The sequence below is a fragment of the Cupriavidus sp. IK-TO18 genome (assembly GCF_015549295.1).
Taxonomy (GTDB): Bacteria; Pseudomonadota; Gammaproteobacteria; order Burkholderiales; family Burkholderiaceae; genus Cupriavidus; species Cupriavidus oxalaticus_A.
The window spans coordinates 57,672-153,699 of sequence record NZ_JADGMP010000027.1 but is presented as its reverse complement, the minus strand read 5'-3'; the positions used below and the strand labels follow the sequence as shown (position 1 = coordinate 153,699).

Below are 96,028 nucleotides of genomic sequence, written 5' to 3'. Positions count from 1 at the left end.
CGCGTGGCCTCGTACAACCCGTGGGTGTCGCTGTACTGGCTGACCACCGGCAAGACCGTCGGCGGCATGTCGATGTATCCACAGGCCAACCTGCTCGACCGCGAAACGGCGCTGCGCCTGTGGACCGAGGCCAACACGTGGTTCTCATCCGAAGTGGGCAAGAAGGGCCAGATCAAGGTGGGCCAGCTGGCTGACCTGGCCGTGTTGTCGGCCGACTACTTCGCCGTGCCAGGCGACGACATCCAGGACATCACGTCCGTGATGACGGTGCTGGGCGGCAAGGTGGTCTATGGCGACAACGAATTCGGCAAGCACTCGCCGGAGATTCCGCCGGCGATGCCGGACTGGTCTCCGGCCCGTCATGGCAGCCAGTACCAGCCCCGCCCGACGGCCAAGGCAAAGCAGCTCGCGATGAACACCGCCTGCGGCTGCGCCAGCTCGTGCGGCGTGCATGGTCATGCTCACGCCAAGGCCTGGACATCGAGCGTGCCGACGTCGGACGAAAGCAGCTTCTGGGGGGCGCTGGGCTGCTCGTGCTGGGCGTTCTGACGTTCCCGGCCGCAAACGCATCTTGCCACCCCGCACCGTATTGAAACCGGGGACCCGCCATGCGTCCCTCGTCTTCTCCGCTGGCGGCAGCCGGCAATCCGTCCTACCTGCTGCCGCGCTGGGTGCGATGGATTGGCCTGCTGCTGCTTTGCGCGGCGTACCTGCAAGGCGGGCTGGTCAAGCTGTTGGACTTCTCCAGCGCAGTGACAGAGATGCAGCACTTCGGCCTGCCGCCCGCCGTGCCGCTGGCTGCGGCGACGATTGCGCTAGAGCTTGGTGCGTCGGCAATGATCCTGACCGGCTTCTGGCACTGGCTAGGCGCACTGGCGCTGGCGGCTTTCACGCTGATGGCCACGTTCCTGGCCAACCGGTTTTGGAGCGCCCCCCCGAGGCGCAGTTCATGATGGCTAACGCGTTCTTCGAACATCCGGGCCTGGTAGGCGGGTTCCCGCTCGTGGCGTGGGATGACCTTCGCACGCGGAGACAACCATGACGCAATCTGCCATCTCGGCGGCCAAGCCTGCGTCGGGCGGCACGTTTGCCCCGCTGGCCCAACCCACGTTTGCGGTACTGTGGGTGGCCACGATCCTCGGTAACATCGGCAGCTTCATGCGCGATGTGGCCAGCGCATGGCTGGCAACCGATCTTTCCACTTCACCGGCAGCGGTCCCCACGATCCAGGCGGCTGCCAAGTTGCCCGTCTTCCTGCTTGCGATTCCGGCCGGTGCGCCCTCCGACATCCTCGACCGGCGCCGCTTCCTGATCGTGATCCAGATTGGCCTGGCCATGGTCAGCGGCACGCTGATGCTGCTGGCGCGGCGCCAGGCGCTGAGCCGCCCCACGTGCGACACCTGCTCGGCCTGGGCTTGCCGCCGGCGTAACGTCGCAACGATTTTCTCCTCTCCAACCTTGTCTCATATGAAACTCTATCTCGTCTCCCTTGGCGCCGGCATCCTGGTCGGCATCATCTATGCATTGATGCAGGTCCGCTCACCTGCGCCACCCGCGATTGCTTTGATCGGGCTGCTGGGCATGCTGATTGGCGAGCAGGTGGTGCCGCCGGTCAAGCGCATGCTGGCGGGCGAGCCAGTCACCATTGCATGGTTCCGCGGCGAATGCGTCCCGAAGATTACGGGTACACCGCCGCCCAATGCGGACACGAACGTTGAAACGTCGGCATCCCTCCCCGCGCGTAGCCAGGAAGGGAACCAGTAACGGCATGAGTAGTTTCCGAAACCAACCCGATGCACTTACTGGCCGTACTAACGCAATCTCGCCCCGGCGCATTCACTTCGCCCTGGCTGCGTCTTTGTCCGCGGCCGCGGCACCTGCCGTGGCGGACAACAACGTCGCGATCTATGGCCGCCTGAACACGGCAATCGAGTATGCGACCGTGACCACCGCAACCGACGGTACCATGTTGGGCAATACGGCGCGCCTCACGAATAACCGCTCCGTGTTCGGCATGCGGGGCGAGGAACAGTTGGCGAATGGCATCAAGGCGATCTGGCAAATCGAAAGCGCCCTGGCGATTGATAACGGCACGGGGCAAATCGCCGCGCGAGATACCCGGCTCGGCCTTCAGAGCCCGTATGGCACCCTCTTCGTGGGCAACTGGGACACACCATACACAAGTGCAACCAAGAGCTACGACCCGTATTACCCCACCACTGCAGGTTACATGGCGCTGATAGGCAATGGCGCTGCGTCTACCAGCGACAATGTCCAGAACACCAGTTCGTTTGATCGGCGGCAGAAAAACTCGTTGCACTACCAGTCGCCGTCGTGGCACGGCTTGCGCGGCGCCATCGCCTGGGGACTGCCGGAAGAAAAGACAACGGTGCCGCGCAATCCCGCGCTGTATTCCTTTGCCACCGCCTATGACCGGGGCAACCTGAACCTGACGCTTGCCTATGAAATCCACCAGCACTATCAGACCAGCGGACGCAACGACGACGCAATGAAAGCTGGAATTTCCTACCAGTTCCCGTCGACGCGCATCAGTGCCCTGTATGAACGCCTGCACTATCGTACCGCCACTGGAGACCTTACGCGCAATGGCTACTATGTCTCGCTGATACAGCAGCTTGGCACCGGTAGCATACGCGCCGGCTTCGCCTTTGTCGGCAATGGCACCGGCACGGCTACGGAAACGATTGGATCCGTCCGCAGTGGTTCGGAGACCGGCGCATTTCAGGTAACCGTCGGCTATGACTATCCCCTTTCCAAACGAACCGCGCTATACGCTTACTACAGCCGCATCAACAACCGCAGTAACGCGAGCTATGACTTCGCCATCAACAACATCGGCATCAAGGCTGGCGCCGACCCGCAGACGTTCGCCATTGCGATGCGGCACAGCTTCTGACCGTCAGCGACCAATCTTCGTGGAGACCGCATTGACACCCGCACAGCTTCCCGACACGGGCCGCCGCGCTGATCTTTCGGGACCAGCGTTCGGCTGCATCCTGGCCTTCGTCACAGGCGATGTAGACGTGGTCGGGTTCATTTCGCTATTCGGCCTGTTTGCGGCACACGTGACAGGAAACTTCGTGCTGATCGGCGTCGACATCGCCGGTAATTCGACGGGCCTGCTCGCCAAACTGCTTGCGCTGCCGACCTTCGCCCCTGGCGGTAGCGGCCGCCAGGCTGACCGAATCGCGCATCGTGCGGGACAAACAATCGGCACCCTCGCTGTTGCTATTCGCCGAAGCCGCAGCGCTGGTTCTTTTCATCATTGCCGGACTCCACGCCTCTCCCATTTCCGATCCGGGTACGCCGGCGGCGGTCGGCGCCGGCATGCTCGCCGTAGTGGCCATGGGTATTCAGAACTCACGGTCCAGGACGTCTTTGTCAGACCTTGGCTCTTTCAGCAGAGCATTGCCGGCGCTCAACGCCTATACGAGGAAGCGGTGTGATAGCTCGCCCCACGATTGCAATAGTTGACGACGATGTCGCCGTCCGAAATGCCATGGGGCGGCTGCTGCGTTCCCTAGATTTTGGCGTGCAATTGTTCGGTGGCGGCCAAGAGCTACTGCGGTGCACTTCGCTGCGTTGCCTGTCCTGCGTGATCACCGACGCGAAAATGCCCGGCATGGACGGCTTCGCTCTGATAGAGGAACTGCGGGCACGCAATCTCGATATGCCCGTCATCTTCATGACTGCGTTTGCGCATGAGGGATTCGCTCAGCGTGCCACTGCAATGGGTGCGACGTGTGTTCTTTACAAGCCATTTCAAGACACGGACATGATCCAATGCCTTGAAAAGGCATTACGTCCCCGCAAAACGGGTTCTCCTTCTCCATGAGTATGTCGTGGGGGGTCGATGAGACCGCCTTACATCACCTTCGCCCTCTGCATAAGGTCTCCCCTACGCCATGGTCGCGCTTCTAAGGTCTTGAGACCGCAGCCGGACGGCGGGCTGCCCGTCAGTCTCAGAGGGAAGGAACACGAGCCCGAGAGTTTGCGCAAGTAGCACCAGATCGGCGAAACTCCGAGCCCTCATCTTTCGCATTGCCTGGCATCGATGAACTTTGACCGTCACCACGCTGATGCACATGGCGACGGCAATCTCCTTGTTTGTCAAGCCTGATGCGGCATGCGCCATCACCTCACACTCACGTGGCGTCAGGGAACGGTAGCGGTCGCGCACTGCAGCCAATCGACGCACGCGCTCGAGTCGCAAGCTTTCCTTTTGAATTGCCGCCGTGACGGCATCGAGGAGTTCCTGTTCACGGAGCGGCTTGGAAAGAAAGTGCTCTGCTCCCGCCTTCATCGCGGCAACCGTCATCGGAATGTCCCCGTGGCCGGTCATGAAGATGATAGGAACATGAATACCAAGCTCTGCCATCCGGGCTTGCACATCCAGGCCACTTTGCCCCTTCAGCCGCACATCGAGAACCAGGCAGCAAGGAGCATCCGGGAATCCGAATGCAAAGAGCTCGGCGGCGGAGCCGAGCAGCACGACTTCAATCCCGACTGAACGGAATAGACTACCGAGCGCGTTCCGCACCTGCGAGTCATCATCAACGACAAGGACCACCGCCTCGTCCTGCGGCGCTGATTCAGCGCGCGTCGGTTGTACAGCAATCACGGTAGGGCCTCCACTTGGCATCAACATCAGAAGCGCGAATCGCCCGCAGGCTCCATGCGGGGAGATACGACGCAGCCGACAGCAATGTAGTGCTACACCAGCCCTTTGGCTTGAACGCGTGTGCTCTCTATTGTCTTATTGTGCTCAGCCCAGGCGAGATAGCGGCTGGCAAGCGCTGGCAACTGGACGGACCTAGTCCTGCCGACCACTCCGCCAGTCACCCGGCGACAGACCAAGTTTCCTGGAGAAGCTACGTGTTAGATGGCTCTGGTCCGCAAATCCGCACGATGCAGCAATCCCGGCTATCGACAGGTCCGTGGCGCGCAGCAGTGCCGCAGCCCGCTCGAGGCGACGCTCCAGCAACCATTCGTGTGGTGTTTTTCCAGTACTTTGCCGAAATGCCCGGGAAAAATGACTTCGGGACAATTGACACGCATCAGCGACCTCCGCAATGGACACATTTCCGTCGTCCAGTCGCGCTGCGAGGAACTCTTGCGCCCGCGCGAGTATGCGCGGCGAAAGTCGGCCAGTGGAGCGAAGGCGGCCAGGGTTGACACCTCCATAGTGCTCGACCAGGTAGGTGCCAATCGCGTGCCCGAGTTGATCGATAAACAACCTGCTGGCACCGTGCGGCCGCGCGAGCGCAGGTAAGAGCGCCTGGGCGAGATGGGCCAGCACGTCGTCCTCCCGCGCCGCGGCATGTCGAAGTTCAATGCCTGCAGGACAGCCGAGTTCAAGCGCCGTACGCTCCATGAAGGGGCGCGGCAGTTCGATGAGAATGAAATCGAACGTCCCGTACATATCCGCCTTGTAGTCATCCTGGAAGTTCCGCAGATAGATGGAACCTGCCTCGAATGCATGCATGTTCGCCTGATTCGGATGAAAAATGCGTCGACGATGGCCTTCCATCAGTGAGACACCAACCAGGAACCCTCGTGCTGACGCTGGGGTCACTACCTGACTCACCCGTTCAATCACGGAACTTTTGCGGTAGAAATGAAGATCGCCGGCGGCAAGCGCTTGATCGTATCGCAATGCCTCCGACAAGCACCCTAATGAGTCGCGCTGAATGGCCGGCCCGGAAGATTCGTGAGTAGATGTGGAGAGTCGCATGGCCTGGTAGTTATGATCGTCGCGCCAAGCCAAACACGACTGGGCGACCTTGAATTACTAAAAATACCATTAACGCTGGCAGCTCGAAAAGCGCCCGCCTTCGTGCAATCAAACGACTGCTTAGTGAACATCCTATCACCGCCAAACCATATAGCAGGACGCTGCTGCTTCAATGGCTCTCGACGTAGCGCACCGCCCCATGGCCTGTCGCGCTATATCGGTCGCTCGGTCATCTTCAACCAAGATCCGGGACACGCCCTGGGTGAAGCGAAGCGAAAGTGTCACAGGGCCTCGGGACCTGCCAGTGCGCCGAGGCGCTGGAGTAGTCATGCAAGCAGCAGTCACCGGCGAATACTGAAGGACGTCAATCCGCCTGGTGGCGAGGTGATCCGCGGGGCTTCGGCGGCGCGGTTAGATCATCTTGCAGCAGCGCGTTAGCTTGCCGAGGCTCGCTACTGCAGGCTGGTCTGACGAACATTGAGAGATTCTTGCAGGATTGGATGTACGAACCCCATGGGCAGCCCGCCGCAGCATGCCCGAGGCGCCCGCATAACGTGCAATAGTGGTCCATGGCAAATACCTATCCTTGATAGCTGGATGTTGGTACGTCCAGTATCGAAGGAGCACCCGACTGCCGCCTATCAGAAGACGCTGATTGTAGTGTCAGCGCGGTGGCGCGCCATTTGTCCGGCGCACCCTTGCTCGCGTAGGTACACAACGACAGGCAATGTCAGGGCTGGCTGACAGTACTCGGCATGTCGGTGTCGCGAACAGCGCGCCGTTGTGCCGTCGCAACCGTCGCAGGCGAACCATTGTTGCGCAATGGCAAGGCCTTGGAGTGACGTTCGCAACAGAAACTGACTGCGGGTGCGACAGCCTTCGCCCACCAGCGCCGATACCCAAAAAGCGGAGCCAGCAAGGTGCCGGCGTGATTAGCTTCCGTGTACGGCCTGTCCCAGTGCCGCCCGCGCGGCTGCGTGACAGAGCACGCCAAAGCGCTGCGCGTTGTCGCCCCACTCGCAGCCGCTCGAGTCCTGATAAGGCGTCCCCGTCCGGTCATAGAGCGCCGGGCAGTCGATCAGCCATACCGGCAAGCCGGAATCCGGCATCGAACCTGCGATCAGGCGGACTGTGGCCCCAGGCAGCAATTCCCCAAGATCGGCTGCCTGCCGCGGTGCGTCGAGACAAGCCAAGGCTTCAGGATAAGCGGGCATTATCAGGCGCACGTCGATCCCAAGCCGGGCTACTGCCGCCGGGAGCGCGCCGCAGACGTCTGCCAGGCCGCCTGTCTTGGCGAGAGGAACAATCTCCGACGCCACCAGTAACAAGTGCAGGGTGCTTTCGCCGCCGCATGGCGCGCGCACAGCATCGACCATTTCGTCCATACCGGCTCCCCCCTACTTTGCTTGTTCTCTATTCTTTGCGCCGTGACTGCCGAGGAATTGATCGGCGTCAAACCGGAAGGTATTGTTTCCGGTCCGCAGGATGCGCGACTGGTCGAGCGTTCGACGTATGCGCTGCCCTCCTCCTCGACCGGGCAGCGCCGGCCCCTAACCATAAATATAGTTAGCCCTGATCGGCGCATACCTGATTGGCGCTTGCCTGCGCCATCCATGCGGCAAAGCGAGTCTGGCATATCGTCAGGCAGGCACTCCGCACCGTTTCGAGTCGCCTTGTCGACGCCGCCAACCGACCGGAAGTTCAATTGAGCGACATTGTGCGGTGCACATGGGCCGTGCGATGTTGGCATCGGCACGCACCTCGCGCCACGAGCGCGAAAAGAGGCCCTTGCGATTCGTCACGGAATAGCTCGGAATATTGTTTGATGTGGAACAAGAGGGCAGGGTCCATGCGGGCTTCAATAGATTCAAGCTCGCTCGGAGAGAGGCTCGAAGAGCTGGGGCCCGCGAGCCGTGACCTGATCCAGCGCTCCGTGCACGAGGCCGCCAAGCTCATCAAGGAAGGCAAGGGTGCTACCCACTATGGGATCGCCAGCGCGATCGGGCGAATTTGCCAGGCTGTTGTGCATGACACCTGTCTCATCCTCACGGTCGGTGTCGTGCACGCAGAAGTTGAAGGCGTGCCAGAGGTATGTCTGTCGCTGCCGATGGTGGTCAATGGCAGCGGCGCGCGGTTACTGGCCTATCCGGAACTCAACCCCACCGAGCGCGAGGGCCTGCGGCGGAGCGCGCGCATTGTCAAGGAAGCAACGGACAGCGTACTCCTCGACCAGTAGGGACATGGCGCACGCTCCGGACAACCAGTACAACGCCGCGGCACAGGAGGCTCATCATGGCTATCTCACGCCCAAAGGGTTCGCCGCAAGCAAGCTCACCTGCGGCGAATCCGGCTACACCGACAGGGCATCTCAGACATCTCTGGAAATTTCTCGTTCCGGTGGCCATCGGCATCGTCTTCTGGTTCTTGCCGGCGCCGGCAGGCCTCGAGACCAAGGCATGGCACATGTTCGCGGTGTTTGTCGCCACCATCGCCGGCATCATGACTGCACCTCTACCGATGTCGGCGGTAGCCATTATCGGCGCCACGGCGGGCGTGCTGGTTGGCGTCGTGTCCTTCGCCGACGTCACCAAATCCACGGGCACGGACCTCGTCTGGCTGGTGATGCTCGCCTTCTTCATCTCCCGAGGCGTGATCAAGACCGGCCTGGGGCGCCGCATCGCACTCCTGTTCATGCGGCTGTTGGGTAAGCGAACGATCGGACTGGGATATGGACTGGCTCTGACCGAACTCCTTATCTCGCCCGCTATGCCGAGCATCACGGCCCGCGCCGGCGGAGTAATGCTGCCGATTACCCGAGCGATGGCGGAAGTCCTCGGCAGCCATGCCGATGACCCCCAATCGCAAGGCAAGGTGGGAAGTTATCTTATCCTCTGCGCCTTCCACGCGAACATTATCACCGCAGGCATGTTCATCACGGCGATGGCCGGTAATCCGCTTGCAGTCAAGCTGGCCGCGGACCAGGGCGTCTCGATCAGTTGGCTCGACTGGGCGGTGTCAGCATCTGTCCCCGGTTTGCTGTGCCTTGCCATCATTCCAGTCGCCCTTCTGTGGATTGTCCAACCGCAGATTCGCCGAACACCGGATGCGACGGCCTTGGCACAGAGAGAACTCATAGCCATGGGCCCGGTTTCCGCCAAAGAAATCATCATGGCGGCAATCTTCCTTGGATTGTTGGTGCTCTGGATTTTCGGCGCGGACTTTGGCATCGGCGCGACGCTGGCTGCCGCCCTTGGGGTCTGTCTGCTGCTCGCCACCGGCGTACTGACCTGGCAGGACGCTCTTAACGAAAAATCCGCCTGGGACACCATGATCTGGATCGGCCTGCTGATCATGCTGGCCTCCAAACTCAATGAATTCGGCATGGTTTCCTGGTTCGGCAAGGAGTTCGGAGCACATCTGGAGGGCTTCCCGAGGCTGGCGGTCTATATGATGGTGGCAGCGATCTACTGCTACGTGCACTATTTCTTCGCTAGCGCCACGGCACATATCAGCGCCCTCTTTCCCCTCTCCATGGCGCTCATGGTCGCTGCCGGCATCCCGCCATTCACTGCAGCCGTCTCCCTCGGTGTCCTGAGCAACGTCAATGGTTGCCTGACCCAATACGGCATCGGCTCCGGTCCGGTCATGTTCGGCGCTGGCTATGTCACCCAGGGGCAATGGTGGAGGGCTGGCTTCTTGATGAGCCTGATCTATATGGTTGTATGGCTGGTCGTCGGCCCGCTTTGGTGGAAGGTGCTTGGCCAGGTTTAAGAAGTGCAAGAAGTGCTCCGGCAAGGGAAAGCACGCCGGGGCTCATGATGGTCCAGCTCATTGCTGGCAGCAGCATTGCGGACGCCCGGCTGATATGCAACCCCTGTTGCGTGCTGATTTATTTTGGAGAAATGTCATGGCCATGACCACGATATCGATTGCGTCCACGATCGTTTCAAGAACGTACTCTGTCGGTCGCGCCCTTCTTGGCTCTCTCTTCCTGTTTTCCGGACTCCTCAAGATCGACAGCTTTGCGGCCTATTCTGCGTGGATTGCCAGTGCCGCACTACCGAACCCCGATTTGCTGCTCGTGCTAACCATCGTGATTGAAATTGGTGGTGGACTGACCTTGATTTCAGGCTGGAACGCTCGGTGGGGAGCGCTTCTTCTTGCACTCTTCCTGATACCCACCACGATCATCTTCCACGGCTTCTGGCGCGCCGACCCCGCAGACTTCCTGAATCAGCTTAATCATATCCTGAAGAATGTCTCAATCCTGGGCGGGATGCTGGTGGTATTCGCCATTGAATCATCACGTAGCCAGGCAAGAGTCCCGTAGCAGATGCATGGCGATAGAAGCTTGCGACAGTCCGGACACAGCAGGACGAACGGCGGCAGGCAATGAAACCCGGGGTACGAGGGCTGGGGGGCAGAGCATCGTGCCTGGCTTCGCCGGCTGGAAGGAGAGCGCCATGAGCAACGATGCAGAGCAGGGCCGGCTTGACGCTGCGCAGGCGGGCCGCGCGGCGTGGAAAAAATGGGGGCCCTATCTTAGCGAGCGGCAATGGGGAACGGTGCGCGAGGACTACAGCGAGAACGGCGACGCCTGGAACTACTTTACCCATGACCAGGCCCGATCGCGCGCGTACCGGTGGGGCGAGGACGGCCTCGGTGGCATCAGCGACGACCACCAGGTGTTGTGCTTCGCGCTAGCGCTGTGGAATGGGCGCGATCCAATCCTGAAGGAGCGCGCCTTCGGCTTGGCCAACAGCGAGGGCAATCATGGCGAGGACGTGAAAGAAGCCTATTTCTATCTCGATTCCACGCCGACGCACTCGTACATGAAGTATCTGTACAAGTATCCGCAGAACGCCTATCCATATACCGATCTCGTCGAGACCAACCGCCGCCGCGGCAAGCAAGAGGCCGAGTACGAGTTGCTGGACACCGGCGTGTTCGACGAAAACCGGTACTTTGACGTCTTTGTCGAATACGCGAAGGCGGCGCCCGAGGACGTGCTGGTGCGCATCAGCGTTTTCAACCGCGGTCCGGACGCGGCGCCGCTGCACGTGTTGCCGACACTGTGGTTCCGCAACACATGGTCACACCCCGGGGGCGGATCGAAGCCGATCATCGAGCGCGTCAGTCCCTCTGGGCCAGCGGCGGTCCGCGCCCGTCACAGCGATACGTTGTTTCAGGAATCGCTGGGCGAGTATTACCTCTACTGCGACGCTGACGTGCCGCTGCTCTTCACCGAGAATGAGAGCAACAACACCCGGCTGTTCGGCACGGCCAACACGTCGCCCTACGTGAAGGACGGTATCCATAACTTCATCGTGCACGGCGATGCCGCGGCGGTGAATCCCGCGCAGCAGGGAACCAAGGCAACCCCTCACTATCAGCTGAACATTAGCGGTGGTGCTTCGCATATCGTGCGCTTGCGGCTGACGACCCGGGCGCCAGGCGCGGCATCCGCGCCCTTCAGCGATTTCGACACGGTGTTCGCCGCCCGGCTGGAGGAAGCCGATGCCTTCTACGCGTCGATCACGCCGCCCACCATTCACGGCGACACGGACCGGGTAAGCGTCATGCGCCAGGCGCTCGCCGGCATGCTCTGGACCAAGCAGTACTTCTACTATGACGTTGGCGCCTGGCTCGACGAGCACGGCGCCGGTTCACGGTTGCCAAGAGTGGAGCGCAGACAGGTACGAAATAGCGAGTGGGCACATATGTTCAACGACGACATCATCTCAATGCCGGACAAATGGGAGTATCCCTGGTACGCCGCGTGGGACCTGGCATTCCACATAGTTCCGCTGAGCATGGTCGATCCCGACTTCGCCAAGCAACAGCTCGACCTGATGCTCCGAAACGACTATCTGCATCCGAATGGCCAGCTTCCCGCTTACGAATGGAACTTCGGCGACGTCAATCCGCCCGTGCATGCCTGGGCGACGATGCAGCTCTATACCCTCGACAAGGAGCGACGCGGTGGCCGGGGCGACGTCAACTTCCTCAAGTACGCCTTTGCCAAACTGCTGGTCAACTTCACCTGGTGGGTCAACCGCAAGGACCGCACGGGGGCCAATGTCTTCGAGGGCGGCTTTCTTGGGCTCGACAATATCGGCGTGTTTGACCGCTCGTCGCCACTGCCCACAGGCGGGTACCTGGATCAGGCGGACGGTACGGCGTGGATGGTGTTTTTTAGCCAGCAGATGCTGAGCATTGCGGTCGAGCTTGCGTTGCATGAACCGCTCTACGAGGAGTATGTTGAGAAGTTCTTCCAGCACACGGTATTCATTGCCGGCGCGCTGGATAGCGTTGGCGAGCAGAAGGACGAAATGTGGGACGAAGAGGATGGCTACTTCTACGACGTGCTGCGTTTCCCCGACGGCAGCGCAACGCGCCTTAAGGTGCGCTCTATCGTCGGGCTGCTGCCGCTGGCCGCGGTGGCCGTGTTCGAAGAAGACATTCTCGCCAGGCTTCCGAAATTCCGAGAGCGTGCCAGGCTGTTCCTGGGGCGTCACCCCGAGCTAGTCGCCAACATGCACCTGCCCCAACGGCCCGGCGTCGCCAACCGTCGCATGCTGGCAATCGTCGGCGAGCAGAAGCTGCGCCGGATTCTGGCGCGCATGCTGGACGAAAATGAATTCTTCAGCCCCCATGGCATTCGCGCGCTGTCACGTTTCCATTTCGAGCATCCTTATGTCTTCCGCCATGCAGGCCAGGAGTATCGCGTGGCCTATGTGCCCGGCGATTCGAACACCGGCATGTTCGGAGGCAACTCCAACTGGCGCGGGCCGGTGTGGATGCCGATCAACTACCTGCTCTACACGTCGCTGATACGCCTGTATGCCTACTTCGGCGAGGACTTCAAGATTGAGTGCCCGACCGGGTCTGGCCGGATGATGACGCTGCTCGACGTGGCGAAGGAACTGGGCGAACGCCTGAGCCGGCTCTTCCTGCGCGATGGCGACCAAGGCAGGCCCATCCATGGCGCAGCGCGCAAGTTCCGCGACGACCCGCACTGGCGCGACCTGGTGCTGTTCTATGAATATTTCCACGGCGACACCGGCGCCGGGATCGGCGCCAGCCACCAGACCGGCTGGACCGGCTGCGTCGCGCGCATCATCCAGGCAAATTGCGTATTGTCGAAAGACATGCTGCTCACGCCGGGCGCGCAGGTAGCGCTCTTGCGAGCGCTGGGGGCCGCCCACAAGGAATCGGAGCCCCCAACGCCCGGTAGCACTATAGATCCCCAGATGGGAACCTAAGGGAGGACTGCTGTGCTGACGCCTCGCTATCCAGCGCTTTACCAACTCAACACTCGGGTTCGGCTTACCGAAATGTCGCAGTCGCTTGGCCGTGCCGCCACGCTGGACGACATCACCGACACCGAACTGGACCGCCTGGCGGACATGGGCTGCGACTGGCTCTGGTTGTTGAGTGTTTGGCAGACCGGGCTTGCCGCACAGCGCGTCTCGCGCGGCAACGTGGCGTGGCGGCACGAGTTCGAGCAAACGCTGCCCGACCTGTGCGAGGAGGATATCGCCGGTTCCGGCTTTGCGATCAAGAGCTACACCGTGCACAACGGTCTCGGCGGTAACGAAGCGCTGGCCCGCCTGCGCGTGCGCGCGCGACAGCGCGGGCTGCGCCTGATGCTCGATTTCGTGCCGAACCACATGGCCCCCGATCACGCGTGGATCGACGAGCAGCCGGACTATTTCGTCCATGGCAGCGAAGAGGACCTGGCGCGTTCACCCCGCAACTATTGCCGCATGAACACGAAGAACGGACCGCTGCTCCTCGCCTACGGCAGAGACCCCTACTTCGATGGCTGGCCCGACACGCTGCAGCTTGACTACGGCAACCCGCAACTGCAGCAAGCGATGATCGCCGAACTGACACGCATCGCCGGCCAGTGCGACGGCGTGCGCTGCGACATGGCCATGCTCGTCTTGCCCGAGGTGTTCGAGCGCACCTGGGGCATCCGAGCCGACTTGTTCTGGCCGAAGGCGATTGGGGCGGTGCGGCGCCAGCATCCCGGCTTCCTGTTCATGGCCGAGGTGTACTGGGATATGGAATGGACGCTTCAGCAGCAGGGCTTCGACTATACCTATGACAAGCGCTTGTACGACCGCCTGCGCGAACAGCGTGCCCGCCCGGTGCGCGAGCACTTCGGTGCGGACATGGCCTACCAGGACAAGCTGGCGCGCTTTCTGGAGAATCACGACGAGCCGCGCGCCGCATCAATCTTTGCACCCGAAGTCTATCCCGCGGCCGCCGTGCTGACATTCCTCTCGCCGGGCCTGCGCTTTTTCCATCAAGGGCAGTTCGCGGGCCGGCGCACACGCATTTCGCCGCATCTGGTCCGCGCCCCGGAGGAGCCGGTCGACGGAGCGCTCGCGCAGTTCTATGCCCGGCTGCTTGCCGTGCTGCGCCAACCGGTGCTTCGGGAGGGCAATTGGTCCTTACTGGAATGCATTCCCACCTGGGCCGAAAACAAGTCCGCCGACAATTTCATTGCATTCCGCTGGGTCGGGACTTCTCACGAGTGGATGTTCGTCGCCGTAAACTACTCGCCGCAGCAAAGCCAGTGCTTCATGCAAACGCCCTTCCCGGAACTGGGGGACCGGACCATACGACTTGAGGACCGGCTCAGCTCGGCTGTCTATGACCGACAGGGCGCTGACCTGCGCGCCCGTGGTCTCTTTCTGGACCTGCCTCCCTGGGGCTATCATGTTTTTGCTATAAAAGGAATTGATTAACAGGTTCAGGTTCACCAGGCGCTCCGAGAAGGCTAAGCCGGGTAGGCAGCGGCTAGTTCAGCACCTAGCTGGCGCGTTCATTGAAGGAACGCCTCAGCCGCAGTCTGCCGTCAAGTCCATAGACAACCAGTTCGGCTCGCTCGAGCTCAGCGATACCTATCCCCGCTTCTATAGCTTCATTCAGCGAAACGCAGAACTCGTACACGTCGGGCCTATCCTCGGCGCGGACGCACCAGCCAAGATGGGCTGGCATCACACAAATATTCATCGATGACATGGTTACCCCCTCAAAGACCGCTTATCGCGCGAGAAGGGAAAGACTTCATGGCGATCGCGGCTTTTGGTCCAATTCATCGTTGGTGAACCGAGACCGTTTCACACTCGGAAGCGCAACGGGTCCAGAAGGCAAGCTAATTTTCCATGCACGAAGTAAATTCTCAAAATTTATCTGAGCACGCGCTTGATGTAATGGAAGCGGCAACTTCACGGATAATTCGAGCGCTTTCTCTGTCAACTTGTAGCGAGTATGATTCCGGCGAACGATTTTCATGGTGGAACTGCGGCAAATCAGGCCCTCCTTAAGCAGATGATTCTTGGCCCTGGTGAACTCATCACCCGTCAACGCATTCATGGCTACTACCTGCGATCGGCTCAGTGCTTCTTCACCCCGCAAGGTAGCGAGCAGGATATTGCAGCATTCAATTGTCGCTCGCTTCGGTTTCATAGGTCTGAGAAGTTCAATCTGCGTCCTACACTTCCATAGCGTAGTCATCGGACATGAAGTCGAGTTGCTGTAGGTCAAAGAACGCCGTACTGGCCGTGCTGTATCCGCGCCCGCGCGGCGGCGATGTCGGCCAGTTACCCGTGGCAGGTTGCGGCGGACCATAACGCTGTGCCTTCGCGAAATCGGCAAGGAAAGGGAGCCAAACCCCGATTGAGAACTAGCTAGCCGGGGGCAAGGCGTGAAGAAAGCCGCATCTCTGCGCCGCTAGCGGAATCGTTGATGAAACACCTCATCAGCCGCTTGCCCAGAGGGCAACAGATGCGATGGTCGATTCAGCGGTGCGCACTCCCTGCTGCAAACACGAATGGATCTGCCTGGCGGTTAGGCTCGACCCCAACTTTACCTGGCGCCACTACATAGAATGGTTGCAGGGTGACTGAAAGGGGTTCGAGATGCCTACTATGGAGAACATTTCGATTTCCATCTCGAGTCGGCCGTCGTGGCGAGGCGAGCCGACGGAAATGTGCGAGCACAAGGGCATCGGCCATCCCGATAGCCTATGCGATGGGGCTGTCGAAGCTGCGGCCCGCGCCTTGTGCCGCGCCTACCTCGAAGCCTATGGAGCAGTCCAGCACTTCAATCTGGACAAGGCCCTACTCATTGGTGGCATAAGCGCGCCAAGGTTCGGCGGTGGCAAAGTGCTGCGCCTAACGCGGTTGATAGTTTCCGGCCCTGTTACCGAACTCCCGTCGGCCAAGGCCGAGCTAATTGTCGAGCAGGCCATTCGCGAGTACCTGGCAATGTCCTTGGGCGGTATTGGCAATGACATCGGCATCGAGCCCATCCTCCGCCCCTCAGCCCCGAACCTTCGGCGTGTGGCCAATGCAGCGTCTCTTCCGCTGTCCAATGACACATCCTTTGGCGTCGGCTATGCGCCACACTCATCACTTGAGAGAGCGGTGCTCCTGGTTGCCGACCTTCTGCGCTCACGTTCCGACAGGGGAATGTTTGAGGCGGCTGGCCTCGATTACAAGGTGATGGGGAGTCGGCTGGGTGAGCATCACCGTCTCACGCTTGCCCTGGCGTTTGTCGACCGATACGTCCAGGACGTCGACGACTACTTCATCCTCAAGGGGCGAATTGGGTCGTATCTGGCCGAGCACATCGGCGCTGAATGTGAGATTGCAATCAATACCCTCGATCGCAGGGATGCCTGCGACGAAAGCGGGATTTACCTGACGGTCACGGGCTTAAGCGCTGAGCATGGTGATGACGGCCAGGTTGGCCGCGGTAACCGGGTCAATGGCCTGATTACTCCCTATCGGCCAATGTCGCTGGAGGCCGCAGCTGGCAAGAACCCGGCGTCACATGTGGGCAAACTATACAACGTGCTCGCCCATCGACTAGCCACTCGTATTCAGGCAAGCGTGGATGGCGCGGATGAAGTCACCGTCCGGCTCCTCTCCGGTATTGGACGCCCCATCAACCAGCCACAACTGGTTGCCATTGATATCGTGGCCGAGCGCGGCCTGTCGAGCGCTCAGGCGCAACAAGTTCGTGAACTGGTGTCGCAACAGCTGGCGGAGCTTCCTGCCTTGGTCAATGAGCTGGTCAATGGCTCGGTAGCGGTTTTCTAGGCCCGGAATATTGGGAAGCCGAGCAACCTCGGCGCCGGCATCAGCGGGCCGAGCGGCTTCCGCAGCCTTCAGTGCCTGCATATGTGGCGTTCGACATCCATTAGCAGAACTGCTACCCCCGCTCGCCCCACCACCAATGAATGCTTGATCCAAATCAAGAAGCAAGTCGACTGGTCGCCCAGAATGAAAATGTAATTTATGCGCGTTAGGTTCTCCTAGTCGCCCCGAGGAGAGGATGGAATGCTGGGGGCATTACGGCGTCACCGGCGCCGAGGCAGCTCCAACTGCCACCGCGGGTCCAGCCGCCCGCCAGCAGATCGTGCGCGAACCAGTCTGTGGCATGGAGATTTCGCCTCACAAGGCCGCTGCCAGCACGGAAGTCGACCAGAAGCGATATTGGTTCTGCTCCCCACGCTGTGAGCAGGCTTTCCTTGCCAACCCGGCGAAATATATTCTTCACGCCGTTGGTAGGCCTAGCTCGGCTGATTCCTCTAGCAGTCCTGGCCGCCCACCGGGCGTCGCTCCTATCCCCGCGGCGACGCCTCTTCATGCACGGTGGTCATAGACACGGACACGGACCGGATGGCTCCACAAAGGACACGAAACCCGAAGGAGAGCAATGATGCAACCCGAAACACAATCCAGCTACGGCCTCTGGTCTCTGGTCATTATCAACTCCGCTGTCTTCATCATCTTCGCCTTCAGCTTTACCAGGCCGAAGACCCAGCGCGACTGGCGCTCGTTTGGCGCGTTCTCAGCATTCGTTGTGGCGCTCTTTACGGAGATGTATGGAATTCCGCTGACCATCTATCTCCTGCTGCCGTGGCTTGCGGCGAGGTTCCCGGGAATCGACTTTCTCTCTCATGATGCCGGTCATCTTCCCGAGATGATTTTCGGCTGGAGCGGCAACCCGCACCTGGGGCCATTTCACATCGCTAGCGACATCTTGATTTTTGGCGGATTCATCATGCTGTCTTCCGCTTGGCGCATTCTGTACCTGGCCCAGCAGCAGCACCGCCTGGCGACCACAGGCCTCTATGCGCGCATGAGGCATCCCCAGTATGTCGCTTTCGTCCTGATTATGTTCGGCTTTCTCCTGCAATGGCCGACGATAGTCACCCTGGTGATGTTCCCCATCCTGGTCTGGATGTATGTTCGACTGGCTAAGTCAGAGGAGCAGGACGCATTGGCCGAGTTCGGGCAGGCTTATGAGGAATATCGTCAAAAAACACCAGCGTTCATTCCACACATGTCAGGCCGAGATGTTCCTCAGGCGCGTCGTCCTCATTGAATTCAACCGTAATTTTCCTTGCACCCGGAGGCTGTCATGAAGCCCTTCACGACTGGTGTGACGCTATCCGCCACGGTCGTGCTGTTCTACGTTCTATGCACGCTCGTTTGGATGGTTCTTCCTGAGCCCTTCATGAATTTCATGAATGCGCTCTTTCACGGCCTCGATTTCCGGCGCCTTCGGACCGGCGAACCGGTTTCCTGGTGGTCCATCATCTATCCAGCCTTTGTGTTTGCAGTGTGGTTCTTTGCTGCCGGCGCTTTCTTTGCATGGTTACACAACAGCCTTCAAGGAGAGACCTGACAGCTCTTTCCGAGCTCGTTTCACGTCCGGGCCGGCGGCCAGCTGCGAAGTAGGGGGTGCCGTCGAGTTTTCTTGGTCCGGAAAATTCAAAGCACCATTGGAGGGCGCAACTCTCATCCGCCACGAATCGGTCAGGTCGGTCACTAAGCTGGCTCAGAGGACGTTAAGCGGGATTTTCAGATAGCGAACGCCATTCGCATCGGGCGGCGGCAACTTCCCGGCTCGGATATTGACTTGCACCGACGGCAGAAGCAGCGTCGGCATCGCCAGCGTCGCATCGCGCGCCTGGCGCATGGCCACGAACTGTTCCTCGTTCACGCCGTCATGCACCTGGATGTTGCCTTCACGCTGAGCGTGCACCGTCGTCTCCCATGCGGGCCCCCGCCCCTCGGGCGGATAGTCGTGGCACATGAACAGCCGTGTGTTGCCCGGCAGGTCCAGCAGCTTGCGGATGGAGCGATACAAGTCGTGCGCGTCGCCGCCCGGGAAATCGCAGCGAGCCGTGCCGACGTCCGGCATGAACAGCGTATCGCCGACAAAGACCGCGTCCCCAATCTGGTAAGCCATGTCGGCGGGTGTATGCCCTGGCACGTGAATCGCCCTGCCGGTGAGGCCGCCGATGGCAAACGTCGCACCGTCGTGAAACAGGTGGTCGAACTGCGATCCGTCGAGCTGGAACTCAGGCTCCAGGTTGAAGAGCTTCTTGAAGACCCCCTGTACGTTGCGGATGTTTTGGCCTATTGCTATCTGGCCACCTAGGTGTTTCTTCAAATAGGGCGCGGCAGACAAATGGTCGGCATGCGCGTGCGTCTCGAGAATCCACTCGACTCGCAGCTCATTCGCGCGCACAAACGCAACGACCTTATCGGCACTTGCCGTCGACGTCCGCCCCGCCTTCGGGTCGTAGTCCAGCACCGAGTCGATGATGGCGCACTCGGGGTGCCCCTCCTGAAAGACCACGTACGTCACAGTCCAGGTCGCCGGGTCGAAGAACGGCTGGATAGTCGGGTGCATGCTCGCCTCCTTAAATGCAGTACACTCTATTCACATACATTATATTCTTCAATATACTATACATAGGCAAAGTGTGGACAACCTATGGATCAGCTTCACTCCGTCATAGACCTCGCCACCATGCAAGCTGCTGCGGCGAACGCCTGTTCCCTGCTCAAGGTACTAGCCAATCCCGACCGCCTGATGCTGATGTGCCGCCTGTCCCAAGGCGAGCTATCTGTCGGTGAACTGGAGGAGCAGCTCGGCATCAGGCAGCCGACGCTGTCTCAACAGCTCGGCGTGTTGCGCGAGAACAACCTGGTGGCGACGCGCCGTGACGGCAAGAACATCTTCTATTCGGTGGCGAGCACCCAGGCGCTTGCCGTCATGGCGGTCCTTTATGAACAGTTCTGTGCCAACCCCAATCAGGAGGCGACATGCTGATTGACCTCGCTAATTTCACGCCCGGCCCGTCACTGGTCGGCGGGCTCATCATCGGTGTGGCAGCCGCCGTGCTGCTGCTGTTCAACGGTCGCATTGCCGGCATCAGCGGCATCTTTGGCGGCCTGCTCAGCCTGCCTCGAAAGGACATGGCCTGGCGCCTGGCCTTCCTTGCCGGCCTGGCTGGCGCTCCTGTCATTGCGAGCCTGCTCGGCAAGCCGGCCGTTGCGGATATCCAGGCAAGCTGGGGCGAAATCCTGGTCGCCGGCTTCATGGTAGGCCTTGGCACTCGCTACGCCAGCGGCTGCACCAGCGGTCATGGCGTGTGCGGCATCTCGCGCGGTTCCATCCGCTCGCTGGTCGCCACCCTGACCTTCATGATGGCGGGATTTCTGACCGTCTTCGTGCAACGGCACTTGATTGGAGGCTGATATGACCGCCATTACTGCACTCCTGGCAGGCCTGCTATTCGGCATTGGCCTGATGATCTCCGGCATGGCCAACCCGGCCAAGGTGCTGGATTTTCTTGACCTTGCAGGAACGTGGGACCCCTCCCTCGCTTTTGTGATGATCGGTGCCATCGCCATTGGCTCGCTCGCCGTCCTCATCGCCAAGCACCGCAATCGCTCCTTCCTTGGGCTGCCTGTGCAACTGCCGGCCAGCACGACCCTGACGCTTCGGCTGGTACTGGGAAGCGCCGCCTTCGGTGTCGGCTGGGGTCTGGCCGGCTTCTGTCCTGGCCCCGCGCTAGTGGCCCTAGGCGCGGGCTATCCGAAGGCCGTCGGCTTTGTGGCGGCCATGGCGGCTGGCATGGCCGTCTTCGAACTCGTCGAGCGGACGAAATCGAGCATGCAGCGCGTCTAAGCACAGCACGCGTGGTGAATTCATTGGCAGCAGCATGGCTGCTGGCACATCCGGGCACCGCTGCAGATGGCATCAGAAAAAGGTCTGCGCCGATTGCTCCGGCGCGCAGACCGGCACATCGAAGGGACTGAACATCCCGTGCACCAAACGCTTCGTTGATTCCAATCAAATCAAATCCATGACTGCCGCATAGCTTAGAGAAGGAATTGTCATGTTTTCATAGGAGGATTTTCATCATGTCCAATATTCATCGCCTCTCTACCCTGATCACTGCGGCCATTGCGCTCGCTTGGGCGACAACAGCTTTCCCGGCGTCGCCGGCTACCGGCACGGAGCATGAGCATCCCGAAAATCGGCAAGATAAGCCTCCGGTCGTAGCCCCAGGAGTGTCCAGTGACGCAAGGCTGGATGCCCAGGTTGCCCACCTGCGTGCCATCAGGGAGCGGCTTTCGCGGGCCAAAACGCCGGAAGAGCGCCAGGCCCTCTTGGTTGAACGCCATCAGGTCATGCAGGATGCAATGGCCATCATGCAACAGGACATGATGAAAATGGGCGGCCCTGGTCGTATGGCTGCCGGCAAAGGAGCCGCCAAGGGAAACGCCCCATCAAATCAAATGCAGATGTGCCGGGATATGGCAGGTAGTCACATGGCGCTCATGCAGGAAATGATGCAGACGATGGCCAGCGACCAGGGCATGGGTCCGGGCATGGGTCCGGGCATGGGTCCGGGCATGGGTCCGGGCATGGGTCCGGGCATGGGTCCGGGCATGGGTCCGGGGAGGGGTCCGGGGAGGGGAATGGGTGGAATGATGTCGCCAGGCGGCTAATGAGTCTAGCCGTAAGGGGGGGGCAACCTGGCCGCCGTCACTGACTTGTTCAGCCGCCAGGTTGCAGGCTTTCCTTGGGCTCGCCGCGCTTGCCGAATTTGTCCCACTTCTCGCGGGTCCACATTACATGCGCCCAGCACGCAAAGTGGCTCGCGCTGCGGCTTGGCGCGTAGGTCGGGTGCAAGTACATGCCACGCTGAGCTTCATAGCTCAGTGGTCCTGAACCGATAGCGGCTTGCCCGTTGAAATCGAGCTCCCTCGTGTCCTGAAGGCAAAATCACCGCCGAAGTCAGCACCGGTCGGCAAAAGCCCAGCGCAGGGTGGCTGCTCCTCCTCTGCACAACGGCTGGGGATCTTGGGCTATTCCGCCGCGCGCATGTCAGATTCCGCTGACAGCGCGGTGCGCACGACGTACAAGCGCCCTCCTGATACACGCACAAGGCGCATGGCACCAAGCCGACACGTTTTTCGGATCCGGCTGATTTCGGCATCGCCGGGCGGCAACGATACTGCAGGCATACACGAAGGCAGACGGTTGCCGGAAATCGGCAGCAAGACAGGTCAGCGCGTCAGTGTTGCTTGCCGGCAGGAGCGAGAATCCGGGCCCAACGCGGCAGGAGCGACCAGCGCAACAAGGGCGACAAGGAGAAAGGCGATGAGCGACGATCTCCCCATCGGACATGCACCGCGCATTACGGCAATCGCGGCGGACATTCCACTTGGCGCACACCTGAAGACGGACCGCCGTGGCTATGTCCATCACGGCATCTATGTCGGCAACGGCGAGGTGGTGCACTATGTCGGATTCAAAAGCTTCCTGCGTTGCGGCCCGGTGGAAAAGACGTCCCTCGCCGGCTTTGCCGACGGCCGCGGCTTTCGCGTCGAGCCGGCCACGCAAGCCAGGTACATCGAGGCGGAGATCGTACGGCGGCGCGCGACTGCGCGGCTCGGGGAGGACGATTACCGCATTCTCACCAACAACTGCGAGCACTTCTGCAGGTGGTGCCTGTCTGGCGAGAGCCGCAGCGAGCAGGTGGAGGCGCTGCTGAGTCACCCGTGGCGCGCGCTGCAGGCTATCGTGGGCGTACTTTGTAGCGCGGCAGGTATCCTGGGTCAGGATCTGGCCGCACGCGTGACAGCCTAGGGCGCAGCGGGGCGAACGGGTAGTCACGGTTTGCATTGCCGCGGCTGCAATGAGAAGCAAGGCACAACAGCGCAAGGGAGCAGGCGGCAAGGGACATGGAGAGTCAATGGGACGACGCGGCATTGACGGCCGCCTTGCAGAAGCCGGACGCCTATCCCCATCTGGCGCCGGCAGTGCAGGTCATCGAGACGCATATCTCGCGTGTCTTTCTGGCCGGGGACTTTGCCTACAAGATACGCAAGCCGGTGCGGTTCGACTTTGTCGACTTCTCCACCGCGCAGGCACGCCGCGACGACTGTGAAACCGAGTTGCGCCTGAATCGCCGGTTCGCACCCGACCTTTACCTGGATGTGGTGCCAATCGTGCCGGCCCCCGCGCCCGGCTCGGTGCGCATCGGCGGCAGCGGCATTCCGATCGAACATGCGCTCCGGATGCGGCGCTTCGACCAACAGGACCTGCTGAGCGCAAGAATCGCTGCAAACCGGCTGGAGCCGACCCATATCGATGCGCTGGCGCGCAGCATTGCTGCCTTTCACCGGGCGCAGCCCCCGGCAGCCTATTCCGATGGCTTTGGCACGCCGGCCCGCATCGACGCGACACTCGCGGAGTGCCTGCGCGGCATCGGACGAATCGTGCAGGCTACGCATCTGGCCAGCCGCGTGGCCCAGCGGGCGCGCAGCGAGGCCATCCGGCTAGCCGGCGCGTTCCGGGCACGCCTGTGCCACGGCCATGTGCGCGAGTGCCATGGCGACCTGCATCTGGGCAACATCGTCCTGATGAACGGCGTGCCGACGCCATTCGACTGCCTGGAGTTCGACGCCGCGCTGCGCTGGACCGACACCATCAGCGATCTGGCCTTCCCTGTCATGGACCTGCTGCACCACGGCCGACCGGCGCTGGCTTACCGGCTGCTCAACGGCTACCTGGAACAATCGGAAGACTACGGCGCGCTGGCCGTGTTGCCCTTCTATCTCGCCATGCGGGCCCTGGTGCGCGCCCGCGTGCTGCTGGAGCACGCCCGCCAGCAGCACGCGGCAGGCGCGTCCATGGCACCGGCTCAGTCCGAGGCAGGCAGGCTGCTGGCGCTGGCATGGCAGTGCCTCAACCGCCGTCGCGGGTCGATGGTGCTGATGCATGGCCTGTCCGGCAGCGGCAAGTCCACGGTGGCAGGGCAGATGAGCGAGGCCGCAGCGATGGTACGCGTGCGCTCCGACGCCATACGCAAGGGCTTGCACCGCGGCGTTGCGCCGGCGAGTGGTTGGTATGCCTCCAGCGAAACGGCGCGGACCTACCGACGCCTGCTCGCCGTCTGCCGGCTCGGCTGCCGTGCCGGTTTCCCGATGATTGCCGACGCCACCTTTCTGGTCCGCGCCGAGCGCGAGCGCTTTGCGGCCCAGGCCCTCCGCCTTGGTGTCCCCTTCGCCATCGTCACCTGCGAAGCCACCCCTGAGACGCTGCGCGCCCGCATCGCCGCCCGTGCCCGGGCAGGCGGGGACCCGTCGGATGCCGACGACCGCGTGCTGGCGTGGCAGATGCGTGTCCAGGAGCCGTTGACCGAAGGCGAGCTTGCCTGCGTCGCCTCGCCGGGCAGCCTTGTAAGCCTCGCCGCAACCGGGCTGAGGCGGTGATCGACGCCAACGTCGCGTTGTGCGCCGGCCTCGCCTTTACCGCCGCGACTCAATCCGCTATGGCCTGGCGCTGAAACGCGCGGGCCGCGGGGCGCTCAGTTGCACCCGGCGGCCTGCCGCCGGCATCTGTCAACGGTCTGCATAAAGCTGCTCGTGCCGGCGCTGACATGCCGTACAGCGCTTCGCGGTCGGATATGCTTGCAGGCGCGAGAACGGGATCGGCTGCTGGCAATCGATGCAGGTGCCATATTGGCCGTGCTGCATCCGCGTCCGCGCGGCGGAGATGTCGGCCAACTGCATGCGGTAATGGTCCAGCATCGCATCGTCCTGCCGCTGGTTGATTTCGTCGTCGGCAAGGTCCCCCTCGTCCCGCGCCTCTCGCTGTGCCATTGGCGTCATCGGCGTGTCGGCGGAGCCGACAGCCGCTCGGATGCTCGCTTCTTCCGCATCAAGCTGCGCCACCAGTGAAGCGGATTGCTGTGCTGTAAGATTGGTCATGAGGGACTTCCTTTCCCCGCTGGCGCTTGGAGTACTTCCGGATGCCGGCTGCCAGGCATTCTGCAGCGGGAATGCGATTGGATGGGGTGTAACGGTGTCGCGCGTGACGATGTCCGCTGCTGCCGCTTGCAGGTCAGCGCAGGCGGTGTCCGAGAACAATGCGTGGACGCCGACGCAGGTCGCAGCAGTCTGATGTAGGACTCGCCTTCAGGAAGATGCCGGATCTCGGCCTCGCCCCGCTGGCCGGGCAGGCAGGCTGCGATCGCCGCAGGCTGTTTGCCCGGCATGGCGAATACGGTGGTGTCCATGCAGGCATCCTTGCGCGCCCGCCGCTATTGGCGCGTGACGGCCAGCGCGACCAGTGCACCGGCCACGGCTGCGACCGCGGCGACGGAGCCGATGCTCTCCCAAGGATGCGCGTGAACATAGCAATCCGTGGTGTCGGCCCATCGCGAGACACGCGTCCGTGCCGCCTCGCGTTGCTCGGCCAGACGCCCCTGGAGCGCGTGCAGGCGTGCGCCCAGCTGCGCACGTGCCGCGGCGGTCTCCTCGCTGGCTTCGTCGGCAACATCCCTCAACAATGCCTGTACATCGGCCAGCAGCGTATTGGCATCACGGGCCAGTACCTCCTTGTGCAGCAAGAGCGCGGCGCGAGTATCGTTCATGTCATTCTCCTTTTCACTGAGTCATCGCCGTGCATCACACGGCACCATGCTTAGCCGGCGTGGCCGTGCGGCGCGGGCTGCGTTGCCGCTGCAAAATGCTGGCAGAACCATTTGCCCGCTAGCTTGCCGACCTGTTCCAGCGCGCCTGGCCCCTCGAACAGATGAGTGGCGCCGGGAATCACCTCCAGCCGCTTCTCGCAGGGCATCCAGGCGGTGGCGCGCGCGTTGAGTTTGAGTACCTCAGGATCCGCTTCCCCCACGATCATCAGCGTCGGCGCACGCAACTGGCATAGTGCCTCATGGCCGGCCAGGTCGACGCGGCCGCCGCGCGATACCACCGCGTCGATCCGCATATGCGGCGGTGAGTCCACGGCGGCACGGATGGCCGCGGCAGCTCCCGTGCTGGCGCCGAAATACCCGAGGCGCAGGTGGCGCTCGCGCGTCAGGTGCGCCACAGACACCGTGGCAGCCTTGAGCCGCTCGCCAAGCAGGGCGATGTCGAACCGCTTCGACATCCCGACGTCCTCGTCGGCCGTCAGCAGGTCAAACAGTAGCGTGCCCAGGCCCATCCCGTTCAGCATCGATGCGACTTCGCGATTGCGCGCACTGTGGCGCGAATTGCCGCTTCCATGTGCAAACAGGACCAGACCGGATGCAACTTCGGGCACGGCAAGGTCGCCCGGCAACGCGATATCGCCGATATGGATCCGCACCTGTTCGTTGGTAATGTGCCCCATGAACTCCCCTTCCCGATCTTGCCTGTGACCTCGCCGCCGTCACGCCCTGTGCCAGTGCACGTTCAGCTCGGTCTCGGCGTTGCCGTAATCGATCGTGAGTGTTCCGCGGTAGGCATGGTGGATGGCGTTGCCGATGTCCCGCGCCAGGTGCAGCCCGGTCGTGGTAACCACCGTGCCCTGTTCTCCCGAATCGATTGCCATCACGCGCTCCATCGGATGCTGTGCGCGCAGTTGGGCTTCGCGGTGTCGTATCAGTGCCAGAATCCCGGCCTGACCTTGATTGACTGCGCTCGGACTTTCATCTTGATGCCTCGTCGGTTATGGACAACGCACGCCGGTCACGCACGCCGGTCGCCGGCGCGCTGCGGCGCGTCTGCGGCGCCCCTCACCATTCCGGTAAAGCCCGACGCGCCCCCACAGTTAAAGCTATTCGCCTGTGCGGCTATCAACTTGGGCTGGATCAAACAATGGTCAGACATCTGCGAGGTTGCTGGCTACATGGTCCGCCGCAGCAAGCTGCATAGTTCCGGCAGCGGACGGGCATTGAGCACGTCGTCGGCCTGCGGCCAGCCCCGCCGCGCCTGGGCCAGCCCTAGGGACAAATTCTGGAAGTCGCGCACGCGATGCGCATCCGAGTTGATGCTCACCAGCACTCCGCTAGCCTTTGCCATCCGACAGCCGCTGTCCCTCCTGCAGGGGCTGCTTTCTTTCCTCCGGAGTCTGGACGACCGTGCGAGCAGTGGGTTGCGGCACATCAAGGATGCCGCCCGCCGCCTGCAGCGAGCTTCCGAAAAGACCGCCATCGTTGGTGACGGTGGCCGTTGATACGGATCAAAGGCCAACCCCGACCCGCCGCTATCTTGGAATGACGCACAACCCTCACAACGATCCGAACGATGGCATCGGACACCGGTATCCAGGAAGCTGATGTGAAGCATTACTTGCGCAAGTCGGCCGCGTATCTTTTCCACTCGCGACGCATCGCCGCCGTCGCACACCGCAGTACTCGCCGGCCGGCCAGCCAATCCGCCACCTGCGCCACCTCGGCGCAGCGAATCCCCGGCCGCCGACAGCCCACCGCCACCTGACTTCGGCCATGGAACGCAGCAAACGGAATTTCTCGCTCTGGTACCTGCTCGCGGCTGTCCTGACGACGCTGGCGCTCCAGTTCTACGTCGCCACGGAAACCGTTACCTCCCTGGCCTACAGTGACTTTAAGGCCTTGCTCAAGGCCGGCAAGGTGCGCAGCGCTACTGTTGGCGAGACGGCGATCAGCGGCAAGCTGGCGACAGCCGGGGTCGAGACCATCCTGCCAGCCGACCAGGTGGCCGCGGTACAGCGCGGCGGCAGCCCCGACCGGACCTTCACCACGGCCCGCATCAGCGATCCCGGGCTGCTGGCCGACCTGGACGCGGCCCATGTGCGCTATGCCGGGCAGCCCGATGCTCGATGGCTGGGCACGCTGCTGTCCTGGATCGTGCCTGCCCTCGCCTTCTTCGCGATCTGGAGCCTGCTGTTCCGGCGCATCGGGAATGCCGCTGGGGGGCTGATGGAGATCGGCAAGAGCAAGGCCCGGGTCTATCTTCAGCAGGAGACCGGAGTGAGCTTCGCCGACGTGGCCGGCATCGACGAAGCCAAGGTCGAGTTGATGGAAGTGGTGGACTTTCTCAAGAACCCCGGGCGGTACCGGCGCCTGGGCGGCAAGATTCCCAAGGGGGTACTGCTGCTGGGCGCCCCGGGCACCGGCAAGACCCTGCTGGCACGGGCGGTTGCCGGCGAGGCCGGGGTGCCGTTCTTCAGCATGAGCGGCGCCGAGTTCGTGGAAATGTTCGTCGGCGTCGGCGCGGCACGCGTGCGCGACCTGTTCGCGCAGGCCGAGCAGAAGGCGCCGTGCATCATCTTCATCGACGAACTGGACGCGTTGGGCAAGACCCGCACCCTCAATGTGGCCGGCGGCCAGGATGAGCGCGAACAGACGCTCAACCAGTTGCTGGTGCAGATGGACGGCTTCGACACCAACAAGGGCGTGATCATCATGGCCGCCACCAACCGGCCGGAAATCCTCGACGCCGCGCTGCTGCGGCCCGGGCGCTTTGATCGCCATATCGTGCTGGACCGCCCTGACCTGAAAGGGCGCGAGCAGATCCTTGGTGTGCATGTGCGTCATGTCAAGCTGGCTCCGGAAGTCAATCTCCGGGAACTGGCCGCGCGCACGCCTGGCTTTGCCGGCGCCGACCTCGCCAACCTGGTCAACGAGGCGGCACTGCTGGCCGCCCGCAACGACAAGCCGGCGGTCGACAACGCAGACTTCAACCTGGCGCTCGACCGCATTGTCGGCGGGCTGGAAAAACGCAACCGGGTCATGATCCCGCTGGAAAAACAGACCATTGCCTACCACGAGGCCGGGCATGCACTGGTGGCCGAATGCCGCCGGCATGCGGACCGGGTTTCGCGCATCTCCATCATTCCGCGCGGCGTTGCGGCGCTCGGCTACACGCAGCAGACCCCGACCGAAGACCGCTACCTGCTACGCCGCAGCGAATTGCTGGACCGGCTGGATGTGCTGCTTGGCGGGCGCGCGGCGGAACAGATGGTCTTCGACGACGTTTCCACCGGCGCGCAGAACGACCTGGAACGGGCCACCGACATGGCGCGGCAGATGATCACGCAGTTCGGCATGAGCGAATCGCTCGGCCTGCCGTGTTACGAGCGCGCCGGCAGCCCGTTGCTGCCCTCCGCGGCCGCGCTGTCGCGGCCGGAACGCGAGTACAGCGAGCGCACCGCGCAGGCCATCGACGAAGAGATCCGGCTCACGCTGGACCAGTCCGCCGAGCGGGCACGCCAGACCTTGCTCGGGCAGCGTGCGCGCCTCGACCGGCTGGCGCAGCTGCTGCTTGAAAATGAAGTGGTCGAGCGGCATGCGCTCGATGCCCTGATGCGGGCTGAAGGTGCGACGGCGCCACACGATGAACCCGTCATGCAGTAGCCACCCGAGGAGTCCCCATGGCATCTCCGCTTACCCCGTTCCTTGCTGTCCGGGAGGCCGCACAACGCCTGCAGGGCAATGCCTCCGACTACGATCCGCTGCTTGTCATGGCCCGCGGGAAGGATTTCGTATTGCTTGGCGAAGCCACGCACGGCACGGCCGAGTTCTACCGGATGCGGGCGCAGATCACGCAGGCGCTGGTCCGTGGCCAGGGCTTCGATGCCGTCGCCATCGAAGGCGACTGGCCAGACGCCTGGCGTGTCAACCGCTACGTGCAGGGCGAGGGCGATGACAGCGCGGGGGAGGCCCTAAGCGATTTCGAGCGTTTCCCGTCCTGGATGTGGCGCAACCGGGAGTTCCTGGCGTTCATCGAATGGCTGCGCGGCCACAATGCCAGCCTGCCGCCGGAGCGGCGGGTCGGTGTCTATGGGCTCGACCTCTACAGCCTATATCGCTCAGCCGAGGCCGTGATCCGCTATCTGGAGCGCGCCGACCCGCTGCAGGCCGAGGCTGCCCGGCAGCACTATGCCGCGCTCGACCATGTGCGTGATCCAGCTGCCTACGGCTACCAGGCCGCCGCCGGGCTGCGTGAGCCCGCGCGCGACGGCGCCATCCGCCAGCTGCTGCAGCTGCGTACCGACGAGGCCGCCTATATCTCCCGCAATGGCCTGGCGGCCATGGATTCGCACTACTTCGCGGAGCGCAACGCGACGGTGGTGGTGAATGCGGAAGCCTACTACCGCGAGATGTTCGGCCGCCGTGTCAGCACCTGGAACCTGCGCGACGCGCACATGGCGCAAACGCTGTTTTCGCTGGCCGCCTACCGGCTGCGCCGCGGCGGCAACGGGCGCATTGTGGTCTGGGCCCACAACTCCCACCTCGGCGATGCGCGGGCCACGGAATCGCAGCTGCGCGGCGAGTGGAACCTCGGCCAACTGGTACGCCAGCAGGCCGGCACGCAGGCGCTGCTGGTCGGCTTTACCACCTACGCCGGCCACGTCTGCGCCGCCTCTCGATGGGACGGCGACCCCGAACACAAAACCGTCGTGCCGGCACTGCACGACAGCTGGGAAGCACTTTTCCACAGCACCGGCTTGGATCGCTTCTTCCTCCCGCTTGGGCCACAGGCCAGCCACGCGCTCTTCGAGGTCATGCTGGAACGCGCCATCGGCGTGCTCTATCTGCCGCGCACGGAGCGTGCCAGCCACTACTTCGACGCTTCAATCGCCGGCCAGTTTGACGCCCTCTTCCACCTGGACGAGACCACCGCGCTGGAACCGTTGCAGCCAGGGCATCCCGTGCCCGTGCTGGACAGCGACCAGCCAGACTGAAGCACGCGCCTATTTCAGGCAGCGGCCGCGAGCCTGGCGCTTGCGTTGCATCAACGTCCGGACTGGCACGCCAACTACCGTAAAGCGAGCCAGACCACTCATGTCAATGCGGAGATCGTCATGTCTGCCAGAACACTCATCTTCCACCAGGACGCGCGCCGCATGATGCTGAGCGGCGTGGAACAACTGGCCCACGCTGTGAAGGTGACGCTGGGTCCAGGTGGCCGCAACGTGATCGTGGAGCGGCCCGACATGGTGCCGCTGGTCGCCAATTCCGGCGTGGTCGTGGCGAAGTCGGTGACGCTGGCCAATCCTTTCGCCGACATGGGCGCCCGCCTGCTCTGCGAGGCCGCAGTGCGCACCAGCGAGATCGCTGGCGACGGCACCACGACCGCCACCACGCTGGCCCACGCGATCGTGGCCGAAGGCGTGAAGTACGTCGAAGCCGGTCACGATCCCATGCAGCTCAAGCGCGGCATCGAGGCCGCCGGCAAGCTGGTCGCCAGCGCCTTGCTGGAGAGTGCCCGGCCGTGTGGCAGTACCGACGAGATGCGCCAGATCGCCACGATCTCGGCCAGCGGCGACCAGACTGTCGGCACGCTGGTGGCCCAGGCTGTCGAGCGGGTCGGCAAGGACGGTGCGATCAGCGTGGAGGATGGCTCGAAGCTGGACGACGCACTCGACATCGCCGACGGCGCGCTGATCGATCGTGGCTACCTCTCGCCCTTGTTCGCGACCAACGAGAGCCGTGCCGTCGTGCTGGAGTCACCATTGGTGCTGCTGTGTGACGCGAACATTGCCGCGATCGCGCAACTGCTGCCGGTCCTGGAAGCCGTGAGCCGCGCCGGCCGGCCCTTGCTGCTCATCGCCAACGACGTGGAGGGTGAGGCGCTGGCCACGCTCGTGGTCAACAACCTGCGCGGCGCGCTGAAGAGTTGCGCGGTCAAGTCTCCGGGTTTCGGCGACTCGCGTACCGAGCAGCTGGGCGACCTGGCCGCGCTGACCGGCGCTACCGTGGTCTCGCCGCAGGCCGGCATCTCGCTCGAGCACGTCACCCTGGAACAGCTTGGCGAGGCCCGCCGCGTGGAGGTCAACAAGGACACCACCATCCTGATCGCCTCCGGTGACGAACGGCCGCGCGTGGCCGAGCGCGTTGCCGCCCTGCGCCTGCGCCTGGACGAGGTGCGCTCGGACTATGAGCGCGAGGCCCTGCAGCGGCGCCTGGCCCGGCTTGCCGGCGGCGTAGCCGTGATCAAGGTGGGCGCGGCGACGGAGAGCGCGCTGCACGAGCGCAAGAACCGCTTCCAGGATGCGTTGCACGCCACCCGAGCCGCGGTGGACGAGGGCATCGTCGCAGGCGGTGGCGTGGCGCTACTGCGCGCCCGCGCCGCCCTTGAGGCCTGGCAGGCGCCGAATCCCGAGCAGGCCGCCGGCGGCCACATCGTCCACGCGGCACTGGCCGCGCCGATGCGGCAGATCGCCGCCAACGCCGGTGCGGATGCCGACGCCGTGGTGCACCAGGTGTGCGCCGGCTCGGGAACGCTCGGCTACGACGCCGGCACCGAGCGCTATGGCGACATGCTCGAACTGGGCGTGATCGACCCCGTCAAGGTGGTGCGCACGGCCCTGCAGAATGCCGTCTCGATCGCCTCCCTGCTGCTGACGACGGACTGCATGATCGCGATCCAGCGCAGCCCTGCCGGCCACGGCGATGCCGGCACGCGCCCGGGGTCATCCATGTTCGGCGAAGATTATTGAGCAATGCCGCCTGCGCGAGCCGCCATGACTACCCCCGATTGCGAAAGCCCGCTGCTGACCGACCTGTACGAGTTCACCATGATGCAGGCGTATTTCGACAGCGGCATGCACGATATCGCCAGCTTCGAGTTCTTCGTCCGCAAGCTGCCGCCGGGCAGGAACTTCCTTCTGGCCGCGGGACTGGAACAGGTGGTCGCCTACCTGGAACGGCTGCGCTTCAGCGCGGACGATCTCGACCAGCTCGCGTCGACCGGGCATTTCAGCCCGGCGTTCCTGCAATCGCTCGCACACTTCCGCTTCAGCGGGGATGTCCAGGCCATGCCGGAGGGCACGGTGTTCTTCCCGGACGAGCCCATCCTGCGCATTACCGCGCCGATCCAGCAGGCCCAGCTGGTCGAAAGCCGGGTCATGAACCTGCTGCACTACGAGACCATCGTGGCCAGCAAGGCGGCGCGCGTGGTGCTGGCGGGATCGGGGCGCATGCTGGTGGATTTCGGCCTGCGCCGCGCGCATGGTGCCGAAGCCGGCCTGCTGTCGGCCCGGGCCAGCTATCTGGCGGGGTTCACCGGCACCGCGACGCTGCTGGCCGGTGTGCGCTTCGCCATCCCGTCGTACGGCACCATGGCGCATTCCTATGTGCAAGCGCACCTGGACGAGGGCGAGGCCTTCGCGTCGTTCGCGCGCTCGCAGCCCGACAACGCCACGCTGCTGATCGACACCTACGACACCGAGGCCGCCGCGCACAAGGTGGCGGCACTGGCCGCGACGCTGCGCGCCAGCGGGATCTCCGTCAAGGCGGTACGCATCGACAGCGGCGACCTCGGCGAGCATGCGCGCCGGGTGCGCGCCATCCTCGACGGCGCGGGGCTTCAGTCGATCAGCATCTTTGCCAGCGGCAACCTGGACGAGTATCGCATTCGCGATCTGGTGGCAGCGGGCGCTCCCATCGACGGTTTCGGGGTCGGCACGCGCATGAACACCTCGGCCGACGCCCCATATCTGGATTGCGCGTACAAGCTGACCGAGTACGCGGGCCTGCCGCGCCGCAAGCGCTCGGAAGGCAAGGCAACCTGGCCTGGCCGTAAGCAGTCCTACCGTCGTTACGGCGCCGACGGCACCATGCTTGGCGATACGCTGACGATCGAGGGGGATGCCTGTGACGGTCTGCCGCTGATGCAGTCGTGCATGACGGGTGGCCGGCGTGTGGCGCCAGAAGTGCCGCTGCTCACCAGCCGGGCCTATGCCGCACAGCAACTGGCCGCGCTGCCTGTCGCCCTGCGCGCGCTGGAGCAGTCGGCGCCCTATCCTGTCACCGTCAGCAATGCCCTGCAAGACCTGGCGCGCGCTGCCGATGCGCTGACCGCGCAGGCCAGTCCGGCAGCGACACCCCGGTCGTGCGGCAAGGACGAATGCCTGAGCTAGCCGGGCCTGACTTCGATCTGGTTGACGACCGCGCTGACGCCCGGTGCAGACCAGGCCGCTTCGAATGCCGCGTCGCGCTCGGCCAGCGTAGGCAGAGTGCCGGTCAGCGTCACCGCGCCATCCCTCACCGCCACGGTCACCTGGTCGACGTCGCCGACGGCCTGGCGTGCGATGGCCGCCTGGATCCGTGCCGCCACGTCCTGCGCGTCGGCACGAGGCCGGAGGGCAAGCGCATTGGTGACCCCGACCACGCCGAACAGTCCGGCCACGGCGTGCTCGGCGGCGGTGCGCTGGTAGTACCAGTCGACATCGCCGCTCAGGGTCACGACGCCGTGTTCGACCAGGATCCGGATACGGTCGGCCGGCACCATCGCGTCCCAGGACAGCACGTTGGCCGCGGCGCGGGCAATGTCGGCATCGGTGCGGCGCGCATCGTCGGGCAGGTGAACGTCCAGTTCCACGGCCAGCGCCCGCACGCCGGCGATGCGCCTGACGGCCGCTTCCGCCGAGTACTTCTCGGCAAAGGTCCCAAGGTGCCCCGTCAGCGTGACGACGCCGTCCTGGACCTGGACCCCGATCTCGTTGCCATGGACCGCCGGATCCCAGATCAGCGCCTCGGTCACGTCTTGCTGCAGCTGCCTGTCGCCCTTCATGGATGCCTCCTCGCGTATACGCGTCTTTACCGCCCTTTCAGACATGCCACTACCTCCGCGTCCTCGACCTGCGAGAAGTCGCGGTAGAACTGGCCCACTGCCCGAAAGCCGGCTGGCGTCTCCAGGCACACCACCTCGTCTGCATAGGGCCGCAACAGCTCCAGCGTCCGCGGTGGCGCCACCGGCACTGCGCAAATGAGCCGCGCAGGCTGCTCCTCGCGGATGGCATGCAGCGCGGCAATCATCGAGGCACCGGTGGCCAAGCCGTCGTCCACGACGATAACCTGGCGTCCGGTGGCGCGGATCGGCTCCCGCCCCGGTGTGTAGGCGGCACGGCGCTGCCGCAGCACTTCAAGCTGGGCTGCGCGCTCGCGGTCGATGTATTCGCTGTCGGCGCCGACCGCGGCGGCATAGGGTGTGAGATAAGTCCAGCCACTCTCGCCCACGGCGCCGATGGCGTACTCGGGGTTGCCTGGCGCGCCAAGCTTGCGCACCAGCACGACGTCAAAGTCTCCACCTAGCGTATCGGCAATGATGGCGCCCATCGGCACCGCGCCCCGGGGTACGGCCAGCACCAGTGGCCGTTCTCCAGCGTGGCCAGCGAGCGCACGGGCCAGCTGTTTGGCGGCATCGGCCCTGTCAATGAATGGCATGGTCCTCCTCCTGTGCCTGCCTGGACGGCCGCTTACGCCGGATAGCCCACGCTCTGGGCCAGGATCACGCGCTGGTCGGGCTCCAGCCGCATGGCGGTGGCCAGCGCGCGGCGGTCCAGCAAGCCACGTGCCACCGTGGCCAGGCCCGACGCAGCGCAGAAGAGATAGACGTTCTGGCTGATATACCCCGTATCCAGCGCAGTATAGAACTGGCGCAGAGGCTTGTCGGTCTCGTCGAGCCTGGAGAGCCGGCTGACGTAGACGAGGTTCAATGGTGCCTCGGCAACATAGTCCTGCAGGCCGGTAGCCGCGCGCAGGTCTTCGCCGATGACCAGCCGAAGGCGCCAGTCCGGCGGTTCGAGCACGTACAGGCCGTCGCGCAGCGCCACGTACAAGTCGATTTCCTGCCAGTTGCGGGTCGAAGGTGCGGTGCGCAGGCCGGTGCCCGGGCGGTTGACGCCGAAAGCGGCCCACAGCAGGGACGACAGCAGCGCGTCATCCAGGCGCCGCGAGGCGAAGTGCCGGGTCGAGCGGCGCTGCTGCAGCGCGGTCAGCAGCGGCATGCCGCCTTCGGTCTGCGGGGCCGGCAGCTTCAGGTATTCCACGCCGGCTTCGGATAAAACGATGGGATGTGTCACGTCGTGCTCCAGAAGGACGGGGGTCGGCACGGCCCCTCTGGGATTACCGTAGGCGGCGAGCGGGCGCTGCCATTTGGGATGGATCAAAGGAACGCCTGTTTGCGCGTGGGAGGTAGAAGGACATCTTCAGTTTCGGGTTCCTGATCGGCTTTGTCGCGCTGGTGGTTGCTGGCGCGATGCGTTCATGCGCAACGAGGCCTTCTGGGAGTCGCTGACGCAGGATATCGACGGCCTGTCGCGCCATCACCAGCACATCGTCGCCTTCTGTGCCCGGCAATGGCTTGACCTGTTCGCACCGGGCAATGTCTGGTGGATGAACCCCGCTGTCGCCAGCGCCGCCTCGAGCACTTTCGGCGCCAACTTCCTGCAAGGGGCCCATCACTGGCTGCAGTACGCCAGTGAGTTGCTGTCGGAGTTGCCCGGCCTGCCCGCCGGGCGGCCCGCGCTGGAGTATTTGCCCGGGCGCGACGTGGCGCTGACACCCGGCAAGGTGGTGTTCCGCAACGCGAACCGCGACACCACACGCCTGCCTTATCGGCTGCATTCCGAATGCTTGCACAAGCTGTTCCTAGGCAACGAACTGGCCACTGGCAAGCTGTGCGTCGGCGGGCGGCCGATCGCCCTATCTGACCTCGACCTGCCGCTCTTCGTGGCCGGCACCGAGCACGACCACGTCTCGCCCTGGCGCTCCGTCTACAAGCTGCACTTGCTGACCCAGGCCGAACTGACCTTCTTGCTGACTTCGGGCGGCCACAACGCGGGCATCGTGTCGGAACCAGGCCACCCGCGCCGGCGCTACCATGTGTACACGAGATTGGCAGCCGCGCCTTACCTGAGCCCGGAGCAATTCCTCGACATGGCTGAGTACCGCGAGGGTTCCTGGTGGCCGGCGTGGCATGACTGGCTAGTGGCCCACTCGACAGAGCGCTGCACGCGACAAGCGCGGGCCCGGGATTTAGCGGACGCCCCTGGTGCCTACGTACTGGAACCCTAGATGCTCGAAGGACTGGAACAGATAAGCCCTCTAAAGTAAAGGCTTCGCGAACCCCTTACGAGAGGAGCATGCAAGAGAAGAAGGATGGAACATGACCGTGCCCCAATCGCATGGCCGGGCTCGCGCGCTTCATGCGCCCTCTGCCCTGGGCCCCGACGTACGACCGCGCGAAGTATGGGCATGGGCCATGTATGACTTTGCCAATTCCGGCTACACCACGGTGGTCATCACCGCGCTGTTCAATGCCTACTTCGTCGCCGTGGTGGCCGGCAATGCCCCCTGGGCCACGCTGGCCTGGACCGCGGCACTTTCTCTTTCCTATGCACTAGTGGTGCTCAGCGCGCCGCTAGTCGGCGCCTATGCCGACCTGCGCGCAGCCAAGAAGACACTGCTTGCCGTGACGACGGCGGGTTGCGTGGTGTTCACCGCCCTGCTCTATTTCGCACAGCCCGGCACCCTTGGTCTGGCCATCCTGTGCGTAGTGCTGTCCAACTTCTTCTTCAGCAGCGGCGAAAACCTGATCGCCGCTTTCCTACCGTCGCTTTCTACTCCGCGCGCCTTGGGTCGGGTATCGGGCTGGGGGTGGAGTCTTGGCTATATCGGTGGCCTGGTCACGTTGGGCCTATGTCTGCTCTATGTCAACTGGGCGACCGCCCGGGGCCACGTCGCCAGCCAGTTCGTGCCCGTCACCATGCTGATCACGGCGGCCATCTTTGCCCTGGCGAGCCTGCCGACCTTCCTGCTGCTGGGCGACCGCGGCGCGCCGCAGATCGCTGTGGCCGCACCGGCTGGCGAGCAGGCGATCGGCGTAGCCTGGGCCCGAGTATGGCAACGCCTGAGCCAGCTGCGGCAGTTCCGGGACCTGCGCCGCTTCCTGCTGTGCACCCTGTTCTACCAGGCCGGTATCCAGGCGGTGATCACGCTGACCGCCATCTACGCCAACCAGGCCATGGGTTTCAGCACGCAGCAGACGCTGACCCTGGTGCTGGTGGTCAACCTGACGGCAGCGGCTGGCTCCTTGCTGTTCGGCCATGTGCAGGACCGGATCGGGCACGTGCGCGCCATTGCCCTGACGCTGCTGGGCTGGATCCTGACCATCCTGCTGGCGCGCGCCGCGCGCGACGCGCCGCTGTTCTGGCTTGCCGCCAATGTGGCCGGCCTGTGCCTGGGCGCCGCCCAGTCCGCCGGACGGGCCATGGTGGGGCTGCTGGCCCCGCCCTCGCGCGCGGCCGAGTTCTTCGGGCTGTGGGGCCTGGCGGTCAAGCTGGCCTCGATCGCCGGGCCGCTGACCTATGGCATGGCAACCTGGCTGACTGGCGGCGATCACCGACAGGCGCTGCTGATCACCGGCAGCTACTTCGTCGTCGGGCTGGGCCTGCTGTGCAGGGTCAACACCGGGCGAGGGCGGCAGGCTGCCTTGCGCGCTGAGCGCAAGGTGGGAATGGAGACCGGCAACGGCGCTGCTACTGCCATTCCCCCTTGCCAGTAATGCCATTCACCAGGCCCTCTACTCGAATTCACGCATGTGAACAAACGCCGTCGCCGAGCGAGAGCTTCCATCTTCTCGCCCATTTGAGGGCCATATACCGTTGGCCAGCAACCTGCCGTACCTGTCTTTGACGGGCTGTATCTGACGCGTCGGGGAGGTGTCAACGCCCTCCAAGCGGACACGGTCATCAAGGGCTGTACGGCCGATACATCGCCGCACTTACGCGAATGCACGCGCGGAAAAGTTACCTGGTAGAAAGGCCGGCCATTTAGCGCCCGAGCTCGCCTCACACGGCAAAGCGAAAATGGCCGCTGTGCAACACGATGTGCCGCGCACCTGTCATCTCGAACAGCGCTCCCGCGGCGCGTTCAATGTCCTGCCGGTTGCTCATGAATGCCGGTAGCAAATCTTCACTGCGGTACGAACGCGCGCCGAAATGATCTTCAAGCGCCTCGGCTGTGATCTCATAGGTTGCCGGCGAGCCGTCTACTTTCGCGGCGCACTGCAGGCTTGGGCCGGTCGGACAATAATCCGGCATCTCGCCGGCAAAGTCGATCTTATGCATAGCTCTCTGGCGTACTGCCCTCCAAAGTCTGTGCCTGCCTACGCCTCCTCGGCGCGGACTGGCGGGACGGGCGCGACGGCTACTAGGGTGATCAAGCCGCGCGACGCTGCCCATGGCGACAACGATGCGCTGGTACATAGCGGTTTCCCACGATGCGACCCTGTGGTGATTCATGTCTGGACTGGTTGGATTCAGCGTAGGGCGGCTCAGCATTTCCCGGTTGGTGCGCATCAACCGAACGGTCAGGACATATCGCCGACTGGCCGCTGGCGGACAAGCATTATGGGGCGAACCGACTTGCTGACGACGTGCTCCGAGACCGAGCCCAGCACCATGCGCCGCACGCCACGATGGCCGTGAGTGCCCATTACGATCAGGTCCGCGCCCCAGTGATCCGCTTCCTTGACGATCGCCTCGGCAATCTTCGCAGGGGTGCCTGGCGTCTCGGCCAACCTGCTGCTCCAGCGCACGCCGGCGGCACTCAGCCGCTCGCCGGCGCGAGCCAACACCTGCTTGCCGTAGGCAATAATGTCGGCCATCAGCCACGGCCGGTCGCCCGAACTGACCTCGAGAAGCAGGTCGCTGTCGTCAACGACAAACATGGCGCTGACTTCGGCATGAGTGACCAGCGCCATGGACACTGCCTGCTCCAGGGCATCTAAGGATGAGCGGCTACCATCGATGGCTAGAAGAATGCGGCGGTACACGGCGACCTCGGCTGCGGCTATGGTTCTTTCAAAGTAGCGGTCGCAACGATATGAAGGTTGATGCCAGTCAACAAATCCCTAAAGTCCCTCCCGCCGGTGGGCTGGGAATTCGGACCGGGGCAACGACATGCGCAGGCCCACCCGTCTTCATGCGGCCAGTCGCGGTGGGCAAGTGGTAGACGGCGCTTCGCCGCGATTCAATGCGACAACAGCAGCGGCATCGCGTCCGCCTGCCGTTAAGCTGCCTTGTGGGGGCTTGCGTTGGATCAACTCACGGCGCCGTTTGACCACTAGTGTGAATGCGTCAGTCGCTCGCGAGCGCTGTTCAGCACCCTTGGAAGCTTCCCGGACGTTATCCGTTCCAAGCGGAACCTTGGCCTTGCTTAGGCGTCGGCATAAATCCGCCGAGAAGGAGTAGCACATGTCCAACGAACATGCGCAGGTTGTCTGGTTCGAAGAACTAAGGCGGGCCGATGTTCCTCGCGTCGGTGGCAAGAACGCGTCGCTGGGCGAGATGGTGGCGAACCTCGCGCCCGGAGGTGTCAAGGTTCCACCCGGGTTCGCAGTCACGGCGGATGCATACTGGCGCTTTATCCATGCGAATAGCCTGCGCGAGCCGGTGTCCAGGACGCTCGGCGAACTTGCTGAAGGCAAGGTTTCCCTCGCCGAGGCCGGGGCCGCCATTCGTCAGCTCATTCTCCGAGGCGAATGGCCCAGAGAGACGGCAGAGGCGATCCGTCTGGCTTATGAAGAGCTGAACCAAAGGACCGGACGGGTCAACATGGACGTCGCAGTCCGCTCGAGTGCGACCGCCGAGGACTTGCCGGATGCGAGTTTCGCCGGACAACAGGAAACCTTCCTCAATATCCGGGGTGATCGCGCGCTCCTTGACGCTTGCCGGCGCTGCTACGCCTCACTTTTCACCGACCGCGCGATCAGCTACAGGCAGGCGAAGGGCTTCGACCATCTGAAGGTTGCTTTATCGGTCGGCGTCCAACGCATGGTGCGATCCGACCTGAGCGGCGCCGGAGTGATGTTTTCGATAGACACCGAAACCGGCTTCGACAAGGTCGTCCTGATCAACGCCGCCTGGGGTCTGGGCGAGAGTGTCGTGCAGGGCACCGTCGAACCAGACGAATACGAGGTGTTCAAGCCACTTCTGTCCGACCCGTCGCTCACGCCGATCATCGGGAAGAAGCTCGGCGACAAGAGCCGCAAGATGGTCTACACGAGCGATAGCCGCGCTCCGACCAAATGTGTCCCGACCTCGAAGGCAGAGCGCACGTCGTTCGTGTTGGGAGACGAGGAGATTCTCACCTTGTCGCGCTGGGCTCGCGCAATCGAAGACCACTATGGCCAACCCATGGACATCGAATGGGCGAAGGACGGCGAGACCGGAGAGTTGTTCATCGTCCAGGCCAGGCCGGAAACCGTCCAGTCGCGACGCGAGGCTAGCGCTGTGAAGCGCTATCGCATCAAGAAGGCCGGCCGCAAGCTGGCATCGGGCGTGAGCATCGGGGAAGCCGTCGCGGCAGGCGCGGTCTGCGTCATCGATAGCCCAAGGGAAATGGGACGCTTCGTCGACGGCGCCATCCTCGTGACCCAATCTACGGACCCCGACTGGGTGCCCGTCATGCGGCGTGCGGCTGCCATCGTCACCGACCTTGGCGGGCGGACCTCGCACGCGGCCATCGTCAGCCGCGAACTGGGGCTTCCGGCAATCGTCGGTACGGGCAATGCGACCCATCTGCTACACGACGAGCAAGAGGTCACCGTCTCCTGCGCGGAAGGCCGCGAGGGTTTCGTCTACGAAGGCACTGCCGACTATGAAGTCGACGAAATCGACTTTGGCAGTATCCCGGCAACGCATACCAGGGTCATGCTGAACCTGGCCAACCCCGCAGCAGCGCTCCGCTGGTGGCGGATCCCGGCCGATGGCGTCGGGCTGGCGCGAATGGAGTTCGTGATCGGTAATCACATCAAGATCCATCCAATGGCGCTGGTCCGCTACGACACGCTAAAGGACGATGCGGCCAGGCAGACGATTGCCGGCTTGACAGCCGGATACGAAAGCAAGACGGAGTACTTCGTGGACCGGCTCGCGCGCGGACTGGGGCGAATTGCCGCTCTGCAGTATCCCCGTCCTGTAGTGGTCCGCATGAGCGACTTCAAGACAAACGAGTACGCGCATCTGATCGGCGGTGCGGAATTCGAGCCGCGGGAGGAGAACCCGATGCTTGGATTCCGTGGCGCGTCACGATACTACTCGCCTCGCTATCGAGAGGGCTTCGCGCTGGAATGCCAGGCTATTTGCCGCCTGCGCAGGGAGATGGGGTTCATTAATGTGATCGTCATGATCCCGTTCTGCCGCTCGGCGAAAGAGGCGGACCGCGTACTGGAGGTCATGGCGGAGAACGGCCTCGTGCGCGGCGAAGCCGGCCTGAACGTATATGTCATGTGCGAGATCCCGTCGAACGTGATCCTGGCGGGCGAGTTCGCCAAGCGCTTCGATGGCTTTTCGATCGGCAGCAACGACCTGACTCAGCTCACGCTCGGCGTGGATCGCGACTCATCAGAACTCGCGGCGTTGTTCGACGAGCAGGACGACGCCGTCAAATGGATGATCCGCAGCGTCATCGCAGAGGCGCACAAGGCCGGGGCCGAAGTCGGCTTGTGCGGCCAGGCGCCTAGCGACCACCCGGAGTTCGCTGGATTCCTTGTCGAAAGCGGCATCGATTCGATGTCGGTGAGTCCCGATAGCTTTATCGCGGTCAAGCGTCACGTTGCTGCCGCCGAGCATGCGAGGACAAGGATCTCGTATGTATGAGCGTCAGAAAGGTGAAGGATGGAAGTGATATGGCGGGAGAACCGAAGAACATTCCCTGCTGCCAGGCCATGAGTCCGATGTCTTCGCTAAGCGGGCAGGACTTGCCCTTGCCCGCTCAGGTAACGGACGGCCGGGCAGCGCTGGCCGCCCCGTTTCTCGTTGCCTGCCCCCGCCCCTATAGTGGTCCCAAGGAGACCAAGCGCCAGAATGGATCTATCCACAATCATCCACAAGACCGCAGCGGATCTGCGTGTTGCGCCAAATTTTGCCGACTATGAGGCGGAGCGTCATGGATTTTCCTGGGACGCCATCCGCAGGACCCTCGGCGCCCAACCCGATGGCGGGTTGAATATCGCGTGGCAGGCGGTGGATCGCCATGTGGAAAGTGGTGCGGGTGACAAGGTCGCATTCCGCTTTCTTTCACGGGGCGGACCGGCAGCGCGCGCCGTCACCTACGCACAGCTGGCCAGTCTCACCAATCGCTTCTGCAACGTACTGCGCGCGCTCGGCGTGGGCAAGGGAGACCGGATCTTCATTCTCGCTGGACGCATTCCGGAGCTTTATACGGCCCTGCTCGGCGGCCTGAAGAACGGCTGCGTGGTGTCGCCGCTGTTCTCGGCATTCGGGCCCGAGCCGATCGCCACGCGACTGAACCTCGGCAAGGGCTCGGTGCTGGTCACCACCGACCAACTCTTCATGCGCAAGGTCGCCGCATGGCGCGACCGCATGCCGAGCCTCAAACACATCCTGCTGGTCGCGGAAGACGGCGGCTCCACCGCGATACCGGGGACGCTTGACCTGGCTGCAATGATGCGCAGCGCGACCGACGCGTGCCAGATCACGCCTACCACGTCCGAAGACATGGCGCTGTTGCATTTCACCAGCGGCACGACCGGCACGCCAAAGGGGGCCGTGCACGTCCATGGCGCCGCGCTCACCCACTGGGCAACCGGCAGGTATGCGCTCGATCTTCATGCGGACGACATCTATTGGTGCACCGCCGATCCGGGTTGGGTGACCGGCACATCCTACGGTGCCATCGCGCCATTGCTGCATGGCATAACGTCTATTGTGGACCTCGACGAATTCGACGCGCAGCGCTGGTATGGAATCCTTCACGACGAAGGCGTCACGGTCTGGTATACGGCGCCGACCGCGATCCGCATGCTGATGAAGGCGGGAACCGAAGCAGCCAGAGTGCGTGCTTTCCCGCGACTGCGGTTTATCGCCAGTGTCGGCGAGCCCCTGAACCCAGAGGCCGTCTGGTGGGGCAAGAACGTGCTGGGCCTGCCGATTCACGACAACTGGTGGCAAACGGAAACGGGGGGCATCATGATCGCCAATACGCCAGCCTTTGATATCAAGCCTGGCTCGATGGGCCGGCCGCTTCCCGGCGTGGATGCTGCCATCGTGCGGCGTAACGAAGACGGGCGCGCCGAACTGATCGATAGCCCCGGAACCGAGGGCGAGCTTGCACTCAGAAGCGGTTGGCCGTCAATGTTCCGGGCTTATCTCAACGAGGAAGCGCGCTACCGCAAGTGCTTCGCACACGAATGGTACCTGACCGGCGACCTGGCTCGCCGCGATACCGACGGCTACTACTGGTTCGTCGGCCGCACTGACGACGTCATCAAGTCGTCCGGACACCTGATCGGCCCCTTCGAGGTCGAAAGTGCGCTGATGGAGCATCCGGCCGTCGCCGAAGCCGGCGTCATCGGCAAGCCGGATCCGGTTGCGGGAGAAGTGGTGAAGGCATTCGTATCGCTCAACAAAGGCTTTGAACCTTCTGAAGCGCTGCGCCTGGAGCTTCTTGGTCATGGCAGGAGCCGCCTCGGCGCGTCGGTGGCCCCCAAGGACATCGCCTTCCTTGCGGAATTGCCACGAACACGCAGTGGCAAGATCATGCGCCGATTGCTGAAGGCACGGGAACTTGGCCTGCCGGAGGGGGACACCTCCACGCTTGAGACCGGATCATGATGGACATCGAGCATCCCGCCCCGCCGCCACCTTCCGGACCGGTGCCCTATGACAAGGCCTTCGCGCTTACGCTGCTGCGCGACATGGTACGTATTCGCCGTCTTGAGGAGACATGCGCGCAGCGCTACGGCGAGGGCAAGATACGCGGCTTCCTGCATCTGTACATTGGCGAGGAAGCCGTATGCGTTGGTGTTCTCCATGCGCTCGCCCCCGACGACAATGTGGTCGCCACCTATCGGGAGCACGGGCATGCGCTGGTTCGCGGCATGGACATGCGCGTGCTGATGGCCGAAATGTACGGCAAGCAGGAGGGCTGTGCGCGAGGCCGCGGCGGCTCGATGCACCTGTTTAGCCGCGCTGCCCGGCTCTTCGGGGGCAATGCCATCGTGGGCGCAGGTCTCCCGCTGGCGGTCGGCCTTGCGCTCGCCGGACAAATGCAGGGCAGCCAGCGTGTCACCGCCTGCTTCTTCGGCGACGGAGCGGTCGCCGAAGGCGCGTTCCATGAATCGATGAACCTGGCCGCATTGTGGAAGCTCCCGCTTTTGTTCTGCTGCGAAAACAATCTCTATGCGATGGGGACGGCTCTTGAGCGTCATGAGTCCCAGACAGACCTCTGCGCCAAGGCAGCGTCCTACAACATGCGGGCTTTCGCGGCCGACGGAATGGACGTGGTCGCCGTCTGCGAAGCTGCCCGGAATGCCGTGGCCAGCGTCCGGGGCGGCAAGGGGCCGGTGTTCCTTGAACTGCGCACCTATCGCTTCCGCGCTCACTCCATGTACGACCCGGATCTGTACCGCCAGGCGGCCGAGGTCGAGGCGTGGAAGACACGCGGTCCCATTCATACGTTCACCGCGCGGCTGAAGGCGGAAGGCAAGCTGACGGAAGACGAGTTTCTCTTGCTGGACACCGACGCTGGTGCGGAGGTTGCGAGGGCCGAGGCCTTTGCCGAGGCGGGCACCCTGGAGCCTGTCGAGGATCTGCTGAAGGACGTTTACTCACCGGCAGGAGGTACCCCATGAGCTTGCGCCTCAGCTACCGGGAGGCCGTGCGCGAAGCCCTGCGCGAGGCGCTTGCCAAGGACCCCCGCGTCTTCCTGATGGGCGAGGACGTCGGCCGCTACGGCGGCAGTTATGCGGTCTCCAAGGGGCTGCTGGCCGAGTTCGGCCCGGAACGCATCCGCGATACACCTCTTTCGGAACTCGGCTTCACCGGCGCCGGCATCGGCGCGGCCCTGGGCGACATGCGCCCCATCGTCGAGGTGATGACCGTCAATTTCAGCCTGCTCGCACTCGACCAGATCGTTAATACCGCAGCCCTGTACCGCCATATGTCTGGTGGGCAGTTCTCCGTACCGCTGGTGATCCGGATGGCCACCGGGGCTGGCCGCCAGGTCGCGGCCCAGCACTCTCACAGCTTCGAGGGCTGGTATGCCAGCATACCCGGCCTCAGGATCCTGGCGCCCGCCACTGTCGAGGACGCACGCCGCATGCTGGCGCCGGCATTGGCCGATCCCGACCCGGTGCTGATCTTCGAGCATGCAGGCCTGTACAACGTGGAAAGCGAGATTCCGGAAGCGTCCGTCGTGGATATCCACTCGGCACGGGTCAGGCGGCCCGGCAAGGACGTGACCCTGATCGCGTATGGTGGTGGCCTGCCCAAGGCGATGCAAGCCGCCGATTCGCTTTCGGCCCAGGGAATCGATGCCGAGGTGGTCGATTTGCGCGTCCTGCGTCCGCTGGACGATGCGACCATCATGGCCTCCGTCGCAAAATGCCGTCGTGCGGTGATCGTCGACGAGGGCTGGCGCAGCGTCAGCCTCGCCGCGGAGCTGATGGCGCGCATCGTCGAGCAGGTTTTCTATGAACTCGACGCACCTGTCGCGCGGGTCTGTTCTGCGGAGGTACCGATTCCTTATGCCAGGCATATGGAAGAGGCCGCCCTGCCCCAGGCGGACAAGATTGCAACCGCCGCCAGCCAGCTGATCGCATGAGCAAGCCGGCAGCCCTCACTTCCAGCGCCCGCAACCGGCGCATCGCTCCGGCGAGGACAACATGATCGAATTCCGCCTCCCCTCGCTGGGCGCAGACATGGACGAGGGTACGCTGCTCGAATGGGCCGTGCAGCCCGGCGACACCGTGAAGAAGGGGCAGATCATCGCCGTGGTCGACACCAGCAAGGCTGCGATCGAGGTGGAGACGTGGCACGACGGTGTCGTCGCCGAGCTTCTGGTTTCGCGGGGAGACAAGGTTCCCGTCGGCACGTTGATGGCGACCTTCCTTGAACCTGGCGAAACACCAGGCGCCCTGCAGCGCGCATCTGGGCCAGAGCAGGCGAGCGGCACTCCGGGTCGACGCATGGTGTCCCCGGCAGCGCGCAAGCTCGCACTGGAACAGGGGATCGACGTCGCAGCCCTCACCGGCACCGGGCCGGGAGGCGCGGTAACGCTGGCCGATGTCGAGCAAGCGGCGCGCAAGCCCTCCGCCACGCCAGGCGACCGATCGGCCGAGATCCGCAAGACAATTGGCGCCGCGATGGCGCGAGCCAAGCGCGAGATTCCTCATTACTACGTCGCAGAGACGATTCCGTTGCGGACTGCGCTCGCCTGGCTCACCCGGGAAAATGCTGGCCGATCCATGAGCGAGCGCGTCCTCCCAGCCGTCTTGCTGATCAAAGCCGTCGCAGTCGCGCTCAAGCGCTTCCCCGAGTTGAATGGATTCTTCCGCAACGGTGCCTTCAGCGCCGCAACGGCGGTGCACGTCGGGATCGCGATATCCCTCCGCCAGGGCGGCCTGGTGGCGCCGGCGCTGCTGCATGCCGACAGCAAGCCAGTTGCACAACTGATGCAGGAACTGGCCGACCTGGTCAGGCGCTGTCGCGCTGGTTCCCTCAGGCGTGCCGAATTGTCCGAGCCTACCATTACCGTTACCAATCTCGGGGATCAGGGCGCGGAACAGGTGTTCGGGGTCATCTATCCTCCCCAGGTGGCGCTGGTGGGTTTTGGTCGCATCATTGAGCAGCCATGGGTGGAAGACGGTGCGGTGACAGTGATGCCAGCCCTGACAGCCACCCTCTCGGCCGACCATCGTGTCTCGGACGGTCATCGCGGCGCACTCTTTCTCACCGAACTACGAGAACTGCTACGACATCCTGAGGAGTTTGACCGATGAACAACGCCAGTATCCGCGCCATCGTCGTATCCACGTTGCGCGAGATCGCCCCTGAAATCGAGCCGCAGGCCCTGCGCCCGGATCGTCCGCTGCGCAGGGAGGTCGATCTTGATTCCATGGACTGGCTCCGCTTCCTGCTCGCCCTGCACGAGACATTGAAAGTGGAAATCCCGGAGTCCGACTACAGCCGGCTCGTCACGCTTGACGATGTCGTTTCCTACCTGGAAGCCGCAGCAGCACGTTGAGCCTGCTTCGGGCCGAAGCCGAGAGAACGCCGTGTCCTGCACGCCCGGCACACATGGCACGGGAGGGAAGCCCTTCGCGGAACAGTGGTGGTACGTGTGCCGGCAGGCAAGCCAAAAGCATCGGGGGCAATCATGCCAGACTACTATGTGAACAGGCCGTCTCCCGGACCGAGACCCATCTGGGTGGAACGTTATCCCCCAGGCGCGCCTGCGGAGGTCGACGTCCATCGCTCTGCTTCGCTTGCCGACATGCTCGTGGGGATGAATACCCTGTTCAGGCTATTGCTCGACGCACCGGGTTTTGCGGAAGCCTGCCGGGCAAACGCCCGCAACCTCAAGGTGGCAGTTGCCGGCGGAAGACGCAATGAATGACAGGCGCGATCCTACTATCCCTTGTGCCCCCCAACCGGGGCTTGCCGATGCGCAACGCCTGCTTGGCATCGTACGCGCGCTGGCGGCTGAGCTGCGGCCCGGTGCGCAGGACGTCAGCACGTTGGGGATAGATCATTCGCTCGAGCGCGATTTCGGCCTGGACAGCTTGGCGCGGGCGGAGCTGCTGACACGTATCGAGCACGAATATGGCAGCAGGATCAATGAAGAAGCACTCATGGCCGCCGATACACCTCGTGACCTGCTCAGTCTCGCAGCGCATGGGGCAGCAGCGGCCATTCCCGCCACGATGCCCGCGGTTCCCGTGGTGCAAGGTGCGGCCAGGACGGCAGCAGCCAACCGGCCGCCAGGCAGTGCCGCCACGCTAATGGATCTGATTGACTGGCATGCGGCGTCGCATGGCGATGAGCTATACGCCACCCTCCAGGGGAGCGGCGACATTAGCTATGGGTCAATGCGGGCGGGCGCGCTTGCCGTAGCCACTGGCCTGGCGCGGCAGGGCCTGGCTGCAGGTGACCGGGTGGCCCTTATGCTGCCGACCGGACGCGACTTCTTCGACGTATTCTTCGGCGCGCTTTATGCGGGTTGCATCCCCGTCCCGCTTTATCCGCCCGCGCGCCTTTCCCAGATCGAGGACCACATGCGGCGCAGCGCCGGGATCCTTGCCAATGCCGAGGCTGCCATCCTCGTGACTGCGCCACCGGCCAAGCCCCTGCTACGCCTGCTGCGCCCACAGTGCGCGGCGCTGCGCCAGATCCTGGCGCCTGCCGATCTCAGCGCCGCTGGTGACGCACCGAGCGACGCATGGCGCCGGCAAGCGGATGACATTGCCTTTCTGCAATACACTTCCGGCAGCACGGGCAACCCAAAAGGGGTCGTGCTGACGCATGCCAATCTACTGGCCAACTTGCGGGCGATGGAGCGTGCCGCGCATGTTACTGCGGCCGATGTCTTTGTGTCGTGGCTGCCGCTGTACCACGACATGGGCCTGATCGGCGCCTGCATGGGGAGCCTGCAGGTCGGATTCCGCCTGGTGCTGCTGTCGCCCACTGATTTCCTGACGCGCCCTGCCTCTTGGCTGTGGGCCATTCACCAGCATCGCGGCTCGTTGTCCGCGGCGCCGAACTTCGCCTACGAGCTCTGCGCGAGCAAGATTGATGAAAAGGATCTTGCCGGCCTGGACCTAAGTTCGTGGCGCCTGGCATACAACGGTGCTGAGCCGGTCAGCTCCGAAACCATTGACAGCTTTACCGCACGCTTTGCCAGGTATGGCTTCGATCGCGCCGCCATGACCCCTGTATACGGCCTCGCCGAGTGCTCGGTCGGACTCGCGTTCCCGCCGGCAGGACGTGGGCCGTGCGTCGACCAGGTCGATCGGGAGACGCTCGCGCGCCAGGGTATCGCCCGTGCGCCGGACCGGTCGGAGCGCAAGGCGCTCAGGCTGGTCTCCAGCGGCCTGCCGTTGCCGGGACATCAGATCCGCATCGCCGATCTAGCCGGCCACGAGTTGCCCGAACGCTCCCTGGGGCATGTCCAGTTCCAGGGCCCGTCCGCGACCACGGGCTACTTCCGCAACCCCGACGCCACGGCGGGCCTGTTCGATGGCCCATGGCTGAAGACCGGCGACATGGGCTATATCGCAGCCGGCGAGCTTTATCTGGCAGGGCGCCTCAAGGACATCATCATTCGCGCCGGCCAGCACCTGTTTCCGCAGGAACTCGAGGAGGCGATCAGCCGGGTAAGCGGTGTGCGCAAGGGCGGTGTCGCGGTCTTCCCCGCCACCGATGCGCGCTCCGGTACCGAGCGCCTGGTCGTTCTGGCCGAGACCCTTGAAGAGAACGACGATGCCCGCAGCCAGATACGCACGGAAATCAGCCATCTGGCGGTCGATTTGATGGGCATGCCTGTCGACGAAGTGCTGCTGGCGCCGCCGCGCACGGTACTGAAGACGTCCAGCGGAAAGCTGCGCCGTGCCGCCTGCCGCGAGTTGTATGAACGGGGCGAGATCCATGGCACGCCGCGCGCGCCCTGGCGTCAATTGCTACGGATTGCCATCTCTGGCGCAAGCATCCAGTTCGCGCGCTTCCTGCATCAAGCTTCAGCGTGGCTCTGGGCTGCCTGGGTATGGACGGTTTGCGTTTTGTTTGCCCTGCCGGCTTGTCTGATGGTGGTGCTTTTGCCGGGGCGCCCACTGCGTCGGCGGAGCGCGCGAGCCAGCGCCCGGCTCGGCCTCGCGCTGACGGGGTTGTCTCCGAAGATCGAAGGCCTGCCCGAGCTCGGCCGGTCGGCACCGGTCGTCATCGTGGCCAACCACGCCAGCTACACCGATGTGATTTTGCTCACGGCAGTGCTGCCTCCCCACTTCACCTTTGTGGCGAAGCAGGAGCTGCAGCGGAGCCAGCCGCTGGCGCTGCTGCTGGGCAGGCTTGGCTGCGCCTTCGTTGAGCGCTTCGACCTCGCACGTGGGGTCGAAGATACCAGTGCGCTGGAGAAGCGAATCATCGGGGGCGAATCCCTCGTCTTCTTTCCGGAGGGCACGTTCCGGCGAGAGCCCGGACTGATGCCTTTTAGACTGGGGGCGTTCCGGTGCGCCGCCCGCGCGCGGGCACCGGTTATTCCCATCGCCCTGCTCGGCACTCGCTCATTGCTGCGGGACGGGCGCTGGTGGCCGAGTCGTGCATCGTTGGCGTTCATTGCGAGCGAAGCGGTCTTCGCATCAGGCGATGACTGGCAAGCAGTATTGCGGCTGCGCGACGCGGCTCGCGACAAGATCCGCGCGAGGCTTCAGGAGCCAGACGCGGCAGCTTGATCCGCCATCTTGGGCGACTACCGCGCCCGCTTGAGTTGCTGGCCATCTTCGTGGCGGGCGTCGTGTAAGCAGATGACCATCGGCCCCCGGTACGGCGGAATCCTTGGGCGCTGAGTACCGGGAAGCGTTGCCTGCCCGTCCCGCGACACAAGTGACGCGCTCGGCTTTCCGGATCGCGCGGTCGGGTTGGGGAGGCAATGCATGGCTCTTTGATGCAGAGCAAATCGAAACCGCCATCGCTTGCCAAAGTAGAAAGCACCCGGCGTGCACCGCGCCGTCATTCCAGGAGATCATGATGAGCAACCTAAGACGCTATGACCCCTTCTCGATCGAACCGCTTGGCGATGTGCTGCAGAGCATGTTGCGCAACTGGCGAATTGCGCCGGACACATCCTTGCCCTTCAAGGTCGACGTCGCCGAGTCCGACGCCAGCTACACCATCGCCGCTGATCTGCCGGGGGTGAAGAAGGAAGACATCAACGTCACCGTAGACCGCGGCACTGTGATGATCTCGGCCAAGCTCGAGAGGGCGTCTGAAGAACGGGAAGGTGACCGCGTGATCCGGCAGGAGCGCTACAGCGGATCCATGCAACGCGCCTTCACGCTGGGCGGCAACATCGATTCTGACAAGATCGACGCCAGCTTCCAGAACGGTGTGCTTCGGCTTGTACTTCCAAAGAAGGACGCTTCACCGCAACAGCGCGTCACCATCCGCTGAAGCCGGCGTGGCAACGAGATTGTGATGCGAGTTCAGGATATCTGTCCGACGAAGGCCGTGCGCATTACCATGTCCAACGCAGCGCTGCTACCGGTACGGGTGCGGACCGGTGCCGCGCCGACGTCGCAGAAGGGATGACGGGTGGGCTCGTGGCGATCTGCCATTGCCGACGGATCCAGCGCTCCGGCGTGCCGACTCCGTTCCACGCACACTTCGATGGCCGCCCCAATCAATCTGTGGCAGTACTATTGTAACGGCGCCATATCTCATCAAGGTTGCAAGAAATGAAATCGGATTACCAGGTTCAGAAGGACGTCAAGGAGGAACTCGACTGGGATCCCGCAATTGACGCGGCGTCCATCGGCGTTGAGGTCCATGATGGGATCGTCACGCTAAATGGACACCTGTCCAGTTTCGCGGAGAAGCTTGCAGCCGAGCGGGCTACGGAACGCGTCTCGGGCGTGCGCGGCGTCGTCGTCAAGCTTGACGTGAGTCCGCCCAGCGCTTTCCCCGACGAAGCCATTGCCCACGCGGCACGCGACGCATTGGAGTGGCACGTCCACGTGCCGTCGGACGCTATCAAGGTGCGCGTGGAGCGCGGCTGGGTCACGCTGTCCGGGAACGTCAACTGGGGCTACCAGAAGAATTTGGCTGAACGCACAGTGGGCCAGCTCCGCGGGGTGGTCGGGATCATCAACAACATCCGGATGAACGAAAGGACTGCGCCGCCAGATGTCGAGAATCGCATCGAGGAGGCACTACGCCGCCATGCCCTTCGCGAGGCACACCATATCAGCGTCAAGGTCAAAGACGGCACTGCCACGTTGACCGGCCGCGTGGATTCGCTGGCGGAGCGTCGCGCTGCCGTCGGAGCCGCGTGGTCTGCGCCGGGCATCTCGGCGGTGATCGATCAGCTGGAAGCCAGGCCGTGACGCCTGAATGGCGATCAAGTACGGAGGGCAATCACCGGGCACCCGGATAGCCACGCGGCCTAGTATGCAGCTGAAGCGGCGGTTAGACGTGTGGCCGGGCTGAGTTCGGCATCGCCGTTCATTAGAACGGCAAGGGACACGGACTGGGAAGACGACTGGTCGAGAAGATGAGGGCGCGCCCGCGTTCTTGCTTAGGGTTGCGTCATCGCAATCGGCGCGCACGGCCGTCAGCGTACGCTGGTAGCAGGCAAGCTGCTCGCCCCGTGCAAGCGACAGACGGCGGCGGCATGGCGGCGTCCCATACCGACGTGCTGAGCGCGAGATATAGCCGGGCTCAAGCTAACGTCCGACCATCGAAGTTGCTGCGGGCGCGGCGCAAGCCGATCGAATAGGGCTTCGGGGTCAAGAATCCGGTCCGTCAACGGCCTCTGCTGATCGCATCGAGGAGTTGGCGGCCTTTCCCAGTCACGCGGATCTGCCTGCGCTCTGGTGTCGCAGCTTCAAGACGAACCAGCTGGCGCTCGACAAGGGTACCAATGTCGGCGGGGTCCAGCTCACGGTTTCCTTCCGCGTCACCGAGAACAATCAGGGCTGCTATCTCGTGCGGGCTCAGCATCTCTGTCTCCGGCAGTGTTTGACGGGTCATGCCTGGTACGCCGCAGCAGCCTCGCCTAGCCGCCGGGCCGGTCGCCGGCACGTGTCTGACACTATAGAAGTCGAGGTCCCATGGGAGTCACCAGATTCCGGTGTGTTTGCGCTCGATCAAATTGAATTGCCGCATTGAGCAGCACCTGCCTGGCTCGAATCACAGTCGCTTAAGCGGCCTAACTGTGAAGGCAAAATGGGTCCAGCTCATGGCAGGGTTGTTGCGGCGCCAGGTAAGCGCGAGACGGTAGCCGATTCTCGCGGGTCCTGGCGCCGGCCTGAGAACTCGGTTTAAACGTGGCTTACACCAGCACCTCTTCCGCAGGCACATACGCACAGCCGTGCGCACGCGCGACTGCCGCATAGGTGACGTTGCCGCGACAGACATTCAAGCCGGCGCGCAGGCAAGGATCTTCTCCGAGCGCGCGCGACCAGCCCTTGTCGGCAATCGACATTGCATAGCCGATGGTGGCATTGTTCAAGGCAAAGGTGGACGTCCTGGCAACGGCCGCCGGCATGTTGGTCACGCAATAGTGCAGCACATCATCGACGACATAGATTGGTGCCGTATGGCTGGTGGGTCGGGATGTCTCAAAGCAACCCCCTTGATCGATCGCCACGTCCACCACCACCGAATTGCCCTTCATGCGGGCAACCATAGCCCGCGTCACTAGCTTGGGTGCTTCGGAGCCGGGCACCAAGACCGCACCAATGACCGCATCAGCCGTGAGGAGCGCGCGCTCGATGGAGTCCGCGCTGGAAAAGAGCGTGACAAGTCGATTGCCGTAGACAAGCCCCAGATGCCGCAGGCGATCGATGTTCCGGTCCAGTACTGTGACACGCGCGCCCATGCCCACGGCAATATGAATCGCATTGGTGCCCACCACGCCAGCGCCAATCACCACCACATGGGCCGGTGCAACCCCCGGCACGCCGCCTAGTAGCAGGCCCATGCCACCCTGCGGCTTCTCGAGATAGGCGGCAGCCACCTGCACGGACATGCGGCCGGCCACCTCGCTCATGGGCGCCAGCAAGGGAAGGCTGCCGTCCGGCGCCGCCACGGTCTCGTACGCAATGCAGATGGCGCCGGAGTTCAGCAAGTCCATGGTCTGCTCGCGATCCGCCGCCAGATGCAAGTACGCATACAGGATCTGCCCGGGCCTAAGCAGCGCCCGCTCGCCCGGTTGCGGCTCCTTCACTTTCACGATCATCTCCGCCGAGCCGTATACCTCCGCTGCATCTCCGGCCAGCTTGGCACCGGCCAGCACGTAGGAATGATCGGTAAGGCCGATTGCGGTGCCGGCGCCGGCCTGCACTACCACCTTGTGACCGCGGCTGACCAGTTCGCGTACGCTGGCCGGGGTGAGACCGACCCGGTACTCCTGATCCTTGATTTCCTTTGGTACGCCGATTCGCATAGCACTGGCTCACACTGGTGGCAATTACGGTTCCGCATAAGGTGCTTGAACCCGTCCACGGCGACCGTGGTTCTCGCCATTTCAAAAACACGCACGAGCACCTACATGCGCATGGCCGATGTGGTTCCCTTCGCGTTCAATAGCGCAAAATGCTTGCTGATATGTGAACGGCCGTTTCTCTACAAGGAGCAGGCTCATTCAAATGCCTTCCTTTCATAGGGAATCTTCACTTCCAGACAAAAGCCCTCTCCGGGCGCACTATCGACGGAGACTGTGCCACCGAGTAAGCGTGCACGCTCCCGGATACCGAGCAGTCCGAGAGATTTCCGGGGCTCATCGTTGGCCGGCTTTTTGTCCCAACCAATACCATTGTCTTGCACCTGCAACTCCAATTGCCCTTGAGCACGCGTAACGTGAATATGCACGGCCGTCGCGTTGGCATGCCGGACGACATTGCTCAACGCCTCCTGGGCGATACGGAACATTGCAATTGCCACTTGCTCGGACACGTCGGCATCCGCGCCGTCGACAGTCACGGATAGCCCATAGCGTTTGGCGCAGTCATTGGCAAGCCACTCAATAGCCGGCAGCATCCCCAGCTCATCAAGCAAAGCGGGCCGCAGGTCGCTTGCTATTCGCCGCACCGAGGCCACGGTTTCGTCGATGACGACGTTCATGGCCGCAACCTCCTCCAGCAGGCATTCAATACTCCTTCCCTCTTTCAGGTCGGCGCCAAGCATGGCGAGATCCATTTTCATGGCACTCAGGCGCTGACCAAGATCGTCGTGTAATTCGCGTGCGATCCGACGCTTTTCCTCCTCGCGAGTGACGAGGATACTATCCGACAGGTGTTGCAATTCCTCGCGCGAATGCCGCATTGCCTCCTCGGCTCGTACGCGTTCGGTGATATCGCGCAGCATCACTGTGTACAGCTTGGTACCTCGATCGGCAACCTGTGAGATTGATGCTTCTATGGGAAACTCGCTGCCGTCACGCCGTAAGGCGTATAGCGCACGCTGGCGTCCCATTTCGCGGTCCGAAACACCGGTAACACCGAAGCGGCGAACATGCTCTTCGTGAGCGGGCCTGAAGCGTTCTGGAATAAAGTCGGCCAACGAACGACCGATCGCCTGGCCGGCAGGCCATGCAAACAGTTTCTCTGCCATGGGATTGAACTGGATGACCCTCTGGTCGCTATCGACGCTAATGATCGCTTCCATGGACGACCGAATGATGCCCGCCAAGCGCGCTTCGCTTTCCTTCACGCGTTGCAAATTCGTGTGAAGCGCCTCGTCGGCACGCGCACGTTCGGTAATGTCTCGCAGCATGACGGTGAACAGCCTGGTCCCGCCCTCAACCGTCTGCGAAATGGACGCCTCGATCGGGAACTCGCTGCCATCCCGGCGCAAAGCAAAGAGCGCGCGTTGACGCCCCATTTGCCGCTCCGACACTCCCGTGATACCAAATCGGCGCACATGCTCTTCATGAGCAGCCCGAAAGCGCTCGGGGATGAAGTCCCCAAGCGGCCGGCCGATAGCCAGTTCGGCTGGCCACGCGAACAGGGTTTCCGCCATGGGGTTGAAGAGCACCACGCGCTGTTCGCTGTCCACGGTGATAATCGCCTCCACGGATGAACGGATGATCGCCGACAAGCGTGCTTCATTTTCCACCACGTTGCGGCTTTCCCCACCCGACAGATAGCGGGATCGCCGCCGGTGAATCAGGAACAGGCCAACGGCAAATCCGATTCCGGCGCCCAGCGATGCGAACAGCGCAGACGAGACCTCCCAATACTGCTGGACTCTGGCTTGTAGCAGATACGACAGCACCGCAAATAGCACGACTGTGCCACTGCCGATCGCGATGTCGATAGCATTAGGAGGCAATCCTTTTAGCGACAGAGGCTTGCCCTCGGGGGCGAAAGGGCTAGTCATGCGGGGCAGAATCCGATCGATACGGTGCCTTTTAGGGCTATTCTGCACACCAATATAGCTTGCCTATTACCAATCGCAACCACAGAATGTGTCCTGCGCGACATATTTCTTGGCGGCGGTTGTTAGCAAGGAACGTCTAAGCCTGGAAATGTTGTTGGTATAGGCGATGAACATCTGGCTGCCGGCAAAGCCCGGTTCCTGTGCTGACCAACGTTGCTGATGCCGCCGCCAATCCATAATGGAAAGCCTCGGAGACTGAAGTGTTACGGTTGAGGGCCCAAACCATTGCCCCGACGAAACTGTCCCCTGCCCCGATCGCGCTGCTTACAAGCGCAGGAAGCGCTTGTGCACGTAACGTAACATCCCGAGTGACCAACAGCGCGCCGAGCGGGCCGAGAGTGAGAACAACCATTTCGGCCTGGCCGCGCTCGACAATCCCGCAGGCGGCATCGTGCCATTCGCATTCGTGCAGCAACGGCAAGCCGGTCAATTCCCTGAGTTCCGCCAGGCTCGGTTTCACGAGAGTGACGCCCTCCTCCAGTACGGAAACGAGTGCGGGCCCAGAGGTATCGACGATGATCCGAATGCCGCGCGCGCGAGCTTCGCGTGCGAGTATCGCGTAGAAGTCCGCAGGAACGCCGGAAGGCAGGCTGCCGCTCATGACGAGGTAACGCGGCGGCGTCGGAAGGGCCTGGATGTACGCGATGCATCTCTCCCATTCGTTCTTTGCAACAAATGGTCCTGGCAAAATGAAGCGGAACTGGCGACCGGTCGAGGACTCGCTGACGGAGAAGTTTTCGCGAGTATCACCGGCAATCCCGAGGCAGACCGCTGGCACGTGCTCAGCCTCCAGCAACTGCTGCAACAACTGGCCGGTAGCTCCCCCGGCAAGAAACACCGCAAGGCAGTCTCCGCCAAGACGGTGGATTACCCGGGCAACATTGATGCCTCCGCCACCAGGATCTCTTCTCGCGTCACTACACCTTAGCTTGCAGGTGTCGTTCATGCGGTCGACAGCAGTCGCGACATCCACCGCCGGATTTGGTGAAATCGTCAAGATGTCAGTCATTGGCTATAGCAAGCTGGTTCATGGTGCCCCCGCGCAACGTCGTAAAGCGTTTTGCAAGCGCCGTTTCTAACGAGCGTCCCGAGCGACCACACGCTGCCCTTCCGCTAGGTCGTTGGACGGATACCGAATCAGTGGAAGCTCATTGGGAAGACTGCGCTGTCCGGCTGCGTGTCGGCAAAGACGAGCGCCACGTCGTCGTGCTGGACTCTCCCGAACTGCAATGCGAGTATCTCGCCCACCCCGTCCAAACCGAACCTGCCAACGATCATGAGGCCCACGGCCAGAGCAATCCCAGTCATGGAGAGCAGGGCACGTCTCGACGCCTCACCTGGTAGCGCCCGGATCTGGTCGGCGACCAGCAGTGGCGCCCGCTTGACGCTCGCGAACACATCGGCAAACCGGTGTGCGGTGTAGTAGCGTTCCTGCGCCCGCATCAGCGAATGCCAGGCGCCCTGCATGCCAATCAATACAGCAACGCCGCAGCTCACCACCAGCGCGGTGGCAGCCATGAGTTGCGCTCTTTAAGCGAAACAGCAGTCTGCAACCTTTCGTGCCAGATCGGTCAGCAGCCGCGCACATGCCGGCGTCCATGTTGCCTATGCTGGGCGGGCTTCAGGCTTGACCAGTACCACAGGGCATGGCGTGTGTGCGATGACGCGGCTCGCAACCGAGCCCACGATCGCATCAAGGAATGCGCCGCGCCCGTGCGTCCCCATGACGATGGCCAAGGCATTGATAGACCTCGCGTACGCGACAATACGCTCGGGAGCAAAGCCAACCAGGCCCTGCCATACCGTCGGCACGCCCGCATTTTGCAGGATGTCGATCACGGATTTCATAACGCGCGCGCTTTCCTCGGTATGCCAGGCCTCAAGGTCGCCCTTGCCAATGTAGGACTTTACCTCACCGGAAACGTCTGGCATACAGTGCACCACGTGCACGTGGAGGTCTTCCCTGAATAGTCTCCCCTTCGCGAGCCATTCCGCAGCGGCATCACTGTAGACTGAGCCGTCTGTTGCAAGGACAACATTTGCCATTTCACCCTCCGCTTCAGCATGGGCATGTCGAGCTTTGTCCAGCTCCGGTTGCCCTGAGTCGATTTCAATAACCGCCGCCTATGCATTGCCGACTGCACTCCTTCTTAACGTATATCCGCAGGAGGACTGGTACTTGACATACATCAACAGCGGCGCACCAACCGGACGGCACCAATCCACACACTAGATTCCGCGTCGGTTGGCACCTCCCAGGAGATGACCGACCGGGCGCATAATGATCACTCTCCGCCGCTCGCCATTGCTGCGCCATGATTGGCGACCCAGAGTGATGGGTCATCAGGCGAATGGCAACGCCACAAGCCCGCAGCAGGCGCTCGGGCGCTCCACCAGGGCCCTCAATGCCGTATGCGTACTGGATATCGCGACATTGACCTCGGTCTGCTGCCAGTCGCAGTTGGCACACTGAGTGGCGGCATGCTGCTGCTCGCCTTCGGCCATGATGGCGCCGCGGGCATGTCCTGGGCAGTGGGCGCATTGGCCACCACGGCAGCCTTGCTGGTTGCCATGGTGCGATCACTGCGGCGCAAGCAAGCTGGTGTCGATATCCTCGCGCTCCTGGCGATCGGGCTGGCGCTTACGCTTGGCGAGTTTCTCGCCGCCGCCGTGCTCGCCTTGATGATTGAAAGCGGCAAGGCACTGGAGGCTTATGCGCAGGCGCGTTCCCAGCGTGAGATGAGCGCTCTGCTCAGTCGTGCCCCGCAGTTTGCCAACCGGTTCGAGGATGGTGAATGGCGTACCGTCTCGCTGGAGGCCGTCCGACCGGGCGATCGCCTCCTGGTCCGACAGGGAGAATTGGTGCCGGTCGATGGCGCGCTGGTGGGACAGGCGCTGCTGGACGAATCTGCACTGACCGGAGAATCGCTGCCGGTAAGACGTGAACCTGGTGAGACCGCGCGCAGCAGTGTGCTGAATGCCGGCGCTCCATTTGAGATGGTGGCGGCCACGACCGCATCGGACAGCACCTTCGCCGGGATTGCCAGGCTGGTGCAAACCGCCCGCGCTGAACGCCCGCCCGCGGCTCGGCTGGCTGACCGTTACGCTCTGTGGTTCGTGCCAGTCACCCTGCTGGTTGCCGGGATCGCCTGGTACGCCAGCGGAGATCTCCGCCGGGCGCTGGCAGTGCTGGTGGTCGCTACACCGTGTCCGCTGATATTGGCGGTGCCAGTGGCAATTGTTGCCGGCATGTCGCGTTGTGCCCGGCACGGCGTGCTGGTAAAGGGTGGTGGTGCGCTGGAGCGACTGGCACAGGCCAGCATGCTGTTCTTCGACAAGACCGGGACGCTTACGCGGGGCAAGACGCGGCTGGCTGGCGTCGATTGCGCACCCGGCTGGGTGGCAGCGGACTTGCTGCGCCTTGCCGGCTCGCTGGCGCAGGCTTCTGGCCATGCCGCCGCGGAAGCGATTGCGACTGCGGCACGCGATCGGGGACTGCCTCTGGATCTGCCGTCGGAGGTGGCTGAGACCGCCGGTGCTGGCGTTTCGGGGCGCGTCGGCCGGCATGCCGTTGCAGTAGGCGTGCCTGCATTCGCCGGCGGATCAGAAAGCTGGCCGCCTTGGTGCAAGGCCGCGCTGCAGCGCGCGGCCTATGAAGGCGCATCAGTCTCGCTCGCGACGGTCGACGGCGTACTGGTCGGAGCGCTGCAGTTCGAAGACCAGATACGGATGGAGACACCCCGCGCGCTGCGCTTGCTGCGCAAGGCCGGCATTCGCCGCCTGGCCATGCTGACGGGAGACAGGCGCGACGTCGCGGAGACGGTTGGCGCGATTCTCGGTGTCACGGAAGTCCATGCAGGCGTCAGCCCCGCCGAGAAACTGGCGAAGATCGAAGCGGCGCGCCATGATGGCATCGTCGTGATGGTGGGAGACGGCGTCAATGATGCGCCGGCGCTGGCGGCAGCGGATGTCGGCGTCGCCATGGGGGCGCGGGGCACTGCGGCGTCTTCGGAAGCCGCGGACGTCGTACTGCTCGTCGACCGCCTGGACCGGCTGGCAGATGCGATACGCATTGCCCGGCACTCGCGCACACTTGCCGCTCAAAGCGCCTTGGCCGGCATGGCCCTGTCTTTTGTCGCGATGGCGGCGGCTGCGCTCGGCTATCTTCCGCCGCTGGCGGGCGCAGTGTTGCAGGAGATCATCGATGTGTTGGTCATCGCCAACGCGCTGCGAGCGCTCCGCGCCGGCGAGCCGGTAGAGCAACAAGGGTTGCCCGCTGCCAAGGCCGCAAGCCTGGACCGAGAGCATATGGCGCTCGGTCCTCTGATGGAGGATATTCGCGGACTTGCGGACAGGTTGCCCCATCTGCCCGGACCGTCGGCCGCCACCGAATTGCGCCGTCTGTGCACTGCCCTCTGCACGACGCTCCTGCCCCACGAACAGCGCGATGACGCCGAACTTTACCCGCAACTGGCGAGACTCATAGGAGGGGATGACCCTCTGGCAGCGATGAGCGGCATGCATCGCGAACTCTTCCGACTGATTCATGTCCTCCAACGGATGGCGGACGATCTGCCGCCGGAGGGACCTGACGACAGCCGGACCAGGGAGTGCCAGCGGTTGCTCTACGGGCTCGAGGCGGTATTGCGTCTGCACTGCGCGCAGGAAGACGAACTGTTCCACACACTACGCGAAGATGCGCGCGGATGACGTGGGTGTGTTCCCCGGGGGCGACTGGCCATCGTTGCGCCGTGCACAAGCTCAAAGGACCGCCGCAGCTGCGTGGTTTCCGTTTGCCAAGCGGCAGAACAGCCAGTTTTCTGCCGGCGTGTCTGCTGGCAAGCGAAACGTTAGATCGAGCGGCTGTCCGTCCACCACGATATCCGTCAGCTGAAGCCAATCTTGATAGCCGATGGCAAGCCGATAATCTCCCGCTGGAAGCTGCAGATAGAACATCGGTCCCGCTTCCGTAACATGCAATGCCGAACCTCCGCTCCTGCCCACCAGAAAGACGGCAGTACCGTGTAGCGGCTCGCCGCGCGCGGCGTCCACAATGGTCAGCCGTACATTGAACCGGTCGGCAATGGCCAGCATGGCCTTCACATCGGCCTCGTCGTTCCCCCCGGACGCGTATACGACCTCGTGCCGCGCCATCGTGGGCATGCCGGCGTCCCATCGATTATCATGGAAAGCACACCCCGTGAGCGCTGCGGCCAACAGAGAAATTGTCACGACGCGCAGCTTGCCAGCGCCATTTATCATTACCGCCACCCATTCAGCCATCGCACCATTGCGCAGATTGCCGCCTTGCGGGAGCAAGCTACCGCAAGTCAGGCCCCTCTGCCTCTGGCACCAGTAGCACCGGACGAAGTGTAGTATGCGCCGGTACATTGGCTACTCGAGTTCTGTTCTGTCATACAGATCAAGGTAGTGGCCAGACTGGTAATGGCGTTGATCCGCATCAACCTGCCAGAGGGATTCAAAAGTCGTCTCAGCAGTACGAGGCCCAGTAACTGCGACACTGTGCCCGAATTGATGTAGCGCAACCCCGGCCCGGCCGCAACATCTAGATTGATCCATAGAGGCGTCGGGCACTGGGCACTGCCCCCTACATCGGAATGAATGTGAGCCATCCATGGAAGAACTGAAACCCTATGCGAGTCTTTCGCTGCTGCCACGGCGGGCGCCATGGCGCAAATATTTACCTCGATTGTGCTTCAGCGGCGCTAGCCGCCGTATTGCGTGGCTGGCTTAACCGGCGCCAATTGGCAGAGCATATGTCGCGAACGAAGACGAGGAACCGATTCTGTCCCAGACGATCGGCCGTCCGGCCTCCCATGCCAGTGCAGTCGCGTGAGCACGGCGTTCCCACATCAAATCAAGGGCATCCGAAATCAAGGAGACTCTGCCATGATCAAACACCTCGGCAGCGCGGAGCAGATCCGCGATGAAATTTCACGACGCGTGCAGGAAAACACTGACCTTGGTGAGGCTTTCCGCGATTGCAGCATCCCGTTGCCACGGCATGTCGACGCGGCGACCAATGGTGGCTGTAACTGGATCATCGATGCCTTTCCCGCAGTGCCGGCGAGTTGCCTTACGACTGTGAAAGCGGTGACAGCTGAAATGATGCGCGAGTACGACTTACGTTAGAAGCCCTTGCCCGCTTAACCGAACGACGTCGGCAAAGACAGGCCTGTTCATGGCACTTTGGCTTCCGGTTCTCCTGCCTCTTCGCGTTGCCGCTCATGGTGGCGCGGGAGGCTTCGCTTTGCGAACGGGTATGCCTGATGCGCCTTGCCGCCCTGACATCCTCGTCCGCCGAAAAAAGAAGCATAGGAGCTAAGTATGATCGATGAAACGAGCGAACTCGGACCTCTGGATCCCGGGCGCGTCAACATGATGGATCCGCTTGAAGTGCAATACTGGTGCCGCGAACTGCGTTGCAATGAGCGGCAGTTGGAGGAAGCCGTTAGGGCCGCGGGAGACCATATCGCAGCGGTGAGGGAAACACTGGAGGCCGGTCACGGAAGAATCCAAGGCGGCCGCGCCTGATCTTGATAGCGCATTCAGGAACCGCGACGCCGCTCGCGGCACGCTCGGACGCTCGTTGCGTGCGTGAAGCTGGGACCATCCAGGATTGGCGAAGCGTAGCCCATCGCGGCAAGACGATCCAGATTAATACATCGCCGCTCGCACACGAATGCAGGCATCGAAGAAGTCCGAGGCACTGAAGCCGGCCGCTACGGCACGTGCTCGCCAGGCAGTGTACGTACGGCCTTGCACTTCGATATACCGCGAGCGAAGAAGCGGGTCGAAAGGAAACATGCCGTCGGCCGCCGGAAATAGCGGACGGCGGCACAGGAAATCACTCCAGAACGCTTGAGACATCGTGCGTAACGAGACTGCCGCTTTCGCCGTCGATTGCGACAGGCTTTCCGTAGCGTTCGCTTCTTCTATAGGCATGTTGTCAATGCGACATTAGAACCGGCACTGTCATCGACTGAAGCAGCGTTCTGGTGACGCCGCCCAGCGCCAGTTCACGGACCCGGCTATGGCCGTACGCGCCCATGACAATTAGGTCGGCATTCCGGTCGGCGGCGTGCGAAAGCAGTCGTTGCCCGATGTCATTCCCATCCTCGTCCGGATAGCTGCGCAGTTGCGCGTTCACGCCATGACGGGCCAGCCACTCCACCGCATACTGCGGCGGTGACAGCCACGGTCCCTTTAGCGCGCTCGACGGCGTCCATGACACCACGTCGACGGTTTCGGCGCGCTTGAGAAGTGGCAACGCGTCGTGGAGAGCGCGGGCGGCCTCTCGGCTGCCGTTCCACGCCACCAGGATAGTCTTGCCGGTGCTGGAGAACCACCCCGCGTAAGGTACGACCAGAACCGGGCGCCCGCATTCCAGGACGATGGATTCGACAAAGGCTGGTTCGGCGTACGCTTCTTCGTCGCTCGGGTCATGCTGTCCGAGGATAACGAGGTCGGCCAGATGCGCCTCTGCCTGGACGGTCGCCGCCGTGGCCCAGTCGGGTGCGAGCCATTGCGTTGTGATGACCGCCTCGTCGGTGGCATCCATTAGAGCATGACGTGCCCTTTCGCCTACCTGGTGCTGCCATTCATTGTACGAAGCGAGATAGCGGTCGCCATCGACGAGATAGCGAACGGAGGTGGGATCAGGCTTGCCAACCGCGAGCAAGCCCACCAGCCTCGACTGGAACTGCACTGCCAGTTGCGTAGCAAGGTGCAGACGCTGATACACGCGTTGGCTGGCGTCCAGGTGAACCAGGATCGTAGCGTAGTCCATAATTGTCTCCATCTGACAAGGCCGTGACAGAAGGCGCCAGACGCCGCTCGCAATCAGCGGAGGGCAACCAGCACGCTGGCGTCTTGCTCCGATCCCACGATTATGATTGTCTCCTAAGGGTCTACAGGACCCAGCCCCTGCTGGCGTCCGCTTCTCCTGGAGGATCCATGTGACTGAAACAAGGCGATCGTACAAAGGATTTCACATTGTTCTATGCGTGCCAGACCGCATCGAACCTGGCAAGCCTTGCGGTCGCGTGGATCTCACCGCGCCCGACGGTGGTCTCGGCATTCGTTTCACGCCAGACTGGCCCAGCCCACCCGCCAGCCCGCAACAGGCCCGGGAATGGCTCTTTGCCTATGCGGCCGGCATCGTAGACTGCGAGCTCGCCGGCGGCTTTGGCATCGACCTGCACCATGACTAGGGTGGTGCCGTGGCAGAAAAGCTCGCGTGCCGGTGCGGGACGGCTTGGCGCAGGCGCCGCTGCGCGCGGTTTCGGTGGCCGCCAAAGATCCGGGATCGACGTACAGGCCGCGCAAAACGCAACCAGCGCGGTGGCTGCAAGGATGCACCGTCCAAGGCGGAAGGCCGTACAAGGGCTTGAAATGCGCAATGTCATGGCAACGCCTTGATCAGACCGCAAAGCGGAAATGACCGCTGTGCAGCACGATATGCTTTGCCCCAGTCATCTCGAACAGAGCCCCAGCCACCCGTTCTATGTCTTGGCGGTTGCGGAGGAATGCTGGTACCAGGTCTTCGCTGCGGTACGACCGCGCGCCAAAATGGTCTTCAAGCGCCTCCGCGGTAATCTCATAGGTTGCCGGTACTCCGTCTACCTTCACGGGACACTGCAAGCTGGGCCCGCTCGGGCAATATTCCGGCACATCGCCGGTGAAGTCGATCGTATGCATGGCTGAGTCGGGTAAATCCCCTCCGAGATTGCAGTCAGGCTAGGCGTCTTGGGCACGGATAAGCAGGACAGGCGCGAGTGCCTCGGCGACGACCCCGCGCGCAACGCTGCCCATGACCAGGCGGCGCACGCCCCGGCGACCATGTGTGCCCATGACGATCAGGTCTGCGCCCCAGCTGTTGGCTTCGGTGGCGATTGTGACGGCAATGTCGCCTTGAAGCATCGGCTTGCCGAGCAGCCGGGTGGCATGGCGGATGTGGCCCGCCGCCAGCCGGCTGCGCGCAGCGGCAAGTACGCTTTCGCCCGCGGTCGTGAGATCCTCCACCAGTCTCACCGGATCCAGGCCCGTCACATCCATGAACGGACTGCGGTCGTCGACGACGTAGACGACTTCTACTTCGGCGTCGGCGGCGCGGGCAATGACCATGGCCTGCTCCAGCGCCAGCTCCGACGCTGGGCCTCCATCCATGGCGACAAGGATGCGGTGATACATGGCGGCGACTCCGGGAGTTTCAGGCATTGGCCCTCGTGTCCAGCCGGGGGTTGACTTCAGCGTAGGACAGCCCACACTCTCGCAATTGATGCACATCAAGGCCCCTGCTGCGTGTTCTCTGCCAATGAGCACGTCCTTTCGGTTGACCGCGCCAGGGCTGGTGCTGCTTGAGCGCGACGTGCTCAGTGGCGCGGCTGCGGCCGAGATCGATGCCTTCGCGCAGGCATTGGCCACAGCCGACGCCGTGTCTCCCCACGCTTTGGAACGTCCCATTTGGCTGTCTCCGAACCAGGCTTGACGCCGCAGCTACTTGGCTGCGCAGACTGCACGGGACGGTCTGCGTCAGGCGCGTGACGGCGGGCCTGCGCTGTGAGTGCGACGGTTATTTGCGCAGGGATAATTCTCTTCAACGACACAGACAAACCTGGCTGGAGCAGAGTAGCCAGTCCTCTTCCAGCGTATTCACCTGGAAGCGGAACGTCATGTCCTGCGATTGGTCCGCCACGACGATGTCGCGCACCTGGTCGCGGCCTTGGTACCCCACCGTGAGCCGGTACGCGCCTTGTTTGAGGCGCATGTATAACAGCGGACCACCGGCGACAACGCGCAGCACCGGCTTGCCCTCGGCGCTGGCCACGACCACGGTAGCCCCGCTTAGCGGCTTGGCGCTCGCCGCATCGATCATGCTAAGGCGGACATTGAAGCGGGCGGCAACATCCCTCATGGCCTGCCTGCCGGCTTCGTCGCCCCTGGCGCAAGCGTAGGGGATACCCCGCTGCTCCATGATCTGCACGCGGTCTTCCGCTAGTTCCGTCGGCATCGCGCAACCCGCTGCTATCAACGCAACCAACAGTGATGAAATCGCGATGCCCACACCTTTTGAAGTCTGCATTTGCCTGCCTCCCATTGGATTTCGATCGTCGCATGCCGGTCAGGACGGGTTCCGACGGTCGGGGTGCATCACTATTGGGCCGATCGCGCACCAGCAGCATCGGCCGAACCGTTCCCGCAATGACATGCTCTGATACGAACCCGAGCATGGCACCCAAGTTAGCGCTCGGCGGGCGAACCGAGTTGATGCCTGTCAACGAAGCCACGCGTCGGCGTCTAATCCGGCTCAGCAATAGTCTGATGCACATCAACTTCCTGTGGTCAGGCGTACCTAAGCTGACACCATCCGCGGAACCTATCTCTGAAGCCGCCGGATAACTCTGCCAGGAGAGATTCCCATGTACCAGACCATCCTCGTTGCGATTGATGGTAGCAACTGTGGCAACCGGGCCCTTGAAGAGGCGATCCGTCTCGCGTCGCTGTGCAAGGCCAGACTTGAAATCGTCCACGTCGTCGACAACGGCTATCTGATGTACGACGTTGGCTTCTCCACGATGGCCGATCTCCGCCCTGCCCTGGTCAATGCTGGAACTGCATTGCTCTCCGAGGCCGAGGCACGAGCCCGCGGCAACGGCCTCGTGTGCAGCACACACTTAGTCAACGACATCCTTGTTGCCGGCGACATCGCCTCTGCCATCCACGCCGAAGCGCAGCGCACCCATGCGGAATTAGTGGTGGTCGGCACCCATGGCCGGCGCGGTGTGCGCCGCCTTGTCATGGGCAGCGTAGCGGAGGGCCTGGTACGCGACGCAAAGGTGCCTGTGCTGCTGGTGCGGGCGCCTCAGGCGGATTAGCCTGCAGCGCGGTCCGCCGCGATTGCCTGGGCCGCGACGCACCAGGTCATCGATGTCCTCGAGTCCCTCGGGTCGGACCTCGCCGGGCTTACCGAGCCCGACGCCACTGCGTCCGGCCGGCCGAATGCGGCCCCAATCGTATTGCCGCTCCCACCGCTCCGCACTGGCTCGTCAGCCTGGTACGCCGGCTGCTGAGCCCAGTCAATGTCATGTTGATCCTGCTCGCTTTCCTGTCCTTGCTCTCGCAAACGCTGATTGTCCACATCATCCGTACGCGCCAGCTGCCTTTCATCAAGAGCCTCCCGAGCCAGACACTGCTGGTCACCACGATCGCCGTCTGCATTGTCGGCGCCTGGCTACCCTACTCGCCGTTGGCAACCGCCCTTGGCATGCAGCCACTTCCCTGGGCCTACCGGCCGCTGCTTGGCGTGATCCTGCTTGGTTATGCCGCCGCAGCGTTCGCCGCGCGGCACCTGCTGGCAAGATGGATCCCTGTTGACTAAGCGTTGGCGGCGAAGCTACTCGATGAGAAACGGCACGTGCGCCAGCGCATAGCTGAAAGCGTAGTCTAGTTCTCCCAACGCCTGAGCATGCAGCGTGCAGAGCGGCGCGCCGGCGTCTACTGCTTCGCCGACCCGGACATGCAGTTCCAGGCCGGCTACCTGACGACGTGGTGCGCCAGCAAGCTTGGCCACGCGTGATACATGCCGGTTGTCGATCGCCGTCACCACGCCACTACGGCTCGCGACCAGGTCGCGGCGGAATACTGCTTGCCCTGGCCGTCGAAGTCCGCCTTGCGCTTCACAAATTGCCTGGAAACGCCCCCACGCACTACCGTTCTCCAGCAAATGGCCTGCCCGTAGCAGGCCCTGCCCGGCCGGCAACCCACCACAAAACTCAAGGAGTTCGCCTGCCAGCAACAATGAGCGCTCGCGCAGCGCGGCGGGGGCCTCGGGCTGGCACTGCAGGACCGCCAGCACGTCGAGCGCCTCCAGGGCTGGCCCCACGCCGCGTCCAACGGGCTGCGACCCGTCGGTTGGCACGATCCTGAGGTTCAGTCCAAACGCCTCGGCGACCTTCGTCATGGCGGTGTGCAGGCGCGCTAGCTTGCCGTCCTCGCGGATCTTCGCGGTCTTTCCGACCGGCACATCGATCAGCACATGAGTCGACCCCGCTGCAACCTTCTTTGACAGGATCGAGGCGACCAGCTGCGCGTCGCTGTCGATGTCGAGCGCTCGCTCGACGCGAATCAACACGTCGTCTGCAGGACTGAGGCTGAGCGCCCCGCCCCAGACTATCGCCGCCCCGACCTGCTCGACCACGCGCCGCATTTCCGTCGCATCGAGGGTCACGCATGTGAGTGCCTCCATGACATCGGCAGTGCCAGCTGGCGAGGTGATCGCTCGCGAAGACGTCTTCGGCATCAGCAAGCCCGCCGCCGCCGCGATGGCGACGACAATGGGCGTGGTGCGGTTTCCGGGCAGTCCGCCGACACAGTGCTTGTCCGCAACCACATCGCGGTCCCAGCGCAGCCGCTGTCCGAATTTCACCATGGCGCGCGTCAGGTCGACGGTCTCGCGCAAGGTCATCCGCTCGTTGGCGCATGCGGCGAGGAAAGCCGCGATATGCACATCGGCATACCTGCCGGCACTGATATCGTCGATGATGCCGTCAAGCTGCGCGCCATCCAGGTGCGAACCATAGATCTTCGCGCGCAGTGATCGCACTGACTCCAGAGCCGGCGCATGGGTGACACGGACGACATCGCCGGCGCGGGCCTTCAGTATCCGTGACGCGCTGAGCGACAGGCTTGCCTCGCCCGCGGCGAGCAATGGCGCACCCAACAGCGTCAGAGTAGCGATCAGCGCATTATCGCCGATCTGTACATGCACACGCGTCTGGGCAGAGAATCCCTCCGCCCTGCAGACCGCGCAATCCGGATGCATGTAGATGACATGTTCCTGCCAGGTATCGATGTCGAGGGGCCTGAACAGCAGTGTCCCGACCTCGCGCTGCGGGTCACCGCCCGCTGCATTAGCTTGCGGGACCGGCACAGCGGAGCGCGCAGCAGGCGCATTCATCTCACAGCTGGCTCGATGCTGAGGCTAGCGCGCGTCCAGCGCATCGAGGTTCAGCAGCTCGACGGACTTGCCGCGCACGGCTAAAAGGCCTTCCTGCTGGAACTTGGAAAGCGTCCGGCTGACCGTTTCAAGCGTAACCCCGAGGTAGCTGCCAATGTCCTCGCGGGTCATGCGCAGGACAAACGACGTCGCCGAATAGCCGCGCTCACGATGCCGGGCAGAAATGCTCAGCAAGAAGTTAGCAACGCGCTGCTCGGCGGACATGTTGCCCAACAGCATCATCTGGCTCGCTTCCCTGACAATTTCGGCACTAAGCATTCTGTGAAGCTGCCGCTGCAAAGGCTTGATCTCCCGGCAAAGGGCTTCAAGCAGGTGATAGGGGATTACACAGACCACGCTGTCCTCCAGGGCAATGGCATCGGAAGTGTGAGTCTCCTCGCAAATGCCATCCATGCCGATAGCGTCGCCGGCCATGTAAAAGCCTGAGATTTGTTCCTTGCCACGCTCCGGCGTCACCACGGTCTTGAAGGAGCCGGCCCGCACTGCGTACAGGCTGCGGAACGGATCGCCGGCGCGGAACAGCCTTTCGCCCTGCCGGATCGTACGCCAACCCTGCATCACACGGTCAAGCCGCTCTACGTCATCCGCTTCTAGGCTTGCGGCCATGCAGATATGCCGCATCATGCAGTTGGCGCAGCGCGCCCCGGCGTTTGTTGCGGCAGGCCGGGACGCCGCCACGGGCCGCGCCGGCTCGAACGAGGCAAACGTGTCGGCCGCATCGCTAGCCGGATCGGCCTTGCCAAGCATTTCATACATAGTTGTCTCCAGCCCGATGACCACCTTCGTCCCGACCCCTGCTCCCATATGGCGATGGCTGCGTCTGCGTGCGCTCCCCTCTTCTGACAGGAAGTATGGGCGGCCACCGTTTCCCCTCCTAGAAGGCTTCCCTGAGTTGCTTGTCAGAATTGGGGGCTATGCTGTCAGGCTTCCCTGACAGGAGCCTGACCGCATTTCCGGAGCTTTACAGGGCGAAGGCAATCGCGTTGGCATTTGCGCACGAGTACGGCGGCAAACCGGGTCCGACTTGATGCAAAACAAATCGAAGCGCCCCCCGCTTGCCAAAGTGAAAGCACCCGGCCCGCACCGCGGCCGCTTCTTCAGGAGACTACGATGAGCAACATCCGGCGCTATGACCCGTTCTCGATCGAACCGCTTGGCGACATGCTGCAAGGCGTGTTTCGCAACCTTCGGCTTGGCCCCGACTCGGAACTGCCCTTCAAGGTCGACGTAACTGAATCTGATGTGAGCTATGCCATCACCGCCGACTTGCCGGGGGTGAAGAAGGAAGATATCAGCGTCAGTGTGGATCGCGGCACGGTCATGATCACCGCCAAGCTGGAGAAGGCCTCCGAGGTCAAGGAAGGAGATCGGGTGATCCGGCAGGAGCGCTACAGCGGTTCCATGCAGCGAGCCTTCACACTGGACGGCAACATCGATACAGATAAGATCGATGCCAGCTTCCAGGACGGCGTGCTGCGTGTCGTGCTGCCCAAGAAGGACGCGTCGCCGCAGCAGCGCGTGACGATCCGCTGAACCGACGCGAAATCAGGAGAGAGCCATGCGGGTTCAGGATATTTGCTCGGCCAAGGCCGTTCACGTGCCACTGTCTTGCACGCTGCAGGAAGCTGCGGTGCAGATGCGGGACCGGCATGTGGGTGCGCTGATCGTCACGGAGAACTCCCCGTCCGGTACGCGAGCGATTGGCATGGTCACCGACCGGGACATGGTCATCGATGCAACGGCCAGTGGTGCGGATCCGTGCCGCACCGAGGTGATTGACGTGATGACACGCGGCCTGGTCGCCATCTCCCGGGACGCCGCCGTTGCAGAGGCAATCGAGCTAATGCTGTCGCACGGCGTCAGGCGCCTGGCCGTGCTCGACGGCGAAGCAGTGAGCGGCGTGATCTCGCTCGATGATCTGCTCGGCGCGTTGGCCGCCGACTGGGGCATGATCGCTTCGCTCATTCGCAAAGAGCAACAACGGGAATGTTCAGACAGCATCCAATCAGCGTTGCACGCCTAGTGCGGCATACGCCATGACTTGACCAAAAGGCGCCGCTTGCGGCGCCCGTGTCTTGCGGACCATGATGAAAACGGACCATCAGATTCAGTCGCCAGCGGAGCGCCGCGCGGCTGACGGTGCGGTGTGGTCCGCCCCGGCATCTCGGCAGTGATTGACCACATCGAAACCAGGCCCTGACCGACCTCCAGGCGGCAGGCGCACGGCGAAAAACAAGGATGAAGCAGTATGAAAGGCGATATCCAGCTCAAGGAGCAAGTCATGGAAGAGCTGTCCTGGGATCCGGCCGTAGAGGCCGCCGAGGTCGGCGTTCAGGTCAGCGACGGCGTGGTCACGCTGACCGGGCATCTCGGCAGCCATGCCGCCAAGTATGCCGCCGAGGAAGCCGTCAGGCGCGTCCGGGGCGTCAAGGGGATTGCCGTCGAGATCGATGTGCGCTTGCCCAACGAAGTCCGGCGCACCGACGCTGACATTGCCAGAGCCGCCAGCAACATCCTGGCCTGGACCTCGGTGCTGCCGGCGGATCGCATTAACGTGATGGTCGAGGACGGCTCTGTCATCTTGACCGGCACGGTTGACTGGCACTACCAGCGCCTGGCGGCAGAACGCGTGGTGGCCGGCCTCTATGGCGTGGTGGGTGTGACGAACGCTATCGTGGTCCAGCCGTCGATCTTGCCTCAGGACGTGAAGGACAGGATCGCGAGAGCCATTGAGCGCCAGGCGACGGATGACGCAACCCATGTCGCGGTCAGTGTCAAGGATGGCGTGGTGACGCTTAGCGGCAGCCTGCGAACCTGGGCGGAACGCGAGGCCGCGCTGGAGGCAGCGTGGGCTGCGCCAGGGGTCAGTGCAGTGCAGAACAACATCCGGGTCAATTTGTAAACGGCAAGGCGGCGATATGGAGACGGAAGCCGCCACTTCAGCGCCAGCACCGGGCTAAAACCAAGTTCGACATGCGCCCCTGGATGATCACCCGCCATGACAATCCGTAACCTCGATGCGCTGTTTCGTCCCCGCTCGGTGGCTTTGATCGGCGCGACAATGCGGCCACTCAGCGTTGGAGCCACTGTACTGGCCAACCTGACCGCCGGCAGCTTTGCCGGCCCTGTGTACCTGGTCAATCCCAAGTACGCCACGCTTGCCGGCAGGCACTGCTACGCGTCTGTCGAGGCCCTGCCCGCGCCGCCCGACCTTGCGGTGCTCTGTACGCCCGCTGCCACGATACCCAGGCTCATCGCCGAACTTGGTATCGCGGGCACGCGCGCGGCCATCGTGCTGAGTGCCGGCTTCGAGGGCCCCTCGGAGAGCGCCGCCGGCACCATGCGTCAGGCCGTTTTAGAAGCGGCGCGGCCCCATCTGCTTAGGATCCTGGGACCAAACTGCGTAGGATTGATTGCTTCGGGCATCGGCCTCAATGCGAACTTCGCCCCCGGCACTGCCATTCCTGGCAACCTGGCATTCGCTACGCAGTCCGGCGCACTGGCGACGACGGTACTGGACTGGGCACGATCGCGCCAGATCGGCTTTTCTCACTTCATCTCTCTCGGTGACAGTGCTGATGTGGACGTGGCCGATGTGCTCGACTACCTGGCCAGCGACGGTGCGACGCGCGCCATCCTCCTCTATGTCGAGGCGATCCGGCATGGCGCGAAGTTCATGTCGGCGGCGCGCGCTGCGGCGCGCAGCAAGCCGGTACTGATAATCAAGGGCGGGCGCTCGGCGCAGTCAGCACGCGCTGCCGCTTCTCATACCGGCGCGCTGGCCGGCGCCGACGGGGTCTATGATGCCGCCATCCGGCGAGCCGGCATGTTGCGGATCGATAATACCGAGTCGCTGTTCGACGCGGTCGAGATGCTGGCCCGGCTGCACGGCCTGCGTGGCCCGCGGCTGGCCATCCTGACCAACGGTGGCGGCGCCGGTGTGATGGCGACTGACGCCATCGCGGACGGAGGCGGCACCCTTGCCAGCCTGTCGGACCGGACCTTGGCCAGGCTGGACGACGTGCTTCCGGTCACGTGGCCGCGCGCCAATCCGGTCGACATCATCGGCGACGCACCCGTCGATCGTTACGAGAAAGCGTACGCCATCCTGTGCGACGCCCCGGAGGTCGATGCCGTGCTGATGATCCACGCCCCAACGGCCATCGTTCCCGCCACGAAGATTGCCGCCGCGCTTGTCAGTGCGCCGCCTGGCGGCAAGCCCCTCCTGACCGCGTGGCTCGGCGGGGAGTCGGTACGACACGCGCGCCGCTTGTGCCAGCATGCCGGCCTGCCGACCTTCGAGACGCCGGAACAAGCGGTACGCGCATTCCTGCAGGCCTGCCAGTACCGCGACAATCAGCAACTGTTGATGCGCACGCCGCCGGCCGAGGACACATCGACCCCAATCGACAAGGCAGCGGCGCAGGCGATTGTCGCGGACGCGCTGCGCAGCGGCAGACGGATGTTGACAGAACCCGAAGCAAAGGACGCATTGGCGGCATACGGCATCCCCGTTGTCCCGACCTGCACGGCACAGAACGTCGACGACGCGGTGCGGCAGGCTGCACGGCTGGGCTATCCCGTTGCGCTGAAGATCCTTTCCGGCGACATCACACACAAGTCCTCCGCCGGTGGCGTGGCGCTGGGGCTGGCTGACGCTGCCGCCGTGCGAAGCGCCGGCAACGCCATGCTCGCGCGCATCCGGCAGGATTCCCCGGATGCGCGGCTGGATGGATTCACCGTCCAGCCTATGGTCAGCTTCAGTGACAGCTTCGAACTGATCGCCGGTGCTACGACGGATGCCGTGTTCGGACCGGTCCTGCTGTTTGGCCACGGCGGCGTCAACACCGAGCATATCGGGGACACCGCCATCGCGCTGCCGCCGCTCGATGCATTGCTCGCGCAGGACCTGGTATCGCGTACCCGCGTCGGTTGCCTGCTGCACGGCTGGCGGGGACATCCGGGCATCGACCAGGAGCGCCTCCTCCATGTACTGGTGCAACTGTCCCGCATGGTGTGCGACATCCCCGAGATTACTGAACTCGACGTCAATCCCCTGCTGGCAAGCCCCCATGGCGTGATCGCGCTTGACGCACGCATCGCCGTGGCCGTGCCGTCCCGAGGAGGACCGCGGCTGTCCATCCAGCCCTATCCGGAGACGCTGGAGGAGCGCATTATGTGTAATGGACACAATTACCTGATACGGCCTGTGCGGCCGGCAGACGAGGCAGCTTACCAGGCCTATTTCCGTCAGCTCACGCCGGAGGATATCCACGCACGTTACTTCTGTGCGTTCCGCGAGCCTGACCACGATCGACTCGCTCGGCTCACGCAGATCGACTACGCGCGCGAAATGGTCTTTATCGCGACGATCACCGATGCTTCGGGTCGGTGCGAGATCCTCGGGGAGGTGCGCGCGGTTGCGGACCCAGACAATGTCCAGGCGGAATTCGGCATCGCCGTGCGCTCGGATTGCCACGGACAAGGGCTGGGAAAACTGTTGCTTGAAAAGATGGTGCGCTATGCGCGTGCAAAAGGCATCGGCGCGCTGGTGGGCACTACGTTGCCCCACAACGCTGCCATGCTTGGGCTGGCGCGCACCTGCGGTTTCACCGTCAAAGCTGCGCCAGGCCTCGAAGGCATCAGCCTGTATCTTCCCCTGGCGGAGGGTGGCTGAGTGGCAAAGCATTGAGGCATCGCAACTGCCTCACGGCCGGTTCGCCTACGCTGGTAGCCATGGAGCCAGCGCGATCTGCTTACCGGTGCCGAGCGTGCCGACATCTGCGCAAGGCTGCGCAGCGCCACGTCTGCGCAGGAGCCACCAAGAGCAATCATGCGGCGTGCCCAGGTCCTGACGCGTGCCGGCGAGCGCGGCGTCGTGCTACGACCGGGCCAGCATGGGTATCCGCGCATGGGCACGCGCGGCGACTTCGGCAGTCCCTCATAGGCGGCTACCATGCTTGGGCACCGAGGGATACATGTCCCCGGAGCAATCCGGGTGTCGGCGAGCCCATCGCCGTGCCGCGGAAATCGCGACGCGGATGGCCATGCCCTCGTCATGGCCACTTGCCAGCAGGGCATTGGCAATCTCGACCGCCTTGCCGCGCACTGGCGGGGCTAAGCGCTTCATCGCAGCCGGAAAGCGATCATAGGTCCACGGCATCTCAGTCTCCGGTTCAAATGTTCTGGCGTCCAGGAAGCGCTGTTCGCTCTACCGTTTCCACCCGCTCCATAACCGGATCTCAGTGACTACAAGCTCGTTCATCGTCAGCGTGCCGGTCTTGTCGGTCGCAATCATCGTGCAAGAACCCAGCGACTCGACGGCTGGCATCTTGCGCACGATCACCCCCGCCTTGGCCATGCGCCGCATCCCGATGGCCAGCGCCACGGATATTGCGACAGGCAGGCCCTCTGGAATTGCGCTCACTGCCAGGCCGACCGACATCATGAACAGCTCAGCGCAGCAGTCCAAAGAGCATCAACAATGCGACAGCCGACTGCCAGGCCGATCACCCGCGAGAAGTGCTCCAGCCGGACGATGAGGAGTGGCTTAAAGTCGGCCGTTCGCGCCAGATCGCTGGCAATTTGCCTCATCCGCGTCGCCGTACCGGTCGCCTCCACGACGCCGCGGCCTCGGCCCCGCAGGGTCACGGTGCCGGCAAACGCCCGGTCCCGGAACCCGGCTTCCAGGTCGCGCTCGGTGCCGGACAGCTCCGTATTGTTTACCGCCAGCGATTCGCCGGTCAGCAATGATTCGTCGCACCGCAGGTCCGTGGCTTCGATCAGCCTCAGGTCAGCCGGGACGCGGCCGCCCGCTTCCAGCAGCACCAGGTCGCCCGGCACCAATTCGGTGCCCACCGTGGCTCGAGTGAGCGCCTTCCAACGGATCTGCGGAATGCTGCATGGCCACCTGTGTCACCCATTCGCCTCAACCCGTCTTACCATCGCCTGGTCGTTCCCTCCAGCGTAGGGAGTTTCGCCTTGATACGGTTGATGTGTATCAATCAGCAAGGCACGAAGCCTGCTTCTTGCGTGACTTTCCTCTCTGCTGCGGTTCCACGCTAGTGTGCCCCGGTCCTTGTCGGGAAACGCTGACACGACCTTCCCCGGCCCTGACTCCATCTTCAGCCGTTACCTATTTGCCGCGGCCGGGATAGGGCGGACACTGGCCTCATGCCAAATTCCAGTCGAACCCACATCCCTACGCTGTATCTCGTCGAGCCGTCGAATTCGCTCCGCTGTCGGCAGTTGAGCATGTTCGCGCGCATTGCAGGTATCCGCGTGATTGCGGCGGGCGCGAGTGCCAGCAGCGAGCTGGCTTGCCTCTCGCACTACCAGCCCGACATCGTGGTCATCGGCTTGCGTACCGCCAGCACGCGCTCGCTGCACGACGTCAGGGCGATCCGCTCTGCATTGCCTGACTGCATTCTCCTGGTGCTGGTCGACGCCCTGGCGCAACCGCTTCGGCGTGCTTGCCTGGAGGCAGGTGGCGACTATTGCTTCGACCGAACCTTGGAACTGGATGCGATAGGTTCAACGCTGGGCCGCCTGGCGGTCGATACCTGATCGCGATGCCCTTGGCCGGCATCCTGCTACAGATCCGCGTCTTCATCGAACAAATGGTTCCGCATCGCGTAGCGCAGCAGCATGGCCTCGTTGGGCATCTGCATTTTCTCCATCAGGCGCATCTTGTATGTGCTGACCGTCTTCGCGCTGACGCACAGCGCCGAGGCAATGGCCGTGATAGGCTCGCCCATCACGAGCCGCCGATACACTTCCAGTTCGCGGTCCGATAGCCGAAGATGAGGCAGGTCGTCGGTCTGGTCCTTGATGCCACTCGCCAGCTTGGCTGCCATGCCCTGGCTGACGTAAGTGCCGCCGCGGGCGACCTGCTCGATGGCCACGACCAATTCGGTCGCGGCGCTCTCCTTGGTCAGGTAGCCTGCCGCGCCTGCCTGGAAGGCACGCACGATGTATTGCTCCTCGGCGTGCATGGTCAAGACCAGGATACGCAGCGCCGGCTCTTCAGCGCGCAACAGCCTGATGAGCTCAAGACCGCTGCGTCCCGGCATCGACAGGTCCAGCAACAGCACCTGCGGCCTACAGTCCCTTACCATTTTCGGCACCTGGGAGCCGTCGGCGGCCTCGCCCACAACCTCGAACGCGCCGGCACGTTCCAGAATATGCCGCAATCCGTCGCGGACCACCGCGTGGTCGTCCGCAATCATCACGCGTGTCATACGTCGTCTCCCACCTGCAATGCCAGCGCAAACGCGGCCGCGCCAGACACGGCAGCGATGTATCGACGCACCGTCGCGGCATTGCCCGGCTGTTAATGTGTGTGCCAAATCGACTATAGATTTTGCGTCGGCAAGGCAAAAGCCATCGTGACACACATGCAGTCAACGCCACATAGCAAGATGCAAAGTGGATGTCCCTCGCATGCTATCGGAGCGAATCACAGCATCATGGCCAGAGGGTAGCGGCCGGTACATCACGACGCTGTGGGCTGGACCACATTTGGCAGTTCGTGCGACATGCGAATGCCCGCCGGATTCGAGTTTCGGCTTCAGTGCGACATGAAGACCGGGAAGGCAGTCTGGCGCAGGAGGCTGCGGGTCGATCCTCCAAGTACGAGCTCGCGCAGCCGCGAGTGGCCATAGCCGCCTGCAACGAGCAGGCCGGCCTGCACGTCGCCGACAAGTCGCGGCAGTACCTCATCCGGCTCACCATGCGCTACGTGCAGGTCGGCCTCGACGCCGTGGCTTGCCAGCCACGCCACGAGGCGCTGGCCGCTCTCGTGGCTCGCGTCGCTCTCATGGGATTCCTGATCCTGCGGCTCGGGACTTTCGCTCGCCGACGCAACTACAAGGACAGACACCGCGCCGGCACGGGTGAGCCACGGCATTGCATCCGCGACCACCCGGGCCGCCGCCCGAGACCCATTCCACGCTATCGCAACATGACCTTCCAAGGTAGGGCCGGCAAGACCCGGCAGTAGCAGGATGGGCCGCCCGGATTCGAGCATCACATACTCGGCAACGCCTGGCATTCCAGCGGGAACGTCGGTATGTACCGAAGGCGGACCAGGCAAGATAAGATCGGCGAAGCGGCCATGCGTAGCCAGCGCCCAGCCGGCTTCAGCCTCGACGACAACATGCCGCGTTGGAATCGTCGGCGAGACGCGCCCGACCCACTCCCGCAACGCTTCATGGTGCCTCGCAGCCAGGTGCTGGAGCTTGCCCCGCGCAAGGGCGTCATATCGTCCAGCCTCTTCCCCCGCACCGCGAAACGGCTCCAGGTGCGTGCCGGTTGCCGTAAGGCCTACCACGCTGCCGGCGAATGCCGCGGCAACCTGCGCCGCGCACTCGACGCGCGCCGCACACGCCGGGCCATCGGTCAGGTCGACAAGGATCGTTCTGAAATTCATGGTGTAGCCTCAGGTAGTGAAGGCACCGCGTGTGTTGAGTCACTTGAGTTGATACGCCTGACGGTACTCGGGCATAGTGACTTCCCAGTGCAACTCTCGCTCAATTCGCTGCCGCAGCGCATCGCTGGCCTGTGGCTCGCCATGCACGACGAACGTCTGTCTGGGCGCTTGTCCAAAACCGCGGAGCCAGGTCATCAGCTCCGCTGCGTCGGCGTGTGCCGACAGGTTTTCCACCTGCTCCACTGCCGCCCGCACGACGACATCCTTGCCGTGTACGCGGATATCACGCCGACCTGCCGCCAGCGCCGCGCCGCGAGTGCCGGTGGCCTGGAAGCCAGACAAGAGGATAGTGTTGCGCGCATCCGGTCCGTAGGTCGCGAGGTGGTGGACCACGCGCCCGCCCGTGGCCATGCCGCTGCCGGCAAGGATGATCTTGGGACTGCGGTCTTGGTTCAGCCAGATCGATTGCTCCATGCTCTGCACTGGCGTCGCCAGACTGCAGGCTGCGGCACATTCGGCACGATCGATGTGAAGCTCTTCCGGATGCAGAGCAAAGATGCTGGTCGCATCAATCGCCATGGGGCTGTTGAGGTACACCGGCACATCCGGAATTCTCTTCTGCTCCTGCAAGCGGTGCAGGCAATAGAGCAGACTCTGGGTGCGCCCAACGGCGAAGGCGGGAATGATCAGGCTGCCACCCCGCCCGATGGTCCTGCTCACGATCTCGCCCAGCACATCGATCGGATCGGCAGTCGGGTGAATCCGATCGCCGTAGGTAGATTCCACCAGGAGGATATCCGCCTGCCGGATGACATCCGGTGGGCGCATAACAATATCGTGCTGCCGCCCGAGGTCGCCGGAAAAGACGATGCGCTTGCCCTGCGCGTGCAGCGTGACGATGGCCGAGCCGATGATATGCCCCGCCCGGCTGAATTCTGCCTCTACGCCGGGCACCACCGGAAATCGCTTGTCGTAAGGAATTGGCTGTAGCCGCCGCAAGGCGCGCGCGGCGTCTGCCCCTGTGTATAGCGGCATTGCAGGGTGGTGGCGCGAATAGCCTTTGCGATTGGCGTAGCCGGCATCCTCTTCTGCCAGATGCGCACTGTCTGGCAGCAGGATGCAGCACAATTGCGCCGTGCCCATGGTGCAGTAGACGTTACCCTGGAAGCCGTTGCGAACAAGCAGCGGCAGGTAGCCACTGTGGTCAATGTGGGCGTGTGTGAGTACGACGGCATCAAGCGTAGCAGGATCGACGGGAAGCGGATCCCAGTTACGCAACCGTAGCGTCTTGTACCCCTGGAACAGGCCGCAATCAACCATGACGCGATGATGACCGGTGTCGAGGACATACTTGGACCCGGTGACGGTGTCGGTCGCGCCGAGAAACTGGAGGTGCATAAGTCACGTCCTTTGCAAGCTGCGGGGATGGCGCTATGCTCGCTCAGTGCGAGAACAGGACCGGCACCGTCATGGATTCGAGCAGCGTCCGGGTAACGCCGCCGAGGACCAGTTCCCGCATCCGGCCATGCCCATAGGCGCCCATCACGATCAGGTCAGCACCAAAGTCGGAAGCACGAGTCAGGAGCAGTTCGCCAATCGTCATGTCCGCGCCGCCGGGCCCATGTTCAATCTCGACAGCCACGCCGTGGCGCTCCAGGACGCGGGCCGCATGTGCGACCGGCGTCGCGTCGAGCCTGGTCTCCTTGGCTGCTGTATGCGCGCAGACGATACGCGCCTGCGCGCCGGCGATCAACGGTACCGCATCGTGTAGCGCGCGAGTCGCTTCCCGGCTGCCGTTCCAGGCGACTACCACGCGGGTGCCCAGCGTGTGGAATGTGCCGGCTGACGGCACCACGAGTGTAGGTCGCCCGCTCTCCAGCAGCAGCGCCTCCAACAACTGCCTGCCGACTACGCCGTCGGCGTTATCGATGTCATACTGCCCGGCAACGACTAGCCCCGCCTCGCGCGCCTCGCGTAACGCCGACGCCACAGAATCGCGCTCCGTCAAGCGCCATTCGGCCTGCACGGGAAATCCCTGCGTCCTGGCCAGGAAATGGCCTCGCACCTCCTCGCGGATCTTCGCGCGCCTGGCCATCTCCTCTTCGAAATAGCGCTGCGCGTTCTCCATCCGGTAGAACCACGCCGGTTCGGGGACGAAGCCCACGTACAGGCCGATCAACGGACACGCATTGATCGCGGCGAGGCGCACGGCCAGTTCCAGCCGCTGCGTTGCTTGCCGGCTATTGTCCACGTGTACCACGATGCTATCGCAGGCCATGATCGGTTCCTTCTGAACAGCGATTCAAGGGCAGTTTAGGCAGGCCCACGGGCATCGACTTGACTCAAATCAATGATGCCGAAAGCGCTTTCGTGGCTTCAATTGGAAAACGGACCGCTGAACCTTGCGCATTGCCCTTGTGGTAGCGCAATCTGGTGCGACTGTCTGCGTCTACGCTTAGTGCAAGGCGTTGTACCGGAATCTATCGGAACCCTTCCCCCAAGGAGACAGCCATGTATCGCCGCCTTCTGCTTGCCGTGGACCGCGCTGGTGCCGCGAGCGCGGCGCAGCCTCGATAAGGGCGGAACTGTGGTTTGCGGCGGCATTCATATGAGTGATATCCCGGCCATGCCATACGCGCTTCTCTGGGAGGGTCCGCGCTTAAAGGCTTGAACGGCGAGGCACGAGCACGACGGGTACGGGTGCCGCAGCCACCACTCTTACTGCGATGGATCCCATAACCGCCGACAAGAAGGCGCCATGTCCGTGCGTCCCCATCACGATCACATCGGCACGGCAGTTCCGAGCCACGGCAACAATCTCGTTCGCCGGCTCGCCAATGCAATGGTGTTCGGTCACTGCGCAGTGATCTGCCTGAAGCAACGGCAATATCGACGTAAAGGCATCCTGAGCTGCTGCGCTTGCCCATTGTTCCATTTGTTCCCTTGTAAGGTAGGCCCTTGGTCGTCCTGTGATCTCAGGAAGCACGTGCACCAAGTGCACATTTAGCGGCCGCTGGAAAAGTCCTGAGGCCAAGAGCGCTCTCGCTGCCGCGACGCTGTAATCAGATCCATCGCAGGGAAGTACGACATTAGTCATGGCATGCGTCCTTAGCAGTGGGTTCTTGTCAGAGCCGGATAATTGCAAGACTATGTATGACGAGTTCTTTCGGATTGATTTGCATCAATGATGCGAAGAGTTTAAAGATTCGAATATGACCTGGACCAGTGCGCGTGTCGAAGTCGCTTCCGGTGAAGTGTCAGCTTTCTGTAGACGGGCAACCTCGATAGAACGCATTTCCTGGCGCACAATTGCTGGACTAGGCTACCGCCGCTCGAACCCATCGTCCTATTCTTGTGACCGCGTTCTGCGATGAACAGTTGCGCTTGAGGTGTGTCAACCCGTCATCGCACATGTCGTCTATCGTTCAATGGACGCGAGTCAACGGCAAGGCTTTTTCCGCCTTCCAGGTCCTTCTTGCCAAGAACGCGCTGCCATAATGGCTATCCCTCGGCATTTGCTTCATAAGGTTGGACTCGCAACGACCAAGGTTGGAGGATGGACAGCAAAAGGACTTATCGGAGGAAGAACATGCCTGCGAGCTGGATTCGAAGGGTGATGCTACTGGCGTTGCCTGTAACCGTTCTGAACTTGGCCAGTGCGGACAACCTGACTCTTCCGGAACTTCCCGACATGCGAGAGTCAACCGGAATTGTCTATATTTCGGGGGGAATCGGGACGGAAGAAGTCGACCGCATGCGGGAACTGGCGCCAATCTTTAACGTGAGAATCCGCTTTCAACAGGAGTCGACTGGCGCCTCGCTTTCAGACGTTAAGGTCGTGGTCCTAAACGAGAGAAACGAGCGGCTTTTGCGACTTGAAACGGAAGGTCCACTTCTCTACATGAAGATGCCACCAGGCAAATATCTCCTGGCCATGGCCTACCAAGACACCGTTAAGAAGCAATTCATCACCGTCCGGCGTGCGGCTCGCAGCATGACATTCACCTTCCCAGAGCACGGAATTTGAATGACGATAGCTCTCAAGATAACTCGGCTCGTGACTTGATAGCGCACTTTTCCGGTGCTCCAGTGGCTCAACCGTTCCGGCGTCAGATATTCGACCCGCTTATTACTCAAGGACGAAACTCAGGAAGACTTCGCGGATGAAATTGCCTCCGAGGCAAACGGGTGGCCTGCAGATCTGATTGTTTTATGTCACCACGTAATATTGCTCTGCCCGAGGCCTTCGATCGTTCGAATCTTCTTTCCCTCGACTTCCGAGATGGGAGTGATGCACGAACGCACTGGCTTCCCATTAACCGTGATGAAGTCTCCCGGACGAAAATCGTCATTCACGTAGAGGCCCATCACCGACTCGAGTGAAGGCTGAAGACGATCATCGAATCCTCTAAGCGAGGCCGGAGCTCTAGAACAGGAGTCCGAATAAGTGCTTCAGCAAATCCTCAAGGGGCATGATGGTTAATGCCAACGGCGCAACCGGAATCAGTACAGCCGCCGCAAGTTGCACGATGGCATCTCTCGTGATGGGCGCAAGGCGCATGCCGCGCACCACTTCGAAACTATTGCCGAGATCAGCAAGCGACTGAATGTCGCCGCTCCCAACCAGGGGCTCGTCGGCCGATACGCCACCGCGCAACCATTTTGCATCGAACTCGCGCACATATCGTTCCGCCAGCGTTCCATATTCGTTCAGGCCTCTCCGCTTGGCCTGGGCGAGTTGAGGAGAAAATACCAGCAGCGGTCCGAAAACGACAGTCAGCAGAAACATTACCATCACGCCAATTTCCATCTTGAAATCCGGCAAGGCGGCGTCGAGAAAGATAATGCGATTAGCGAGATTTGCGGCCAGCATTACGCCGTGCGCAGCCAAAAGAAGGGAGAAGGCATGAGCTGTATTGGCAAGAAAACCCAAGCCACCAACGCAATCCGGGTGTGTCGGAATGAGACTCAGCTTGATTCTCGAGGTCTGCCACAGAAACCGCATCCAGATGAACAGGCGAAAATACCAGCGAATTAGCAGGAACTGGAAAATCGGCAAGCTTACGTATCCGTACCAGATGCCAGCCAGTGAGAGTTTGGAGTGGCCGTCGGCATCGGTCGCATACCATGTTGTCGCCTGGAGAGCAGTGTAGTGACGCCAGATGACGAGGACGCCGACGCCATATACGATCGCTACCAACAGCGCCTCGCCAACGACCGAATTGCGCAGCCGGAGTGCCGCGTTAATAGCGGCATTAAACTGATCCATCGCGGCCTCGGGAACCAGATTCCGATCCAGGTACGCCTGGGCGATACCACGGAGGCGTTGATGCACTACGAGTTCTGCGGCAATCAGCAAAGGCACAGCCACAAGAAAGCGGAGGTGAACCTCTATATCCGTCAGGAACGGAACCGTCAGGTCCTTGCTCAACAAGCTGCCTTCCAAGGCGGAAAGCAAAAGGAGCGGAAGCCAAGCAAAAAGTGAAATGGTCACAATGCGTTGACGCACGAGGAGCAACGCATCGTCGGACAAATGGGCTCGCAGCAAAAGCTGATAAAGAGGGCCGCCCAGAACCAGCGAAAAATTCCGCCGATTTTGCGAATCATCGTCGCTGGATTCGGGGGCGAGATGCGCTCGTTTGGGTCCCAAGTTCCAGATGATCCTCATATCAGTTCACCATAAATTTCGACCCAGCACACTGCTTAGTTGCGCCTTCCCCGCCGTGGGAGTGTGCCGAGTCATGGGTACGTAGCTGTAGCCCGCCCTCAGCATCGAAGACAACAGTGGGCTTTGAGGTTGTCTCACAACCAGTGGTCACGCTGGGATTTCCGCGCGCAGGCGTGGCAGGGCTTACGATGGCCAGTTGAACGAACGGGTAACCCCACCACGCTTGGGAACCGTCACCGAAGCCTTCCTTTCGACGCCGTTGGCGGTCACAACAACCCGGTATGTGCCGGGGGGCATCTTCACATACAGAAGAGGCCCGTCCGATACGGCGGCGAAAACTTCCTGCCCCTTAGCGCTGAGTATGCTCGTGTTCACGCCGGCCAAAGCCTCGCCCGCATGTCCAGTAAAGGTCAGCCTCAGATTGAATTCCGAGGCGGTGCGCCTCATCGCCGCCACCTCGTCCACGCCGACGCCGCCGGTCTGGTAGTCGATATCGCCCGCACGGCGGACCGGTGGTACGCCGTCCGTGCTCGCTGCAGTGCCGCTGGCCGTGGGGGCGGCCCGGACCGGTGCCGTTGCGTGTGGCTGGCAATCCATGACCGCGCTGTGGTGGCCGGACAGCGACACACCGCGTTCTTGCGCGCGGGCGTGCATCAGCTCACGCATCTGAGTGCCGATCTGTTGGCGTTCCGCAGGCGTCTGGCTGGCGTGCATCCGCCTGCAAAAGTCGGCGCGTTCGTCCGGAGTCAGCATGTCCATGCCAGCGTAGTGCCCATGCTGCCGCCCCCCCGGTCCCATGTGCATGACAGAAGGCCCGCTCGCACCCGCAGCGGGACCCATACCCGTACCCGGGCCTGGGCCCATACCGGGCGCCGTGCCGCCTGCCGGACCGGGGCCCTGTGCCAGGGCGACAGGTAGGGCAGCACAGAACGCTAGAGCGACCACGGTAAATCTGAAAGCGGGAGCCATTGATCACCTCCTTGATGATCTCTTGTCTTATGGAAAGGATCTCCACAGCGACGATGCCTGCTTGTATTCAAGGGCAGCACCAAATTGAACACTTGATTCATATCAACCCAAGCGCGTGTGCCGCCGGCGGCACCGCTTACCGCTGCGTGCTTCCGTCGCATGGTTTCGGTGCAAAAAAAGCTGAGCGCGGGCCATGAGAAAGTCAGCATCCCGACGTCCCGGCGAAGTCGCCGAGTCGATGCGCGCCCTGTGGCAGGCTGCGGTCGCGGTGCAACTCGACGTGGTGGCGCGCCTCAAGCGGGAGGCGCATGCCCCCCGCCGACACAGACAAGGCCGTCGGCCCCGGCGCCGCTGCTGCGCGCCGAACTGACCGAGGTGTGCGGCTCGCTGCCCGCGATGCCACGCTGGCCGAAGCGCGCGTCGCGCTTGCTTAAGGCGACGGCCAGGGCGGAACAGGTGGCCAGCCAGGTGGGCCAGCCGATGCAACCCTGTGCGCTAGCGACACGTCTGCGTGTGAGCCACAGTTCGTACCTTCCCGAGATGGTTTGCGGATTTCTTGGGGGACGGCTCAGATTTCTCCGATTTGAGGCAGCATAGTCAGTGCCAGTGTCGCGGCGCCAACTGCCATGGCTACCGCGTATGCTTTACCTACTGTTTTGCCTACGATGGTGCCGCCTGTAACCCAGGCAATCAACGCCTTGGTGACCAAGTTCGCCAAGACGGCCGCGCTCATGGCAACAACAACCGTACCGGTTCCCAGTCCGCCAGCGACGTGGATTCTCGCCAGAGAAATCACGATGGCATCAACGTCTGCCAGGCCTGACACCACCGAGACGGCATAGATGCCAGCTGCGCCCCACCAATCCTTGGCAGCAGGAACCAGGATTGCCATGACCGCTAGGAAGACCCCGAATCCGAGCGCTGAACCCAGGTCGAATGGCGCCATGGGAGCAATTTCGACGTCGTCCGAGGTGGTTCCAGGTAGGCGCCGCCAGAGCAACAAGCTAATCCCGAGCAGGACGATGCCTGTTACAACAAGGGCGGCGCCAAACGTGACGAGAAGCGTGGGCTGGATAACGCCGAGCAGGACAACCATCCGAAAGAACATCACACCGCATGCCCCGACGGCCCCGGCCGCGCATGCACGCTCCAGTGAAGGTTGCTGTCTCGCAAAGCGTGCCAGCGTTAATGTTGCCGCTGTCGAAGACGCAAGGCCGCCCAGCAAGCCGGTCAAGAGAATGCCCCGCTGTGAGCCAGTGAGGCGCATCGCCACATGTCCGACCATGGACAGGCTGGCAATCAGTATCACCGCCCACCATAGTTGGAACGGGTTCAATGCCTTGTAGGGCCCCAGCCCGATGCTCGGGAGATTAGGCAGAATGACGACGGAGAGCACCAGAAGTTGCAGCGCCGCCGTTAATTCGCGATGCTCAATCAAACGAAGCCAGCCATGCAATGTCGGCTTCATATCCAAGAGCACCGCCGCAATCACGGCTGCCCCAAGAGACAGAGCGATGGAACCGCGTGCTGCGTAGGCGCCTAGCACTAACGTCAACAACATCGCCACAGCACTCGTTGCGCTAAGGTTGCCGGACGATTTGGCGATATGTGTATACGACACCGCGAGCAGCATCGAAATGCCCAACAGTCCCCCGAGCAACGGCCACGCGCCAAATTCCGGAAACAGGTTGCCAAGGACTCCGCCCAAGAGCCCCGTCAAGGCAAATGTGCGCAGGCCCGCGACACGCCCTCCTTCTGGCAGTTCGCGCTCATGCCATCCACGCTCCAAGCCAATCAGAAGACCGACCGTCAGTGCTGCCGCCAAGCCCGTGGCCTCGTGGGGTATTCCGAGTGGCGTCAAGTCTGTTCTCCTCTGAGAACTTCGAGCGGACTATCGCGACCTACAGAATTACTGGCGTATTGAGTAATTCGTCCGTGCCGCCAACACCAGCAGGAAAGTGTGTTGCCAGAAGGGTTCCAACGGCCGTTATGCCTCGAAGCACTCCCAGCCGGAATTCATTCCGGCGAAAGGCGTCCTCCATCTCTCGGCAAATGGTGTCCCACTCTCCTTGCCGCACCCGCCCATGGATTCCACGGTCAGCAACAATCTCAACGCTGCGGTCTGCCAGCAACAGGTAAATCAAGACGCCATTGTTGTGTTCCGTATCCCAAACATGCAGTTGCGAAAAGACCTCGATGGCACGCTCACGTGCCGTGAGACCCTTGCTTAGCGCTGCAAGGCTCAGCGCTCCCTCTACAGCGAATCGAAGCTGACCAATATGCGTAGACTCACCGGTCGCAATGGCCTGCTCGATTGCGAGTAAGGTTTCGCGCGGGAAGGTTCGCCTGACTCGCCAGTGCGTCATCAGCAGATGTCGCGCCATGCGCTGGAGATTCGCCATCACCATTTCCCCGAGGCGCCGCCGCCGCCAAAGCCACCACCGCCGCCACCAAATCCACCTCGTCCAGAGCCGCCTCCAAAGCCGCCACGACCGCCGATACCCCGCAAGCCCATGTGGGAGCCACCAAACATCGTAAAGAAGAGCGCGATAGCGCCAGCCAGTACGCCGACAGCGATTGCTCCGGACAGTACCCATCCGATAATGCCGACCACGCCTCCGGTGGCAACGGCGCCTGGACCTCGGCCCAGGAGGGAGCGCAGCACTCCGCCCACCACGAGCGTCAGCACCAGGATGACTGGCAGAAACTGCCGCACCGGGTCATCGCCGCGCTCGCCTCTTGTTCGCCTCGGTGGTGGCAACGGCTCGCCGTTGATAACAGTAATGATGCGTTCGACGCCAGCCGTGACGCCGCCATAGAAGTCCCCCTGCTTGAAGCGGGGAACGATGTCATCGCTGATGATGCGCTTGCTCATGGCGTCGGTGAGTACGCCTTCCAGGCCATAGCCAACCTCGATGCGGACTGTCCGGTCATCCTTGGCGATGATGAGCAGTGCTCCGTCATCCGTTCCCTTCCGCCCGAGCTTCCATTGCTCGACCACGCGAATGGAGTACTGTGCAATGTCCTCGGGTTGCGTGGTGGGGACCATCAGCACCCCTATCTGACTTCCCGTCTCGCTCTCGAAGGCTTGCAGCCTTTGTTCGAGGGCCGCCCGTTGTTCGCTTGTCAGCGCGCCGGTCAGGTCGGTCACCCGCGCCGTCAGGCCGGGAATGGCAACTTCCGCCGCCGCGCCCAGAGACACACAAGCCAGAAAGACCAGGAACAGGCCTTTGGCAGCCAAAAGCCATTTCACTTGACACCTCCAGGGGCACTGGCAGGACCCGCACCAAAGCCAACTTGTGGTGGCTTGGCTATCGCCGTTTCGTTTGCCACCGTGAAGTTGGGCTTCTCCTTGTAGCCCAAAACCATTGCCGTCAGATTTGAAGGCAACGAACGCACGGTCACGTTGTACGCTTGAACGGACTGGATATACCGGTTTCGCGCGACGGCAATCCGATTCTCGGTACCCTCGAGTTGGGACTGCAAATCCCTGAAGCCAGCGTCGGCCTTCAATTGCGGATAGTTCTCGGAAACTGCCAAAAGCCTGGACAAGGTCCCCGACAACTGCTGCTGCGCGGCCTGGAATTGGGCGAATGCCTTCGAGTCGTTCAGGGTCTCGGGCGTGACCTGGATGGTGCCAACGCGTGCTCGGGCCTCTGTCACCGCTGTCAGGACCTCGCGCTCATGGCTGGCGTAGCCTTTCACGGTGTTCACCAGATTCGGCACTAAGTCGGCCCGGCGTTGGTACTGGTTCACAACCTCCGACCAGCTTGCCTTCACCTGTTCATCCTGCGACTGAATTGTGTTGTAGCCGCAGCCTGCCAGACCAATCAGGAGCATTGCCGCCAGTACCAACCCTATCTTGCGCACGAGACACCTCCGTTCTTTCGCTGCCGTCGCCTGCCGAGCCAACAATTCGAACCGTGAGCGTGCAGGATACAGCCTGCCCTATCGAAAATGGGGTTTTCATCACTCATCCTAGGTTGTGCGGCAGACCGATTGCTTGATTTGCCTCAACGGCGACTAGCAGTGGGCCGACCGCGCGTCCGCGCACTTGGTCCGGCTACATAAAATGACTCTATCTGGTGCTTATTGGGGTAGGTTATGCCGGCGGCCGAGATGTGCGAGCACAAAGGCATCGGACACCCAGACAGCCTTTGCGACGGCGCCGTCGAGGCTGCGGCCCAGGCCCTGTGCCGCGCGTACCTTGAGGCGTACGGCGCTATCCAACACTTCAACTCGACAAGGCACTCCTCGTTGGCGGCATGAGTGCGCCGAAATTCGGTGGCGGACAGCTACTGCGACCGATTCGATTGCTAGGAGTTGGCGACAGGGACGATTCCTGTGATCTAAGGCCTTCTCGCCTGCTGGCATCCATACACTAAGGCACCATTTTCGAGCATCGCCATCGTTTGCGAAGGCGCGGGCAATTCGCATTCCTTGATTGACATCAATAAGCAAGTTCCCCGAAGGACGAGACTATTAAGGCAAATCCTGCCTTGCAGCCGCCAATCGCCCCCAGGAGGATGGCATGTCGACCAGGTCCGCTACCCCTACAACCCCTACAGTTGGAGAAGAATCCACCGTTACGGGTGGGCGCGCGCCCCAACCGACAAGTCGCCTGGAAACTGCTCGCCAGCAATACGTGCGCGACCCTGTTTGTGGCATGGAAGTTTCTCCCGGGGAAGCGGCCGCTAGTGTGGAGGCCGACCACAAGCGCTATTGGTTCTGCTCCCGCCACTGCCACCAGGCGTTCCTCGCCAACCCGGCCCAATACATTGCTCCGCCGTCAGCCGAGGATACCCCGGCGGGCGCTAGCATTTCGCCGCCCGCCACGGCCGCCATCCCACCCGGCACCGGCGGTGCCAAGCAACTCGCAAAGGACCCTATCTGCGGGATGATGGTCGACAAGGCCACAGCCCTGTCCACCGAACGCGGCAATCGCAAGTACTATTTCTGCAGCGAAAGCTGTCTGCGGACTTTCGAGTCGCCAGAGAGCGAACTGAAAGCCATGAAGACGCGCGTGACGATTGCCCTTACGGGTGTCCTCGCGCTGGCGGTGCTGCGGGCAGGTGCCTTCCTGGCGTTGGCGGCAGGCGCGACCTTGCTCACCTGGGCGCCCATTCCGGGCTTGCCCTGGCTCACATGGGGGATGTGGCTGTTCCTGCTCGTCACGCCCGTGCAGTTCATTGGCGGCTGGAGCTTCTACAAGGGTGCGTGGAACGCCATCAGAACACGCAATATCAACATGGACTTCCTCATTGCCCTAGGGACGTCCGTGGCGTATTTCTATAGCGTAGTGGTGCTGTTCTTCCCCTCCTGGCTGCCGGTGAAGGTCGCAGAGCGGGATGTCTATTTTGAAGTCTCGGCGGTGATTATCGCCTTCGTGCTGCTGGGCAAGTACATGGAGGAAATCATCAAGAAGAAGTCCTCCGCCGCCGTTCGACGCCTGCTCGACTTACGTCCCGCCGTCGCGCATGTACTGCGTGATGGGAAGGAAGTGGAAATTCCGGCGGAGAGCATCATGGTGGGCGAAGCGGTCATCGTACGCCCGGGTGAAAAGATTCCGACGGACGGCAAGGTCGTTGAGGGCGAGTCCAGCGTCGATGAGTCCATGCTGACCGGCGAGTCGATGCCTGTGGAGAAAAAGCCTGGCGCCGCAGTCATTGGCGGCACGCTCAACCGCAGCGGCGCCTTCACTCTCCAAGCCACGAAAATCGGTGCCGATACCGCGCTCGCACAGATTATCAAGATGGTCGAGGACGCCCAGGCCAGCACCGCGCAGATTCAACGGCTGGCCGACCAGGTCACCGGCTACTTCGTGCCGGCGGTTGTGTCCATTGCCCTGCTGGCCCTGGTGGGGTGGACCGTGGCGGGCCATTTCCCGCACGGGCTACTTGCGTTTGTGGCCGTCCTGATTATCTCTTGCCCATGCGCACTCGGCGTGGCGACGCCTGCTGCACTGATGGTTGGCGTGGGCAAGGGGGCCGACAACGGCATCCTGATACGCGGTGGTGAAGTGCTGGAGCGCGCCGAGAAGCTGACGGCGGTGGTCTTTGACAAGACCGGTACGATTACGCGCGGAGAGCCGACCGTCACCGATGTCATCTCGTTCTCGAATCACGAGGAATCAACCCTGTTGACCCTTGCGGCAGCCGTCGAAAGTGGGTCTGAGCATCCTCTGGGCGAAGCCATCGTGCGTGCGGCAGAACATCGCGGCCTTGCCATTCCCAAGGCCACCGCCATTACTGCCCTGTCTGGCATGGGCATTCGGGGACAAGTCGAAGGCCAACAGGCCTGGCTCGGGAATCGGCGTCTGTTTGGGAGCCAGGGAATTCCAACTGGTAACGCTGAGTCGGTGCTTCGAAGGCTCGAGGCAGACGGGAAGACCGCCATGCTGGTCGGTGCCGGTAATACGCTGCTTGGTGTAGTCGCAGTGGCCGACACGGTGAAGCCTGAGGCAGCCGAGGCTGTCGCAGCCCTGAAGGCTCGCAACACCAAGGTCGTGCTGCTAAGTGGAGACAACCGTCGGACGGCGGAGGCCATTGGCCGGCAGGTTGGCATCGACCACGTGATTGCCGAAGTCATGCCGGAAGACAAGGTCGAGACCATTCAGACACTGCAGAAACAGGGCGAAGTCGTGGCGATGGTAGGTGACGGTGTGAACGACGCCCCCGCCCTTGCGGCAGCCGACATCGGCATTGCAATCGGCTCTGGCTCGGACGTCGCCAAGGAGACGGGAAGCATCATCCTCATTCGCGACGACGTTCGTGACGTCGTGGCGTCCATCCAACTGTCGCGCGCCACGATGCGCAAAATTAAGCAGAACCTCTTCTGGGCGTTCATCTACAACACTATTGGCATCCCGGTCGCAGCCTTCGGACTGTTGAACCCCATTATTGCGGCGGCAGCCATGGCGCTGTCCTCATTGAGCGTCGTGGCCAACTCCGCGCTGCTTAAGCGTGTGAGGCTCGGCCAGGCCAGTACGGAGGCAACATGAAGCACGCCGTCGCATGGGTATGCGCCGTCATTGCGACGCTGCTAGCCTTTGCTGTTTTGTATTGGTTTGGCATTTCAATACTCTCCGTTCTGCTCGCAATCCTTTTGCTTTCCTGCCCAATCGTCGTGGTGTGGGTTAGCTGGCGGCTTTCCCGTCAGTGCGAGCGCGATATTCATCAGGCCGTGGAGCGTGAGCGTAAGGCCCGAGGCAGTCATTGATGAGGAGGTCTGTCAAGGTCGATACTGCTCAGGCCTTCACAGCTGGTGCCGGCGGTAAGACGTTGTACTTTGAATCCGAGGCACCGCGAGCCGCGTTTCGGCGAGACCCCGCACGATACATGCCTCGGCATCACCACGGCTACTGCTAAGAGACAACCCGGGGCTTTTCTTCGTTGGAGGAAGGTATGAATCACGACCACAGCAGTCACGAGCACCCGGAGGATACAGAGCGAAAGATTTCCCGCTCCAAGCTTGTCACGATTGGCTTTCTATTGGTAATTGGCTACTTCCTCTGGACAGAACACAGGGCGCACGTCATTCAGTTCCTGCCGTTCCTGCTCCTGGCGGCATGTCCGTTGATGCATCTCTTCATGCATCACGGCCATGGCAACGGTCACGGAGGGCGCGATGACTCCAGCGACACAGGCAAAAAGGGAGAGAGATGATGGAGCACAACGCGCAAAGCGGCTACGGCCTTTGGTCGCTGGTGATTATTAACTCGGCGGTCTTCCTCATCTTTGCCTTCAGCTTTACCAAGCCGAAGACCCCTCGGGACTGGCGCTCCTTTGGAGCCTTCTCGGCGTTCATTGTGGCGCTCTTCACCGAGATGTATGGGATTCCCCTGACCATCTATCTCCTGTTGCCATGGCTGTCGACAAAGTTTCCCGGTATCGACTTCCTGTCCCATGACGCCGGTCATCTTCCTGAGATGATTTACGGCTGGCGGGGCAATCCCCACCTGGGCCCCTTCCACATCGCCAGCGACATTCTGATTTTCGGCGGATTCCTCATGCTGTCAGCGGCGTGGCGAGTCTTGTACAAGGCTCAGCAAGAACACACCCTGGCCACCACTGGGCTCTACGCACGTATGCGGCATCCGCAGTATGTAGCGTTCATCGTGATTATGTTGGGATTCCTGCTGCAATGGCCGACGATACTCACGTTGGTGATGTTCCCCATCCTGGCCTGGATGTACGTTCGCCTTGCTAAGGCAGAGGAGCAGGACGCACTGGCGGAATTCGGGCAGGAATATGAGGATTACCGCCGAAAGACGCCAGCGTTCATCCCGCATATCCCGGGAGGCGATGCCCCCCGGACTCGCCCTCGTTGAATGCAGTCGTTTTCTTCCCCACACGTGGAGGCTGCCATGAAACCCTTCAAAACTGGTGTGACGCTATCTGCGACAGTCGTGCTGTTCTATGCCTTATGCACGTTGGTCTGGCTGGCACTCCCTGAGTCTTTCATGAACTTCATGAACGTGCTCTTTCACGGACTCGACTTCCGACGCCTGCAGACCCGCGAACAGTTGTCCTGGTGGTCCGTCATCTACCCGGCCTTTGTGTTTGCAGTGTGGTTCTTTGCTGCCGGTGCATTCTTTGCATGGTTGCACAACAGCCTACGCGGAGAGAAATGACCCTGGGACGCGGGCTGTATGACTGCAAGGTCTAGCACCACGTCCCAACCGGCGGCCGACTGCAAACAGCAGCGACCGCCGATTCTTCTTGCTCTTACCCGACATGTTGAAAGGCCCTCATGGAACCGCGTCAACAATTTTCCCTTTGGTACATACTCGCGGCGGTCACGGCGATACTCGTCCTTCAGAGCTTCTTCACTCCTTCTCACGTCCAAACGCTGCCGTACAGCGACTTCAAGGTCCTATTGAAGGCCGGCAAGCTCAAGAACGTCACCCTCGGGGAAGGCATCATCACGGGAACGCTTAACACCGATGGCGTTGAGAGTCTGCTTCCCAAGCAACAGGTCGACGAGATGCTGCAGCAGGGGAAAGGAGACCACGCCTTCTCGACAGTCCGCGTCAACGACCCCATTCTGGTGCAAGAGCTCGAAACTGCAAAAGTTCGCTTTGTCGGGCAGGCCGATAACAAATGGATTGGGATGCTGCTGTCCTGGGTGGTCCCTGCATTGCTCTTCTTTGCCGTCTGGAGCTTCCTCATCAAGCGGGTAGGCGGAGCCGCCAGCGGCATGATGGAGATTGGCAAGAGCAAGGCCAAGGTCTACATGCAAAAAGAAACCGGCGTGACGTTTGCTGACGTCGCCGGCATCGACGAGGCTAAGGAAGAACTCGCCGAAATCGTCAACTTCCTGAAGGACCCGCAGCGCTACCGGCGCCTGGGCGGCAAGATTCCCAAAGGCGTGTTGCTTCTCGGTGCGCCGGGAACTGGCAAGACGCTGCTGGCGAAGGCTGTCGCTGGCGAGGCTGGCGTTCCATTCTTCAGCATGAGTGGCTCGGAGTTCGTTGAGATGTTTGTAGGTGTTGGGGCTGCGCGCGTTCGCGACCTCTTCAACCAGGCCGAGACTAAGGCGCCTTGCATCATCTTTATTGACGAACTCGATGCGCTCGGCAAGACCCGTGCGCTCAACGCGATGTCCGGAAACGACGAACGCGAACAGACACTGAATCAGTTGCTGGTCCAGATGGACGGCTTTGATACCAACAAAGGCGTCATCATCATGGCCGCGACCAACCGCCCGGAGATTCTCGACCCTGCGCTACTTCGCCCGGGCCGATTTGACCGTCACATCGCTCTGGACCGCCCGGACCTGAAGGGCCGGGAGCAAATCCTGAAGGTGCATAGCAAAAATGTCACACTGGCACCGGGGGTGGAGCTGACCAAGCTAGCTGCCAGAACCCCGGGATTCGCGGGAGCTGACCTTGCCAATCTAGTCAATGAGGCCGCCCTGCTGGCGGCACGCAAGGGCAAGGACGCGGTCGACATGGCCGACTTCGACGAGGCGTTAGACCGCATCATTGGCGGCCTGGAAAAAAAGAATCGCGTGATGAATGCGCAGGAAAAGGAAACCATCGCCTACCACGAGGCAGGTCACGCCATCGTGGCGGAGTTGCGGCCCCGTGCCGACCGGGTATCGAAGGTTTCCATCATTCCACGTGGCGTGGCCGCGCTCGGCTATACCCAGCAGACACCCACAGAGGACCGCTATCTGCTAAAGCAGAGTGAACTGCTTGACCGGCTCGATGTGCTGCTCGGCGGGCGCATGGCCGAGCAACTTGTCTTCGGCGACGTTTCGACAGGCGCACAGAATGACCTGCAACGCGCAACAGACATGGCTCGCCGGATGATTACGCAGTTCGGCATGAGCGAG

The 96,028-nt window shown here is 62.6% G+C and carries 96 protein-coding genes and 4 pseudogenes (1 of these 100 running past the window's edge); 57 read left to right on the top strand and 43 right to left on the bottom strand.

Going from position 1 to position 96,028, the window contains the following annotated elements:
* The 7 genes and pseudogenes from IPF36_RS20415 to IPF36_RS20385 all read left to right on the top strand — a co-directional run.
* Positions 1 to 549: amidohydrolase family protein (locus tag IPF36_RS20415; protein ID WP_195429831.1), on the top strand; the 549-nt coding region annotated here is incomplete at its 5' end.
* A 59-nt stretch (positions 550 to 608) separates the two neighbouring features.
* Positions 609 to 1,042, top strand: a pseudogene (locus IPF36_RS20410) (DoxX family protein).
* Positions 1,039 to 1,380: pseudogene (locus tag IPF36_RS20405) on the top strand (MFS transporter); the annotation flags it as partial. The pseudogenes IPF36_RS20410 and IPF36_RS20405, both read left to right, overlap by 4 nt.
* Before the next feature lie 87 nt (positions 1,381 to 1,467).
* Positions 1,468 to 1,764, top strand: a complete 297-nt coding sequence (locus IPF36_RS20400; protein WP_133092988.1) for a XapX domain-containing protein — start codon at positions 1,468 to 1,470, stop codon at positions 1,762 to 1,764.
* 4 nt (positions 1,765 to 1,768) lie between these two features.
* A complete protein-coding gene (locus IPF36_RS20395) occupies positions 1,769 to 2,917 on the top strand; it encodes a porin (RefSeq protein WP_255519851.1) in 1,149 nt (382 codons plus the stop codon).
* Between the two features lie 31 nt (positions 2,918 to 2,948).
* Entirely contained in the window at positions 2,949 to 3,467 is a 519-nt protein-coding gene (locus tag IPF36_RS20390) for a DUF1275 family protein (protein ID WP_255519850.1), read from the top strand.
* A complete protein-coding gene (locus tag IPF36_RS20385) occupies positions 3,464 to 3,856 on the top strand; it encodes a response regulator (protein WP_195429830.1) in 393 nt (130 codons plus the stop codon). Before IPF36_RS20390 ends, IPF36_RS20385 begins: the two co-directional genes overlap by 4 nt.
* A 63-nt stretch (positions 3,857 to 3,919) precedes the next feature.
* Here IPF36_RS20385 and IPF36_RS20380 read toward each other — a convergent pair whose 3' ends face one another.
* The 3 genes from IPF36_RS20380 to IPF36_RS20370 all read right to left on the bottom strand — a co-directional run bounded on the left by IPF36_RS20380 (position 3,920) and on the right by IPF36_RS20370 (position 7,140).
* Positions 3,920 to 4,642 (bottom strand): response regulator transcription factor, encoded by a 723-nt coding sequence (locus IPF36_RS20380; protein ID WP_368671176.1) that lies wholly within the window; start codon positions 4,640 to 4,642, stop codon positions 3,920 to 3,922.
* A 192-nt stretch (positions 4,643 to 4,834) separates the two neighbouring features.
* Positions 4,835 to 5,677 carry a helix-turn-helix domain-containing protein gene (locus tag IPF36_RS20375; RefSeq protein WP_346769565.1) on the bottom strand — a complete coding sequence of 281 codons (843 nt, stop codon included), beginning with the start codon at positions 5,675 to 5,677 and terminating at the stop codon, positions 4,835 to 4,837.
* Between the two features lie 1,010 nt (positions 5,678 to 6,687).
* On the bottom strand, positions 6,688 to 7,140 hold the full coding sequence (locus IPF36_RS20370; protein WP_255519848.1) for a glycogen/starch synthase: 453 nt from the start codon (positions 7,138 to 7,140) through the stop codon (positions 6,688 to 6,690).
* 440 nt (positions 7,141 to 7,580) lie between these two features.
* Between IPF36_RS20370 and IPF36_RS20365 the strand changes: the two genes are divergently transcribed.
* From IPF36_RS20365 to IPF36_RS20345, 5 genes are all read left to right on the top strand, one after another.
* Positions 7,581 to 7,991, top strand: a complete 411-nt coding sequence (locus IPF36_RS20365) for a hypothetical protein (RefSeq protein ID WP_240746120.1) — start codon at positions 7,581 to 7,583, stop codon at positions 7,989 to 7,991.
* A 56-nt stretch (positions 7,992 to 8,047) separates the two neighbouring features.
* The gene (locus IPF36_RS20360) at positions 8,048 to 9,526 is read left to right on the top strand and encodes a DASS family sodium-coupled anion symporter (RefSeq protein ID WP_195429828.1); all 1,479 of its coding nucleotides are present in this window, start codon (positions 8,048 to 8,050) and stop codon (positions 9,524 to 9,526) included.
* A 136-nt stretch (positions 9,527 to 9,662) separates the two neighbouring features.
* The gene (locus IPF36_RS20355) at positions 9,663 to 10,085 is read left to right on the top strand and encodes a DoxX family protein (protein WP_195429819.1); all 423 of its coding nucleotides are present in this window, start codon (positions 9,663 to 9,665) and stop codon (positions 10,083 to 10,085) included.
* Positions 10,086 to 10,218: 133 nt separating this feature from the next.
* Entirely contained in the window at positions 10,219 to 13,020 is a 2,802-nt protein-coding gene (locus tag IPF36_RS20350; RefSeq protein WP_218959647.1) for a glucosidase, read from the top strand.
* 72 nt (positions 13,021 to 13,092) lie between these two features.
* Entirely contained in the window at positions 13,093 to 14,514 is a 1,422-nt protein-coding gene (locus IPF36_RS20345; RefSeq protein ID WP_195429816.1) for an alpha-amylase family glycosyl hydrolase, read from the top strand.
* Positions 14,515 to 14,578: 64 nt separating this feature from the next.
* Here the strand turns inward: IPF36_RS20345 and IPF36_RS35115 are convergent, their stop codons facing one another.
* The gene (locus IPF36_RS35115; RefSeq protein ID WP_368671177.1) at positions 14,579 to 14,767 is read right to left on the bottom strand and encodes a DUF2188 domain-containing protein; all 189 of its coding nucleotides are present in this window, start codon (positions 14,765 to 14,767) and stop codon (positions 14,579 to 14,581) included.
* A gap of 923 nt (positions 14,768 to 15,690) precedes the next feature.
* On the opposite strand from IPF36_RS35115, the gene IPF36_RS20335 reads away from it, so the two are divergent.
* The 4 genes from IPF36_RS20335 to IPF36_RS20320 all read left to right on the top strand — a co-directional run bounded on the left by IPF36_RS20335 (position 15,691) and on the right by IPF36_RS20320 (position 18,469).
* Positions 15,691 to 16,875, top strand: a complete 1,185-nt coding sequence (locus tag IPF36_RS20335) for a methionine adenosyltransferase (RefSeq protein ID WP_195429814.1) — start codon at positions 15,691 to 15,693, stop codon at positions 16,873 to 16,875.
* A 235-nt stretch (positions 16,876 to 17,110) separates the two neighbouring features.
* A complete protein-coding gene (locus IPF36_RS20330) occupies positions 17,111 to 17,440 on the top strand; it encodes a YHS domain-containing protein (protein WP_195429812.1) in 330 nt (109 codons plus the stop codon).
* A gap of 57 nt (positions 17,441 to 17,497) precedes the next feature.
* Positions 17,498 to 18,166 (top strand): isoprenylcysteine carboxylmethyltransferase family protein, encoded by a 669-nt coding sequence (locus tag IPF36_RS20325; protein WP_133092992.1) that lies wholly within the window; start codon positions 17,498 to 17,500, stop codon positions 18,164 to 18,166.
* Positions 18,167 to 18,202: 36 nt separating this feature from the next.
* Positions 18,203 to 18,469, top strand: coding sequence for a DUF5676 family membrane protein (locus IPF36_RS20320; protein WP_133092779.1), 267 nt, complete (start codon positions 18,203 to 18,205; stop codon positions 18,467 to 18,469).
* Positions 18,470 to 18,622: 153 nt separating this feature from the next.
* Here the strand turns inward: IPF36_RS20320 and IPF36_RS20315 are convergent, their stop codons facing one another.
* A complete protein-coding gene (locus tag IPF36_RS20315; protein ID WP_195429811.1) occupies positions 18,623 to 19,483 on the bottom strand; it encodes an MBL fold metallo-hydrolase in 861 nt (286 codons plus the stop codon).
* An 84-nt stretch (positions 19,484 to 19,567) separates the two neighbouring features.
* Between IPF36_RS20315 and IPF36_RS20310 the strand changes: the two genes are divergently transcribed.
* From IPF36_RS20310 to IPF36_RS20285, 6 genes are all read left to right on the top strand, one after another.
* Positions 19,568 to 19,906: a metalloregulator ArsR/SmtB family transcription factor gene (locus tag IPF36_RS20310; RefSeq protein ID WP_133092781.1), complete on the top strand. Its 339-nt coding sequence runs from the start codon at positions 19,568 to 19,570 to the stop codon at positions 19,904 to 19,906.
* A complete protein-coding gene (locus IPF36_RS20305) occupies positions 19,900 to 20,334 on the top strand; it encodes a YeeE/YedE family protein (protein WP_133092782.1) in 435 nt (144 codons plus the stop codon). The genes IPF36_RS20310 and IPF36_RS20305 overlap by 7 nt, the downstream gene beginning before the upstream one ends.
* 1 nt (position 20,335) lies before the next feature.
* Entirely contained in the window at positions 20,336 to 20,767 is a 432-nt protein-coding gene (locus IPF36_RS20300) for a DUF6691 family protein (RefSeq protein ID WP_133092783.1), read from the top strand.
* A 236-nt stretch (positions 20,768 to 21,003) separates the two neighbouring features.
* The gene (locus IPF36_RS20295; RefSeq protein WP_195429809.1) at positions 21,004 to 21,594 is read left to right on the top strand and encodes a hypothetical protein; all 591 of its coding nucleotides are present in this window, start codon (positions 21,004 to 21,006) and stop codon (positions 21,592 to 21,594) included.
* Positions 21,595 to 22,249: 655 nt separating this feature from the next.
* The gene (locus tag IPF36_RS20290) at positions 22,250 to 22,738 is read left to right on the top strand and encodes a lecithin retinol acyltransferase family protein (protein WP_195429807.1); all 489 of its coding nucleotides are present in this window, start codon (positions 22,250 to 22,252) and stop codon (positions 22,736 to 22,738) included.
* A gap of 95 nt (positions 22,739 to 22,833) precedes the next feature.
* Entirely contained in the window at positions 22,834 to 24,366 is a 1,533-nt protein-coding gene (locus IPF36_RS20285; protein ID WP_195429805.1) for a bifunctional aminoglycoside phosphotransferase/ATP-binding protein, read from the top strand.
* Between the two features lie 129 nt (positions 24,367 to 24,495).
* On the opposite strand, the gene IPF36_RS20280 is transcribed toward IPF36_RS20285, so the two are convergent.
* The 5 genes from IPF36_RS20280 to IPF36_RS20260 form a co-directional block, all read right to left on the bottom strand.
* On the bottom strand, positions 24,496 to 24,864 hold the full coding sequence (locus tag IPF36_RS20280; protein WP_133092788.1) for a TraR/DksA C4-type zinc finger protein: 369 nt from the start codon (positions 24,862 to 24,864) through the stop codon (positions 24,496 to 24,498).
* 332 nt (positions 24,865 to 25,196) lie between these two features.
* Positions 25,197 to 25,529: a YqjD family protein gene (locus tag IPF36_RS20275; RefSeq protein WP_195429803.1), complete on the bottom strand. Its 333-nt coding sequence runs from the start codon at positions 25,527 to 25,529 to the stop codon at positions 25,197 to 25,199.
* 50 nt (positions 25,530 to 25,579) lie between these two features.
* Complete coding sequence (locus IPF36_RS20270) at positions 25,580 to 26,266, bottom strand: dienelactone hydrolase family protein (protein ID WP_133092790.1); 687 nt, start codon at positions 26,264 to 26,266, stop codon at positions 25,580 to 25,582.
* Between the two features lie 39 nt (positions 26,267 to 26,305).
* Positions 26,306 to 26,467 (bottom strand): hypothetical protein, encoded by a 162-nt coding sequence (locus tag IPF36_RS20265; protein ID WP_255519847.1) that lies wholly within the window; start codon positions 26,465 to 26,467, stop codon positions 26,306 to 26,308.
* A gap of 293 nt (positions 26,468 to 26,760) precedes the next feature.
* Positions 26,761 to 26,913 (bottom strand): hypothetical protein, encoded by a 153-nt coding sequence (locus IPF36_RS20260; RefSeq protein WP_165971417.1) that lies wholly within the window; start codon positions 26,911 to 26,913, stop codon positions 26,761 to 26,763.
* Between the two features lie 449 nt (positions 26,914 to 27,362).
* Here IPF36_RS20260 and ftsH (IPF36_RS20255) point away from each other — a divergent pair, with 449 nt between their 5' ends.
* From ftsH (IPF36_RS20255) to IPF36_RS20240, 4 genes are all read left to right on the top strand, one after another.
* Entirely contained in the window at positions 27,363 to 29,252 is a 1,890-nt protein-coding gene (ftsH, locus tag IPF36_RS20255; protein WP_133092792.1) for an ATP-dependent zinc metalloprotease FtsH, read from the top strand.
* A 17-nt stretch (positions 29,253 to 29,269) separates the two neighbouring features.
* Positions 29,270 to 30,583 (top strand): erythromycin esterase family protein, encoded by a 1,314-nt coding sequence (locus IPF36_RS20250; protein ID WP_195429801.1) that lies wholly within the window; start codon positions 29,270 to 29,272, stop codon positions 30,581 to 30,583.
* A gap of 120 nt (positions 30,584 to 30,703) precedes the next feature.
* Positions 30,704 to 32,341, top strand: coding sequence for a chaperonin GroEL (gene groL, locus IPF36_RS20245; protein WP_133092794.1), 1,638 nt, complete (start codon positions 30,704 to 30,706; stop codon positions 32,339 to 32,341).
* Between the two features lie 24 nt (positions 32,342 to 32,365).
* A complete protein-coding gene (locus tag IPF36_RS20240; RefSeq protein WP_195429799.1) occupies positions 32,366 to 33,763 on the top strand; it encodes a nicotinate phosphoribosyltransferase in 1,398 nt (465 codons plus the stop codon).
* On the opposite strand, the gene IPF36_RS20235 is transcribed toward IPF36_RS20240, so the two are convergent.
* From IPF36_RS20235 to IPF36_RS20225, 3 genes are read right to left on the bottom strand one after another with little or no spacing between them, the layout of a single operon-like run.
* On the bottom strand, positions 33,760 to 34,416 hold the full coding sequence (locus tag IPF36_RS20235) for a BON domain-containing protein (protein ID WP_133092796.1): 657 nt from the start codon (positions 34,414 to 34,416) through the stop codon (positions 33,760 to 33,762). The two genes, IPF36_RS20240 and IPF36_RS20235, sit on opposite strands and share 4 nt — an antisense overlap.
* Before the next feature lie 26 nt (positions 34,417 to 34,442).
* Positions 34,443 to 35,069: a phosphoribosyltransferase gene (locus IPF36_RS20230; protein ID WP_133092797.1), complete on the bottom strand. Its 627-nt coding sequence runs from the start codon at positions 35,067 to 35,069 to the stop codon at positions 34,443 to 34,445.
* A 32-nt stretch (positions 35,070 to 35,101) separates the two neighbouring features.
* A complete protein-coding gene (locus IPF36_RS20225) occupies positions 35,102 to 35,707 on the bottom strand; it encodes a nitroreductase family protein (RefSeq protein ID WP_133092798.1) in 606 nt (201 codons plus the stop codon).
* A 184-nt stretch (positions 35,708 to 35,891) separates the two neighbouring features.
* Here IPF36_RS20225 and IPF36_RS20220 point away from each other — a divergent pair, with 184 nt between their 5' ends.
* Complete coding sequence (locus tag IPF36_RS20220) at positions 35,892 to 36,701, top strand: hypothetical protein (RefSeq protein WP_243736760.1); 810 nt, start codon at positions 35,892 to 35,894, stop codon at positions 36,699 to 36,701.
* A 187-nt stretch (positions 36,702 to 36,888) separates the two neighbouring features.
* Positions 36,889 to 38,190, top strand: coding sequence for an MFS transporter (locus tag IPF36_RS20215; RefSeq protein WP_165971425.1), 1,302 nt, complete (start codon positions 36,889 to 36,891; stop codon positions 38,188 to 38,190).
* Positions 38,191 to 38,476: 286 nt separating this feature from the next.
* On the opposite strand, the gene IPF36_RS20210 is transcribed toward IPF36_RS20215, so the two are convergent.
* Both IPF36_RS20210 and IPF36_RS20205 read right to left on the bottom strand, forming a co-directional pair.
* Positions 38,477 to 38,755: a DUF1488 domain-containing protein gene (locus IPF36_RS20210; protein WP_195429797.1), complete on the bottom strand. Its 279-nt coding sequence runs from the start codon at positions 38,753 to 38,755 to the stop codon at positions 38,477 to 38,479.
* Positions 38,756 to 38,997: 242 nt separating this feature from the next.
* Complete coding sequence (locus tag IPF36_RS20205; protein ID WP_195429795.1) at positions 38,998 to 39,462, bottom strand: universal stress protein; 465 nt, start codon at positions 39,460 to 39,462, stop codon at positions 38,998 to 39,000.
* 421 nt (positions 39,463 to 39,883) lie between these two features.
* Between IPF36_RS20205 and ppsA the strand changes: the two genes are divergently transcribed.
* The 10 genes from ppsA to IPF36_RS20155 all read left to right on the top strand — a co-directional run bounded on the left by ppsA (position 39,884) and on the right by IPF36_RS20155 (position 52,527).
* Positions 39,884 to 42,289, top strand: coding sequence for a phosphoenolpyruvate synthase (ppsA, locus tag IPF36_RS20200; RefSeq protein WP_195429793.1), 2,406 nt, complete (start codon positions 39,884 to 39,886; stop codon positions 42,287 to 42,289).
* A gap of 207 nt (positions 42,290 to 42,496) precedes the next feature.
* Positions 42,497 to 44,266, top strand: coding sequence for an acetate--CoA ligase (gene acsA / locus IPF36_RS20195; protein ID WP_195429791.1), 1,770 nt, complete (start codon positions 42,497 to 42,499; stop codon positions 44,264 to 44,266).
* Complete coding sequence (pdhA, locus tag IPF36_RS20190; protein WP_195429789.1) at positions 44,263 to 45,285, top strand: pyruvate dehydrogenase (acetyl-transferring) E1 component subunit alpha; 1,023 nt, start codon at positions 44,263 to 44,265, stop codon at positions 45,283 to 45,285. The genes acsA and pdhA overlap by 4 nt, the downstream gene beginning before the upstream one ends.
* Positions 45,282 to 46,256 (top strand): alpha-ketoacid dehydrogenase subunit beta, encoded by a 975-nt coding sequence (locus tag IPF36_RS20185; RefSeq protein ID WP_133092805.1) that lies wholly within the window; start codon positions 45,282 to 45,284, stop codon positions 46,254 to 46,256. The genes pdhA and IPF36_RS20185 overlap by 4 nt, the downstream gene beginning before the upstream one ends.
* A gap of 61 nt (positions 46,257 to 46,317) precedes the next feature.
* A complete protein-coding gene (locus tag IPF36_RS20180; protein WP_195429787.1) occupies positions 46,318 to 47,433 on the top strand; it encodes a dihydrolipoamide acetyltransferase family protein in 1,116 nt (371 codons plus the stop codon).
* Entirely contained in the window at positions 47,430 to 47,678 is a 249-nt protein-coding gene (locus IPF36_RS20175) for an acyl carrier protein (protein WP_133092807.1), read from the top strand. The genes IPF36_RS20180 and IPF36_RS20175 overlap by 4 nt, the downstream gene beginning before the upstream one ends.
* 183 nt (positions 47,679 to 47,861) lie before the next feature.
* A complete protein-coding gene (locus tag IPF36_RS20170) occupies positions 47,862 to 48,050 on the top strand; it encodes a hypothetical protein (protein WP_133092808.1) in 189 nt (62 codons plus the stop codon).
* Positions 48,043 to 50,877, top strand: coding sequence for an AMP-binding protein (locus IPF36_RS20165; protein WP_195429785.1), 2,835 nt, complete (start codon positions 48,043 to 48,045; stop codon positions 50,875 to 50,877). Before IPF36_RS20170 ends, IPF36_RS20165 begins: the two co-directional genes overlap by 8 nt.
* A gap of 295 nt (positions 50,878 to 51,172) precedes the next feature.
* A complete protein-coding gene (locus tag IPF36_RS20160) occupies positions 51,173 to 51,595 on the top strand; it encodes an Hsp20/alpha crystallin family protein (RefSeq protein ID WP_133092993.1) in 423 nt (140 codons plus the stop codon).
* A 284-nt stretch (positions 51,596 to 51,879) separates the two neighbouring features.
* The gene (locus tag IPF36_RS20155; RefSeq protein ID WP_133092810.1) at positions 51,880 to 52,527 is read left to right on the top strand and encodes a BON domain-containing protein; all 648 of its coding nucleotides are present in this window, start codon (positions 51,880 to 51,882) and stop codon (positions 52,525 to 52,527) included.
* A gap of 418 nt (positions 52,528 to 52,945) precedes the next feature.
* Here IPF36_RS20155 and IPF36_RS20150 read toward each other — a convergent pair whose 3' ends face one another.
* From IPF36_RS20150 to IPF36_RS20125, 6 genes are all read right to left on the bottom strand, one after another.
* Positions 52,946 to 53,173 carry a hypothetical protein gene (locus IPF36_RS20150; RefSeq protein ID WP_243736762.1) on the bottom strand — a complete coding sequence of 76 codons (228 nt, stop codon included), beginning with the start codon at positions 53,171 to 53,173 and terminating at the stop codon, positions 52,946 to 52,948.
* Between the two features lie 301 nt (positions 53,174 to 53,474).
* Positions 53,475 to 54,590 (bottom strand): alanine dehydrogenase, encoded by a 1,116-nt coding sequence (ald, locus tag IPF36_RS20145; protein ID WP_133092811.1) that lies wholly within the window; start codon positions 54,588 to 54,590, stop codon positions 53,475 to 53,477.
* A 194-nt stretch (positions 54,591 to 54,784) separates the two neighbouring features.
* Positions 54,785 to 56,524, bottom strand: coding sequence for a PAS domain-containing sensor histidine kinase (locus tag IPF36_RS20140; RefSeq protein ID WP_133092812.1), 1,740 nt, complete (start codon positions 56,522 to 56,524; stop codon positions 54,785 to 54,787).
* 136 nt (positions 56,525 to 56,660) lie between these two features.
* Complete coding sequence (locus tag IPF36_RS20135) at positions 56,661 to 57,593, bottom strand: 1-phosphofructokinase family hexose kinase (RefSeq protein ID WP_133092813.1); 933 nt, start codon at positions 57,591 to 57,593, stop codon at positions 56,661 to 56,663.
* Between the two features lie 128 nt (positions 57,594 to 57,721).
* Positions 57,722 to 58,102, bottom strand: a complete 381-nt coding sequence (locus IPF36_RS20130) for a hypothetical protein (RefSeq protein WP_133092814.1) — start codon at positions 58,100 to 58,102, stop codon at positions 57,722 to 57,724.
* A gap of 87 nt (positions 58,103 to 58,189) precedes the next feature.
* Positions 58,190 to 58,630, bottom strand: a complete 441-nt coding sequence (locus IPF36_RS20125) for a universal stress protein (RefSeq protein ID WP_135706974.1) — start codon at positions 58,628 to 58,630, stop codon at positions 58,190 to 58,192.
* Positions 58,631 to 58,996: 366 nt separating this feature from the next.
* Here IPF36_RS20125 and IPF36_RS20120 point away from each other — a divergent pair, with 366 nt between their 5' ends.
* Complete coding sequence (locus IPF36_RS20120) at positions 58,997 to 61,294, top strand: heavy metal translocating P-type ATPase (protein ID WP_195429782.1); 2,298 nt, start codon at positions 58,997 to 58,999, stop codon at positions 61,292 to 61,294.
* Positions 61,295 to 61,345: 51 nt separating this feature from the next.
* Here IPF36_RS20120 and IPF36_RS20115 read toward each other — a convergent pair whose 3' ends face one another.
* Positions 61,346 to 61,903 (bottom strand): carboxypeptidase-like regulatory domain-containing protein, encoded by a 558-nt coding sequence (locus IPF36_RS20115; RefSeq protein WP_255519846.1) that lies wholly within the window; start codon positions 61,901 to 61,903, stop codon positions 61,346 to 61,348.
* Positions 61,904 to 62,494: 591 nt separating this feature from the next.
* Between IPF36_RS20115 and IPF36_RS20110 the strand changes: the two genes are divergently transcribed.
* Complete coding sequence (locus IPF36_RS20110; RefSeq protein ID WP_133092817.1) at positions 62,495 to 62,737, top strand: hypothetical protein; 243 nt, start codon at positions 62,495 to 62,497, stop codon at positions 62,735 to 62,737.
* Between the two features lie 195 nt (positions 62,738 to 62,932).
* On the top strand, positions 62,933 to 63,139 hold the full coding sequence (locus tag IPF36_RS20105; protein WP_195429780.1) for a DUF3606 domain-containing protein: 207 nt from the start codon (positions 62,933 to 62,935) through the stop codon (positions 63,137 to 63,139).
* A gap of 123 nt (positions 63,140 to 63,262) precedes the next feature.
* Here the strand turns inward: IPF36_RS20105 and IPF36_RS20100 are convergent, their stop codons facing one another.
* The 5 genes from IPF36_RS20100 to IPF36_RS20080 form a co-directional block, all read right to left on the bottom strand.
* Entirely contained in the window at positions 63,263 to 63,550 is a 288-nt protein-coding gene (locus IPF36_RS20100) for a hypothetical protein (protein WP_133092819.1), read from the bottom strand.
* A 4-nt stretch (positions 63,551 to 63,554) separates the two neighbouring features.
* A complete protein-coding gene (locus IPF36_RS20095; RefSeq protein WP_133092820.1) occupies positions 63,555 to 64,394 on the bottom strand; it encodes a universal stress protein in 840 nt (279 codons plus the stop codon).
* Positions 64,395 to 65,026: 632 nt separating this feature from the next.
* Positions 65,027 to 65,305: a DUF1488 domain-containing protein gene (locus IPF36_RS20090; RefSeq protein ID WP_133092822.1), complete on the bottom strand. Its 279-nt coding sequence runs from the start codon at positions 65,303 to 65,305 to the stop codon at positions 65,027 to 65,029.
* A 39-nt stretch (positions 65,306 to 65,344) separates the two neighbouring features.
* Positions 65,345 to 65,797 (bottom strand): universal stress protein, encoded by a 453-nt coding sequence (locus tag IPF36_RS20085; protein ID WP_133092823.1) that lies wholly within the window; start codon positions 65,795 to 65,797, stop codon positions 65,345 to 65,347.
* Between the two features lie 406 nt (positions 65,798 to 66,203).
* The gene (locus IPF36_RS20080) at positions 66,204 to 66,689 is read right to left on the bottom strand and encodes a carboxypeptidase regulatory-like domain-containing protein (protein ID WP_133092824.1); all 486 of its coding nucleotides are present in this window, start codon (positions 66,687 to 66,689) and stop codon (positions 66,204 to 66,206) included.
* A 337-nt stretch (positions 66,690 to 67,026) separates the two neighbouring features.
* Between IPF36_RS20080 and IPF36_RS20075 the strand changes: the two genes are divergently transcribed.
* Together IPF36_RS20075 and IPF36_RS35110 are read left to right on the top strand one after the other, a co-directional pair.
* Positions 67,027 to 67,482 carry a universal stress protein gene (locus tag IPF36_RS20075; protein WP_133092825.1) on the top strand — a complete coding sequence of 152 codons (456 nt, stop codon included), beginning with the start codon at positions 67,027 to 67,029 and terminating at the stop codon, positions 67,480 to 67,482.
* A gap of 209 nt (positions 67,483 to 67,691) precedes the next feature.
* The gene (locus IPF36_RS35110; protein WP_165971403.1) at positions 67,692 to 67,985 is read left to right on the top strand and encodes a hypothetical protein; all 294 of its coding nucleotides are present in this window, start codon (positions 67,692 to 67,694) and stop codon (positions 67,983 to 67,985) included.
* Positions 67,986 to 68,000: 15 nt separating this feature from the next.
* Here the strand turns inward: IPF36_RS35110 and IPF36_RS20065 are convergent, their stop codons facing one another.
* A complete protein-coding gene (locus IPF36_RS20065) occupies positions 68,001 to 69,563 on the bottom strand; it encodes a thymidine phosphorylase family protein (protein WP_195429778.1) in 1,563 nt (520 codons plus the stop codon).
* Between the two features lie 24 nt (positions 69,564 to 69,587).
* Positions 69,588 to 70,379 (bottom strand): fumarate/nitrate reduction transcriptional regulator Fnr, encoded by a 792-nt coding sequence (fnr, locus tag IPF36_RS20060; RefSeq protein ID WP_133092828.1) that lies wholly within the window; start codon positions 70,377 to 70,379, stop codon positions 69,588 to 69,590.
* A gap of 354 nt (positions 70,380 to 70,733) precedes the next feature.
* On the opposite strand from fnr, the gene IPF36_RS20055 reads away from it, so the two are divergent.
* The 4 genes from IPF36_RS20055 to IPF36_RS20040 all read left to right on the top strand — a co-directional run bounded on the left by IPF36_RS20055 (position 70,734) and on the right by IPF36_RS20040 (position 75,300).
* Positions 70,734 to 71,156 carry an Hsp20/alpha crystallin family protein gene (locus tag IPF36_RS20055; protein WP_133092829.1) on the top strand — a complete coding sequence of 141 codons (423 nt, stop codon included), beginning with the start codon at positions 70,734 to 70,736 and terminating at the stop codon, positions 71,154 to 71,156.
* 25 nt (positions 71,157 to 71,181) lie between these two features.
* Positions 71,182 to 71,646 (top strand): cyclic nucleotide-binding/CBS domain-containing protein, encoded by a 465-nt coding sequence (locus IPF36_RS20050; protein WP_195429776.1) that lies wholly within the window; start codon positions 71,182 to 71,184, stop codon positions 71,644 to 71,646.
* Positions 71,647 to 71,871: 225 nt separating this feature from the next.
* Positions 71,872 to 72,525, top strand: a complete 654-nt coding sequence (locus IPF36_RS20045) for a BON domain-containing protein (RefSeq protein WP_133092831.1) — start codon at positions 71,872 to 71,874, stop codon at positions 72,523 to 72,525.
* A 96-nt stretch (positions 72,526 to 72,621) separates the two neighbouring features.
* On the top strand, positions 72,622 to 75,300 hold the full coding sequence (locus IPF36_RS20040) for a bifunctional acetate--CoA ligase family protein/GNAT family N-acetyltransferase (RefSeq protein ID WP_195429766.1): 2,679 nt from the start codon (positions 72,622 to 72,624) through the stop codon (positions 75,298 to 75,300).
* A gap of 264 nt (positions 75,301 to 75,564) precedes the next feature.
* Here IPF36_RS20040 and IPF36_RS20035 read toward each other — a convergent pair whose 3' ends face one another.
* The 3 genes from IPF36_RS20035 to IPF36_RS34770 are packed head-to-tail and all read right to left on the bottom strand — an operon-like array spanning position 75,565 to position 76,481.
* Positions 75,565 to 75,786: a hypothetical protein gene (locus IPF36_RS20035; protein ID WP_135706985.1), complete on the bottom strand. Its 222-nt coding sequence runs from the start codon at positions 75,784 to 75,786 to the stop codon at positions 75,565 to 75,567.
* Positions 75,787 to 75,834: 48 nt separating this feature from the next.
* Complete coding sequence (locus IPF36_RS34775) at positions 75,835 to 76,071, bottom strand: HAD-IC family P-type ATPase (protein ID WP_255519845.1); 237 nt, start codon at positions 76,069 to 76,071, stop codon at positions 75,835 to 75,837.
* Positions 76,068 to 76,481: a hypothetical protein gene (locus IPF36_RS34770; RefSeq protein ID WP_368671175.1), complete on the bottom strand. Its 414-nt coding sequence runs from the start codon at positions 76,479 to 76,481 to the stop codon at positions 76,068 to 76,070. The genes IPF36_RS34775 and IPF36_RS34770 overlap by 4 nt, the downstream gene beginning before the upstream one ends.
* 396 nt (positions 76,482 to 76,877) lie before the next feature.
* Between IPF36_RS34770 and IPF36_RS20025 the strand changes: the two genes are divergently transcribed.
* Positions 76,878 to 77,189 (top strand): DNA-binding response regulator, encoded by a 312-nt coding sequence (locus IPF36_RS20025; RefSeq protein ID WP_195429764.1) that lies wholly within the window; start codon positions 76,878 to 76,880, stop codon positions 77,187 to 77,189.
* A 26-nt stretch (positions 77,190 to 77,215) separates the two neighbouring features.
* Here the strand turns inward: IPF36_RS20025 and IPF36_RS20020 are convergent, their stop codons facing one another.
* From IPF36_RS20020 to IPF36_RS20005, 4 genes are all read right to left on the bottom strand, one after another.
* Positions 77,216 to 77,863, bottom strand: coding sequence for a response regulator transcription factor (locus tag IPF36_RS20020; protein ID WP_133092835.1), 648 nt, complete (start codon positions 77,861 to 77,863; stop codon positions 77,216 to 77,218).
* A gap of 329 nt (positions 77,864 to 78,192) precedes the next feature.
* Complete coding sequence (locus tag IPF36_RS20015; RefSeq protein WP_195429762.1) at positions 78,193 to 79,053, bottom strand: universal stress protein; 861 nt, start codon at positions 79,051 to 79,053, stop codon at positions 78,193 to 78,195.
* Positions 79,054 to 79,092: 39 nt separating this feature from the next.
* Complete coding sequence (locus IPF36_RS20010; protein WP_195429760.1) at positions 79,093 to 80,451, bottom strand: MBL fold metallo-hydrolase RNA specificity domain-containing protein; 1,359 nt, start codon at positions 80,449 to 80,451, stop codon at positions 79,093 to 79,095.
* Between the two features lie 43 nt (positions 80,452 to 80,494).
* Complete coding sequence (locus tag IPF36_RS20005; RefSeq protein WP_133092838.1) at positions 80,495 to 81,331, bottom strand: universal stress protein; 837 nt, start codon at positions 81,329 to 81,331, stop codon at positions 80,495 to 80,497.
* A gap of 264 nt (positions 81,332 to 81,595) precedes the next feature.
* On the opposite strand from IPF36_RS20005, the pseudogene IPF36_RS34765 reads away from it, so the two are divergent.
* Positions 81,596 to 81,715: pseudogene (locus IPF36_RS34765) on the top strand (alcohol dehydrogenase); the annotation flags it as partial.
* On the opposite strand, the gene IPF36_RS20000 reads toward IPF36_RS34765, so the two are convergent.
* On the bottom strand, positions 81,713 to 82,150 hold the full coding sequence (locus IPF36_RS20000; RefSeq protein ID WP_133092839.1) for a universal stress protein: 438 nt from the start codon (positions 82,148 to 82,150) through the stop codon (positions 81,713 to 81,715). The pseudogene IPF36_RS34765 and the gene IPF36_RS20000 overlap by 3 nt on opposite strands.
* Positions 82,151 to 82,642: 492 nt before the next feature.
* Between IPF36_RS20000 and IPF36_RS19995 the strand changes: the two genes are divergently transcribed.
* Positions 82,643 to 83,080: a hypothetical protein gene (locus IPF36_RS19995; protein ID WP_133092840.1), complete on the top strand. Its 438-nt coding sequence runs from the start codon at positions 82,643 to 82,645 to the stop codon at positions 83,078 to 83,080.
* Positions 83,081 to 83,479: 399 nt separating this feature from the next.
* Here the strand turns inward: IPF36_RS19995 and IPF36_RS19990 are convergent, their stop codons facing one another.
* From IPF36_RS19990 to IPF36_RS19965, 6 genes are all read right to left on the bottom strand, one after another.
* Entirely contained in the window at positions 83,480 to 84,721 is a 1,242-nt protein-coding gene (locus IPF36_RS19990) for a hypothetical protein (protein WP_195429759.1), read from the bottom strand.
* A gap of 183 nt (positions 84,722 to 84,904) precedes the next feature.
* A complete protein-coding gene (locus IPF36_RS19985) occupies positions 84,905 to 85,480 on the bottom strand; it encodes a hypothetical protein (RefSeq protein ID WP_133092842.1) in 576 nt (191 codons plus the stop codon).
* Between the two features lie 778 nt (positions 85,481 to 86,258).
* Positions 86,259 to 87,551 (bottom strand): MgtC/SapB family protein, encoded by a 1,293-nt coding sequence (locus tag IPF36_RS19980; RefSeq protein WP_133092843.1) that lies wholly within the window; start codon positions 87,549 to 87,551, stop codon positions 86,259 to 86,261.
* Between the two features lie 40 nt (positions 87,552 to 87,591).
* Positions 87,592 to 88,098 (bottom strand): TPM domain-containing protein, encoded by a 507-nt coding sequence (locus tag IPF36_RS19975; protein WP_195429756.1) that lies wholly within the window; start codon positions 88,096 to 88,098, stop codon positions 87,592 to 87,594.
* Complete coding sequence (locus tag IPF36_RS19970) at positions 88,092 to 88,943, bottom strand: YgcG family protein (RefSeq protein WP_195429746.1); 852 nt, start codon at positions 88,941 to 88,943, stop codon at positions 88,092 to 88,094. The genes IPF36_RS19975 and IPF36_RS19970 overlap by 7 nt, the downstream gene beginning before the upstream one ends.
* Positions 88,940 to 89,530, bottom strand: a complete 591-nt coding sequence (locus IPF36_RS19965; protein ID WP_133092996.1) for a LemA family protein — start codon at positions 89,528 to 89,530, stop codon at positions 88,940 to 88,942. The genes IPF36_RS19970 and IPF36_RS19965 overlap by 4 nt, the downstream gene beginning before the upstream one ends.
* Positions 89,531 to 89,806: 276 nt before the next feature.
* Between IPF36_RS19965 and IPF36_RS19960 the strand changes: the two are divergent.
* The 7 genes and pseudogenes from IPF36_RS19960 to ftsH (IPF36_RS19930) all read left to right on the top strand — a co-directional run.
* Positions 89,807 to 90,009: pseudogene (locus tag IPF36_RS19960) on the top strand (methionine adenosyltransferase); the annotation flags it as partial.
* Positions 90,010 to 90,221: 212 nt separating this feature from the next.
* The gene (locus IPF36_RS19955; RefSeq protein WP_195429744.1) at positions 90,222 to 92,690 is read left to right on the top strand and encodes a heavy metal translocating P-type ATPase; all 2,469 of its coding nucleotides are present in this window, start codon (positions 90,222 to 90,224) and stop codon (positions 92,688 to 92,690) included.
* Positions 92,687 to 92,908 (top strand): hypothetical protein, encoded by a 222-nt coding sequence (locus IPF36_RS19950; RefSeq protein ID WP_133092847.1) that lies wholly within the window; start codon positions 92,687 to 92,689, stop codon positions 92,906 to 92,908. The genes IPF36_RS19955 and IPF36_RS19950 overlap by 4 nt, the downstream gene beginning before the upstream one ends.
* Positions 92,909 to 93,093: 185 nt before the next feature.
* Complete coding sequence (locus tag IPF36_RS19945; RefSeq protein ID WP_133092848.1) at positions 93,094 to 93,354, top strand: DUF2933 domain-containing protein; 261 nt, start codon at positions 93,094 to 93,096, stop codon at positions 93,352 to 93,354.
* Positions 93,354 to 94,019: an isoprenylcysteine carboxylmethyltransferase family protein gene (locus tag IPF36_RS19940; protein ID WP_133092997.1), complete on the top strand. Its 666-nt coding sequence runs from the start codon at positions 93,354 to 93,356 to the stop codon at positions 94,017 to 94,019. Before IPF36_RS19945 ends, IPF36_RS19940 begins: the two co-directional genes overlap by 1 nt.
* A gap of 36 nt (positions 94,020 to 94,055) precedes the next feature.
* Complete coding sequence (locus IPF36_RS19935) at positions 94,056 to 94,322, top strand: DUF5676 family membrane protein (protein WP_195429742.1); 267 nt, start codon at positions 94,056 to 94,058, stop codon at positions 94,320 to 94,322.
* A gap of 119 nt (positions 94,323 to 94,441) precedes the next feature.
* Positions 94,442 to 96,028, top strand: partial view of an ATP-dependent zinc metalloprotease FtsH gene (gene ftsH / locus IPF36_RS19930; protein ID WP_133092850.1) — the 5' portion only. 351 nt of this gene lie beyond the right edge of the window; 1,587 of the gene's 1,938 nt are visible here — the first part of the coding sequence; its start codon is at positions 94,442 to 94,444; the stop codon falls past the right edge of the window.

What these genes read in the sequence shown, in the direction of transcription:
- IPF36_RS20400 (WP_133092988.1), top strand. Translation starts at nt 1,468, where the DNA reads ATGAAACTCTATCTCGTCTCCCTTGGCGCCGGCATCCTGGTCGGCATC.
- IPF36_RS20395 (WP_255519851.1), top strand. Translation starts at nt 1,769, where the DNA reads ATGAGTAGTTTCCGAAACCAACCCGATGCACTTACTGGCCGTACTAAC.
- IPF36_RS20370 (WP_255519848.1), bottom strand. Translation starts at nt 7,140, where the DNA reads ATGGACGAAATGGTCGATGCTGTGCGCGCGCCATGCGGCGGCGAAAGC.
- IPF36_RS20365 (WP_240746120.1), top strand. Translation starts at nt 7,581, where the DNA reads ATGTGGAACAAGAGGGCAGGGTCCATGCGGGCTTCAATAGATTCAAGC.
- IPF36_RS20360 (WP_195429828.1), top strand. Translation starts at nt 8,048, where the DNA reads ATGGCTATCTCACGCCCAAAGGGTTCGCCGCAAGCAAGCTCACCTGCG.
- IPF36_RS20355 (WP_195429819.1), top strand. Translation starts at nt 9,663, where the DNA reads ATGGCCATGACCACGATATCGATTGCGTCCACGATCGTTTCAAGAACG.
- IPF36_RS20350 (WP_218959647.1), top strand. Translation starts at nt 10,219, where the DNA reads ATGAGCAACGATGCAGAGCAGGGCCGGCTTGACGCTGCGCAGGCGGGC.
- IPF36_RS20345 (WP_195429816.1), top strand. Translation starts at nt 13,093, where the DNA reads ATGTCGCAGTCGCTTGGCCGTGCCGCCACGCTGGACGACATCACCGAC.
- IPF36_RS35115 (WP_368671177.1), bottom strand. Translation starts at nt 14,767, where the DNA reads ATGCCAGCCCATCTTGGCTGGTGCGTCCGCGCCGAGGATAGGCCCGAC.
- IPF36_RS20335 (WP_195429814.1), top strand. Translation starts at nt 15,691, where the DNA reads ATGCCTACTATGGAGAACATTTCGATTTCCATCTCGAGTCGGCCGTCG.
- IPF36_RS20330 (WP_195429812.1), top strand. Translation starts at nt 17,111, where the DNA reads ATGGAATGCTGGGGGCATTACGGCGTCACCGGCGCCGAGGCAGCTCCA.
- IPF36_RS20325 (WP_133092992.1), top strand. Translation starts at nt 17,498, where the DNA reads ATGCAACCCGAAACACAATCCAGCTACGGCCTCTGGTCTCTGGTCATT.
- IPF36_RS20320 (WP_133092779.1), top strand. Translation starts at nt 18,203, where the DNA reads ATGAAGCCCTTCACGACTGGTGTGACGCTATCCGCCACGGTCGTGCTG.
- IPF36_RS20315 (WP_195429811.1), bottom strand. Translation starts at nt 19,483, where the DNA reads ATGCACCCGACTATCCAGCCGTTCTTCGACCCGGCGACCTGGACTGTG.
- IPF36_RS20310 (WP_133092781.1), top strand. Translation starts at nt 19,568, where the DNA reads ATGGATCAGCTTCACTCCGTCATAGACCTCGCCACCATGCAAGCTGCT.
- IPF36_RS20305 (WP_133092782.1), top strand. Translation starts at nt 19,900, where the DNA reads ATGCTGATTGACCTCGCTAATTTCACGCCCGGCCCGTCACTGGTCGGC.
- IPF36_RS20300 (WP_133092783.1), top strand. Translation starts at nt 20,336, where the DNA reads ATGACCGCCATTACTGCACTCCTGGCAGGCCTGCTATTCGGCATTGGC.
- IPF36_RS20295 (WP_195429809.1), top strand. Translation starts at nt 21,004, where the DNA reads ATGTCCAATATTCATCGCCTCTCTACCCTGATCACTGCGGCCATTGCG.
- IPF36_RS20290 (WP_195429807.1), top strand. Translation starts at nt 22,250, where the DNA reads ATGAGCGACGATCTCCCCATCGGACATGCACCGCGCATTACGGCAATC.
- IPF36_RS20285 (WP_195429805.1), top strand. Translation starts at nt 22,834, where the DNA reads ATGGAGAGTCAATGGGACGACGCGGCATTGACGGCCGCCTTGCAGAAG.
- IPF36_RS20280 (WP_133092788.1), bottom strand. Translation starts at nt 24,864, where the DNA reads ATGACCAATCTTACAGCACAGCAATCCGCTTCACTGGTGGCGCAGCTT.
- IPF36_RS20275 (WP_195429803.1), bottom strand. Translation starts at nt 25,529, where the DNA reads ATGAACGATACTCGCGCCGCGCTCTTGCTGCACAAGGAGGTACTGGCC.
- IPF36_RS20270 (WP_133092790.1), bottom strand. Translation starts at nt 26,266, where the DNA reads ATGGGGCACATTACCAACGAACAGGTGCGGATCCATATCGGCGATATC.
- IPF36_RS20265 (WP_255519847.1), bottom strand. Translation starts at nt 26,467, where the DNA reads ATGGCAATCGATTCGGGAGAACAGGGCACGGTGGTTACCACGACCGGG.
- ftsH (WP_133092792.1), top strand. Translation starts at nt 27,363, where the DNA reads ATGGAACGCAGCAAACGGAATTTCTCGCTCTGGTACCTGCTCGCGGCT.
- IPF36_RS20250 (WP_195429801.1), top strand. Translation starts at nt 29,270, where the DNA reads ATGGCATCTCCGCTTACCCCGTTCCTTGCTGTCCGGGAGGCCGCACAA.
- groL (WP_133092794.1), top strand. Translation starts at nt 30,704, where the DNA reads ATGTCTGCCAGAACACTCATCTTCCACCAGGACGCGCGCCGCATGATG.
- IPF36_RS20240 (WP_195429799.1), top strand. Translation starts at nt 32,366, where the DNA reads ATGACTACCCCCGATTGCGAAAGCCCGCTGCTGACCGACCTGTACGAG.
- IPF36_RS20235 (WP_133092796.1), bottom strand. Translation starts at nt 34,416, where the DNA reads ATGAAGGGCGACAGGCAGCTGCAGCAAGACGTGACCGAGGCGCTGATC.
- IPF36_RS20230 (WP_133092797.1), bottom strand. Translation starts at nt 35,069, where the DNA reads ATGCCATTCATTGACAGGGCCGATGCCGCCAAACAGCTGGCCCGTGCG.
- IPF36_RS20220 (WP_243736760.1), top strand. Translation starts at nt 35,892, where the DNA reads ATGCGCAACGAGGCCTTCTGGGAGTCGCTGACGCAGGATATCGACGGC.
- IPF36_RS20215 (WP_165971425.1), top strand. Translation starts at nt 36,889, where the DNA reads ATGTATGACTTTGCCAATTCCGGCTACACCACGGTGGTCATCACCGCG.
- IPF36_RS20210 (WP_195429797.1), bottom strand. Translation starts at nt 38,755, where the DNA reads ATGCATAAGATCGACTTTGCCGGCGAGATGCCGGATTATTGTCCGACC.
- ppsA (WP_195429793.1), top strand. Translation starts at nt 39,884, where the DNA reads ATGTCCAACGAACATGCGCAGGTTGTCTGGTTCGAAGAACTAAGGCGG.
- acsA (WP_195429791.1), top strand. Translation starts at nt 42,497, where the DNA reads ATGGATCTATCCACAATCATCCACAAGACCGCAGCGGATCTGCGTGTT.
- pdhA (WP_195429789.1), top strand. Translation starts at nt 44,263, where the DNA reads ATGATGGACATCGAGCATCCCGCCCCGCCGCCACCTTCCGGACCGGTG.
- IPF36_RS20185 (WP_133092805.1), top strand. Translation starts at nt 45,282, where the DNA reads ATGAGCTTGCGCCTCAGCTACCGGGAGGCCGTGCGCGAAGCCCTGCGC.
- IPF36_RS20180 (WP_195429787.1), top strand. Translation starts at nt 46,318, where the DNA reads ATGATCGAATTCCGCCTCCCCTCGCTGGGCGCAGACATGGACGAGGGT.
- IPF36_RS20175 (WP_133092807.1), top strand. Translation starts at nt 47,430, where the DNA reads ATGAACAACGCCAGTATCCGCGCCATCGTCGTATCCACGTTGCGCGAG.
- IPF36_RS20165 (WP_195429785.1), top strand. Translation starts at nt 48,043, where the DNA reads ATGAATGACAGGCGCGATCCTACTATCCCTTGTGCCCCCCAACCGGGG.
- IPF36_RS20160 (WP_133092993.1), top strand. Translation starts at nt 51,173, where the DNA reads ATGAGCAACCTAAGACGCTATGACCCCTTCTCGATCGAACCGCTTGGC.
- IPF36_RS20155 (WP_133092810.1), top strand. Translation starts at nt 51,880, where the DNA reads ATGAAATCGGATTACCAGGTTCAGAAGGACGTCAAGGAGGAACTCGAC.
- IPF36_RS20150 (WP_243736762.1), bottom strand. Translation starts at nt 53,173, where the DNA reads ATGACCCGTCAAACACTGCCGGAGACAGAGATGCTGAGCCCGCACGAG.
- ald (WP_133092811.1), bottom strand. Translation starts at nt 54,590, where the DNA reads ATGCGAATCGGCGTACCAAAGGAAATCAAGGATCAGGAGTACCGGGTC.
- IPF36_RS20140 (WP_133092812.1), bottom strand. Translation starts at nt 56,524, where the DNA reads ATGACTAGCCCTTTCGCCCCCGAGGGCAAGCCTCTGTCGCTAAAAGGA.
- IPF36_RS20135 (WP_133092813.1), bottom strand. Translation starts at nt 57,593, where the DNA reads ATGACTGACATCTTGACGATTTCACCAAATCCGGCGGTGGATGTCGCG.
- IPF36_RS20130 (WP_133092814.1), bottom strand. Translation starts at nt 58,102, where the DNA reads ATGGCTGCCACCGCGCTGGTGGTGAGCTGCGGCGTTGCTGTATTGATT.
- IPF36_RS20125 (WP_135706974.1), bottom strand. Translation starts at nt 58,630, where the DNA reads ATGGCAAATGTTGTCCTTGCAACAGACGGCTCAGTCTACAGTGATGCC.
- IPF36_RS20120 (WP_195429782.1), top strand. Translation starts at nt 58,997, where the DNA reads ATGCGTACTGGATATCGCGACATTGACCTCGGTCTGCTGCCAGTCGCA.
- IPF36_RS20110 (WP_133092817.1), top strand. Translation starts at nt 62,495, where the DNA reads ATGATCAAACACCTCGGCAGCGCGGAGCAGATCCGCGATGAAATTTCA.
- IPF36_RS20105 (WP_195429780.1), top strand. Translation starts at nt 62,933, where the DNA reads ATGATCGATGAAACGAGCGAACTCGGACCTCTGGATCCCGGGCGCGTC.
- IPF36_RS20100 (WP_133092819.1), bottom strand. Translation starts at nt 63,550, where the DNA reads ATGCCTATAGAAGAAGCGAACGCTACGGAAAGCCTGTCGCAATCGACG.
- IPF36_RS20095 (WP_133092820.1), bottom strand. Translation starts at nt 64,394, where the DNA reads ATGGACTACGCTACGATCCTGGTTCACCTGGACGCCAGCCAACGCGTG.
- IPF36_RS20090 (WP_133092822.1), bottom strand. Translation starts at nt 65,305, where the DNA reads ATGCATACGATCGACTTCACCGGCGATGTGCCGGAATATTGCCCGAGC.
- IPF36_RS20085 (WP_133092823.1), bottom strand. Translation starts at nt 65,797, where the DNA reads ATGTATCACCGCATCCTTGTCGCCATGGATGGAGGCCCAGCGTCGGAG.
- IPF36_RS20080 (WP_133092824.1), bottom strand. Translation starts at nt 66,689, where the DNA reads ATGCAGACTTCAAAAGGTGTGGGCATCGCGATTTCATCACTGTTGGTT.
- IPF36_RS20075 (WP_133092825.1), top strand. Translation starts at nt 67,027, where the DNA reads ATGTACCAGACCATCCTCGTTGCGATTGATGGTAGCAACTGTGGCAAC.
- IPF36_RS35110 (WP_165971403.1), top strand. Translation starts at nt 67,692, where the DNA reads ATGTTGATCCTGCTCGCTTTCCTGTCCTTGCTCTCGCAAACGCTGATT.
- IPF36_RS20065 (WP_195429778.1), bottom strand. Translation starts at nt 69,563, where the DNA reads ATGAATGCGCCTGCTGCGCGCTCCGCTGTGCCGGTCCCGCAAGCTAAT.
- fnr (WP_133092828.1), bottom strand. Translation starts at nt 70,379, where the DNA reads ATGTATGAAATGCTTGGCAAGGCCGATCCGGCTAGCGATGCGGCCGAC.
- IPF36_RS20055 (WP_133092829.1), top strand. Translation starts at nt 70,734, where the DNA reads ATGAGCAACATCCGGCGCTATGACCCGTTCTCGATCGAACCGCTTGGC.
- IPF36_RS20050 (WP_195429776.1), top strand. Translation starts at nt 71,182, where the DNA reads ATGCGGGTTCAGGATATTTGCTCGGCCAAGGCCGTTCACGTGCCACTG.
- IPF36_RS20045 (WP_133092831.1), top strand. Translation starts at nt 71,872, where the DNA reads ATGAAAGGCGATATCCAGCTCAAGGAGCAAGTCATGGAAGAGCTGTCC.
- IPF36_RS20040 (WP_195429766.1), top strand. Translation starts at nt 72,622, where the DNA reads ATGACAATCCGTAACCTCGATGCGCTGTTTCGTCCCCGCTCGGTGGCT.
- IPF36_RS20035 (WP_135706985.1), bottom strand. Translation starts at nt 75,786, where the DNA reads ATGCCGTGGACCTATGATCGCTTTCCGGCTGCGATGAAGCGCTTAGCC.
- IPF36_RS34775 (WP_255519845.1), bottom strand. Translation starts at nt 76,071, where the DNA reads ATGATGTCGGTCGGCCTGGCAGTGAGCGCAATTCCAGAGGGCCTGCCT.
- IPF36_RS20025 (WP_195429764.1), top strand. Translation starts at nt 76,878, where the DNA reads ATGTTCGCGCGCATTGCAGGTATCCGCGTGATTGCGGCGGGCGCGAGT.
- IPF36_RS20020 (WP_133092835.1), bottom strand. Translation starts at nt 77,863, where the DNA reads ATGACACGCGTGATGATTGCGGACGACCACGCGGTGGTCCGCGACGGA.
- IPF36_RS20015 (WP_195429762.1), bottom strand. Translation starts at nt 79,053, where the DNA reads ATGAATTTCAGAACGATCCTTGTCGACCTGACCGATGGCCCGGCGTGT.
- IPF36_RS20010 (WP_195429760.1), bottom strand. Translation starts at nt 80,451, where the DNA reads ATGCACCTCCAGTTTCTCGGCGCGACCGACACCGTCACCGGGTCCAAG.
- IPF36_RS20005 (WP_133092838.1), bottom strand. Translation starts at nt 81,331, where the DNA reads ATGGCCTGCGATAGCATCGTGGTACACGTGGACAATAGCCGGCAAGCA.
- IPF36_RS20000 (WP_133092839.1), bottom strand. Translation starts at nt 82,150, where the DNA reads ATGACTAATGTCGTACTTCCCTGCGATGGATCTGATTACAGCGTCGCG.
- IPF36_RS19995 (WP_133092840.1), top strand. Translation starts at nt 82,643, where the DNA reads ATGCCTGCGAGCTGGATTCGAAGGGTGATGCTACTGGCGTTGCCTGTA.
- IPF36_RS19990 (WP_195429759.1), bottom strand. Translation starts at nt 84,721, where the DNA reads ATGAGGATCATCTGGAACTTGGGACCCAAACGAGCGCATCTCGCCCCC.
- IPF36_RS19985 (WP_133092842.1), bottom strand. Translation starts at nt 85,480, where the DNA reads ATGGACATGCTGACTCCGGACGAACGCGCCGACTTTTGCAGGCGGATG.
- IPF36_RS19975 (WP_195429756.1), bottom strand. Translation starts at nt 88,098, where the DNA reads ATGGTGATGGCGAATCTCCAGCGCATGGCGCGACATCTGCTGATGACG.
- IPF36_RS19965 (WP_133092996.1), bottom strand. Translation starts at nt 89,530, where the DNA reads ATGCTCCTGATTGGTCTGGCAGGCTGCGGCTACAACACAATTCAGTCG.
- IPF36_RS19955 (WP_195429744.1), top strand. Translation starts at nt 90,222, where the DNA reads ATGTCGACCAGGTCCGCTACCCCTACAACCCCTACAGTTGGAGAAGAA.
- IPF36_RS19950 (WP_133092847.1), top strand. Translation starts at nt 92,687, where the DNA reads ATGAAGCACGCCGTCGCATGGGTATGCGCCGTCATTGCGACGCTGCTA.
- IPF36_RS19945 (WP_133092848.1), top strand. Translation starts at nt 93,094, where the DNA reads ATGAATCACGACCACAGCAGTCACGAGCACCCGGAGGATACAGAGCGA.
- IPF36_RS19940 (WP_133092997.1), top strand. Translation starts at nt 93,354, where the DNA reads ATGGAGCACAACGCGCAAAGCGGCTACGGCCTTTGGTCGCTGGTGATT.
- IPF36_RS19935 (WP_195429742.1), top strand. Translation starts at nt 94,056, where the DNA reads ATGAAACCCTTCAAAACTGGTGTGACGCTATCTGCGACAGTCGTGCTG.